The organism is Nonomuraea sp. NPDC050790, from assembly GCF_044456745.1.
Lineage (GTDB): Bacteria > Actinomycetota > Actinomycetes > Streptosporangiales > Streptosporangiaceae > Nonomuraea.
Genome location: NZ_JBITGF010000008.1, coordinates 436517 through 521277 on the forward strand (window position 1 = coordinate 436517; position 84761 = coordinate 521277).

The 84761-nt window shown below is 71.5% G+C and carries 78 protein-coding genes and 1 pseudogene (1 of these 79 cut by a window edge); 28 read left to right on the top strand and 51 right to left on the bottom strand.

Annotation, left to right across the window (positions count from 1 at the left end; translation table 11 throughout):
* The 3 genes from ACIBEJ_RS38235 to ACIBEJ_RS38245 form a co-directional block, all read left to right on the top strand.
* Positions 1 to 866 carry the 3' portion of an ABC transporter ATP-binding protein gene (locus tag ACIBEJ_RS38235; RefSeq protein ID WP_397187819.1) on the top strand. It extends 43 nt beyond the left edge of the window, so the window shows 866 of its 909 coding nt (coding positions 44-909); its start codon lies beyond the left edge, outside the window; its stop codon occupies positions 864 to 866.
* Positions 863 to 1630, top strand: a complete 768-nt coding sequence (locus tag ACIBEJ_RS38240; RefSeq protein WP_397187820.1) for an ABC transporter permease — start codon at positions 863 to 865, stop codon at positions 1628 to 1630. The genes ACIBEJ_RS38235 and ACIBEJ_RS38240 overlap by 4 nt, the downstream gene beginning before the upstream one ends.
* A 68-nt stretch (positions 1631 to 1698) precedes the next feature.
* A complete protein-coding gene (locus ACIBEJ_RS38245; protein WP_397187821.1) occupies positions 1699 to 2619 on the top strand; it encodes an EamA family transporter in 921 nt (306 codons plus the stop codon).
* Positions 2620 to 2645: 26 nt separating this feature from the next.
* Here ACIBEJ_RS38245 and ACIBEJ_RS38250 read toward each other — a convergent pair whose 3' ends face one another.
* From ACIBEJ_RS38250 to ACIBEJ_RS38285, 8 genes are all read right to left on the bottom strand, one after another.
* Positions 2646 to 3320: a GntR family transcriptional regulator gene (locus tag ACIBEJ_RS38250; RefSeq protein WP_397187822.1), complete on the bottom strand. Its 675-nt coding sequence runs from the start codon at positions 3318 to 3320 to the stop codon at positions 2646 to 2648.
* A gap of 17 nt (positions 3321 to 3337) precedes the next feature.
* On the bottom strand, positions 3338 to 4291 hold the full coding sequence (locus tag ACIBEJ_RS38255; RefSeq protein WP_397187823.1) for an ornithine cyclodeaminase family protein: 954 nt from the start codon (positions 4289 to 4291) through the stop codon (positions 3338 to 3340).
* A gap of 211 nt (positions 4292 to 4502) precedes the next feature.
* Positions 4503 to 5468, bottom strand: a complete 966-nt coding sequence (locus tag ACIBEJ_RS38260; RefSeq protein ID WP_397187824.1) for a proline racemase family protein — start codon at positions 5466 to 5468, stop codon at positions 4503 to 4505.
* A complete protein-coding gene (locus tag ACIBEJ_RS38265; protein WP_397187825.1) occupies positions 5465 to 6466 on the bottom strand; it encodes a proline racemase family protein in 1002 nt (333 codons plus the stop codon). Before ACIBEJ_RS38265 ends, ACIBEJ_RS38260 begins: the two co-directional genes overlap by 4 nt.
* Before the next feature lie 187 nt (positions 6467 to 6653).
* A complete protein-coding gene (locus ACIBEJ_RS38270) occupies positions 6654 to 7547 on the bottom strand; it encodes a dihydrodipicolinate synthase family protein (protein WP_397187826.1) in 894 nt (297 codons plus the stop codon).
* Positions 7547 to 8905 carry an NAD(P)/FAD-dependent oxidoreductase gene (locus tag ACIBEJ_RS38275; protein WP_397187827.1) on the bottom strand — a complete coding sequence of 453 codons (1359 nt, stop codon included), beginning with the start codon at positions 8903 to 8905 and terminating at the stop codon, positions 7547 to 7549. The genes ACIBEJ_RS38270 and ACIBEJ_RS38275 overlap by 1 nt, the downstream gene beginning before the upstream one ends.
* Entirely contained in the window at positions 8902 to 9147 is a 246-nt protein-coding gene (locus tag ACIBEJ_RS38280) for a (2Fe-2S)-binding protein (RefSeq protein ID WP_397187828.1), read from the bottom strand. The genes ACIBEJ_RS38275 and ACIBEJ_RS38280 overlap by 4 nt, the downstream gene beginning before the upstream one ends.
* Positions 9147 to 10301 (bottom strand): NAD(P)/FAD-dependent oxidoreductase, encoded by a 1155-nt coding sequence (locus ACIBEJ_RS38285; RefSeq protein ID WP_397187829.1) that lies wholly within the window; start codon positions 10299 to 10301, stop codon positions 9147 to 9149. Before ACIBEJ_RS38285 ends, ACIBEJ_RS38280 begins: the two co-directional genes overlap by 1 nt.
* Positions 10302 to 10405: 104 nt before the next feature.
* Between ACIBEJ_RS38285 and ACIBEJ_RS38290 the strand changes: the two genes are divergently transcribed.
* Positions 10406 to 11383: a heme A synthase gene (locus tag ACIBEJ_RS38290; protein ID WP_397187830.1), complete on the top strand. Its 978-nt coding sequence runs from the start codon at positions 10406 to 10408 to the stop codon at positions 11381 to 11383.
* Positions 11384 to 11482: 99 nt separating this feature from the next.
* Positions 11483 to 12118, top strand: coding sequence for a vancomycin high temperature exclusion protein (locus tag ACIBEJ_RS38295; RefSeq protein ID WP_397187831.1), 636 nt, complete (start codon positions 11483 to 11485; stop codon positions 12116 to 12118).
* Positions 12119 to 12362: 244 nt separating this feature from the next.
* Here ACIBEJ_RS38295 and ACIBEJ_RS38300 read toward each other — a convergent pair whose 3' ends face one another.
* Both ACIBEJ_RS38300 and ACIBEJ_RS38305 read right to left on the bottom strand, forming a co-directional pair.
* The gene (locus ACIBEJ_RS38300; protein ID WP_397187832.1) at positions 12363 to 13493 is read right to left on the bottom strand and encodes a PrsW family intramembrane metalloprotease; all 1131 of its coding nucleotides are present in this window, start codon (positions 13491 to 13493) and stop codon (positions 12363 to 12365) included.
* A gap of 46 nt (positions 13494 to 13539) precedes the next feature.
* Positions 13540 to 14484, bottom strand: a complete 945-nt coding sequence (locus tag ACIBEJ_RS38305; protein ID WP_397187833.1) for a heme o synthase — start codon at positions 14482 to 14484, stop codon at positions 13540 to 13542.
* Positions 14485 to 14693: 209 nt separating this feature from the next.
* Between ACIBEJ_RS38305 and tkt the strand changes: the two genes are divergently transcribed.
* From tkt to pgl, 6 genes are read left to right on the top strand one after another with little or no spacing between them, the layout of a single operon-like run.
* Positions 14694 to 16835, top strand: a complete 2142-nt coding sequence (tkt, locus tag ACIBEJ_RS38310; protein ID WP_397187834.1) for a transketolase — start codon at positions 14694 to 14696, stop codon at positions 16833 to 16835.
* Position 16836: 1 nt separating this feature from the next.
* Positions 16837 to 17934: a transaldolase gene (gene tal / locus ACIBEJ_RS38315; protein WP_397187835.1), complete on the top strand. Its 1098-nt coding sequence runs from the start codon at positions 16837 to 16839 to the stop codon at positions 17932 to 17934.
* On the top strand, positions 17934 to 19544 hold the full coding sequence (locus tag ACIBEJ_RS38320; protein WP_397187836.1) for a glucose-6-phosphate isomerase: 1611 nt from the start codon (positions 17934 to 17936) through the stop codon (positions 19542 to 19544). The genes tal and ACIBEJ_RS38320 overlap by 1 nt, the downstream gene beginning before the upstream one ends.
* A gap of 1 nt (position 19545) precedes the next feature.
* On the top strand, positions 19546 to 21147 hold the full coding sequence (zwf, locus tag ACIBEJ_RS38325; protein ID WP_397187837.1) for a glucose-6-phosphate dehydrogenase: 1602 nt from the start codon (positions 19546 to 19548) through the stop codon (positions 21145 to 21147).
* On the top strand, positions 21144 to 22055 hold the full coding sequence (opcA, locus tag ACIBEJ_RS38330) for a glucose-6-phosphate dehydrogenase assembly protein OpcA (protein ID WP_397187838.1): 912 nt from the start codon (positions 21144 to 21146) through the stop codon (positions 22053 to 22055). The genes zwf and opcA overlap by 4 nt, the downstream gene beginning before the upstream one ends.
* 7 nt (positions 22056 to 22062) lie before the next feature.
* On the top strand, positions 22063 to 22836 hold the full coding sequence (pgl, locus tag ACIBEJ_RS38335; RefSeq protein WP_397187839.1) for a 6-phosphogluconolactonase: 774 nt from the start codon (positions 22063 to 22065) through the stop codon (positions 22834 to 22836).
* On the opposite strand, the gene ACIBEJ_RS38340 is transcribed toward pgl, so the two are convergent.
* Complete coding sequence (locus tag ACIBEJ_RS38340; RefSeq protein ID WP_397187840.1) at positions 22777 to 23313, bottom strand: hypothetical protein; 537 nt, start codon at positions 23311 to 23313, stop codon at positions 22777 to 22779. The genes pgl and ACIBEJ_RS38340 overlap by 60 nt on opposite strands.
* Positions 23314 to 23512: 199 nt before the next feature.
* Between ACIBEJ_RS38340 and ACIBEJ_RS38345 the strand changes: the two genes are divergently transcribed.
* Positions 23513 to 24706 carry a S8 family serine peptidase gene (locus tag ACIBEJ_RS38345; RefSeq protein ID WP_397187841.1) on the top strand — a complete coding sequence of 398 codons (1194 nt, stop codon included), beginning with the start codon at positions 23513 to 23515 and terminating at the stop codon, positions 24704 to 24706.
* A 189-nt stretch (positions 24707 to 24895) separates the two neighbouring features.
* Here ACIBEJ_RS38345 and add read toward each other — a convergent pair whose 3' ends face one another.
* Positions 24896 to 25909, bottom strand: a complete 1014-nt coding sequence (gene add, locus ACIBEJ_RS38350; protein WP_397187842.1) for an adenosine deaminase — start codon at positions 25907 to 25909, stop codon at positions 24896 to 24898.
* Between the two features lie 99 nt (positions 25910 to 26008).
* On the opposite strand from add, the gene ACIBEJ_RS38355 reads away from it, so the two are divergent.
* Positions 26009 to 26758 carry a class I SAM-dependent methyltransferase gene (locus ACIBEJ_RS38355; RefSeq protein WP_397187843.1) on the top strand — a complete coding sequence of 250 codons (750 nt, stop codon included), beginning with the start codon at positions 26009 to 26011 and terminating at the stop codon, positions 26756 to 26758.
* Positions 26759 to 26836: 78 nt separating this feature from the next.
* Here ACIBEJ_RS38355 and ACIBEJ_RS38360 read toward each other — a convergent pair whose 3' ends face one another.
* Positions 26837 to 27781: an alpha/beta fold hydrolase gene (locus ACIBEJ_RS38360; RefSeq protein WP_397187844.1), complete on the bottom strand. Its 945-nt coding sequence runs from the start codon at positions 27779 to 27781 to the stop codon at positions 26837 to 26839.
* 119 nt (positions 27782 to 27900) lie between these two features.
* Here ACIBEJ_RS38360 and ACIBEJ_RS38365 point away from each other — a divergent pair, with 119 nt between their 5' ends.
* Positions 27901 to 28857, top strand: coding sequence for a helix-turn-helix transcriptional regulator (locus ACIBEJ_RS38365; RefSeq protein WP_397187845.1), 957 nt, complete (start codon positions 27901 to 27903; stop codon positions 28855 to 28857).
* A 24-nt stretch (positions 28858 to 28881) separates the two neighbouring features.
* Here ACIBEJ_RS38365 and ACIBEJ_RS38370 read toward each other — a convergent pair whose 3' ends face one another.
* On the bottom strand, positions 28882 to 29649 hold the full coding sequence (locus ACIBEJ_RS38370; RefSeq protein ID WP_397187846.1) for a hypothetical protein: 768 nt from the start codon (positions 29647 to 29649) through the stop codon (positions 28882 to 28884).
* A gap of 87 nt (positions 29650 to 29736) precedes the next feature.
* On the opposite strand from ACIBEJ_RS38370, the pseudogene ACIBEJ_RS38375 reads away from it, so the two are divergent.
* Positions 29737 to 30133: pseudogene (locus ACIBEJ_RS38375) on the top strand (Clp protease N-terminal domain-containing protein); the annotation flags it as partial.
* 284 nt (positions 30134 to 30417) lie between these two features.
* Here ACIBEJ_RS38375 and ACIBEJ_RS38380 read toward each other — a convergent pair.
* Complete coding sequence (locus ACIBEJ_RS38380) at positions 30418 to 31440, bottom strand: GNAT family N-acetyltransferase (protein WP_397187847.1); 1023 nt, start codon at positions 31438 to 31440, stop codon at positions 30418 to 30420.
* A gap of 108 nt (positions 31441 to 31548) precedes the next feature.
* On the opposite strand from ACIBEJ_RS38380, the gene ACIBEJ_RS38385 reads away from it, so the two are divergent.
* Positions 31549 to 32940, top strand: coding sequence for an NAD(P)/FAD-dependent oxidoreductase (locus ACIBEJ_RS38385; protein WP_397187848.1), 1392 nt, complete (start codon positions 31549 to 31551; stop codon positions 32938 to 32940).
* Between the two features lie 17 nt (positions 32941 to 32957).
* On the top strand, positions 32958 to 34562 hold the full coding sequence (locus ACIBEJ_RS38390) for an amidohydrolase (protein ID WP_397187849.1): 1605 nt from the start codon (positions 32958 to 32960) through the stop codon (positions 34560 to 34562).
* Between the two features lie 268 nt (positions 34563 to 34830).
* Here the strand turns inward: ACIBEJ_RS38390 and ACIBEJ_RS38395 are convergent, their stop codons facing one another.
* The 5 genes from ACIBEJ_RS38395 to gap form a co-directional block, all read right to left on the bottom strand.
* Positions 34831 to 35175, bottom strand: a complete 345-nt coding sequence (locus tag ACIBEJ_RS38395; RefSeq protein WP_184974105.1) for an RNA polymerase-binding protein RbpA — start codon at positions 35173 to 35175, stop codon at positions 34831 to 34833.
* Between the two features lie 70 nt (positions 35176 to 35245).
* Positions 35246 to 35476, bottom strand: coding sequence for a preprotein translocase subunit SecG (secG, locus tag ACIBEJ_RS38400; protein ID WP_379617630.1), 231 nt, complete (start codon positions 35474 to 35476; stop codon positions 35246 to 35248).
* A gap of 99 nt (positions 35477 to 35575) precedes the next feature.
* Positions 35576 to 36352: a triose-phosphate isomerase gene (tpiA, locus tag ACIBEJ_RS38405; protein ID WP_397187850.1), complete on the bottom strand. Its 777-nt coding sequence runs from the start codon at positions 36350 to 36352 to the stop codon at positions 35576 to 35578.
* On the bottom strand, positions 36349 to 37521 hold the full coding sequence (locus ACIBEJ_RS38410) for a phosphoglycerate kinase (protein ID WP_397187851.1): 1173 nt from the start codon (positions 37519 to 37521) through the stop codon (positions 36349 to 36351). The genes tpiA and ACIBEJ_RS38410 overlap by 4 nt, the downstream gene beginning before the upstream one ends.
* Positions 37518 to 38522: a type I glyceraldehyde-3-phosphate dehydrogenase gene (gene gap, locus ACIBEJ_RS38415; protein WP_397187852.1), complete on the bottom strand. Its 1005-nt coding sequence runs from the start codon at positions 38520 to 38522 to the stop codon at positions 37518 to 37520. The genes ACIBEJ_RS38410 and gap overlap by 4 nt, the downstream gene beginning before the upstream one ends.
* A gap of 222 nt (positions 38523 to 38744) precedes the next feature.
* On the opposite strand from gap, the gene ACIBEJ_RS38420 reads away from it, so the two are divergent.
* Entirely contained in the window at positions 38745 to 39611 is an 867-nt protein-coding gene (locus tag ACIBEJ_RS38420; protein ID WP_397187853.1) for a hypothetical protein, read from the top strand.
* A 317-nt stretch (positions 39612 to 39928) separates the two neighbouring features.
* Here ACIBEJ_RS38420 and whiA read toward each other — a convergent pair whose 3' ends face one another.
* The 7 genes from whiA to ACIBEJ_RS38455 form a co-directional block, all read right to left on the bottom strand.
* Entirely contained in the window at positions 39929 to 40909 is a 981-nt protein-coding gene (gene whiA, locus ACIBEJ_RS38425; protein ID WP_379617619.1) for a DNA-binding protein WhiA, read from the bottom strand.
* Positions 40910 to 40993: 84 nt separating this feature from the next.
* Entirely contained in the window at positions 40994 to 41911 is a 918-nt protein-coding gene (gene yvcK, locus ACIBEJ_RS38430) for a uridine diphosphate-N-acetylglucosamine-binding protein YvcK (protein ID WP_397187854.1), read from the bottom strand.
* Between the two features lie 341 nt (positions 41912 to 42252).
* Entirely contained in the window at positions 42253 to 43122 is an 870-nt protein-coding gene (gene rapZ / locus ACIBEJ_RS38435; protein WP_397187855.1) for an RNase adapter RapZ, read from the bottom strand.
* Positions 43119 to 45077, bottom strand: a complete 1959-nt coding sequence (gene uvrC / locus ACIBEJ_RS38440) for an excinuclease ABC subunit UvrC (protein WP_397187856.1) — start codon at positions 45075 to 45077, stop codon at positions 43119 to 43121. Before uvrC ends, rapZ begins: the two co-directional genes overlap by 4 nt.
* A gap of 42 nt (positions 45078 to 45119) precedes the next feature.
* Positions 45120 to 45566 carry a Rieske (2Fe-2S) protein gene (locus tag ACIBEJ_RS38445; RefSeq protein ID WP_397187857.1) on the bottom strand — a complete coding sequence of 149 codons (447 nt, stop codon included), beginning with the start codon at positions 45564 to 45566 and terminating at the stop codon, positions 45120 to 45122.
* A 71-nt stretch (positions 45567 to 45637) separates the two neighbouring features.
* Entirely contained in the window at positions 45638 to 46093 is a 456-nt protein-coding gene (locus tag ACIBEJ_RS38450; protein ID WP_397187858.1) for a Rieske (2Fe-2S) protein, read from the bottom strand.
* Positions 46094 to 46197: 104 nt separating this feature from the next.
* Positions 46198 to 46623, bottom strand: coding sequence for a Rieske (2Fe-2S) protein (locus ACIBEJ_RS38455; protein ID WP_397187859.1), 426 nt, complete (start codon positions 46621 to 46623; stop codon positions 46198 to 46200).
* Between the two features lie 234 nt (positions 46624 to 46857).
* Between ACIBEJ_RS38455 and ACIBEJ_RS38460 the strand changes: the two genes are divergently transcribed.
* Positions 46858 to 47550 carry a DUF2306 domain-containing protein gene (locus ACIBEJ_RS38460; protein ID WP_397187860.1) on the top strand — a complete coding sequence of 231 codons (693 nt, stop codon included), beginning with the start codon at positions 46858 to 46860 and terminating at the stop codon, positions 47548 to 47550.
* A gap of 43 nt (positions 47551 to 47593) precedes the next feature.
* On the opposite strand, the gene uvrA is transcribed toward ACIBEJ_RS38460, so the two are convergent.
* Positions 47594 to 50434: an excinuclease ABC subunit UvrA gene (gene uvrA, locus ACIBEJ_RS38465; RefSeq protein ID WP_397187861.1), complete on the bottom strand. Its 2841-nt coding sequence runs from the start codon at positions 50432 to 50434 to the stop codon at positions 47594 to 47596.
* Between the two features lie 231 nt (positions 50435 to 50665).
* Between uvrA and ACIBEJ_RS38470 the strand changes: the two genes are divergently transcribed.
* Both ACIBEJ_RS38470 and ACIBEJ_RS38475 read left to right on the top strand, forming a co-directional pair.
* The gene (locus tag ACIBEJ_RS38470; protein WP_397187862.1) at positions 50666 to 51430 is read left to right on the top strand and encodes a maleylpyruvate isomerase family mycothiol-dependent enzyme; all 765 of its coding nucleotides are present in this window, start codon (positions 50666 to 50668) and stop codon (positions 51428 to 51430) included.
* A 19-nt stretch (positions 51431 to 51449) separates the two neighbouring features.
* Positions 51450 to 52106 carry an MBL fold metallo-hydrolase gene (locus ACIBEJ_RS38475; RefSeq protein ID WP_397187863.1) on the top strand — a complete coding sequence of 219 codons (657 nt, stop codon included), beginning with the start codon at positions 51450 to 51452 and terminating at the stop codon, positions 52104 to 52106.
* A gap of 9 nt (positions 52107 to 52115) precedes the next feature.
* On the opposite strand, the gene ACIBEJ_RS38480 is transcribed toward ACIBEJ_RS38475, so the two are convergent.
* From ACIBEJ_RS38480 to ACIBEJ_RS38540, 13 genes are all read right to left on the bottom strand, one after another.
* Entirely contained in the window at positions 52116 to 52382 is a 267-nt protein-coding gene (locus tag ACIBEJ_RS38480) for a hypothetical protein (protein ID WP_184974073.1), read from the bottom strand.
* Between the two features lie 39 nt (positions 52383 to 52421).
* Positions 52422 to 53240: a CDP-diacylglycerol--serine O-phosphatidyltransferase gene (gene pssA, locus ACIBEJ_RS38485; RefSeq protein WP_397187864.1), complete on the bottom strand. Its 819-nt coding sequence runs from the start codon at positions 53238 to 53240 to the stop codon at positions 52422 to 52424.
* Positions 53227 to 53868: a phosphatidylserine decarboxylase gene (locus ACIBEJ_RS38490; protein WP_397187865.1), complete on the bottom strand. Its 642-nt coding sequence runs from the start codon at positions 53866 to 53868 to the stop codon at positions 53227 to 53229. The genes pssA and ACIBEJ_RS38490 overlap by 14 nt, the downstream gene beginning before the upstream one ends.
* 106 nt (positions 53869 to 53974) lie before the next feature.
* A complete protein-coding gene (locus ACIBEJ_RS38495; RefSeq protein WP_397187866.1) occupies positions 53975 to 54964 on the bottom strand; it encodes a TerC family protein in 990 nt (329 codons plus the stop codon).
* 197 nt (positions 54965 to 55161) lie between these two features.
* Entirely contained in the window at positions 55162 to 56253 is a 1092-nt protein-coding gene (locus ACIBEJ_RS38500; protein ID WP_397187867.1) for a glycosyltransferase family 4 protein, read from the bottom strand.
* Between the two features lie 210 nt (positions 56254 to 56463).
* Positions 56464 to 58152, bottom strand: a complete 1689-nt coding sequence (gene murJ / locus ACIBEJ_RS38505; RefSeq protein ID WP_397187868.1) for a murein biosynthesis integral membrane protein MurJ — start codon at positions 58150 to 58152, stop codon at positions 56464 to 56466.
* Positions 58149 to 59048: a hypothetical protein gene (locus ACIBEJ_RS38510; protein ID WP_397187869.1), complete on the bottom strand. Its 900-nt coding sequence runs from the start codon at positions 59046 to 59048 to the stop codon at positions 58149 to 58151. Before ACIBEJ_RS38510 ends, murJ begins: the two co-directional genes overlap by 4 nt.
* Positions 59049 to 59051: 3 nt before the next feature.
* Positions 59052 to 60029: a copper transporter gene (locus tag ACIBEJ_RS38515; protein WP_397187870.1), complete on the bottom strand. Its 978-nt coding sequence runs from the start codon at positions 60027 to 60029 to the stop codon at positions 59052 to 59054.
* On the bottom strand, positions 60026 to 61222 hold the full coding sequence (gene steA, locus ACIBEJ_RS38520) for a putative cytokinetic ring protein SteA (protein ID WP_397187871.1): 1197 nt from the start codon (positions 61220 to 61222) through the stop codon (positions 60026 to 60028). The genes ACIBEJ_RS38515 and steA overlap by 4 nt, the downstream gene beginning before the upstream one ends.
* Positions 61223 to 61285: 63 nt before the next feature.
* Entirely contained in the window at positions 61286 to 62998 is a 1713-nt protein-coding gene (gene recN, locus ACIBEJ_RS38525) for a DNA repair protein RecN (RefSeq protein ID WP_397187872.1), read from the bottom strand.
* Between the two features lie 105 nt (positions 62999 to 63103).
* Positions 63104 to 64003, bottom strand: coding sequence for an NAD kinase (locus ACIBEJ_RS38530; RefSeq protein WP_397187873.1), 900 nt, complete (start codon positions 64001 to 64003; stop codon positions 63104 to 63106).
* A complete protein-coding gene (locus ACIBEJ_RS38535; RefSeq protein WP_397187874.1) occupies positions 64000 to 64821 on the bottom strand; it encodes a TlyA family RNA methyltransferase in 822 nt (273 codons plus the stop codon). Before ACIBEJ_RS38535 ends, ACIBEJ_RS38530 begins: the two co-directional genes overlap by 4 nt.
* Complete coding sequence (locus tag ACIBEJ_RS38540) at positions 64818 to 64976, bottom strand: hypothetical protein (protein WP_397187875.1); 159 nt, start codon at positions 64974 to 64976, stop codon at positions 64818 to 64820. The genes ACIBEJ_RS38535 and ACIBEJ_RS38540 overlap by 4 nt, the downstream gene beginning before the upstream one ends.
* 114 nt (positions 64977 to 65090) lie before the next feature.
* On the opposite strand from ACIBEJ_RS38540, the gene ACIBEJ_RS38545 reads away from it, so the two are divergent.
* Genes ACIBEJ_RS38545 through ACIBEJ_RS38555 form a run of 3 tightly spaced genes read left to right on the top strand, consistent with a single transcriptional unit; the run spans position 65091 to position 67003 of the window.
* A complete protein-coding gene (locus tag ACIBEJ_RS38545; RefSeq protein ID WP_397187876.1) occupies positions 65091 to 65438 on the top strand; it encodes an SCP2 sterol-binding domain-containing protein in 348 nt (115 codons plus the stop codon).
* Between the two features lie 39 nt (positions 65439 to 65477).
* Positions 65478 to 66230: an ABC transporter ATP-binding protein gene (locus ACIBEJ_RS38550; RefSeq protein ID WP_397187877.1), complete on the top strand. Its 753-nt coding sequence runs from the start codon at positions 65478 to 65480 to the stop codon at positions 66228 to 66230.
* Complete coding sequence (locus ACIBEJ_RS38555; RefSeq protein ID WP_397187908.1) at positions 66230 to 67003, top strand: ABC transporter permease; 774 nt, start codon at positions 66230 to 66232, stop codon at positions 67001 to 67003. Before ACIBEJ_RS38550 ends, ACIBEJ_RS38555 begins: the two co-directional genes overlap by 1 nt.
* Here ACIBEJ_RS38555 and ACIBEJ_RS38560 read toward each other — a convergent pair.
* From ACIBEJ_RS38560 to ACIBEJ_RS38585, 6 genes are read right to left on the bottom strand one after another with little or no spacing between them, the layout of a single operon-like run.
* Positions 67000 to 68691 carry a bifunctional metallophosphatase/5'-nucleotidase gene (locus ACIBEJ_RS38560; protein ID WP_397187878.1) on the bottom strand — a complete coding sequence of 564 codons (1692 nt, stop codon included), beginning with the start codon at positions 68689 to 68691 and terminating at the stop codon, positions 67000 to 67002. The two genes, ACIBEJ_RS38555 and ACIBEJ_RS38560, sit on opposite strands and share 4 nt — an antisense overlap.
* Positions 68692 to 68697: 6 nt before the next feature.
* Positions 68698 to 69507 carry a carbohydrate ABC transporter permease gene (locus ACIBEJ_RS38565; protein WP_397187879.1) on the bottom strand — a complete coding sequence of 270 codons (810 nt, stop codon included), beginning with the start codon at positions 69505 to 69507 and terminating at the stop codon, positions 68698 to 68700.
* Positions 69500 to 70375, bottom strand: coding sequence for a carbohydrate ABC transporter permease (locus tag ACIBEJ_RS38570; RefSeq protein ID WP_397187880.1), 876 nt, complete (start codon positions 70373 to 70375; stop codon positions 69500 to 69502). Before ACIBEJ_RS38570 ends, ACIBEJ_RS38565 begins: the two co-directional genes overlap by 8 nt.
* Positions 70372 to 71625 carry an ABC transporter substrate-binding protein gene (locus tag ACIBEJ_RS38575; protein ID WP_397187881.1) on the bottom strand — a complete coding sequence of 418 codons (1254 nt, stop codon included), beginning with the start codon at positions 71623 to 71625 and terminating at the stop codon, positions 70372 to 70374. Before ACIBEJ_RS38575 ends, ACIBEJ_RS38570 begins: the two co-directional genes overlap by 4 nt.
* 26 nt (positions 71626 to 71651) lie before the next feature.
* The gene (locus ACIBEJ_RS38580) at positions 71652 to 73280 is read right to left on the bottom strand and encodes a beta-N-acetylhexosaminidase (protein WP_397187882.1); all 1629 of its coding nucleotides are present in this window, start codon (positions 73278 to 73280) and stop codon (positions 71652 to 71654) included.
* Positions 73277 to 74524, bottom strand: coding sequence for a Gfo/Idh/MocA family protein (locus ACIBEJ_RS38585; protein ID WP_397187883.1), 1248 nt, complete (start codon positions 74522 to 74524; stop codon positions 73277 to 73279). Before ACIBEJ_RS38585 ends, ACIBEJ_RS38580 begins: the two co-directional genes overlap by 4 nt.
* An 80-nt stretch (positions 74525 to 74604) precedes the next feature.
* On the opposite strand from ACIBEJ_RS38585, the gene ACIBEJ_RS38590 reads away from it, so the two are divergent.
* Complete coding sequence (locus tag ACIBEJ_RS38590; protein ID WP_397187884.1) at positions 74605 to 75843, top strand: ROK family protein; 1239 nt, start codon at positions 74605 to 74607, stop codon at positions 75841 to 75843.
* A gap of 326 nt (positions 75844 to 76169) precedes the next feature.
* Here the strand turns inward: ACIBEJ_RS38590 and ACIBEJ_RS38595 are convergent, their stop codons facing one another.
* Both ACIBEJ_RS38595 and ACIBEJ_RS38600 read right to left on the bottom strand, forming a co-directional pair.
* On the bottom strand, positions 76170 to 77135 hold the full coding sequence (locus tag ACIBEJ_RS38595; protein WP_397187885.1) for an HAD-IIA family hydrolase: 966 nt from the start codon (positions 77133 to 77135) through the stop codon (positions 76170 to 76172).
* Positions 77136 to 77460: 325 nt separating this feature from the next.
* Positions 77461 to 77883 carry a tetratricopeptide repeat protein gene (locus ACIBEJ_RS38600; RefSeq protein WP_397187886.1) on the bottom strand — a complete coding sequence of 141 codons (423 nt, stop codon included), beginning with the start codon at positions 77881 to 77883 and terminating at the stop codon, positions 77461 to 77463.
* A 155-nt stretch (positions 77884 to 78038) separates the two neighbouring features.
* Between ACIBEJ_RS38600 and ACIBEJ_RS38605 the strand changes: the two genes are divergently transcribed.
* A complete protein-coding gene (locus ACIBEJ_RS38605; RefSeq protein ID WP_397187887.1) occupies positions 78039 to 79682 on the top strand; it encodes a DUF1015 family protein in 1644 nt (547 codons plus the stop codon).
* Between the two features lie 39 nt (positions 79683 to 79721).
* Here ACIBEJ_RS38605 and ACIBEJ_RS38610 read toward each other — a convergent pair whose 3' ends face one another.
* Entirely contained in the window at positions 79722 to 80060 is a 339-nt protein-coding gene (locus ACIBEJ_RS38610) for a single-stranded DNA-binding protein (RefSeq protein ID WP_397187888.1), read from the bottom strand.
* A gap of 162 nt (positions 80061 to 80222) precedes the next feature.
* On the opposite strand from ACIBEJ_RS38610, the gene ACIBEJ_RS38615 reads away from it, so the two are divergent.
* Positions 80223 to 81098 (top strand): MBL fold metallo-hydrolase, encoded by an 876-nt coding sequence (locus tag ACIBEJ_RS38615; protein WP_397187909.1) that lies wholly within the window; start codon positions 80223 to 80225, stop codon positions 81096 to 81098.
* A 57-nt stretch (positions 81099 to 81155) separates the two neighbouring features.
* On the opposite strand, the gene ACIBEJ_RS38620 is transcribed toward ACIBEJ_RS38615, so the two are convergent.
* On the bottom strand, positions 81156 to 82304 hold the full coding sequence (locus tag ACIBEJ_RS38620) for a hypothetical protein (protein ID WP_397187889.1): 1149 nt from the start codon (positions 82302 to 82304) through the stop codon (positions 81156 to 81158).
* A 1921-nt stretch (positions 82305 to 84225) separates the two neighbouring features.
* Between ACIBEJ_RS38620 and ACIBEJ_RS38625 the strand changes: the two genes are divergently transcribed.
* Complete coding sequence (locus tag ACIBEJ_RS38625) at positions 84226 to 84636, top strand: hypothetical protein (RefSeq protein ID WP_397187890.1); 411 nt, start codon at positions 84226 to 84228, stop codon at positions 84634 to 84636.
* Positions 84637 to 84761: the final 125 nt, after the last annotated feature.

Here is an 84761-nt window from a genome sequence, read left to right on the forward strand (position 1 = left end):
ACGGCGCCACCACCGCGATCGACGGCCTCACGCTCTCGGCGGCGCGCGGCGCGGTCACCGCGATCCTCGGCCCCAACGGCGCGGGCAAGACCTCCACGATCGAGATCTGCGAGGGCTTCAGGCGCGCCGACGCCGGCACCGTGCGGGTGCTCGGCGCCGACCCGCGCGACCACGCGCTGCGCCCCCGGGTGGGCGTCATGCTCCAGGCGGGCGGCGTCCCGCCCGCGATGCGCTGCGGCGAGTGGCTGCGGCTGGTCTCCCGCTTCTACGCCCGCCCCCTGGATCCCCAGGCCCTTCTGGTACGCCTCGGGCTGGCCGAGCACGCCCGCACCCCCTACCGCAGGCTCTCCGGCGGCCAGCAGCAGCGCCTGTCCCTGGCCGCCGCGGTCGTCGGCCGCCCCGAGCTGGTCTTCCTCGACGAGCCCACCGCCGGACTCGACCCGCAGGCCAGGCACGGCTGCTGGGACCTGGTCGGCGACCTGCGCGCGGCCGGGGTCTCGGTGGTGCTCACCACCCACCACATGGACGAGGCCGAGCGCCTGTCCGACCACGTCGTCATCATCGACAGGGGCCAGGTCGTGGCCGAGGGCAGCCCCGCCCAGCTCACCGGCGCGGAGCGGCAACTGCGCTTCCGGGCCCGCCCGGGACTCGCGCTGGAGGAGCTGCTCAACGCGCTGCCCGCGGGCAGCGCCGCCAAGGAGTCCCCCGCCGGCCACTACATCCTTGAGGGCCAGGTCGGGCCCGAGCTGCTGGCCACGGTCACCGCCTGGTGCGCCGCCGAGGGCGTCACCGCCGACGACCTGCGCATCGAGCGCCGCACGCTGGAGGACGTCTTCCTCGAACTGACGGGACGCGAACTGCGATGACCACCCTTGACCTCACTCCGGCGCCCGGCGCGGCGCCGCTGTCCAGGATGGTGCTGGCGCAGGCGGGCGCCGAGGTGCGGGCCATCCTGCGCAACGGCGAGCAACTGCTGCTCACGCTGGTCATCCCGGTGCTGCTGTTGGTCGGCTTCTCGCTGGCGCCGCTGATCGACATCGGCGGCGGGAGCCGGGTCGACTTCCTGACGCCCGGCGTGCTGGCCCTGGCCGTGATGTCCACGGCCTTCACCGGGCAGGCGATCGCCACGGGGTTCGAGCGCCGTTACGGCGTGCTGAAGCGGCTCGGGGCCACGCCGCTGTCGCGGGCCGGGCTCCTGCTGGCCAAGACGCTGGCCGTACTCGCGGTGGAGGCCCTTCAGGCGCTGGTCATCGTGGCCGTGGCGCTGGCGCTGGGCTGGCGTCCGCACGGCTCGATCCTGGCTGCGGCCCTGCTGGTGCTGCTTGGGACCGCGGCCTTCAGCGGGCTCGGGCTGCTCATGGCGGGCGTGCTGCGCGCGGAGGCGACGCTGGCCGCGGCCAACCTCGTCTACCTGGTGCTGCTGGGGGCGGGCGGGGTGGTCTTCCCGCTGTCGAAGTTCCCCGAGGGGGTGCGGGCGGCGCTGGAGCTGCTGCCGATCTCGGCGCTGACCGGCGGGCTGCGCGCGGTGCTGCGCGACGGGGCCGCGCTGCCGCTCGGCGCGCTGGCCGTGCTGGCGGTCTGGGCCGCCCTCACGCTGGGGCTGGCCTCGCGGACCTTCCGCTGGGAGTGACCCCCCTGGCTCCGTTCTTGTCGGTCGCGGTGAGTACCCTCTGACCACTACCTGAGGAGAACCCCCGCATGACCGCCTTCGCGCTTGACGACCCGTTCGACCGTTCCAGATCCCGCCTGCCGGGGCCCGGCGGTCTGCTGCGCACGGCCGCCGACTCGATCCCGCCGTCCGGGCTCGTGCTGCTGGCCATCGTCTCCGTCCAGTTGGGCGCCGGGTTCGCCAAGGACCTGTTCCACGTGCTGCCGCCGAGCGCCATGGTGTTCCTGCGCATCGCGGCGGGGGCGCTGATCATCACCGCCGTCGCGCGGCCCCGGCTGCGGGGCATGAGCGCGCGCGACTGGGGCGTCGTGGTCGCCTTCGGCGCCACGCTGGCGGTCATGAACCTGACCTTCTACGAGGCTCTGGCCCGGTTGCCCATGGGGATCGCGGTGGCGATCGAGTTCCTGGGGCCGCTGGGGGTCGCGGTGGCGGCCTCGCGGCGGCGGCTTGACCTGCTGTGGGTGCTGCTGGCCGGGGGCGGCGTGGTCCTGCTCGCGCCCTGGGGACAGTCGGCGTCGGTGAGCTGGGCGGGCATCGGGTTCGCGCTGGTGGCGGGGGCCTGCTGGGCGGCGTACATCCTGCTGTCGGCGGCGGCGGGCCAGCGATTCTCCGGCGCCACCGGGCTGTCGCTGGCCATGGCGGTCTCGGCCGTGGTCGTCGCGCCGGTCGGGGTGACGGCGGGCGGGATGGACCTGCTGCAACCCGAGGTTTTGCTGATCGGGCTGGGGGTCGGGCTGCTGTCGTCGGTGATCCCGTACTCGCTGGAGCTGCAGGCGCTGCGACGGATGCCCAAGCACGTGTTCGGCATCCTGATGAGCCTGGAGCCCGCGGTGGCGGCGCTGATTGGGCTGGTGGTGCTGGGCGAGATCCTGCACGTGCGGGAGTGGGCGGCGGTCATCTGCGTGGTGGCGGCCAGCCTCGGGGCGACCCGGGCGCGCAAGAAGCTCTGATCGACCCGTCCCAGCGGTACGGCGGGCTATTCGGGGCGGTCGGCCCAGATGCCGCGGACGTGCTGGATGTGGGCGCTCATGATGCGTTCGGCCGCGGCGGAGTCGCCTTCCGCCAGGGCGGTGAGCAGTTCCAGGTGCTCGCGTCCCGAGTCGGGGAGCTTGCCGCGCTCGAAGAGCTGCTGCAGGCCGTACAGGCGGGCCCGGTTGCGCAGGTCGCGGACCACCTCCACCAGGTGCATGTTGCCGCACAGCTTGAGCAGTTCCACGTGAAACCGCAGGTCAGCGTCCACATATGCCAGCAGATCACCGCGTTCCGCCGCGGCGACGATCTCCTCGGCGACCGGCCGCAGGCTGTCGAACTCCGCCGCCCGCGAGGCGTCCGCGAGCCGCGTCACCGTGGGCACCTCGATCAACTGGCGGATCTCGGTGAGCTCGTCGAGGTCGCGGTCGGACAGCTCCGTGACCCGGAAGCCCTTGTTGCGCACCGCCTCGACCAGGCCCTCCTTGGCCAGGTCGAGCATGGCCTCGCGCACGGGGGTCGCCGACACCCCGAACTGGGCGGCCAGCACCGGCGCGGAGTACACCACGCCTGGGCGCATCTCACCGGTGATCAGCGCCGCCCGGAGCGCGTGCGCGACCTGCTCGCGCAGGCTCTGCCGCTCCCCCACCATCGGCAGGTCGAGCCGGTCCTCCGCAGCCATCGCGCGCATCCCTTTCCCTACGTCCACGCCTCGTAAGCGGCCGCGGCCACCACGAGATCCTGCCAGGCCATCCCGGTGCTCTTGAACAACCTGGGGCCCGGACCCGCGGTGACACGGCCGTTGACCAGCTCGGCGAGGTTTCCGGCGAGGTGACCAGTCGTGATCGTACCGTGGCGGATCGGGACGATCACATCTCCCGCCTCGACCAGCGCACTCGCCCGGGACTCGACCACGACGGTCGAGCGGGCGACGAGGTCGTCGTCGACCTCGCGGGCGTCTGGTTCGTGGGAGCCGACGGCGAGGATGGCGGCGCCGTCGCGGGCGAGCTTACCGGGGAACAGGGGCTCGCGGGCAGTGGTGCAGCAGGCCACGAGATCGGCCCCGGCCACGGCGGTGTCGACGGCCGCGCGGGTGCCGGGGTCGTCGCCGCACAGGGTCTCAGCGGCCAGTCCGAGCCCGGCGCAGCGGGCTGCCAGCGCCTCGGCCCGCTGCGGGTGCCTGGCGACGACGGTGACGCGCTCCAGCGGGCGTACCGTCCTCAGAGCCAAAACGTGACCCCACGCCTGCGGCCCCGACCCGAACACCACCAGGGTGCGGGCGTCGGCGGGGGCCAGGTGGGTGGCGGCCAGGGCGGAGACGGCGGGGGTGCGCAGGCTGGTCAGGGCGATGCCGTCCATGACCGCCAGCGGGGCCAGCGTGGCGCCGTCGAACAGCAGGTAGGCGCCCTGGATGCGGGGCAGCTCGCGCGTGGCGTCCTCGGGCGCGATCGTGACCGCCTTGACCCCGGCGTAGGCGCGGGTGGCGGCGGGCATCAGCAGCATCTGGCCGCCGGGCAGGTCCACGACGGGGCGCTGCGGGGTGTCCTCGGGGTCCAGCCCGTCGCGCAACGCCTCCTCCAGCAGCCGTACGGCCCGCGGCACCGGAACCAGCCGCTCCAGGGCCTCCGCGTCGATGTAGGGCAGCGCGTTCATGGGCCAAGCATCCAGGTCCCCGCCGTAATTAGGGAAGAGGCCCGCGCAGGGGTCACGAGGGAAACCCCAAGGGGGGTGGCCCCTGAACACGCGTAGCGCGGCGTGGGGCGCGGGAGGCGCGGCGTGGGGCCGCGGGGGTGGGCTTGGGGCGGGCGTGCGGGCAGGCGGGGTGGGCACGATGGGCCAGGCGGGTGTGGGGCGGGTGGGGTGGTTAGCGGAGGACGAAGCCGGTGCCGAGGGGGTCGGTGGGGTCGAGGTCGAAGGTGTGGCGGCCGGTGCGGTAGGCCATGCCGTCGATCTCCGGGACGATGCCCTCGGGTGTGCGTCCCGCGATCCTGGCCGTGAAGCGGGTGCCGATGACGCTGTCGTGGGTCAACGTGACCTGGTCCCCGTGGTCGGTGGCCAGCAGTGCCATGCGGGCGGCGGTGCCGGAGCCGCACGGTGAGCGGTCCACCTCGCCGTCGGCGAAGACGGTGACGTTGCGCTGGTGCAGGGCGGTCCCGTCGGCGGACAGGTCGTCGTGGAAGATGACGCCGTAGATGCCGGACAGGCGGTCGTCGCGGGGGTGGCGGGCGGCGGGGTGGCCGTGCAGCGCGGACTTTACGCGGCGGCCGTGGGCGATGAGGGCGGGCAGGTGCTCCCGCTCCACGGACAGGCCCACGGCGGAGGCGGGCAGGCTGGCGTACAGGGCGCCGCCGTAGGAGACGTCGAGGGTGACGCCGGCGGCCTGCACGTCGCGGGCGATCACGTACGACGGGACGCTGCGGAAGGTGACTCCGGTGACCCGGCCCCCGGCGCGGGTCACGCGGGCGGTCACGCGGCCCGACGGGACGTCGACGACCACGTCCGTGACGCCGTCGGGGACGGACTCCACCAGCCCCTCCTGCACAGCGTGTACGGCCAGCGCGATCGTGCCATGCCCGCAGGCGGTCGAATAGCCGTCCTTGTGCCAGAACAGCACACCCAGATGCGCCCCGGAGTCGTCCGGCGGAACCAGGAAACAGCCGTACATGTCGGCATGGCCGCGCGGCTCATGGCACAGCAGCCGCCGCACGTGATCGACACCCCCGGTGGCGTCCCGCCGTTCGAGCACGGTGGCGCCGGGGATGTCCGGGACGCCGCCGGTCACGATCCTGAACGGCTCGCCCCCGGTGTGGTAGTCGACCGTCGTGATCACAGCTCGAACCCCGCGGGAAAGGGGTCGCGGGGATCGAGGAAGTACTGGGCCGTCCCGGTGATCCAGGCGCGCCCGGTGATGGACGGCAGCACGGCGGGCCGCCCGCCGACCGTGGTCTCCTCCAGCAGCCGTCCGACGAACCGGGTCCCGATGAACGACTCGTTGACGAAGTCGGCGCCTATGCCCAGTTCGCCGCGCGCGTGCAGTTGCGCCATCCGGGCGCTGGTGCCGGTGCCGCAGGGCGAGCGGTCGAACCATCCGGGGAAGATGGCCATCGCGTGCCGGGAGTGCCCGGCCGTGGAGCCGGGAGCGGCGAAGTAGACGTGGTGGCAGCCCCGGATGCGCGTGTCCTCGGGATGGACCGGCTCGTCGGCGGCGTTGATCGCGTCCATGGTCGCCAGCCCGGCGGCGATGATCTCGTTCTTGGCGCCCCGGTCGAACGGCAGCTTGTAGGAGTCGAGGCCGACGATGGCGTAGAAGTTGCCGCCGTAGGCCAGGTCGTAGCGGATGCCGCCGAACCCCGGCACCTCGACCTCGGCGTCCAGCCGATCGCTGAAGGAGGCCACGTTGCGGAGCGTGACCGACTCGGCGACGCCGTCCCTGACCGCGACGTCCACGGTGACGAGCCCGGCGGGCACGTCCAGCCGGATCGTGGTCACCGGCTCGGTCACCTCGACCATGCCGGTCTCGACCAGTACGGTCGCCACCCCGATCGTGCCGTGCCCGCACATCGGCAGCAGCCCGGACACCTCGATGAACAGCACTCCCCAGTCGGCGTCCGGCCGGGTGGGCGGCTGCAGGATCGCCCCGCTCATGGCGGAGTGCCCGCGGGGCTCGCGCATGAGCAGGTTGCGCAGATGGTCGAGGTGGTCGCGGAAGTACACGCGCCGCTCGGCCATCGTGGCGCCGGGAACGACGCCCACGCCGCCGGTGATCACGCGCGTGGGCATGCCCTCGGTGTGCGAGTCGACCGCGTGGAAGACCCGGTTGGTTCTCATACAGCTCCTCTGGGGGTGCCTGGGCCACTTGGCCGGTGAAGCGGTCCTCGTCACGGCGGGATGGGGTACGGCCGCCGGCCGTTCCCCTGGAGGCCGCCCGCCGGAGTGCGGCGGGTGGCGGGTGCGCGGCTTGCCGTAACGGAAGGCCGGGCTTCTGGAATCACTGCGGAAAGGACCTGGGAGAAAGCTACGACATCCCCTCGGCGAGGGCCTTCTCGGTGGCGGCGCGGACGGCGGTGGACTGGTCGCCGGTGAGCGGTACACGCGGCTGGCGGCAGGGTCCGCCGCGGCGGCCGGCCACGTCCATGGAGAGCTTGATGGCCTGCACGAACTCGATCTTGGAGTCCCAGCGCAGCAGCGGGTGCAGCGTCCGGTACAGGGGCAGCGCGGTGTCCAGGTCGCGGGCCAGCGCGGCGCGGTAGAGCGCCACGTTGGCGGCGGGCAGCGCGTTGGGGAAGCCCGCGATCCACCCGACGGCCCCGGCGATGCCCAGCTCCAGCAGCACGTCGTCCGAGCCCACCAGCAGGTCGAGGCCGGGGGCGAGCTCGGCCAGCTCGTAGGCGCGGCGCACGTCGCCGGTGAACTCCTTGACCGCCACGATCAGCCCCTCGGCGTGCAGCTTCGCCAGGAGAGCCGGGGTCAGGTCGACCTTGGTGTCGTAGGGGTTGTTGTAGGCCACGACCGGCAGCCCCGCCTCGGCCACCTGGCGGTAGTGCTCCAGCACGGCGCGCTCGTCGGCGCGGTAGGTGTTGGGCGGCAGCGCGAGCACCGATCCGCAGCCGATCTCGCGGGCGTGCTCGGCCCAGCGGCGCGACTCGGCCGCGCCGTAGGCGCCGACGCCGGCCATGACGCGCTCGCCGCCGATCGCGGCGACGGCCGTCTCGGCGACCTTGGCGCGCTCCTCGGGCGTCAGCGTCTGGTACTCGCCCAGCGAGCCGTTGGGCACGACGCCGTCGCAGCCGTTCGCGACCAGCCAGCGGCAGTGCCCGGCGAAGCCGTCGTAATCCACGGACAGGTCGTCGTGCAGGGCGAGCGCGGTGGCCACCATGACGCCGTGCCAGGGTTTCGTGCGTGTTGTCATCAACGTTCCTTCTGTGGGGGCTCCGCTAGGGCGCCTAGGGAGATCGGCTGGGCGATGGGGCGGCGTGGGGGCTGCTGGGGTTCCCCGGCGAGGCAGGCGAGCGCGTAGCCGCACATGCGGCCCTGGCACCAGCCCATGCCGGGCCTGGCCAGCAGCTTGATCGAGCGGGCGTCGGTGGCGCCGAGCGCCTGCGCCTCGCGGACGCGGGCCAGCGGCACCTCCTCGCACCGGCACACGAGGGTGTCCTGGGCGAGCCACGACTGCCAGCCGGGCCGCACGGGGTAGGCGGTCTGCAGCGCGGCGGCGAAGGCGCGCAGCCGGGCGCGCCTGCGCAGCAGCAGGCCGGGCACCTCGGCGGCGCCGGCGAGCGCGAGGCCGGCGATGCGGCCCTCGATCTCCGACAGCTCCCAGCCGCCGACGCCGGTGGGCTCGCCGGCCGCCCACACGCCGGGGACGCTGGTGCGCTGGCGCGCGTCCACGTCCACCACGGGCGTGCCGTCGGTGTCACCGCGGGTCCGGCAGCCGAGCTGGACGGCCAGCTCGATCTGCGGCACGAACCCGTAGCCGACCGCGAGCGCGTCGCACTCCAGTTCCTCTGTGCCCAGAACGTTCCAGTCGCGATCCAGCCTGGCCACCGTGACCGCGCGCAGCTCGTCCTCGCCGTGCGCGGCGATCACCGCGTGTCTCCTCCGGTACGGCACGCGCCGCGTCCCCAGCGCCCACGCGTACCCGGCGGCCTCGCCCGCCTTGCCGAGCGCCATGACCGGATGCCGGGCCAGGCCCAGCCCGCCCGACGCCTCGAACACCCCGGCCACCTCGACGCCCGCCTCCGCCAGCCCGGCGGCGACCGGCAGCAGGAACGGCCCGGTCCCGGCCACGGCGATCCGCCGCCCGGCCGGCACGCGCTCGCCCTTGAGCAGCGCCTGCGCGCCTCCGGCGGTGAGCACGCCGGGCAGGTCCCAGCCGGGGAAGGGCAGCGGCCGGTCGTGGGCGCCGGTGGCGATGAGCACGTGCCGCGCCCGTATCTCCGCACGGCCGTGGGCCGGCTCTTCCGCGCGGCCGGTGCCGTACGCGTCATCCGCGCGGCTGGTGCCGTAGGCGTGCACGGTGAACGCGTCGTCCTCGCGGCTGAGGGCCCAGACCTGGTGCTGGAGCAGGACGTCGGCCCGCTGGCGCAAAGCTCTGGTCTGGCGGGCGAAGCGGGGCTCGGGTTCGGCTCCGTGGGCGTGGCGGAAGTACTGCCCGCCCAGGCGCGGCCCGCCGTCCAGCAGGACGACGCGGAGCCCGGCGAGCGCGGCGGTCAGCGCGCCGGCGACCCCGGCGGGCCCGCCGCCGACGACGGCCAGGTCGTGGGTCATGAGGTGCTCACCTCGTCGCCGGGACGGGCTTCGAGCCGGCAGGCACGCTCGGCGGGCCGGCCGTTGACGACGACGAGGCAGTCGAAGCAGGCCCCGATGCCGCAGAACAGGCCGCGCGGCCGTCCGCCGAAGCGGGTGGAGCGCCAGGAGCGGACCCCGGCGGCGTGCAGCGCCGCGCCGATCGTCTGCCCGGGCTCGGCGGGCACCGGGCGCCCGTCGACGGAGATGTCGAACCGCTCCATCAGCCGGTCTCCTCTCGGGTGGATCGGGTGAAGCGGTCGGGCCGGAACGGGTGCGGGTCGAGGTCGGGCCGCCGTCCGGCCAGGAGCTGGGCGAGCAGGTGGCCGGTGGCGGGGGCCAGGCCGATGCCGGCGCCCTCGTGGCCGCAGGCGTGGTAGAGGCCGGGCGCCCTCGGGTCCTCGCCGATGACGGGCAGGTGGTCGGGGCAGTACGGGCGGAAGCCGCAGTAGGAGCGGATCGCCCGCACCTCGCGCAGCGCGGGGAACAGCGCGACCGCCTGCGCGGCCAGCCTGGACAGCACCGGCACCGAGGTGGTCCGGTCGAAGCCGACCCGTTCCCTGCTGGCCCCGATGAGCACGGGGCCGGCGGGGGTGCCCTCGACCACGGCGGAGGTCTCCAGCCCCTCGGAGTCGCTGGCCACGTTGGTCACGTACGCGGCCGTGTAGACCTTGTGCCGGATCAGCGGTTCGCCCAGCGGTTCTGTGACGAGGATGAAGCCGCGCCTGGGCAGCACCGGCAGGTGGACCCCCGCCATCGCGGCGACCTCGCCGCCCCAGGTGCCCGCGGCGTTCACGACGGCGCCGCCGAGGATGTCGCCGTGGGAGGTGCGCACACCGCTCACGCGCGCCCCGTCGCGCAGGAATCCGGTGACGGTGACGCCGGTGCGCAGGTGGAGGGTGCCGTGGCCGTAGGAGTCCGCGCCGAGCGCGATCAGCCGGGCGGCGGCGAGCATGGGCTGGACCTGCGCGTCCTGGGGGTAGTGGACGCCGCCGGCCAGCCCCGGCGCCAGATGCGGCTCGTAGCCGCCCAGCGCCTCGCCGGATACCGCCGTGTGCTCCACGCCCTGCTTGGCGGCCAGTTCGGTGAGCTGCCGCAGGACGTCGGCGGTCTCGGCGACGACGAGCCCGCCCTTGGCCTCGAACTCGAAGCCGCCGTGCTCGGCCAGCTCGCGCCAGAGGCGGTTGGACAGAAGGGCGAGGTCGAGTTCGGGGCCCGGCTCCTTGTCGGAGACGAGCACGTTGCCCTCGCCGGAGCCGGTGGTGCCGCCCGCCACGGGTCCGCGGTCGACGACGGTCACGTCCAGCCCGGCACGCGCCGCGTAGTAGGCGCAGGCGGCGCCGACCACTCCTGCGCCGATGACGATGACGTCCGACATCGGCCTCCCTTCAGTAATATGTCACACTACACTGAACTTCGCTCGCTCGGCCAGAGGCCATCGCGGTGGAAGGACCGGCACATAGGGCCCCTACCATCGATGACGTGAAGCTACCCACCGGCCGCCCCACCTCGATCATCAGAAGTCTGTACTTCTGGGACCCCACCCCGTCCTCGATGCGCGGCTGGGCCCTCGCCTCGGTCGTGGTCAACGCGGGCATCGCGGTCACCGGGGCGACCGTCAGGGTGACCGAGTCGGGCCTGGGCTGCCCCACCTGGCCCCAGTGCACCAGCGACAGCTACCTGCCGGTCCTGCACCCCGAGATCTCGCCGCTGCACATGGCGGTGGAGTTCGGAAACCGGCTGCTGACGTTCCTGGTCCTCGCGGTGGGCTTCGCCTGCGTCATCGCGGCATTGCGTACGGCGCCGCGCCGCCCCGACCTCGTCCGCCTAGCCTGGGTGCAGCCGGCCGGCATCGTGGTGCAGGCTCTGTGGGGCGGGCTGGTGGTCAGGACCGCGCTGCACCCGGCCACGGTCGGCATGCACTACATCATCTCCGTGGGCCTGATGGCCGCCTGCTGGATGTTCTACGTGCGGACCGGCGAGCGCCAGGGGGTGATCAGGCGGGTCGTGCACCGCGACATCAGGCGGCTGGCGCAGGTCCTGCTCGCGGCGGTCTTCACGCTGCTGGTGGCGGGCGTGCTGGTCACCGGCACCGGCCCGCACTCCGGTGACGAGCTGGCCTCGCGCTTCGACCTCGACATCGAGTCGGTGGCGCGGGTCCACGCCGACATCGCGTACCTGGTGGTCGGGCTGACGTTCGCGCTGCTGTTCGCCCTGCACGTGAGCAAGGCGCCGCGCGCCGCCCGCCGGGCCGCGCTGGCCCTGCTGGGCATCGAGCTGCTGCAGGGTGTGATCGGCTACACGCAGTACTTCCTGGGCGTGCCCGCCTTCCTCGTGGGCCTGCACGTGCTCGGCTCGACCCTGGTCTGGATCTTCGCGCTGCGCGCGGTGACGGCCACCCGCGTCCGCGAGCCGGTCGGCACCCTCCCCTCCCCCGACCGGGAGCGCGCTGCCGCCTGACCGGGTATGGCACGATAAGTCCGCCCCTCCCCCACCGGCGGAAGGCCACCCTTGTCAGGAAATAGGCGGAAGCTCCTCCGAAGGTGTTACCAGGCGCTCGTGCTGGCCAGCGTGCTCGCGCTGGCCCCGATGACCTGGGCCTGGCTCGACAGCTCGCCGCACCGCGCCACCGCCGACACCGAGGGCTGGCTCGCTCGGGTCCCGAACACGCAGGTCGCGCTCGTGCTCGGCGCCGGCCTGTACGGCGGACGCCCCTCCCCCATGCTCGCCCGCCGCCTGGACATCGCCGCCGAGCTGTACCGGGCGGGCAAGGTGAAGGCGCTGCTGCTGTCCGGCGACAACAGCCGCGAGGAGTACGACGAGCCCACGGCGATGCGCGACTACCTGACGGCCAAGGGCATCCCGGCGCGGGCGATGGTCCTGGACTACGCCGGTTTCGACACCTGGGACTCGTGCGTACGGGCCCGCGAGGTCTTCGGGGCCGAACGCCTGACCGTCGTGACCCAGGTCTTCCACATCCCACGGGCCGTCACGCTCTGCAGAACGGCCGGCCTGGAGACCTACGGGGTGGGCGACGACTCGACCAGGCAGTGGGCCGCCGCCACCTACGCCTACGCGACCCGGGAACTGCTGGCCACGGCCAAGGGCTTCGCCGACGCGATCCTCCTCCGCTCCGACCCGGTCTTCCCCGGCCCGAGGGAAACGAGCCTGAAGACCATCCTGACCCACAACTAACGGACAACCCCGGCCATGTCTCCAGGTCAGATGGCGTACGAGGGGCCGAGGGCGTGGTGGCCAGGTTTCCGGGCCAGGCGGCCTACGCGGGCCGTGACGGCGGGGACCACGTCCGACGTGGGAAGCGACCCCCACGATCGGCGTCAGCGCACGTCGGCGGGTGGCGTGGGGGTGGCGGGAGCCGTAACGGAAAGGCGGCCCGAAGAAGGACCAGCCGCCCGCGAGCACGATTCCAGCGAAAAGCTCAGCGAATCGGGGCGGGGAAGCCGGCGCGGGCGGCGCTCATGCATTCGAGGAGGGCGCGTTGTTCCTCGTGGAAGGTCTGCTCGTCCACCACCCGCCGCGCCGCGCGGTCGTGCAGCAGGCCGAGCTCGGTGGCGGCGAGCTGGTAGTCGCTCATCGCGCGCAGCCCGCGCTTGCCGCCGTGCGCGCTGGCCCACTGGCGGGCCCGCCGACGACGGGACAGCGCCGAGAGCATGTGGATGTCGGCCTGGTCCACCAGGCGGGTCGGCTCGTAGGGCGGCAGGTAGCGCTGGATGAGGCCGACGATGCGCCGCCTGTCCTTGATCACGATGCCGATCATGACCAGCAGCACGAGCAGCAGGATCAGGTACGCGATCATGAGGCCGGGGAAGCCGCCGTAGGAGGCCATGCCGTTCCACAGACCGTGCAGGAGCATCGCGCCGATCCAGCCCGCCAGGATGTAGCCGACCCGCACCGAGCCGCTGCGCTGGGCGGCGTAGGCCACCGCGACGCCGATCATCGAGGTGAACAGCGGGTGCGCGAACGGCGACAGGATGCCGCGCAGCACGACCGTCACGGCCAGGCCCTCGACGCCGCGCTCGGTGAGCGCGGCCACGTAGTAGCTGACGTTCTCGCTCATCGCGAAGCCGAGCCCGACCATGCTGGCGTAGATGATGCCGTCGGTGGGGCCGTCGAGCTCGGCCCGGCGAAAGCGCAGCAGCCCGAGCAGGACCAGGCCCTTCATCGTCTCCTCGACGACCGGCGCCCCGAACGTGGCGGCCACGCTGCGGGCGTTGTCGGGCGTGAGGTTGGCGGCGTCCGCGATGTAGTGCAGGTTGAGCGAGTTGACCACGCCCGCCACCAGTACGGCCACGCCCGCCCCCCACGCGAAGGCGAAGACGAGGTTGCTGCGCGGCTCGGGCTCCATCCGGTCCAGCGCGAGCACCGCGGCGAGCAGGACGGGCACCGGAGCCAGGGCCAGCAGGAGGGCGACGAGGAAGTGGACAGGCGCGCCGTTGATCACGTCGAAGGAGAGCGAGACGAGCGCGCAGATGCCGGTGACGACCAGCCCGATGATCAGGGCGAAGGATGGCCGGTCCTTGAACACCCAGCGTGGATCACGGGACGCCATACGGTGACTTTAACGGATCGTGTCAGAGCTGTCCCACCGCACACGCTCAGCTGAGCAGCGGGTCGATGGCGACGGCGAGGAACAGGAGCGCCAGGTAGGCGTTGGACCAGTGGAAGAAGCGCATCGGCCGCAGATCGACCCCGGTCTTGCCGGCGTTGACCCTGGCCAGCATGCGGTGGATCTCCCACAGGCACACGACGCCGAGCGCGAGCGCGACGATCGGGTAGAGCAGCGTGGTGCCGGCGACGGGCCACAGCAGCAGCGAGCAGATCACCGTCGCCCAGGTGTAGACGATGGACTCCACGACGACCCTGCGCTCGGTGGCGACCACGGGCAGCATCGGGATCGACGCGGCGGCGTAGTCCTCCTTGTAGCGCATGGCCAGGGTCCAGGTGTGCGGCGGCGTCCAGAAGAACACCACGCCGAACAGCACCAGCGGCGTCCACTCCAGGCTGCCGGTGATGCCCGACCAGCCGATGACCACCGGCATGCACCCGGCCAGGCCGCCCCAGACGATGTTCTGGGAGGTGCGCCGCTTGAGGATCATCGAGTAGACGAAGACGTAGAACAGGATCGCCGACAGGTTGAGCGCGGCGGCGAGCAGGTTCGTGGTGACCCACATGCCAACGACGGACAAAGTTCCGAGGACGATTCCGAAGATCAGCGCGTTGCGCGGCGTGACCTGGTGGCGGGCCAGCGGGCGCTTGCGGGTGCGCCGCATCTTCACGTCGATGTCGCGGTCGATGTAGCAGTTGAGGGCGTTGGCGCTGCCTGCCGACAGCGTGCCGAACACCATGACCCACAGGGCCTTCCACAGGGGCGGCAGGCCGCCCGACGCGAGGAACATGACCGGCAGCGTGGTGATCAGGAGCAGCTCGATGACCCGCGGCTTGGTCAGCGCGACATAGGCCTTGACGACCGCGCCGAAGGAGCGCGGCTGCGCGGCCTGCGGGGCCGGGGCCGTCGATTGCCTGTTCGTGAGCACCGTCAAGGCGCTTCCAGCACGTGCGGAGTCAACGCGTAACCTCTGATTAGAGCGGATCCGTGAATGGACGCCGTGGCGTCCCTGCGAACAAACAAACTGTAGTAGCAGGGGCGGCCGGTCCGGCCATGGGGGGCGTGACCCGCTCGCGGACACGCACGGAGCGGGAAGGGAATCGATCTTGACCGCGGCTCCGTTAGGGTCCGTGTGGGCGGGAAATGCCAACCGGCACCACCTATGACAACGAGATTCCGGAGATCGAGCAGTTGAGCACCTTTGAATGGACCGACCTCGACAAGAAGGCGGTCGACGTCGTCCGAGCACTGGCGATGGACGCGGTGGAGAAGGCCGGCTCCGGCCACCCCGGTACGGCGATGAGCCTGGCGCCCGCCGCGTACCTGCTCTTCCAGCGCACGATGCGGCACGACCCGACCGATGCGAGCTGGCTCGGCCGTGACCGGTTCGTCCTGTCCTGCGGCCACTCCAGCCTGACCCTCTACATCCAGCTCTACCTGTCCGGGTACGGGCTGACGCTGGAGGACCTCGAGCGCCTGCGCACCTGGGACAGCCTCACCCCCGGCCACCCCGAGCACGGGCACACGGTCGGCGTGGAGACCACGACGGGCCCGCTGGGCCAGGGCATCGGCAACGCGGTCGGCATGGCGATGGCCGCCCGCCGCGAGCGCGGTCTGTTCGACCCGGACGCCGCCCCCGGCGAGAGCCCCTTCGACCACCACATCTGGTGCTTCGCCTCCGAGGGCGACATCGAGGAGGGCATCAGCCACGAGGTCAGCTCGCTGGCTGGCCACCAGCAGCTCGGCAACCTGACCATCCTGTTCGACTCCAACCACATCTCGATCGAGGACGACACCCAGATCGCGCTGTCGGAGGACATCCTCAAGCGGTACGAGGCCTACGGCTGGCACGTCCAGAAGGTGGACTGGACCAAGACCGGCGAGTACACCGAGGACGTCGCCGCCCTGAACGCCGCCCTTGAGGCCGCGCGCGCCGAGACCGGCAAGCCGTCGTTCATCATGCTGCGCACGATCATCGGCTGGCCCGCGCCCAACAAGCAGAACACCGGCAAGATCCACGGCTCCAAGCTCGGCGCCGACGAGGTCGCGGCCACCAAGAAGATCCTCGACATGGACCCGGAGAAGTCCTTCGACGTCCCGGCCGAGGTGCTGGAGCACGCCAGGCAGGTGGCCGCGCGCGGCCGCGAGGCGCACGCCGAGTGGGAGAAGGGCTACGCCGCCTGGCGCGCGGCCAACCCCGAGCGCGCCGCCGAGTACGACCGCATCTCCGCCCGCGAGCTGCCCGGCGGCTGGACGAGCGCGCTGCCGGAGTTCGAGGCCGGCGCGTCGGTGGCCACCCGCAAGGCGTCAGGCGAGTTCCTCGGCTCCGTGGCCCGGGTGCTGCCCGAGCTGTGGGGCGGCTCCGCCGACCTCGCCGAGTCCAACAACACCACGATGAAGGGCGAGCCGTCCTTCATCCCCGACGAGTACCAGACCAGGGAGTTCCCCGGTAACCGCTACGGCCGCACGCTGCACTTCGGCATCCGCGAGCACGGCATGGGCGCCATCCTCAACGGCATCGCCCTGCACGGCGGCACCCGGCCCTACGGCGGCACCTTCCTGGTCTTCTCCGACTACATGCGGCCCGCCGTACGCCTGGCGGCGCTGATGAAGCTGCCGGTCACCTACGTCTGGACGCACGACTCGATCGGCCTCGGCGAGGACGGCCCGACCCACCAGCCGGTCGAGCACCTGTGGGCTCTGCGCGCGATCCCCGGCCTGGACGTGGTCCGCCCGGCCGACGCCAACGAGACGGTCTACGCCTGGACGGCCGTGCTGGAGCACACCGACCGCCCGGCCGCGCTGGCGCTGACCCGGCAGAACCTGCCGGTCTACGAGGGCACCAGCGCCGAGGGCGTCAAGCGGGGCGCGTACGTGCTGCGCGAGGCGTCGGACGGCCAGCCGCAGGTGATCCTCATCGCCACCGGCTCGGAGGTCGAGCTGGCCGTGGAGGGCAGGGAACTGCTGGAGGCGCAGGGCATCCCGACCCGGGTCGTGTCGATGCCGTGTGTCGAGTGGTTCCACGGGCAGGACTCCGCGTACCGGCAGAGCGTGCTGCCTCCGTCCGTGAAGGCCCGCGTCGCGGTCGAGGCGGGAATCGGCCTCGGCTGGCGCGAGTTTGTGGGTGAGGCGGGCGAGACGGTCAGCCTCGAGCACTTCGGGGCCTCGGCACCCTACAAGACGCTGTACGAGCAGTTCGGCCTGACGGCCGAGCGGGTGGCGGCGGCGGCCAAGGCCAGCCTCGCCAAGCTCGGTCACGACAAAGGCGAGACGACGGGAAACTGAGATGAGCAGCAGCGAGATCCTGAACAAGCTGTCCGGCCAGGGAGTGTCCATCTGGCTGGACGACATCAGCCGTGAGCGCCTGCGCACCGGCAACCTGGAGCAGCTGATCCGCGAGAAGAACGTGGTCGGCGTGACCTCCAACCCGACCATCTTCGCGAGCGCGCTCAGCAAGGGCGACGCCTACGACAGCCAGATCCACGACCTGGCGATCCGCGGCGTGGACGTCGGCGAGGCCGTGCGCGCGATCACCACCTACGACATCCGCTGGGCCGCCGACGTGCTGCGCCCCGTCTACGACGCCACCGGCGGCGTGGACGGCCGCGTGTCGCTGGAGGTCGACCCGCGCCTGGCCCGCGAGACGGAGAAGACCGTCGCCGAGGCCCGCGCGCTGTGGTGGATGGTGGACCGGCCCAACCTGTTCATCAAGATCCCGGCGACCCAGGAGGGCCTGCCGGCGATCACGCAGGCGATCTCCGAGGGCATCAGCGTCAACGTCACGCTGATCTTCTCGCTGGAGCGCTACCGCGCGGTGATGGACGCCTGGCTGACCGGCCTTGAGGCCGCGCAGGCCAAGGGGCTCAAGCTGGCCGGCATCGAGTCGGTGGCCTCGTTCTTCGTCAGCCGCGTCGACACCGAGATCGACAAGCGTCTCGACGCCGCCGGCAAGCCGGAGCTGAAGGGCAAGGCGGGCGTGGCCAACGCGCGCCTGGCCTACGCCGCGTTCGAGGAGGTCATGAACTCCGAGCGCTGGCAGCGCCTGCGCGCCGCCGGAGCCCGGCCGCAGCGCCCGCTGTGGGCCTCGACCGGCGTGAAGAACCCCGACTACCGGGACACCATGTACGTCGACGACCTCGTCGCCCCCGGCACGGTCAACACGATGCCGGAGAAGACGCTCGACGCGAGCGCCGCCCACGGCAACGTCACCGGCGACACCGTCCGCCCCTTCTACGAGCAGGCGTGGAACACCATGGCCGCGCTGAAGGAGGCCGGCGTCGACTACGACGACGTGGTGAAGGTCCTGGAGGACGAGGGCGTCGACAAGTTCGAGGTCTCCTGGACCGAACTGCTGGACAGCGTGGCGAAGAAGCTGGCCGGATAGTGGAGGTCACGGTCCGCGACGAGGAGGTGGCCGAGGCCGCCTCCTCGGCCGCGGCGCGCCTCCTCGGCGACGGCGTGCCGCAACGGCTGGCCGCCGCCGACCCGGGGCTCTGGGGCGAGGAGGCCGCGGCCGGGGCGGCGACCCGCCTCGGCTGGCTGACCCTGCCCCTGACCTCTCGCGAGCTGCTGCCGGAGATCGGCAAGCTGACCGAGTGGGCGGGGGCGCAGGGCCTGGCCAACGTGGTGCTGGCCGGGATGGGCGGCTCGTCGCTGGCCGCCGAGGTGATCTGCAACACCGCCGACGTGCCGCTGACCGTGCTCGACACCAGCGACCCCCGGCAGGTGCGCCGCGCGCTGGCCGACGGCCTGGACAAGACCGTCCTCGTGGTCGCCGGCAAGAGCGGCACGACCGTCGAGACCGACGCGGCGCTGCGCGTGTTCGAGGCCGCCTTCCGCGCCGCCGGGATCGACCCCGGCGACCGGATCGTGGTGGTGACCGACCCCGGCTCCCCGCTGGAGCAGGCGGCGATCGACGCCGGCTACCAGATGGTGCCGGCCAGGCCGGACGTGGGCGGGCGCTACTCGGCGCTGTCGGCCTTCGGCCTGGTGCCGAGCGCGCTGGCGGGCGTGGAGGTCGAGCGGCTGCTGGCCGAGGCGGAGGAGATGACGCCGCTGCTGGCGCTGCCGGAGGGCAATCCCGGCCTCGACCTGGGCGCGGTGCTCGGCGGCGCCGCGCTGGCCGGGCGCGACAAGCTGATCCTTGAGGACCGGCTCGCGCAGATCACCGGGCTGCCCGACTGGATCGAGCACCTGGTCGCCGAGTCGCTCGGCAAGGACGGCCGCGGCATCCTGCCCGTCGTCGCCGCCGACCCCACCGGGGCGCGGGACGAGCTCGTCGTGGCGATCGGCTCCGACAACGGCGACGTGCGCGTGGACGGGCCGCTCGGGGCGCAGTTCCTGGTGTGGGAGTACGCGACGGCGCTGGCCGGGCGGCTGCTGGAGGTCGACCCGTTCGACCAGCCCGACGTGGCGGTGGCCGAGCGCAACGCGCGGGCGCTGCTGGAGGCGCCCGCCGCGGCGCAGGAGCCCGCGTTCACCGACGGGCCGGTCCAGGTCCACGGCCCCACCGAGGCCCGCGACCTGCCCGGCCTGCTGGCCGAGCTGCTGGCGGCCGTGCCGGCCGGCGGCTACCTGGCCGTGCTGGCCCACCTCGACCGGCTGGCCGCCTTCGACGCGCCGGTGCGCGAGGGGGCCGACTTCGAGGAGATGACCGACGCCTGGATGGCGGCCGACGCGGCCACGCTGCGGGCGCTGCTCGCCCTGCGCACCGACCGGCCGGTGACCTTCGGCTGGGGGCCGCGCTACCTGCACGCCACCGGGCAGTACCACAAGGGCGGGCCCGGGAACGGGGTGTTCCTTCTCATCACCGGCGTGGTGGAGGACGACCTCGCGGTGCCCGGCCGGCCGTACAGCTTGGGCGGGCTGCAACTGGCCCAGGCCCTCGGCGACCTTCAGGCGCTGGCGGGCCGGGGGCGGCCTGCCGTACGCCTGCATCTGACCGACCGCGTGACCGGAGTCGCGCGCCTGCTCGCAGCCGCACAGGAGGCTTGAGATGACAGACCCGGCAGCGCCCGCAGAGGAAGCCGTCACCGTGGCGGCGGCCGTCGCGGGCACCGCCACCACCCTTGAGGTGGCGGCCGCCAACCCGCTGCGTGACCCGCGCGACAAGCGGCTGCCCAGGGTGGCGGGACCGTGCGTGATGGTGTTGTTCGGCGTGACGGGTGACCTGGCCAAGCGCAAGTTGTTGCCGGCCATCTACGACCTGGGCAACCGCGGGCTGCTGCCGCCCGGGTTCTCGCTGGTCGGTTTCGCGCGCCGTGACTGGAAGGACCAGGACTTCGCCCAGTTGACGCATGACGCGGTGAAGGCCAACGCCAGGACGCCGTGGCGCGAGGAAGTGTGGAAGCAACTGGCCGAGGGGATCCACTTCGTGCCGGGCGAGTTCTCCGACGACGGCGCGTTCGACGCGCTGGCGATGGCGTTGAAGGAGATCGACCAGACGCGCGGCACGGGCGGCAACTATGCGTTCTACCTGTCGGTGCCGCCGAAGTTCTTCCCCGCCGTGGTGAAGCAGTTGAAGCGGACGGGGCTGGCCGACGCGCCCGAGGGCTCGTGGCGGCGGGTGGTGATCGAGAAGCCGTTCGGGCACGACCTGCAGAGCGCCCACGAGCTGAACGAGATCACCAACGAGGCCTTCCCGGAGTCGTCGATCTTCCGGATCGACCACTACCTGGGCAAGGAGACCGTCCAGAACATCATGGCGCTGCGCTTCGCCAACAACCTGTACGAGCCGATCTGGAACCGCTCCTACGTCGACCACGTGCAGATCACCATGGCCGAGGACATCGGCCTGGCCGGCCGGGCGGGCTACTACGACGGCATCGGCGCGGCCCGCGACGTGATCCAGAACCACCTGCTGCAACTGCTGGCGCTGGTGGGGATGGAGGACCCGACCTCGTTCGAGGCCTCGTCGCTGCGGCGGGAGAAGGAGAAGGTCCTCAAGGCGGTACGCCTGCCGGCCGACCTGAAGAACAACACCGCCCGCGGCAAGTACGCGGCGGGCTGGCAGGGCGGCGAGAAGGTCGTCGGCTACCTGGAGGAGGACGGCATCCCGGCCGACTCCACGACCGAGACCTACGCCGCGATCAAGCTGGAGATCGCCAACCGGCGCTGGGCCGGCGTGCCGTTCTACCTGCGCACGGGCAAGCGGCTCGGGCGGCGGGTGACCGAGGTGGCCGTGGTCTTCCAGCGCGCGCCGCACCTGCCCTTCAGCAAGGACGACACCGAGATCCTCGGCCAGAACGCCCTGGTGATCCGGGTGCAGCCGGACGAGGGCATCACGGTGCGCTTCGGCTCGAAGGTGCCGGGCACCGCGATGGAGGTGCGCGACGTGTCCATGGACTTCGCCTATGGCGAGTCGTTCATGGAGTCCTCGCCGGAGGCGTACGAGCGGCTGCTGCTGGACGTCATGATCGGCGATCCGCCGCTGTTCCCGCACCAGCGCGAGGTTGAGCTGTCGTGGAAGATCCTCGACCCGATCGAGGAGTTCTGGGCGACGCAGGGCCAGCCCGAGGACTACCCGGCCGGTTCGTGGGGGCCGCCGTCGGCCGACGAGATGATGGCCCGTGACGGGCGCGTGTGGAGACGACTGTGACCACTTTCATGCTGACGGACACGACCGCGGGGAAGATCTCCGCGCAGCTCATGCACCTGCGCCACCAGATGGGCGCGCCCGCGATAGGGATGGTGCTGACGCTGGTGGTCATCTGTGACGAGCGCGACCAGTACGACTCCCTGCGCGCGGCCACCGACGCCGCCCGCGAGCACCCCTCGCGCATCCTCGTGGTGATCAAGCGGGAGGCCGACGAGGCCAACCGGCTCGACGCCGAGCTGCGCATCGGCGAGTCCACGCCGGGCGAGGTGGTGGTGCTGCGCCTGTACGGCGAGCTGACCGAGCACGCCGACTCCGTGGTCAGCCCGCTGCTGCTGCCCGACACGCCGGTGGTGGCCTGGTGGCCGGGCGAGGCCCCGTCCGTGCCCGCCAAGGACCCGATCGGCGTACTGGCCCAGCGCCGCATCACCGACGCCAAGGCCGTGCACGACGGCATCAAGGAGCTGGCGGCCCGCGCCAAGGGCTACGCGCCCGGCGACACCGACCTGTCGTGGGCGCGGCTGACGCCGTGGCGCAGCCTGCTGGCCGCCGCCTTCGACCAGCCGGTGGGCAAGGTGAAGAAGGGCTTCGTGGAGGCCACGACCGGCCACCCGAGCGCGCCGCTGCTGGCGGCCTGGCTGAGCGAGCGCCTGGGCGCCCCGGTCAAGGTGTCGGACTCCGCGGGTCCCGGCCTGACCGCGGTACGGCTGTCGCTGGCCGACGGCGAGCTGACCGTGAGCCGCAGCGACGCCCGGCTGGCGACGCTGTCGCGGCCCGGCCAGCCCGACCGCAACGTGGCGCTGGCCAGGAGGACCACGGCGGAGCTGCTGGCCGAGGAGCTGCGCCGCCTCGATTCCGACGAGATCTACGAGGCGGCGGTCAAGCGGCTGGCCAAGTCGTACAAGGGGTGAGTTTGCCGTGAGCGTTCCTTCCGTGGTCGTCCATCGCGACGCCGACGTGCTGGCCAAGGCCGTGGCCGCGCGGATCATCACCAGGCTGGTCGACGCGCAGTCGGCCAAGGGGTGGGCCTCGATCGTGCTGACCGGCGGCTCGGTCGGCATCGCCACGCTGGCCGCGATCGCCGCGACGCCGGCGCGTGACGCCGTCGACTGGCCTCGGCTGGAGGTGTGGTGGGGCGACGAGCGGTTCCTGCCGGACGGCGACCCCGAGCGCAACGAGACCGGCGCCCGCAAGGCGCTGCTCGACCACGTCGACCTCGACCCGGCCCGCGTCCATGTCATGCGCGGGCCCGACTCGGGGATGACCGCGGAGGAGTCGGCCGACGCCTACGCCGCCGAGCTGCGTGCCGCGGCGCGGCCCGAGGACCACGGGCCGGCGCCGAGCTTCGACGTGATGCTGCTCGGCATGGGGCCGGACGCGCACGTGGCCTCGCTGTTCCCGGGGATGCCCGCGCTGTACGACACGCGGCCGGTCGTGGCGGTGCACGGCTCGCCCAAGCCGCCGCCCACCCGGATCTCGCTGACGCTGCCCACGATCCAGTCCGCGCGCGAGGTGTGGGTGGTGGCGGCCGGCGCGGAGAAGGCCGGGTCGGTACGGCTGGCGCTGTCCGACTCCGGCCCGGTGCAGGTGCCCGCCGCGGGGGCGCGTGGGCGTGGCCGTACGTTGTTCCTGCTAGATCGCGCGGCGGCGGCGAAGATACCGGCGGGGCTGGGCCGTATCGCCTCGCCGTGAGGTGCGGCCCCACGGCTTGAAGACCGACAGCACGACGGCGGCCAGCAGCAGGCTCGGCGCCACGAAGATCGGGTAGATGAGCTGCTCGGGCGGCTGGGTGGCGGGGTCGCCCGCCGCCAGCCGCCGTCCGTGCTCGGCCGCCGCGTACAGGCCGGGGCGCAGGGAGAGGTAGATCAGCGTCGTCATGGCCAGGTTGATGGCCAGCTTCACGGCGACCCACCAGTAGCGGATCAGGCCGTACTTGGTGCCCAGGGCCAGGGTGACTCCGGTGGCCAGGCTGAGCAGGCTGGCGGTGAGCATCGGCCACACGGCGATGAGGTGCGCGGCCTGGAAGGCGGTCGCCGCGGTGGCGGTGTCGGCGGTGATGGTCGCGGTCAGCACGAGCACGCCGAGCGCGAGGTCGATGCCGATCCACGCGCTCACCGAGACGATGTGGCCGACCAGGACGACCTTGCGGGTTCTCGTTCCCAGTCTCATGACGTCCAGGGTCGGGGTTGCGCGCCCGCGCCGCGTCGGGCGGGAAGAGGCCGTGTGGCTACCGCCCCGTGGGTACGCGCGGGGCGTGCCGCATCGGCCCCTGGGTGTACGCGGCCCGCCTGACCACAAAGGTTAGGTCTTGTCATGAGCAGGAGTCGCGTTTAGCTTCGGGGGCGAATCCTCACGAAGGGATACCCCCATGGCGTTACTCCGCTGGGCAGCCGCCCTGGCCGCGGCCGCCGCCACCGTCCTGGCGGGCACCACCCCCGCGCTCGCCGACCCGGCTCCGTCCGGGAGGATCCTCACCCCGGAGGCCGAGCCGGTGGCGGGAAGCTACATCGTGGTGCTCAAGGACGCCGCCGAGGTGCGTTCCCGGGCCCACGACCTGACCGCGCGGCACGGGGGCACGACGTTCGCCGAGTACCGGCACGCGCTGCGCGGCTTCGCCGTGAACGCCTCCGAGCGGCAGGCGCGCCGCATGGCCGCCGACCCCGCCGTCGCCTACGTGCAGCAGAACGCGATCCACCGCGCCTCCGACACCCAGCCCAATCCGCCGTCGTGGGGGCTGGACCGGATCGACCAGCGCAACCTGCCGCTCAACAGCTCCTACACCTACGGGCCCACCGGGCAGGGCGTGCGGGCGTACATCATCGACACCGGCATCAGGCCCAGCCACGGCGACTTCGGCGGGCGCGCCTCGATCGGGTTCGACGCCATCGGCGACGGCCAGAACGGCAACGACTGCAACGGCCACGGCACCCATGTCGCCGGAACCACCGGCGGCACCGCGCACGGCGTGGCCAAGCTGGTGACGCTGGTCGGCGTGCGCGTCCTGAACTGCCAGGGCTCGGGCACCACCGCGCAGGTCATCGCCGGGATCGACTGGGTCACCGCCAACGCCGTCGAGCCTGCCGTCGCCAACATGAGCCTGGGCGGCTCGGCCAACACGGCGCTGGACGACGCGGTGAAGGGCTCGATCGCCTCCGGCGTCAGCTACTCGATCGCGGCGGGCAACGGGTTCCTCGGGCTGTTCGCGCTGGACGCGTGCACGCAGTCGCCAGCCCGGGTGCCGGAGGCGATCACGGTGTCGATCACGAACATCTCCGACACCAAGCCGTCGTGGGGCAACCGCGGGCCGTGCGTGGACCTGTTCGCGCCGGGCTTCAACATCACCTCGGCCTGGCACACCTCCGACAGCGCCACGAACACGATCAGCGGGACGTCGATGTCGGCTCCGCACGTCGCGGGCGCCGCGGCCGCGTATCTGCAGGGCCACCCCACCGCCACTCCACAGCAGGTCCGCGACGCCATCGTCGCCAACGCCACCACGGGCGTCGTCCGCAGCCCCGGCTCCGGCTCACCCAACCGGCTCCTCTACACGCCGGGTCTCTGAGTTTCCGCCCCGGTCGTCGGTGCGGGCGTGGCGTCGCGTGCGGTCCCGAAGCCACCATCCGTTACGGCTCACGCCCCACCACCGCGCACGCGCCGACGTGGGCGGGCCTCTGTCCTGGCCGGTCGTGAGGGCCCACGGGGTCGCTCGCCGTGACGAGCGCCCCGTGGGCCGCCTCGCGGGTCCCCCGCCCTACCGGGTTGGGACGGCATCTATCTCCGCCAGGAGGGCCTGCTTGGCCTCCTGGGGGAGGTAGGAGGCGTTCACGCCGTTGCGGGCCAGTTGGGCGAGTTGGTCCGTGCCCAGGCCCAACGTGTTGGCGGCCTTGTACTCCTGGGTCAGGGTTGTCGCGAACATGGGCGGGTCGTCGCTGTTCAGCGTCACGTACAGGCCCTCCTCCAGCAGGCGCGGCAACGGGTGGTCGGCCAGCGTGCCCACCTGGCCCGTGCACACGTTGGAGGTGGGGCAGACGTCCAGCGGGGTCTGGGTCTCGCGCAGGTAGGCGACCAGGCGTTCGTCGGCCAGGCAGTTGATGCCGTGGCCGATGCGCTCGGCGCCGAGCCCCTCGATGACCTCCCAGATCGTCTCGGGACCGGTCATCTCGCCGCCGTGCGGGACGCTGTGCAGGCCCGCGGCCCGGGCGGCGGAGAACGCGTCACGGAAGGCGTCGCGGTAGGCGGGGCGCGCCTGTTCGATGCCGCCCAGGCCGAAACCTACCAAAGCAGCGGGAGGTTCGTTCAGGGCGTGGTCGAGGGTGATGCGGGCGGCGGCTTCGCCGTACTCGCCGGGGATGTCGAAGATGTAGGCCGTCCTCACGCCGTGCTCGCGCAGGGCGGCGGAGGCGGCCAGGTCCAGGGCCTCGGTCACCTCGCGCATCGGCATGCCCATGATCGCGTGGGCGTACGGGGTCACCTGGAGTTCCACATAACGGGTGTTCTGGGCGGCCAGGTCGCGAGCCAGGCCCAGGACCAGGGTGGCGACATCCTCGGGCTCGCGGACCAACGCGTTGACCGCCTGGTAGACACGGGCGAAGTGCGGAAAGTCGGTGAAGGTGTAGAAGGCGCGCAGTTCCTCCTCGGTGGTGGGCACGCCGCTCCCGGGGTGGCGCCGCGACAGCTCCAGCACCGTGGGGACGGAGGCGGAGCCGATCAGATGAACGTGGAGTTCCACCTTGGGCAGGGCGTCGATGAAGGCGTCGATCGTCATGCGGACGACGATAGGCCGCGTTTTCCCGGCCAGGACAGGCTTTGACGCTCAATCTCTCACAAGAATGTCAGTTTCGGTGGCCGGGGTAGGCTGCCGTGCGTGACCGACCCCGAGGCGTACGCCCGCGGCTTCGCGAGCCTCACCGCCCACACCGTGGACCCGCTGCTCAACCTCGTCCGCAAGAGCCGCGCGCCGCGGCTGCTCGACCTCGGCTGCGGGACCGGAGTGGTGACCGCGGCGGCCCTGGCCCTGGGCGCCGACGTCACGGCCGTGGACGCCGACCTGGACATGCTCGAACACACCGCCCGCGCCCACCCCCACGCCGAGGTACGCCTGGCCGCCCTGCCCGAACTCCCCTTCCCCGACGGCGCCTTCGACGCGGTGGCGGGCAACTTCGTCATCCAGCACGCCCCCGACACCCCGGCCACCCTCGCCGAACTCCACCGCGTCCTGCGCCCCGGCGGCACCCTCGCCCTGAGCTGGTGGAAACGCGAGGAGATGCCCGCCACCACCCTGCTCGCCGACGCCGCCACCGCCGCCGGCCTGCCCGGTCCGCCACCCCCGCCCCGCGACTTCGACCCCTACGCCTCTCCCGCGGCCTTCACCACCCTGCTCAGGGAGACCGGCTTCGCCGGCGGCGCGGTCGACACCCTGCGCTGGCGGCACCGCGTCGACCTCGCCGCCTGGTGGGACGACATCACCTCCGCCGCCGGCCCGCGTTTCGCGTTCATCCTCGAACAGGACGCCGCCACGATCGACCGCATCCGCCACGCCTACCTCACTCTGGCCGCCCCCTACGCCGAGGACGGCTTCCCCGTCTGCGCCCACCTGGCCCACGCCACCCGCTGACCCCCACCAACCGCCCCCTGAGGCACTGCTCCAGCCACGATCGTCAGTGCGGCCGAGTCTCGGCGTGGTGCCGGCCGGTCAGGTGGCGTCCTGCTGTTCCAGCCACTTCAGCATCAGCCGGTTCGTCTCCTCCGGCTTCTCCTGCTGGATCCAGTGCCCGCAGTCGAGGCTGACCACCTCCACGTTGGGCACGAACTCCGACAGGTTCTCACCTCGTGCGACCAGGTCCCTGTCGCCGTAGATCATGAGCGCTGGCTGCCGGATGATCGGGTCCACGTCCGCCAGAAGGCGCCAGTTACGGTCGACGTTCCGGTACCAGTTGATGCTCGCCGTGAATCCCGTCGATTCGAAGGCCGAGACGAGAACGGCCAGTTCGCCGTCGCTCATGAGAGGCTCACCGAGCGGTGTTTCCGCTCTGGCGAGGTTCATCATCACCATTCCCGGCTGAGGCTCGGTCGCGGGCTCGTTCTTCCGGAACAGGTTGCGAAGAAACCGGGACGTGTTCTCGTCGAGCACCGCGTCCGCGACGCCCGGCCGGCGATTGAAGTGAACGAAGTAGTAGTCGCCACCGAGCACGGCCTCCATGGATTCGACCCACGGCCGCTCTCCCCGCTCGAGATACGGCACGCTGAGCGCGATCACCTTGTTCACCCTGCTGGGGTGCAGAAGGGTCAGCCCCCACACCACGAACGCCCCCCAGTCGTGGCCGACGAAGGTGGCGTCCTCGTACCCGTAGTGATCGAGAAGCGCGACGAGATCGCCCGCCAGGTGTTCGAGGTCGTAGTCGGTGACCTCGGCGGGACGGGAGGAATGACCGTAGCCCCGCTGGTTCGGGACGATGACGTGATATCCGGCCGCGGCGAGGGCCGGCATCTGGTGGCGCCAGGAAAAGGCATGCTCCGGCCAGCCGTGACAGAGAACGATGGGCTTTCCCGCACCTCGCTGTCCGGCCTCGAAGACCTCGAGTTCCACGCCGTTGACGGGAATTCGGGTGGGCTGGGGAAAATCGCTGGGGTTGAACACGCGCACATCCTCTTCGTCTGTTTCCCACGGACCCCCGGTCGTTGTCCGGGGTCGCGTCGCCATCATGGCGACCGAAACAGGTCATCTCCTGAGCGGTTTGATGTGAAAGTGTCATCGGCATGCGAGCAGACCGGCTGGTGGCCATCCTCCTCCTGCTGCAACAGCGCGAGCAGGTGACGGCGGCGGAGGTCGCCCGGGAGCTGGAGATCTCCGAGAGCACCGCCCGTCGTGACCTCGACGCTCTGGCCATGGCGGGGGTCCCCGTGTACTCCGCGCAGGGCCGGGGAGGCGGCTGGCGCCTCGTGGGCGGCGCCCGTACCGACCTGACCGGGTTGACCGCGAAGGAGGCCAGGGCCCTGTTCCTGGCGGCCAGCCCGGCCTCGACGGCGGACCCGGCGGCCAAGGCCGCTCTGCGCAAGCTCGTCCAAGCCCTGCCCGAGCCCTTCCGGGCACTGGCACAGGCGGCGGCGTCGTCGCGGCTGGTGGATCCGCATCGATGGGGTGTCAGCGCGGCCGAGCCCACCAGCCCGCCGTTCCTCGACGACCTCCAGGAAGCGGTGATCCGGGGCGTCCAGACCCGGATCGGCTACGTCGACGGCGACGGCTCGGTGACCGAGCGGATCGTCCACCCGCTCGGCGTCGTCGCCAAGGGACCGACCTGGTACCTCGTCGCCCACACCGACGCCGGCCGGCGGACGTTCCGGATCGACCGCGTGTCGTCCGTCGAGCCGACCGGCGATCCCGTGCACCGTCCCGAGGGGTTCGACCTCGCCGAGAGCTGGAGGGAGATCGCCGGCGAGGTCGACCGCAGACGGACACCCCTCGAAGTCCGGGCCGTGTGCACCCCCCCGGGCATCGGCAAGCTCCGCATGACGCTCAGGGACCGGCTCGAGGTCGGAGGCGCCACGATCGACGGCCGCATCGAGGTCGTGATCCGCGGCTACAACGAGTACGCGCTCGCCGGCGAGCTCGCCGGACTGGTCGAATGGCTCGAGGTGACCGGCCCGCCTGGCGTGCGGGACCACCTCACCTCGATCGGCCACGCGCTCATCGAGCGATACCCCGGCCGGTCGTGAGCGCGGGCCCGCCGGCCAGGGCGGCTAGTGGGCCTTCTCCAGGCGCTGGCGGGCCAGGCGCTCCTCCCGGCGGGCGACCTCGACGCGCTGGCGGCTCTCGTTCTGCTTCTTGCGGGCCTTGACCAGCTTCTTCTCCAGCTTGGCCACCTTCTCGGAGATCTCGTCCAGCTCCTGTACGGCCAGCGCCAGCGTGTCCCGCCACTCCTGGTAGTCGGCCTCGGCCTGGGCCAACTCCCTGGCCCGCCGTTCCTCGGCCTCCTGGCGCTCGCGCTCGGCCTCCTCCGGTGACCGGGTGGCGCGGCGCGGCCGGGCGGCGCCGCGGCCGAGGCCCGGACCGGCCGACGGCAGTCCCGACGGGCCGCCGAAGCCGCTGTAGCTGAGCGGCTTGACCAGGCGGCCGAGCCGGACCAGGCCCGCCGCCTCCTCGTCCACCACGGCCGCGTCGAGGGTCTGGTCGACCTCCATGGCCGCCGCCCCGGACAGGCCCTCGCGCAGCAGGCGGGCGAGCCTGCCGGTCACCTCGCCGCGGCGCCCGGTCAGCTCGGCCAGCGCGCCGGTGTCGCCCTCGGCCCACGCGGCGCGCAGGTCCTCGCCCAGGGACAGCAGTTCGTCCAGCAGCTCGGGGTGATCCCTGCGGGCGCGGTTCACCGCCCCGGCCGAGACCGTGGGCTTGCGCAGCCCGGCGATCTCGCGCGCCAGCCGTACGTCACCGGACTCCTTCGCCGCGGCGGCCTCAGCCGTGCGCGCGGCGGTGAAGTCGGCAGGCGGAAGGCCATACAGGCGGTCCGCCACCTCGTCAAGATCCACACCTGTCAATTACCCCACATCTAGGGGTTTGTAGCGCATAGTGGAATCAGCCCTCTTAGCCGGGAGGCCCCCGTGTTCGAGCGTTTCACCGACCGTGCCCGCCGCGTGGTGGTTCTGGCCCAGGAAGAGGCCAGGATGCTCAATCACAACTACATCGGCACCGAGCACATCCTGCTCGGGCTGATCCACGAGGGCGAGGGGATCGCCGCCCTGGTGCTGCGGGAGAACGGCGTCTCGCTGACCGACGTGCGCGTCGAGGTCGAGCAGATGATCGGGCACGGCCAGTCGGCGCCCTCGGGGCACATCCCGTTCACGCCGCGGGCCAAGAAGGTGCTGGAGCTGTCGCTGCGCGAGGCGTTGCAACTGCACCACAACTACATCGGCACCGAGCACATCCTGCTCGGGCTGATCAGGGAGGGCGAGGGGGTGGCCGCGCAGGTCCTGGTCAAGCAGGGGGCGAACCTGAGCGTCCTGCGGGGGAAGGTCGTGGAGACGACCCGCGGGCGCAGCCCCGAGAGCCTGACCGAGCCGCCGCTGACCGGGCAGAGGGCGCTCCACCTGGAGGAACGGCTCACGCGCATCGAGGCCGCCCTGCGGCGCATCGAGGCCACCATGCAGCGCGTCGAGCGGCACCTGGGCGTCACCCGCCACGACGACCAGCGCAGACAGGACGATCCGCACGACCAGGACGCAAGACCCGCCGACGAGCACGGCCGCGAACCCGGTGAGGATCGCGACGAAGGCGACGCCGCGTCAGGCTGAGGTCAGGGCGCCCACCGGCAGGCGGGCCTCGACGACGCCCGGGTCCTCGGTGTAGCCGAGCGTCGCCCCGAGCGAGACGAGCAGGCGGCGCATGCGCACGTTGTCGGAGAGCATCGTGGCCCGCACCTCGGCGTAGCCATGGTCGCGGGCCTCGGTCACGAGCATCCTGGCCAGCACCGTGCCCAGACCGCGCCCCTGCCAGCGGTCCTCGACCAGGAAGGCCATCTCGGCGATGCCCGGATCCGGAGTGAACATCAGGTTCGCCATCGCCACGACCTGCCCGTCGTGCCCGGCCACGAGGGAGTGGCCGCGGGTGCGGTCGCACAGGCGGTCGAACATGCGCGGCGGCAGCGCCGGCATCGAGGTGAAGTAACGGAACCTGCGCGCCTCCGGCGAGCACCGGTCGTGCAGGTCCCGTACGGCCTCGCGGTAGATCCCGGTGAGCGGCTTGACCGTGACCTGGGCCCCGTCGGCCAGCCTGAGGCTCTCCTCGGCGGCGGCCTGGCCGGGTGGCGGCTGCGCCAGCCGTACGAAGGAGGCCGCCCGAGCCGCCTCGGTCAGCGTGAAGGGCAGCTCGGCGCGGCGCAGCCGGACCGCACGCCGCGCGGCGACCGGCACCACCAGCCGGGTCGGATCGGGAAGATCGCTCACCGCTTCACCATAGGTCCATCGGCCGTCGTCCGCGCGCAGCAGCTCGGCCAGCAGCTCGGGCAGCCGCCACGGCGCCGAGCGCAGCCGGGAGGCCAGCAGCAGCGCCCTGGTGGGCTCGTCGGTCAGCTCGTGGGCGGTGGCGGGCACCACCCGCACCCTGCGCCCGCCGGCCGCCTCCAGGTCCGCGCGGACGGTCTCGGGTGTGGCGGAGATCTCAGTGACGAACTCGTCGACGGTCCCCTCGGCGTCGGTCTGCACGCTGAGTCCGAGGATGTTGCCGCCCCGGCCGGCCAGCGCGGCCGCCAGCGAGGCCAGCCGGCCCGGACGTTCGTCGACCGTGGTGCGAATACGCAGGAAAGCCATGCCTTCCAGCCTGCGAGGAGGCTGTTTCGGACAAGCTAACACTCTGTTTCGCCCACCCCCCTTTTCGATGCAGCGTGTTACATCCTGGATGCTGGAAGATGGGGTGCTATGAACGCGCGTGTGCCACTATCTGAGGACTTCGTCAACGGCGAGGTGTCTTTCTGGTATCGCTCCTCCGGCGTGCCGGAGCCCGGGCCGCGACTGGACGGCGACCTCCGGGCGGACGTGGTCATCGTCGGCGCGGGCCTGACCGGACTGTGGACCGCGTACTACCTCAAGAAGGCCCGGCCCGCGCTCGACGTCGTGGTGCTGGAGCAGGAGTTCGCCGGCTTCGGCGCCTCCGGCCGCAACGGCGGCTGGCTCACCGGCGCGCTGGCCGGCTCCCACGAGCGCTACGCCAAGACCCACGGCGAGCAGGGCGCGCGGGCGCTGCAGCGGGAGATGTACGCCACGATCGACGAGGTCATCGCCGTCTGCGCCAAGGAGGACATCGAGGCCGGCATCGTCAAGGGCGGCGAGCTCACAGTGGCCCGCACCAGCGCCCAGACGGGACGGCTGCGCGAACTGGTCGCCGACGCACGCGCCATCGGCCTGCGCGAGGAGGACCTGCGCGTGGTGGACCCGTCCGGTCACGTGCGGGTGGCCGGCGCCGTGAGCGCGGTCTGGACGCCGCACTGCGCCCGCATCCAGCCCGCCAACCTCGTGCGCGGCCTGGCGCGCGTGGTGCGCGACCTCGGCGTGCGCGTCTTCGAGCGCACCCCGGTCACGCGGATCCTGCCGCATCGGGCGATCACGCCGTACGGCACCGCCGAGGCCCGGCACGTGATCCGCGCCACCGAGGGCTTCACCGCGCAGATCAAGGGCCTGCGCCGCCAGTGGCTCCCGATGAACAGCTCCATGATCGTCACCGAGACGCTGCCCGAGGCGTTCTGGGACGCGGTCGGCTGGCAGGGCGCCGAACTCCTCGGCGACCTGGCCCACTACTACATCTACGCCCAGCGCACCGAGGACGACCGCATCGCCTTCGGCGGCCGCGGCCGCCCCTACCTGTACGGCTCCCGCGTCGACGCCCGGGGCAACACCCACGACTGGACCGTCGAGGCGCTGTGGCGACTGCTGATCGACTTCTTCCCCGGCGCCGCCTCCTCCAAGATCGCCCACGCCTGGTCCGGCGTGCTCGGCGTGCCCCGCGACTGGTGCTCGACCGTCCACCTGGACCGTGACACCGGGCTCGGCTGGGCCGGCGGCTACACGGGCCACGGGGTCACGACGACGAACCTGGCCGGCCGTACCCTGCGCGACCTGATCCTCGGCGAGGACACCGAGCTGACCGCGCTGCCGTGGGTCGGCAGGAAGGTGCGCGCCTGGGAGCCGGAGCCGCTGCGGTGGGCGGGTGTGCACTCCATGTACCGCCTGTACCGTATGGCCGACCAGCGCGAGCGCTCCATGACCCGCACCTCGGCCCTGGCCCGCCTCGCCGACCTCATCACCGGCCACTAGAAGGAGAACCCTCCCCGATGACGACCCTCTTCCGCGGCGGGCGCGTGTTCACCGCGCTCGGCGGCTTCGCCGAGGCCGTGCTCGTGCGCGACGGCGTGATCGCCGCCGTGGGCGACGAGGCCGACCTGGTACGGCAGGCGCCCCGCCACGAGAGCGTGGACCTGGACGGCGGCCTGCTGGTGCCCGGCTTCACCGACGCGCACGTCCACCCGGTGCAGGCCGGACTGGAGCGCGCCAAGTGCGACCTGAGCGAGGTCTACGGACTCGACGCCTACCTCGGGGAGGTCGCCCGCTACGCGGCCGGCCACCCGGACAAGGACTGGATCGACGGCGGCGGCTGGGACATGTCGGCCTTCCCCGGCGGCCTGCCGCACCGTTCCCAGCTCGACTTCCTCGACCGCCCCGCCTACCTGATCCAGCGCGACCACCACGCCGCCTGGGTCAACACCCGCGCCCTGGAGCGCGCCGGGATCACCAAGGACACCCCCGACCCGCCCGACGGCCGCATCGAGCGCGACCAGGACGGCACCCCCAGCGGCGTCCTGCACGAGGGCGCCATGGACCTGGTCGGCCTGCTGACCCCGCGCCCCACCGCCCAGGACGCCGACGACGCGCTCACGGTCGCCCAGGAGCACCTGTTCTCGCTGGGCATCACCGGCTGGCAGGACGCCATCGTCGGCTCCTACGCCGGCTCCGACGACCAGTTGCCGACCTATCTGTCGGCCGCCCGGTCGGGACGGCTGAAGGCACGCGTGGTCGGCGCGCTGTGGTGGGACCGGACCCGGGGCGCCGAGCAGATCCCGGACCTGGTGGAGCGCCGCGCCTCCGCGGAAGGGCTGGAGCGCTTCCGCGCCACCTCGGTGAAGATCATGCAGGACGGCATCACGGAGAACTTCACCGCCGCGACGCTGGAGCCGTACTGCAAGTGCGGCGGCACCGGCCTGTCCTACGTGGACCCGGGCAAGCTCAAGGAGTACGTGCGCGAACTGGACCGGCTCGGCTTCCAGGTGCACTTCCACGCCATCGGCGAGCGGGCGGTGCGCGAGGCGCTGGACAGCTTCGAGGGCACCGATCCGGCCAACCGCCACCACATCGCCCACCTGCAGATCATCGAGCCGTCGGACGTGCCGCGCTTCGCCGCCCTCGGCGTCACCGCCAACCTGCAGCCGCTGTGGGCCACCCACCACGCCCAGATGGACGAACTGACGCTGCCCTTCCTCGGCGAGCCGCGCTCGTCGTGGCAGTATCCCTTCGCCGACCTATTGGCCAGCGGCGCTCGATTCTGCGCGGGCAGCGACTGGCCGGTCTCCAGCGCCGACCCGATCCAGGGCGTGCACGTGGCGGTCAACCGGACCGAGCCAGGCGGCTCGGTGCACGCGGACTACCCGACCGCGCAGACGCCGTTCCTGCCCGGCCAGCGCATCGGGCTGGCCGAGGCGCTCACCGCGTACACGGCCGGATCGGCGTGGATCAACCGCTCCCCCGCCGGCGTCGTCGAGCCGGGCCGCCCCGCCGACCTGGTGGTGCTCGACCGCGACCCGTTCACGCTGCCCGAGAGCGAGATCTGGACGACCCGCGTGCGCCGCACGTTCGTGGACGGCGAGCAGGTCTACGGCGACTGACCGGGAGCGCTGCCGATGGCCCCGAGCACCGTCCGCTGACCGGTAGCGCTGCCCGTTGACCCCGAGCGCTGCCCGTTGACCCGGAGCGCCGTCCGCTGACCGGGAGCGTTGTCCGCGGCTTCACCGCGGGTTCCCCTCGCGTCGCCGCCGCGGACACGGACGGTGTGCAGGATCGGGCTGCGCGTCCAACCACCCCGGAGCGCGCACGCCGGGAACACACGGAAGCCCCCGCGAGGGCGCGGGGGCTTCCGTCAAGCCGGGTAAGCGTCTACCAGGGCGACTTGTTGTTGCGCAGGCGCTCGAGCGCCTCCTCCAGGATCGCCTTGCCGTCCTTGTCGCTCCGGCGCTCCTTCACGTAGGCCAGGTGCGTCTTGTACGGCTCGTTCTTCGGAGGAGCGGGCGGGGCCGCCTCGTCCTGGCCGGCCGGGAGGCCACAGCGCGGGCAGTCCCAGTGCTCGGGGACGGCCGCGTCACTGGCGAAGCTGGGTCGCGTCTCATGCATGTTGGCGCACCAGAACGAGACCCGCACTCGGGGAGCGGCCTCGCCGCGCTCGGCCTCCCCCATCGGGCCGGCGCCGACACGGCTGCCACGGATCGCGTTGCCACTACCCACGGATGAACTCCTTGCTCGATCGCCCCGCGAGCGGCGGGGGGAGAATCACTGTCACGCGTCGCCGGGAAGCTCAGGGCTTGAGCAGCAGGCCGAGCGCGATGATGCAGACGAACCAGATCACGCCGGTGATGACGGTCAGCCGGTCGAGGTTGCGCTCCACCACGGACGAACCGCCGAAGTTCGACGAGAAGCCGCCGCCGAACATGTCAGACAGACCTCCACCCTTACCCTTGTGGAGCAGGACGAGCAGGATCATGAGAAGGCTCGCCAGGATGAGGGCGATGGAGATTCCGATTTCCACGGTATGCCTGTTCCTTCAATCCACTGTTACGCGTGACGATTCAAACTTGCTTCTAGAGGGTACGACCTGGTGTCAAGTCGCACCCCCCGAACGACCCAGTTAGCCGGACAATTCGCCGAACCGGCAGATCTTGACGTACTCCCCGGCGTCGATGCTGGCGCCGCCCACGAGCGCGCCGTCGACATCGGGCTGAGCCATGATCCCGGCGATGTTGCCTGACTTCACCGATCCTCCGTACAGGATACGGACCGCGGCGGCCACTTCCGCGTCGTAAAGCTCAGCGAGTCGCCCGCGCAGCGCCCCGCAGACCTCCTGCGCGTCCTGCGGGGTGGCCACCTCGCCGGTGCCGATCGCCCAGACCGGTTCGTAGGCCACCACTATCGATTTTGCCTGCTCCGGCGTGACTTTGCGCAGAGCGGCATCGAGTTGTGACACGGAATACGCCACCTGGCCGCCCGCCTGCCGTACGGGAAGGCCCTCGCCGACGCACAGGATCGGCGTGATCGAGTGCCGGTAGGCGGCCATGACCTTGGCGTTGACCAGGTCGTCGTCCTCTTCGTGGTACTCGCGCCGCTCGGAGTGGCCGATGGTGACGTACGAGCAGCCCAGCTTGGCCAGCATCGCGCCGGACACCTCGCCGGTGTAGGCGCCGCCGTCGTGCCGGCTGATGTCCTGCGCGCCGTACACGATGCGCAGCTTGTCGCCGTCGACGAGCGTCTGCACGCTGCGCAGGTCGGTGAACGGCGGCAGGACCGCCACCTCCACCTTGTCGAAGTCCTTGTCGTTCAGGGCGAAGGCGAGCTTCTGCACCAGAGCGATGGCCTCGAGGTGGTTGAGGTTCATCTTCCAGTTGCCGGCGATGAGCGGCTTTCTCACTGCAGGGCCTCCAGCCCGGGAAGGGTCTTTCCTTCGAGGTACTCGAGGCTAGCGCCACCACCGGTCGAGATGTGGGAGAAGCCGTCCTCGGGCAGGCCCAACCTGCGCACGGCCGCCGCGGAGTCGCCGCCGCCCACGACCGTGAAGGCCTCCGAGCCGATCAACGCCTCGGCCACGGCCCGTGTTCCCCCGGAGTAGGCGTCGAACTCGAAGACGCCCATCGGGCCGTTCCAGAAGACCGTGCGCGCGTCGGCGAGCTTGGTCGCGAACAGCTCGCGGGTCTTCGGCCCGATGTCGAGCCCCTGCCGGTCGGCCGGGATCGCGTCGGCCGCCACGACCTCGTAGGGCGCGTCCTCGGCGAAGTGCGTGGCCGCCAGCACGTCGACCGGCAGCACCAGGTCCACGCCGCGCTTGACCGCCTCCGACAGGAAGCCGCGCACCTGGTCGAGCTGGTCCTCCTGCAGGAGCGACTGCCCGACCTCGTGCCCCTGCGCCTTCAGGAAGGTGTACGCCATGCCGCCGCCGATCAGCAGCCGGTCCACCTTCGTGAGCAGGTTGGCGATGACGCCGAGCTTGTCGGAGACCTTGGCGCCGCCCAGGACCACCACGTAGGGGCGCTCGGGGTTCTCGGTGAGCCGCTTCAGCACCTCGACCTCGGCGGCCACGAGCCCGCCCATCGCGTGCGGCAGCAGCTCGGGCACGTCGTACACGCTGGCGTGCTTGCGGTGCACCGCGCCGAAGCCGTCGCCGACGTAGAGGTCGGCCAGGTCCGCGAGCCTGCGCGCGAAGGCGCGGCGGGCGTCGTCGTCCTTGGACTCCTCGCCCGGCTCGAAGCGCAGGTTCTCCAGCAGCGCCACGTCGCCGTCCTTGAGGCCGTCGACGAGCTCGGCGTCCACGACCTTCCCGGAGAAGGCGACCTCACGGCCCAGCAGCTCGCCCAGGCGGGCGGCGACGGGCCGCAGCGAGTACTTCGGGTTGGGCTCGCCCTTGGGGCGGCCCAGGTGGGCGCAGACGACGACCTTGGCGCCCTGCTCGGCCAGTGCCTTGATGGTGGGCACCGAGGCGCGGATGCGCCCGTCGTCGGTGATCGTCTCCCCGTCCAGCGGCACGTTGAGGTCGGCGCGCACGAGCACGCGCCGGCCCCTGACGTCGGTGTCTGCGAAGGTCACAGGTCCTTGCCCACCAGCTCGATGAGGTCCACGAGGCGGTTGGAGTAGCCCCACTCGTTGTCGTACCAGCCGATGACCTTGACCTGGTTGCCGATCACCTTGGTGAGGCCGGCGTCGAAGATGCACGAGGCCGGGTCGGTGACGATGTCGGTGGAGACGATCTCGTCCTCGGTGTAGGTCAGGTAGCCCTTGAGCGGGCCCTCGGCGGCGGCCTTGTAGGCGGCCTTGACCTCGTCGACGGTGACGTCGCGGCGGACCTCGACGGTGAGGTCGGTGGCCGAGCCCGTGGGGATCGGCACGCGCATCGCGAAGCCGTCCAGCTTGCCCTTGAGCTCGGGCAGCACCAGGCCGATCGCCTTGGCGGCGCCGGTCGAGGTGGGCACCACGTTGAGGGCGGCGGCGCGGGCGCGGCGCAGGTCGCCGTGCGGGCCGTCCTGGAGGTTCTGGTCCTGGGTGTAGGCGTGGATCGTGGTCATCAGGCCCTTCTCGATGCCGAAGGCGTCGTTGAGCACCTTCGCCAGCGGGGCCAGGCAGTTGGTCGTGCAGGAGGCGTTGGAGATGACCGTGTGGTTGGCCGGGTCGTACTTGTCGTCGTTGACGCCCATGACGACGGTCACGTCCTCGTTCTTCGCCGGAGCGGAGATGATGACCTTCTTGGCGCCGTTCTCGGCGTGCACCTTCGCCTTGTTGGCGTCGGTGAAGAAGCCGGTCGACTCGAGCACGATGTCCACGCCCAGGTCGCCCCACGGCAGCTTGGCCGGGTCACGCTCGGCGAAGGCCTTGATGGTCTTCCCGTCGACGACGATCTCGTCGGCAGTGGCCTTCACCTCGTACGGCAGGCGGCCCAGGATGCTGTCGTACTTCAGCAGGTGGGCGAGCGTCGCGTTGTCCGTCAGGTCGTTGACGGCCACGATCTCGATGTCCTTGCCACTGGCGGCGACCGCGCGCCAGAAGTTGCGACCGATGCGGCCGAAGCCGTTGACGCCTACGCGGATGCTCACGGGAACCGATCTCCTCGAACGTGATGGCGGGCTGAAACCTCAACCACGAACCCTATCGGACCGAAATTGGTTTAGACCACTACACCCCCCGGCCTGGAAATGACAGATCAGGGAGCGAGATTTGCGCCATTGAAGTAAAGTGCCCGACTCGTCGGAGTAAATTCGCGGCATTCTCTGGGGGCTGAGATGTCACAACCACGATCCGGCCTGGTACGAGGGCTGTTGGCCGGGTTTGTCGCCATGCTGCTGGCCGGAGCCGCGTACATCGCGGCCGGGTACGGCTTCTCCATGCTGCCGTACGACGTGAGGTGGATCACAGATGACCAGCGCCTGCTCGCCAACGTCACCTCAAGCCTCCTCATCGGCTTGATCATCTGGCTGGCCCTGTGGCTGACCCGCCCACGCAGCCTGGCGATCCCTCTCGTGGCCGTCGTGTACGCCTTCGGCGCCCGCACGATCGGATCGGTCGGAACAGACGTGGCGTACTACTTCAAGGCGGGCTTCCCGCTCGCCACTCTGGAGGACCGCACCTGGCAGGCCATCGCCGAGTTGCCTCTGCTCTTCCGCGCCTCCACGACCTTCTGGCCCGGCGTGGCGATGGCAGCGGCCCCGGCCTTCCTCCTGACGCTGCTCCGCGTCCTCCGCCTGCGCCGCCGCGACCGCGCAGGAGCCTTCCAGCCCGACCCCGTCCCCGCCCATGCAGCGACCTCCGGCACCCCCGGCGCTGACCACGCCGACGCACCCGGCCACGCCGGCGCGCCTGGTTACAGCGGCACGCCCGGTCAGCCCGGCACGTCCGCGCACGCTGGCAAGGACTCCGCGACGACGGACCCGGCCGCCGTGGGCAGCCACGACGCGTTCCGCCGCCCGGCCGCCGACGCGAGCACCGGGCAGCCGCCGGAGGCACAGACCGCCGCCTCCAGCACCGCCGTCAAGGACCGGGCCGGGGAAACCACGGAGGAGCCCACCGCGCAGCGGCCGACCGTGCAGCGGCCCGCTGAGGAGCGAGGCGCCTTCGAGCCGCTGCAGCCGCCCGCGCGCCGCCCGGTCCCGGACATGTTCGCCCCACCCCGCGAACCGGGAGACTAGGCGGCCACGACACCGGCCCACAGGGCGCTCGTCACGGCGAGCGACCCCGTGGGCCCTCACGACCGGCCAGGACAGAGGCCGGCCCACGTCGGCGCGTGCGCGGTGGTGGGGCGTGAGCCGTAACGGATGGTGGGCTGAGGACCGCACCACAGAGGCCGGCCCACGTCGGCGCGTGCGCGGTGGTGGGGCGTGAGCCGTAACGGATGGTGGGCTGAGGACCGCACCCGACAGGACCGAACACACCCGCACGCCCTGACAGCACCACACGCCTGGAACGCACCGCGCCCGCGATGGACACAGCGGCTGGAGAGCAGCGGTCAGGGGGCGAGCATGTCCGAGGTGAGGTTGGCCTCGGTGCTGGGGATCCCCAGGTCGGAGGCGCGTTTGTCGGCCATGGCGAGCAGGCGGCGGATGCGGCCCGCGATCGCGTCCTTGGTCAGCGGCGGGTCGGCGATCTGCCCGAGTTCTTCGAGGGACGCCTGCTTGTGCTCCACCCGCAGCCGTCCCGCGATCACCAGATGGTCGGGCGCGTCGTCGCCCAGGATCTCCAGCGCCCGCTGCACCCGCGCCCCCGCCGCCACCGCCGCGCGCGCCGAGCGGCGCAGGTTGGCGTCGTCGAAGTTGGCCAGCCGGTTGGCGGTGGCCCGCACCTCGCGGCGCATGCGGCGCTCCTCCCAGGCCAGCACGCTGTCGTGCGCCCCCAGGCGGGTCAGCAGCGCGCTGATCGCGTCGCCGTCGCGCACCACCACCCGGTCCACCCCGCGCACCTCGCGCGCCTTCGCATGGATCTTCAGCCGCCGCGCCGAGCCGACCAGCGCCAGCGCCGCCTCCGGACCCGGGCAGGTGACCTCCAGGGACATCGACCGCCCCGGCTCGGTCAGCGAACCGTGCGCCAGGAACGCCCCACGCCAGGCCGCCTCCGCGTCGCAGGCGGCCCCCGCCACCACCTGACGCGGCAGGCCGCGCACCGGCCGGCCGTGGTTGTCGATCAGCCCGGTCTGCCGGGCCAGCGCCTCGCCGTCGCGGTAGACGCGCACGACGTAGCGCGAGCCCTTGCGCAGGCCGGCCGGCGCGAGCACCAGCACCTCCGCCTTGTGCCCGAACACCTCACCGATGTCCTTGATCAGCCGGCGGGCGGTGGCGTTGGTGTCGAGCTCGGCCTCGATCACGATCCGTCCTCCCACCAGGTGCAGGCCGCTGGCGAACCGCAGCAGCGTCGATACCTCCGCCTTGCGGCAGCACGGCTTCAGCACCGGCAGTCGGCTCAGTTCGTCCTTGACCACACCTGTCATCGCCATAAGCGTTAGTCCTCCCCCATTCAGACCGGCCTCACAGCAGTCTCTCGCACCTTTCGGGCTGCCGCCCCCGATAGGTGGCCTTGATCAGCGCTTCTGGAGGAAAATCTCGTCCAGGACGGAGGCAAGTCGGCGTGGGTCGTGCCTGGGCGAACCGTCGGCGGCGGCCACGTCGGCGGTCACGAGCCGGGCGCCGAGCGCCGCCGCGGCCTTCTCCACCGCGTCGCGGTCGTCGACCGCTCCGGTGTCGGCGAGGACGACGTCCACCGCGAGATCGGGCGCGTGCTGCCGGAGCACCTCCAGGTGTTGCTGAGGGGAGAAGTCGTCCGTCTCGCCCGGCTGGGGCGCCAGGTTGAGCGTGACCAGGCGGCGGGCCCGCGTCTGGTGCAGCGCCCCGGCCAGTTCCGGCACCATCAGATGCGGCAGAACGCTCGTGAACCACGACCCGGGCCCGAACACCACCCAGTCCGCCTCCCGCACCGCCGCGATCGCCTCGGGCCGCGCCGGAGGATCCTCGGGCACCAGCGAGACCGCCCGCACCCGGCCGGGCGTCAGCGCGCACGCCACCTGCCCGCGCACGATCGAGATGTTCCCGTCTAGCTCCACCTCGGCCACGATGTCCAGCGGCACCGAGGCCATCGGCAGCACCCTGCCGTGGGCCTTGAGCAGCCTGCCCACCCAGTCGAGCCCGGCCACCGGATCGCCCAGCAGTTCCCACAGCGCCACGATCAGCAGGTTCCCGACCGCGTGGCCGTGCAACTCACCCTCGGACCGGAAGCGGTGCTGCACGACCTCGCTCCACGTGCCGCCCCACTCGTCGTCGCCGCACAGCGCCGCCAGCGCCATCCGCAGGTCGCCGGGCGGCAGCACACCGAGTTCGCGCCGCAGCCGCCCGCTGGACCCGCCGTCGTCGGCGACCGTCACCACCGCGGTCAGCTCACCGGCCACCCCGCGCAGCGCCGACAGCGACGCGTAGAGCCCGTGCCCGCCCCCCAGCGCCACCACCCGAGGCCCATCCCGCCGCCCAACGCCAGAGCCCCCCAAGTCCCCCAGCCCACCCGACCAAACCCCACCATCCTGACCGTCCGCGCCATCGTGCTGGTCGGGTGGTCGCGTGTCGCCGTCGGGTGCGGTGCTCTCCGGTCCGGCCTCTGGCCGCACCGATGGCCGCCCCTCCATCCGGTACGGCACCGCCGTACCGTCCCCCAGCAGCACCCCGAGCACGTCGGAAGCGGCCACACCGGGGGGAGCGGCAGGATCGGGCGCCGCGGAACCGGCACCCGGATACGCCGAACGGGCGCCGGGAGCCGCCGGATCGGCGTCTCCCGCGCCCGGAAGTTCGTCAGTCACTCGCGGCCCACATCCCGGTGGCTCACCTGGACCTCCATCCCGCGGTCGCGCAGCCGGGCGGCGACCTGCTCGGCCATGGCCACGCTGCGATGCTTGCCGCCCGTGCAGCCCACCGCCAGCGTCGCGTAGCTCTTGCCCTCGCGCACGTAGCCGGCGGCGACCACCCCCAGCACCTCCTCGTACGCGTCGAGGAACTCCTTGGCCCCCGGCTGGCTGAGCACGTACTCGCGCACCGGGGCGTCGAGCCCGTTCATGGGACGCAGGTCGGGCACCCAGTGGGGGTTGGGCAGGAACCGGCAGTCGACCACGAGGTCGGCGTCGACGGGCAGGCCGTACTTGAAGCCGAAGGACAGGACGTTGACCCGCAGCCCCGGCCGGTCCTCGCCGCCGAAGTAGGCGACGATCTTGTTGCGCAGCTCGTGCACGTTGTGCGCGGAGGTGTCGATGACGAGGTCGGCGTTGGCCCGCACCTCGCGCAGGATGCCGCGCTCGCGGGCGATGCCGTCGACCAGGCGGCCCTCGCCCTGCAGCGGGTGGGGGCGGCGGACGTTCTCGAAGCGGCGCACCAGCTCCTCGTCACTGGCCTCCAGGAACACCACGCGGACCCGGACGCCGCGGCCCTCGAGCTCCTCGATGGCGGCGTTGAGGTCGGTGGTGAAGGCCAGGCTGCGCACGTCGACGACGGCCGCCACCTTGTCGGCGGCGAGCTTGACCTTGCCCGCCTCCTCCGCCATGGCGAACAGCAACCCGGGAGGCAGGTTGTCGATCACGAACCAGCCCAGGTCCTCCAGTGCCTTGGCCGCCGTGCTGCGCCCCGCTCCCGACATGCCGGTGACGATCACGAACGCCGGCTCGGTGGTGCTCACTGTCCTTCCCCCTTCAGCCTCGACACGATCATCTCCGCGGTCGCCTCGCCGATGCCGGGGACCTCGCGGATCTCGGCCACCGTGGCTTCCTTGAGCTTCTTGACCGAGCCGAACCTCTTGAGCAGCGCCTGCTTGCGCGCCGGGCCCAGGCCGGGCACCGCGTCGAGCGCGCTCTCCTTCACGCTCTTGGACCTCTTGGCTCGATGGTAGGTGATGGCGAAGCGGTGTGCCTCGTCTCGTACACGTTGGAGCAGGTAGAGACCCTCACTCGAGCGGGGCATGATGACCGGCTGGTCGTCGGTGGGCAGCCAGACCTCCTCCAGCCGCTTGGCGAGGCCGCACACGGCCACGTCGTCCACGCCGAGCTCGTCGAGCGCCCGCTGCGCCGCCGCGGCCTGGGGGCCGGCGCCGTCGACCACGACGAGGTTGGGCGGATAGGCGAACTTGCGCGGCCTGCCCGTCTCGGGGTCGATCGGGCCCGCGGCCACCCCGTCCTCGTCCTCGCCCGCCTCCGGCGTCAGCTCGCCGGTGTTGGAGCGCTCTTCGAGGTAGCGGCGGAAGCGGCGCTTGATCACCTCGTAGATCGAGGCGACGTCGCCTTCCTTGGTCTTGACCGCGAAGCGGCGGTACTCGCTCTTCCTGGCCAGGCCGTCCTCGAAAACGACCATGGAGGCCACGACGTTCTCGCCCTGCAGGTGGGAGACGTCGTAGCACTCGATGCGCAGCGGCGCCTGGTCGAGGTCGAGCGCGTCGGCGATCTCCTGCAGCGCCTTGCTGCGGGTGGTCAGGTCGCTCGACCGGCGGATCTTGTGCTGGGCCAGCGACTCCTTGGCGTTGCGCTCGACGGTCTCCATCAGCGACTTCTTGTCGCCGCGCTGCGGCACGCGCAGCTCGACCCGGGCGCCGCGCTGCTCGCACAGCAGCTCCGCGACCGCCTCCGGCTCCGGCGGCAGCTCGGGGACCAGCACCTCGCGCGGGATCTCGCCCTCGGCGTAGATCTGCAGCAGGAAGTGCTCGACCAGCTCGCCGGGCGTCGTCTCCTCGACCTTGTCGACCACCCAGCCCCGCTGCCCGCGGATGCGCCCGCCACGCACGTAGAAGACCTGGACGGCCGCTTCGAGCGGGTCCTCGGCCAGCGCGATCACGTCGGCGTCGGTGGCGTCGCCGAGCACCACGGCCTGCTTCTCCAGCGCCCGCTGCAGCGCCTGGATGTCGTCGCGCAGCCGCGCGGCCCGCTCGTACTCCTGCTCGGCGGCGGCATCGCGCATGTCCTGTTCGAGGCGCTTGATCCAGCGGGTGGTGTTGCCCGCCATGAAGTCGCAGAAGTCCTCGGCCAGCTCACGGTGCTGCTCGGGGGTGACCCGGCCGACGCACGGCGCCGAGCACTTGTCGATGTAGCCGAGCAGGCAGGGGCGGCCGATCTGGCCCGCCCGCTTGAACACCCCGCCCGAGCAGGTGCGCACGGGGAAGACGCGCAGCAGCAGGTCGACGGTCTCGCGGATGGCCCAGGCGTGGGAGTAGGGGCCGAAGTAGCGGGTGCCCTTGCGCTTGGCGCCGCGCATCACCTGCACGCGCGGGAAGTCCTCGCCCATGGTGACCGCGAGGTAGGGGTAGGACTTGTCGTCGCGGTACTTGACGTTGAAGCGCGGGTCGAACTCCTTGATCCAGGAGTATTCGAGCTGCAGCGCCTCCACCTCGGTGCCGACCACCGTCCAGTCGACGTCGGCCGCGGTGGTGAGCATCGTCTGGGTACGCGGATGCAGCCCGGCGAAGTCCGCGAAGTAGGAGTTGAGCCGCTGGCGCAGGCTCTTGGCCTTGCCCACGTAGATCACGCGGCGGTGCGCGTCCCGGAACCGGTAGACCCCCGGGGAGTCGGGGATGGAGCCGGATCTGGGGCGGAAGCTGAGAGGGCTGGGCACGGACAGAAGCCTAGCCCGCCGGACCGACAACCTCATGCGGCCGGAGCGGCCCGCCGTACGGACCGCTCCGCCGCGCGCTCAGGCGAGCTTGATCTGATCGCCTTCGACCGTGACGTCCTTACTCGGCAGCGGCGCCGTCGCCGGCCCCTTGACCACCGCGCCGTCGGCGATGGCGAACTTGCTGCCGTGGCACGGGCAGTTGATGGTCCCGTCGCTGACGGAGCCCACGGTGCACCCGCTGTGCGTGCAGGACGCGCTGAACGCCTTGAACTCCCCGGCCTTCGGCTGCGTCACCACGATCTTCTCGGACGCGAAGATCTTCCCGCCGCCGACGGGCACGTCGGCCGTGCTGGCCAGCCCGGCCGCGGGCGCCTCCGGCGCGGCCGAACCCGACGTGGCCGGGACGCTGGACGGCGCCGCACTGGAAGGGGCTGCGCTGGAAGGGGCGGCCGCCGTGTCGGCCCCGCCACCGCCACAGGCCGCCAGCGCGAGCGTCAGCCCGCCCGCGCCGACGCCTGCGATCATCGTTCTACGGCTCTGAAGGTCATCTCCCATGCGGGACACACAACCGTACCCGCGTGAGAAATTCATGAAATTCAGGCAAGCCTGATCTGGTCGCCGTCCACCGTGATCTTCTTCTTGGGCAGCGGGTCCGGCGCGGGACCGCCGGTGACCGACCCGTCGGAGATGTCGTACTTGCTGCCGTGGCAGGGACAGTTGATCGTGCCGTCCGCGACGTCGGCGATCGTGCAGCCCGCGTGCGTGCACGTCGCGCTGAACGCCCTGAACTCCCCCGCGGTCGGCTGCGTGACGACGATCTTCTGGCTCTCGAAGACCTTGCCGCCGCCCTCGGGGATGTCGGCGGTCGCCGCCAGCGCCTTGCCGCCGGCGGCCGGCTTCTTGCTCTTCTTGGGTTCCGTGGCGCCGTAGCTCGGCGCCTCGGAACTCGGCGCGGCCGCGTCCTCGCCGGCCGGCTGCCCATATCCCGCGCACGCGGTCAGCATCGCCGCGCCGGCGCCCAGCACCACGGCCCTGCGTGTCGTCTCCGCCATATCCGGTCCTCCCGGGTCGTTTGCTCACTTCAGGTACGGCCGGCGCACCGGCACCGGTTCAGCCTGAAGCGCGCGGATCCCGGGAACCACGCACAATTACCCGTTCAGACGATGACGATCCCGTCGCCCTGAAGCTTGACCTGGTAGGCGGCCAGAGGCGCGGTGGCCGGCCCCTTGAGGCACTTGCCGTCATTGGCGTCGAACTCGCTGCCGTGGCACGGGCAGGTCATGACGCCTTCCTTGGGCGAGGCGACCGCGCAGCCCTTGTGCGTGCACGCGGCGCTGAACGCCTTGTAGACGCCGGCCGTCGGCTGGGTCACCACGATCTTCCACTTGGAGATCACCTTGCCGCCGCCCACGGGCACGTCGGCCGCCTTGGCGATCTCCTTGCCCTTGATGCCCGGCGCGGGGGCCCCGGACTCGCCGCCGCATCCGGCCAGCGCCACGCCGCACGCGGCCACGCCCGCCGCGCCCAGCACCGTCCTGCGCCCGATTTCCGGCATGGCGACATCACGCTCAGAACCTGTCATTTCCCGACCCTTCCGCGTCGCCGCTGACCCCCAACAGGCCAGGTCATTACCCGTCGCACCAATCTATTGGCCGCCGAGGGCGGTCCCGTCAGCGGGTGGTAGGCGGACGGTCAGTGATCCGCCCGACTCTGAACGCGGACACACCGCGTGACTTCAAGCCTCCGGCAAGGCAACGCCTCGTCGCCACCCCGTCCTGCCCCCTCAAGCGTCAGCGCCGACCACTAAGGAGCAGTCGTGACCGACACCGTGAGCCCGCCCACGCCACCGGCCCCGCCTCGCATGCGCTGGTGGCGGCGGCCCTGGATCGCCCCGCTCGCCGTGGTGGCGGTGGCGTTCGTGGCCTTCTCCCTGCCGCCGTACGCCACGTTCGACGAGGCCGGGTCCCGGGTGCCGGCGCCGGACTTCTTCCCGCCGCACTTCCCCGTGCTGGCCCTACATGTCATCTTCGGGTCGATCGCCATGATCACGTGCTGCCTGCAGATCTGGCCGTGGTTCAGGGGCCGTCACCCGGTGGCGCACCGGTACGCGGGCCGCGTGTACGTGCTGGCCGGGGTCCTGCCCGCGGGGCTGCTCGGGCTGGTCGTGGGCGCGGCGACGCCGTTCGGGCACGTGGCGCGGGCCGGCAACGTCCTGCTGGCGCTGCTGTGGCTCGGGTGCACCCTGGCCGGGTGGCGCATGGCCAGGCGGCGGCGCTTCGCCGACCACCGCCGCTGGATGATCCGCAGCTTCGCCCTGACCATGTCGATCATCACCAACCGGATCTGGGGCGCGCTGGCCGTGATCTTCCTGCCTCCGGACTCGCTCGGCGGCACGCCTGAGCACGCCGCCCAGACGGTCGCGGGGCTGAGCATCTGGATGGGATGGGTGCTGCCCCTGCTTGCCGCCGAGTGGTGGCTGGAACGCACGGCGGCCAGGCGCCGCCGCTGAAAGGCCCCTGTGCGGCTCGCGCCGGCCGCACAGGGGAGGTCACTCAGACGGAAAGGATCTTGCGCAGGAAGCGCCCGGTGTGGCTCTCCTCCACCGCCGCGACCTCTTCCGGCGTGCCCGACGCCACCAGCGTGCCGCCCCTGGACCCACCCTCCGGGCCCATGTCGATCACCCAGTCGGCCGTCTTGATGACGTCGAGGTTGTGCTCGATGACGATCACCGTGTTGCCGCCGTCGACCAGCCGCCCGAGGACGCCGAGCAGGCGCCGGATGTCCTCGAAGTGCAGGCCGGTGGTGGGCTCGTCGAGCACGTAGATCGTCCGCCCGGTCTGGCGGCGCTGGAGCTCCGAGGCGAGCTTGACCCGCTGGGCCTCGCCGCCCGACAGCGTGGTGGCGGGCTGGCCGAGCCGGACGTAGCCGAGGCCGACGTCGTTGAGCGTCTGCAGGTGGCGCTTGATCGCCGGGATCGCGTCGAAGAAGCCGAGGGCCTCCTCGATCGGCATGTCGAGCACCTCGGAGATGGTCTTGCCCTTGTAGTGGACCTCCAGCGTCTCGCGGTTGTAGCGGGCGCCGTGGCAGACCTCGCACGGGACGTAGACGTCCGGCAGGAAGTTCATCTCGATCTTGATGGTGCCGTCTCCGGCGCACGCCTCGCAGCGCCCGCCCTTGACGTTGAAGCTGAAGCGGCCCGGCTGGTAGCCGCGGACCTTGGCCTCGGTCGTGGCCGCGAACAGCTTGCGGACGTGGTCGAAGACGCCGGTGTAGGTGGCCGGGTTGGAGCGCGGGGTGCGCCCGATCGGCGACTGGTCGACGTGGACGACCTTGTCGACCTGGTCCATGCCGTTGATCCTGGCGTGGCGGCCTGGCACCGTGCGGGCGCCGTTGAGCTCCTTGGCCAGCGCGTTGTAGAGGATGTCGTTGACCAGCGTCGACTTGCCCGAGCCCGACACTCCGGTGACCGCGGTGAACATGCCCAGCGGGAAGTCGATGTCGACGCCCTTGAGGTTGTGCTCGCGGGCGCCCTTCACCGTGATCTGACGCTTCTTGTCGCGCTTGCGGCGCTTGGCCGGGATGGCTATGGACCTGCGGCCCGACAGGTACGCGCCGGTCATCGACTCCTCGCTGGACAGCAGGTCCTGCACGGTACCGGAGACGACCACCTGCCCGCCGTGCTCGCCCGCGCCGGGACCGATGTCGACCACCCAGTCGGCGGCGGCGATCGTGTCCTCGTCGTGCTCGACGACGATCAGCGTGTTGCCCATGTCGCGCAGCCTGATGAGGGTGTCGAGCAGGCGCATGTTGTCGCGCTGGTGCAGGCCGATGGACGGCTCGTCCAGGACGTACAGCACGCCGACCAGGCCGGAGCCGATCTGCGTGGCCAGGCGGATGCGCTGCGCCTCGCCGCCCGCCAGGGTGGCGGCGGCGCGGTCCATGGACAGGTAGTCGAGGCCGACGTCGAGCAGGAAGCCCATCCGGGCGTTGATCTCCTTGACCACCCGCTCGGCGATGTGCATGTCGCGGTCGGACAGCTTCAGCCCGGCCAGGAACTTCGCGCACTCGCCGATGGACATGCTCGCCACGTCGGCGATCGACATGTCGGCGACGGTCACGGCCAGCGTGACCGGCTTGAGGCGCTTGCCGTCGCAGGCCGGGCACGGGATCTCGCGCATGTAGCCCTCGAAGCGCTCGCGCGTGGCGTCGCTCTCGGCCTCGGCGTGGCGGCGCTGCACCCACGAGATGACGCCCTCGTAGGTGGTGTAGTAGGAGCGCTGGCGGCCGTACCTGTTGCTGTAGCGGACGTGGACCTGCTCGTCGTGGCCGAACAGCAGCGACTTCTGCGCCTTCTTCGGCAGCTTCTCCCAGGCCGTGTCGAGCGTGAAGCCCATGGTGTGGCCGAGCGCCTCGGTCAGCCGGATGAAGTACTCGCTCGTGTGGCCGCCCGACCACGGGTGCAACGCGCCGTCGCGCAGCGTCTTCTCCGGATCGGGTACGACGAGGTCGGGGTCGACCTCCATCTTCGTCCCGAGGCCCGTGCACTCGGGGCAGGCGCCGAAGGGCGAATTGAAGGAGAACGAGCGCGGCTCCAGCTCCTCGAACGACAGGTCGTCGTAGGGACAGTAGAGGTGCTCGGAGTAGAAGCGCTCACGGCCGGGGTCGCCCTCGGGCAGGTCGACGAACTCCAGCGTGATCGTGCCACCGGACAGTTGCAGCGCGGTCTCGACCGAGTCGGTGAGCCGCCGCCGCGCCGACTCCTTGACCGACAGGCGGTCCACGATGACCTCGATGTCGTGCTTCTCGTACTTCTTGAGCGTCGGCGGCTCCTCCAGCCTGACCACGGTGCCGTCGACGCGGGCGCGGGCGAAGCCCTTGGTCTGCAGCTCGCGGAACAGCTCCCCGTACTCGCCCTTGCGGCCCCTGATGACCGGCGCGAGCACCTGGAAGCGGGTGCCCTCCTCCAGGTCCATCACGCGGTCGACGATCTGCTGCGGCATCTGCCTGGCGATCGGCCGCGCGCAGACCGGGCAGTGGGGCTTGCCGATGCGCGCCCACAGCAGGCGCAGGTAGTCGTAGACCTCGGTGATCGTGCCGACGGTCGAGCGGGGGTTCTTGCTGGTGGCCTTCTGGTCGATGGACACCGCGGGCGACAGGCCCTCGATGAAGTCGACGTCCGGCTTGTCCATCTGGCCGAGGAACTGGCGGGCGTAGGCCGACAGGGACTCGACGTAGCGCCGCTGACCCTCGGCGAAGATCGTGTCGAAGGCCAGGCTGGACTTTCCCGATCCGGAAAGGCCGGTGAAGACGATCAGCGAGTCTCGCGGCAGGTCCAGCGAGACGTCCTTGAGGTTGTGCTCTCGTGCTCCACGCACGATCAGGCGGTCAGCCACGGCGATCCCGGAAGTCGATAAACGGATAGGTCCACGGGGATAGTAGATGGGGGCACCGACAATTTCGGCGGCCCGCTCCACGGCCCCCGAAAATCCGTCCCATTCAGACTACGGCCTCCCGCCCCGAGGGCAGGCGCTCTTTCGAAGTCAACCGCGCGACCTGCGCCTTTATGCCCACGTACGGCCCAGGCCGCTGGTGAAGACGCGCCACGGCCTGCTGGAATGGCGGCCATGACGGTCATCCCCGCGCTCCACTCAGAGATCACGGCAGCCACCAACCGTCTCCTGGCCACCGCGGCCGGACTGTCGCCCGGCGAGCTGTCCGCGCCGTCGAACCTGCCCGGCTGGACCCGCGGCCACGTCCTGGCCCACCTCGCCCGCAACGCCGACGGCCTGCTCAACCTCCTCGCCTGGGCCAGGACCGGGGTCGAGACACCCCAGTACCCGTCGACGGCCGCCCGGGCCGCCGGCATCGAGGGCGGCGCCGGCCGTACCCCGGCGGAACACCTCGCCGACCTGGAAGACGGCGCGGTACGGCTCTCGCGCGCCATCCGCGACCACCCCGCGCAGGCGTGGAGCGGCATGGTCCGCGCGCTGCGCCCGCCCTGGCACCCCGCCTGGTACGTCCTGGTCCGGCGGATCAGGGAGCTGGAGATCCACCACGCCGACCTGGGCGCGGGATACGGGCCCGCGGACTGGCCGGCCGCGTTCGTCCGGCGCGAGCTGCACGACTGCCGGGCGTGCTGGCCGTACGGGAGGAGCGCGGTCGGCGAGATCACCCTCCTGGGCGAGCCCTCTGACACGTGGCATGGCCTCGGCGAAGGCCCCGCGGTGGCCGGTGCGCCCGCCGACGTGCTCGCCTGGCTCACGGGTCGCTCGCGTGGCGAGGGGATTAGGGTGGTGCGCGAGGGGCACGCCGTTCCAGAGCCGCCGCCCTGGCTGAGCCTGCCGGCCCCGCCCGGCCTTCCGGCGGCGCCCCCCGACGACTATCCGTGATCGGGCCCGAGGAGACCTCATGACCTACACCGGCGACGTCACGGTCGGCGGTCCTGCCGATGTGCGGCAACTGCCCGCGCTGAGCATCGCCAAGCTCGCCGTCGGCCCCTTCGACAACAACGCCTACCTGCTGCGCTGCACCGAGACCGGCGACGGGCTGCTCATCGACGCCGCCGCCGAGGCCGACCGGCTGCTGGCGCTGGTGGACGAGCAGCCGATCAGCACGATCGTCACCACCCACCAGCACGGCGACCACTGGCAGGCGCTGGAGCAGGTGGCGAAGGTCACGGGCGCCCAGGTGATCGCCCACCCGCTCGACGCGCCCGCGCTGCCCGTCGAGACGGCCCGCCAGGTCGAGCACGGCGACCGCATCACGGTGGGCGTGCTCACGCTGGAGGTCATCCACCTGCGCGGCCACACGCCCGGCTCGATCGCGCTGCTCTACGACGGCGGCGGTGCGGAGAAGCACCTGTTCACCGGTGACTCGCTGTTCCCCGGCGGCGTCGGCAACACGTGGGACGACGCCGAGCGCTTCACCCAGCTCTACACCGACGTGACCGAGCGGATCTTCGACCGGCTGCCCGACGAGACCTGGGTCTACCCCGGCCACGGCAAGGACACCACCCTGGGCGCCGAGCGCCCGTCGCTGCCGGAGTGGAAGGCGCGGGGGTGGTGAGCCGCTGAGCTACGGGATAGGCCCGAGGATCCGGGCGATCCGGTCGGCGGCCTCGGCGGGGTTGGTGGTCGACTCCACCACCTCGCCCCACGACCAGCGGTAGTACCAGCCTTCCGCGATCGGGACGCAGTCCACCGTCTCGGTCAGCAGCCGGGCACCGGGGTCGCCGACCCGCAACGAGGGCGGGTCGGCGCGCAGCGTGGCGTCGAGGCCACGGAACTCCAGCTCCCTCGCCAGCTTGCCGAGGAAGTACGTGCGAGTGTGTTCGCGCGCCATGCCTCCATCAAAGCCGATGGCGCGCGACTTGAGGAGTACTCAGTTGACGCGGTGGGCATCCTTGCGCTGCTCGCGCTTGTAGAAGAGCATCCGCAGCGGGATCGCCGCCACGAGCGCGATCTGCATGGTCGCCCCGATCTTGATCGGCAGGTCGCCGCCCTGGGGGAAGGCCACCCAGAAGGTCAGGAACGCGACGTTGACCATGATCCAGCCGAGGACGACGGCGGCGAGCTGGCCCTTGGGCTTCGGGTACTCCACGCGGCTGACCATCAGCCAGGACACGCCGAGGACCGCCAGCAGCGACCAGACGTTCGCCTCGAACAGCATGACGATCGAGATGACGGTCATGCAGCCCATGGGGATGGGCAGGCCCATGAAGTCGCCGCTCTTGGTCTTCACGCAGGCGAAGCGGGCCAGCCGTACGACGCCGGCGATGAGCACGGACGCGGCGGCGGTCAGCACCCACCAGATGGGCACGGAGCCATTGAAGCCGCCCCAGATCACCACCATGAAGGCGGGCGCGAAGCCGAAGCTGATGACGTCGGCGAGGTTGTCGAGCTCGGCGCCCATCGCCGAGGCGCGGAAGCGCCGCGCCACCAGGCCGTCGAACAGGTCGCAGGTGGCGCCGATGAGCAGCAGCACCACGGCGGTGGCGAAGAAGCCGGGCTGGATCACCAGGCCCTTGTTCGCCTGGAGGGAACTGACGGCCGAGGTGGCCAGCACGCACACGGCCAGGAAGCCGCACAGCGCGTTGCCCAGCGACAGGGAGTCGGCGGCGGACAGACGGAACGCCTTGCCGACGGGGCCCCGGGGCTCGTCGTCGTCTGCTTGCCAGCCGCCTGCGTCAGCCGTGGTCAATTCGGGTCACCCCCGCAGCCGTCTTCTCGCCCACGGCGACCGCGGGCGTGATTCCTTCGGGAAGGTAGATGTCCACGCGCGAGCCGAACCGGATCAGGCCGATCCGCTCGGTCTGGGTGACCTTGGCCCCCGCGCTCAGGTACGGCACGATCCTGCGCGCCACCGCGCCCGCGATCTGCACCATCTCGATGTCGCCGAGCGTGGTCTCGAAATGCCACACCACGCGTTCGTTCTGGTCGCTGTCCTTGTTGAATGCCGGCAGGAACCCACCCGCCACATGCTGCACGGAGGTGACGGTTCCCGCAAGAGGCGCCCGGTTGACGTGCACGTTCAGCGGGCTCATGAAGATCGCCACCCGGGTCCGGCCGTCCGGCCACGGGTCGATGCTCTGCACCACGCCGTCGGCGGGCGAGAGGATCCGTCCCTGACCGGGCGCCCGGTCGGGGTCGCGGAAGAACCAGAGCATGCCGCCCGTGAGTGCGGTCAGCGGCACGGCGGCCAGCGCCCAGCGCTTGTCCTTGCGGGTGAGCAGCGTGGTCGCGGCGGCTGCCGCCACGGTCGGGAGGAGCCACGGGGACACCCCGCGCGCCAGGCGCACGCGGGCGGTCTTAGCTGAATCGTCTGACACGGACAACCTTTGGAGTGGTGAACGAACGGGCGCTTTGCCGTGATGTTACAGAACTTGCAACTATGACACGACGCAACTAGACACAGCAAAGCGCCTAGAACGCCTTTTAGCTAGCCCCGCTCTGGCTAGTGCTTTCCACGCCCTTGCGCGCGTCGCTGCGGGACTTGAGCAGGCTGGCGACCGTGGTGATGACCATCGTGGCGCCGATGACCGAGAGCGACAGCTCGATGGGCACCGTGGGCGCCCAGGAGATCTTGCTGGCGTGCAGAGCCTCCAGAACCAGCTTAACCCCGATGAAGCCGAGGATGAACGCCAAGCCGTAGCTGATGTAGACCAGACGCTGCAGCAGGCCGCCGAGCAGGAAGTAGAGCTGGCGCAGGCCCATCAGGGCGAACGCGTTGGCGGTGAAGACGATGAACGGGTCCTTGGTGAGCCCGAAGATGGCGGGGATGGAGTCGAGGGCGAACAGCAGGTCGGTGGTGCCGATGGCGACCATGACGATGAGCATCGGGGTGACCAGGCGCCGGCCGTCGATCTTGACCATGACCTTGGAGCCGACGTAGTCGGGCGTGGTCGGGAACGCCCTGCGCACCCAGCGCAGCACCGCGTTCTCCTGGAAGTCCTCGTCGTCGCCCTTGAGGTGCTGGCGGACGATGTTGATCGCGGTGTAGACCAGGAAGGCGCCGAAGACGTAGAAGAGCCAGCTGAAACGCTCCAGGGCCGCCGCGCCCAGCGCGATGAAGATGCCGCGCATGACCAGGGCCATCAGGATGCCGACCAGCAGCACCTTGTGCTGGTACTGCTTCGGCACCGCGAAGCGGCTCATGATGATGAAGAAGATGAAGAGGTTGTCGATGCTCAGGCTGTATTCGGTGATGTAGCCGGCGAAGAACTCTCCGGCCTTGCCGCCTCCCTCGGTCACCCACAGCAGGATTCCGAAGGCGATCGCCAGCAGCACGTAGAAGGAGACCCAGTAGGTCGCCTGCCGCATGGAGAACTCGCGGGCTTCACCGCGGTCGACGATCCACAGATCAATGGCGATGACCAGGAGAAGCCCGCCGATCACGGCGATCCAGGCCCACACGGGTACGGTCACGTTGATATACCTCCGGCACGCATGACTGACAGCCGGAGGTCTCTCCCGCCGGACCCGTGGGCCGACCGGCAGCCCCGGGGGCCCCGTGGAGCGGGGCTACACCGTGATGACGAGGCTGCCGCGAAGGGATACTCCCCTCCCCTAACCAAAGCAGTATAGGAGAACGCGCAGGGCCCTCCTAATCATCCCGAGGATCTTCACGCGTCGTATACGCGCAGGACCGCGTCCACCGCGTCGTCGTCCCGGGGCAGCTCCGCGCCCCTTTCCGCGGCCGCCCGAGCCTGCCGCCGCGCCGCGCCGGGCTCCTCCAGCAGCTCCCGTACGGCCGCGCGCGCCGCGCCCACGTCCCCGTACGGCACCAGCGTCCCGGCACCCCCCAGCAGGCCGGGGATGCCGCCCACGTCGGTGGCCACCACCGGGCGGCCCGCCATGAGCGCCTCGCTGAGGCTGAGCGGCTGCCCCTCCCAGCGGCTCGGCCAGAACACGACCTCGGCCGCGGCCAGCAGGTCGGGCACGTCGCCGCGGTTTCCCAGCAGCCGCACGGGCAGCTCCTCCTTCTCCACGCGTTCCTGGAGCTCCTGCCTCAGCGGCCCCTCCCCCGCGATCGCGAACAGCGGCTGCCGCGCGCCCCACGGACCGGCCGCCACGTCCAGCAGGAACTCCAGCCCCTTCTGCTGCGCGAGCCGCGCGACCGTCAGCACCACGGGCCGCTCGCCGGCGCCGAGTTCCTCGCGCACCTGCCCGGCGGCGCGCGCGGGCGGCCTGGGCACGGGAGCGGGCACCACGGCGGGGCGCACGTCCCTGGCGCCGAGCGCGCTCATCCGCTCGCCCAGGTCGGGTGAGACGACGAGCACGGTGCGGGCGCCCCGCGCGACGATCCGCTCCAGCACGCCGTGGACCGCGCCGACGAACCCGCCCGCGGTGAGCGCGTTGTGCAGCGTCACCACCAGCGAGGGCCGGGTACGGCCGAGCCCGGCCAGGACCGCGAGGGCGCCCGCGCGCAGCCCGTGGGCGTGCACGAGGTCCGCCTCGCGGGTGATGCGGCGGATCGCGGCGACCGCGGCCAGGTCGCGGGCCGGGTGCGGCCGGTCGGAGACGGCGACCTCGGCGAAGCGTGCCCCCGCCGCGCCGAACCCGAACGCCTCGCCGACCGCCGCGGGCCCGGCGACCACCACCTGGTGCCCGCGCCGCAGCAGACCGTCCGCCAGCATGAGCACGTGCCGCCCGGTCCCGCCGGACGTGGTCCCCAGCACGAACACCACCCGCACGCCGCCACCCCTCTCCCTCATCAACCCAAAAGACCCAAACCACCCGCACGGACCGGCTCCTAAACCGCCCGCACAGACCGACTCAAACCACCCGAACAGACCGAGGCTCAGACCGCCCGCACAGATCAACTCCACCGTCCGCTTGGACTGGCTCACTCGTCGTTGTGTCCCAGCTCAACCGTCCGCCCAGCTCAACCGTCCGCCCAGCTCTTCCGCGGCGAGACGCCCGTGTCAGCGTCGTGTCGCCATCTCCGCCAGCGCGCGGGCGTCGCCGCGGTCCAGCAGCGCCGCCACCGCGCCCCCGACCGCGACCGCGAGCGCCCCGCCCAGCACCGTCGCGCCCAGCAGCGGCCAGAGCCCTTCCGCCCCGACCAGCCCCGCCGCCCACGCGCCCGCCAGGAACCCCGCGACACCCCCCGCCACCGCCGCACCGACCGCGCGGGCCAGCCCCGCGACCGCCGCCCGCCCGCGTGCCCGGATCACCGACACCAGCAGCCAGCCACCGCCCACGCTCATCCCCAGGCTCATGCCCGCCGCCATCCCGGCGATCTCCCAGCCGGCCGGCAGCACCAGCACGAACCCCGCCTGCGCCGCCATCACCACCAGCCATCCGGCCACGGTCCCGATGGCCACCTGCCTGCCCCGGCCCGCGGCGTACAGCACCCGGCTCAGGTGCGCGATCAGCCCGTACCCGATCAGACCGGGCGCGAACAGCGCGATCGTCCGCGCGAACTCCGCGGCCGGGACCGCCGTGTCCGACCCCAGCAGGAACACCCGCGCGCCCGGCTCGGACATGGCCGCCAGCGCCCCCGCCGCCAGCCCCGACACCAGCACGACCGCCCGCGTCGTGCGCGCGGCCAGTCCGGCGAACCCGTCCGCGTCGCCGCTCTCCGCCCGCGCCGACAGCCCGGGAAAGGCACTGGTCGCGATCGGTACGGCCAGCACCGCATAGGGCACCAGGTAGATCGCCCACGCGTAGTTGTAGATCGCGATCGCCCCCACGCCGATCCCGTTGGACAGGTACAGGACCACGACCATGGCCGCCTGCTGGGCCAGCAGCCCGGCGATCCCGGCGAACGCCAGCCCGCACACCTGCGCGGCCACGCCCTCGGGGAAGCGCAGCGCGGGCCGCCACCTGATCCCCAGCCGCGAGGCGGGCCCGGCGACGGTGAGCACGAGCGCGAGCACGCCCAGGCTGGTCCCGGCCGCCAGCACCGTCTCGCCGGCGTCGAGCGGGCTGACCGGCGTGCTGTCCCCGCCGCTGACCGGGACGAACACCAGGTAGGCGGCGATGACCACGATGCTCGACACGAGCGGCGCCACGGCGGGCCCGGCGAAGCGCTTGTGCGCCTGGAGCACGCCGTACAGGACGACGGCCACGCCGTACAGGGGGATCTGGGGGGCGAAGACGACCAGCATGTCCGCGGTGACGGCGCGCACGGCCGCCACGTCGCAGTCAGGCAGCGTGGAGCCGTAGAACAGCCCGGCGATGGGGCCGGCCAGCACCGCCACGGCCACCGCGAGCGGCACGAGCACGACCAGCACCCAGGTCAGCAGCGCGGAGGAGACACGGCTCACGTACGCGTGGGCCTCGACCGGCGAGGGCGCCACGGCCTGGGCGCCGCGGGCGGCCTCCGGCGAGTCGGGCTCCTCCAGCGGCGGCTCGCCCCACGGGCGGGCGCGGGCGGCGGCGCCGGCCAGGACGGGAACCACCATCCCGGCCAGGGCCCCGCCCACCACGACCTCGAAGACGATGTTGGGGATCTGGTTGGCGGTGAAGTAGGCGGTGGACAGGCAGCCGGTGCCGACGGTCTGGGCGAAGGCGTACTGCTTGGCGAAGCCGGTGATGCGGGCGAGGATCGTGATCGCGCCGATCAGCACCGCGCCGCCAGCGACGCCCCGCGCCAGACGTCCGGTCACGGGGCGGGGCGGCGGCCGAGCATGTCGATGCGGTTGAGCACCGGGTTGCCCGCGATGACCTTGGTGAAGGAGACCTTCTCCGAGGCGGCGGTCAGGACGGCGACGGTGCCGAGCACGGCCAGGCGGCCGGGGCGGCCGAGCGTGGTGACGGCGGCCAGGCCGAGCAGAGCGCCCAGGGCGTTGGCGCCGGCGTCGCCGAGCATGGCGCGCTCGCCGAGGTCGTCGGGCAGCAGCGCGGCGGCGGCGCCCAGCGGGACGGCGGCCAGCGCCGCGCCCGACGGGGAGCCGCGCAGCAAGGAGGCGGCCAGCAGCGGCCCGCCGGTCAGCAGCGCCACCTTGATGGCCCGTCCCGGCCGCAGGTCGAACAGGTTGGCCAGGTTGGCGGCGCCGGCGATCGTGGCGCCGTTGGCCAGGGTGTCGAGGGGGCTGCGGGAGACGAGGGCGGCGGCGGCCAGGCCGGTGGCGCCGATGCCGAGGATCTTGACGGCGCCGCTGGTCACCTCGCCCTTGGCCAGGGCGCCGAGGTGGCCCTTGAAGCCCTTGGAGGAGGCGGTGCCGTAGAGGTCGTCGTAGGCGCCCAGCGCACCGCTGCCGGCTCCGGCCAGGAGGGCGGCCAGCCGTACGCGGGGATCGAGGCCGGGCGACAGTGCGGCGGCGGCGCTCGCGCCCGCCACGAACGCGGGGCCTTCGAGCAGCGTGATCGGCTCGCCGCGGTGGTTGGTGCGGGTCCAGGTGGCGGCGGCGCGCAGCCCGCCGGCGGCCACGACCTCGCCGGACGGCATGTCCTTCTTCTCCGGAGCCTCGGCCACCCGCGAGGTGAAGGCGGTGTAGGCGGCGCGGGCGGCGACGGCGCCGAGCGCGGCTCCGGCTAGGGCGCACAGCAGGGCACGGGCCATGGTTCAGCTCCCTGACGAGGTGGGGACGGGGGTGGGACTGGGCACGGGCGGCTGGAAGTCGGTCACGCCGGTGCCGATGCCGTACTGGCCGGCGCGGCCGGCGATCTGCTCGCGCAGGGCGTAGACGCCGACGACGCGGCCGGCGGGCATGTCGAGGGTGTCGATGCTGGAGACCCGCTGGCTGATGTCGCCGGAGTCGCGCAGCTCGGTGATGACGCCGCCGGTGGCGACGCCGGCCGTGGTGCCGGCGACGAGCGCGCCCCTGCTGCCGGCGTCAAGGCCGGCGGCTAGGGAGACGATCGCGGCCGCCTGGATCTCGGCGCGCTCGCCCTCGAAGGGCTTGTCGGGCGCGAACATCACCGCGAGCGTGGCGCGCTTGTCGACGTCGCCCTCGACGCTGATGAAGCCGCCCTTCTCGAACGCGTCCAGCACGGCGCCGGTGTCGGCGTTGGGTGTGCCCGCCTGGGTGGGATCGGCGGTCGTCAGGGCCGTGGCCAGGAGCTGGGCGACCTTGTCGTAGACGCTCGCACCGGGCGTGTAGAGGAGGTCGGCGGGCTTGAGCTGGGTGGCCAGGCCGTCGAGCACGGCCTCGCTGTCGGCGGTGAGGAACTTCTCGCTGATCGTCACCCGCTGCCCGACGGTCGCGCCGGCCTGGTCGAGCACCTGCTGCTGCGCATCGCGCAGCGCGCCGGTGGAGCCGGGCGTGTCGACCATCAGCACGCGCTGGCCGCTGAGCCCGCCCGCGACCAGGGCCAGCACCGGGGTCATCTCCTTGACGAAGGAGTCGTTGCCGGCCTGGCGCCGGGCCAGGTCGTCCTTCTCGGCGCGCAGCTCGCTATTGTTCCTGGCCAGATCGTCGGTGGTCTTCTTGGCCAGGTCGATGGCCGGGTTCTGCAGGAGCGTGGTGCCCATGACGATGCCGACCGCCAGCGCGAGGAAGACGGCGACGATGGAGACGAGGTGATAGCGGAAATCGATCACGAGAAAAGTCCGACCAGCCAGAAGATGAAGGCGTTCCAAAGGTCTTGCTGGCCGTTGAGCCAGGTCTTGCCGATGGGCGAGCTGAACAGCGCCACGCCCATCGTGACGAGCGCGGTGCCCACCAGCAGCAGCAACTGCTGCGTGGAGATGCGGCTGCGGTAGAGCCTGCTCACGCCCTTGGCGTCGATGAGCTTGCTGCCGATGCGCAGCCGGGTGAGGAAGGTGCTGGCCATGCCGGAGCGCCCCTTGTCGAGGAACTCCTCCAGCGTCCAGTGGGTGCCGACGGCGACGATGAGTTCGGCGCCCTTGTCGTCGGCCAGGAGCATGGCGATGTCCTCGCTGGTGCCGGTGGCGGGGAAGATGACGGCCTCGCGGCCGAGCTGGTGCACGCGCTCCAGGCCGGGCGCGCGGCCGTCGCGGTAGGCGTGCACGATGAGCTCGGCGCCGCACGTGAGGGCCTTGGTGGAGACGGAGTCGAAGTCGCCGATGATCACGTCGGGCAGGTATCCGGCCTCCAGGAGCGCGTCCGCGCCGCCGTCGACGCCGACGAGGACGGGGCGGTATTCGCGGATGTACGGCCGGAGCGTGGCGATGTCCTCTTTGTAGTGGTACCCGCGCACGACGATGAGCACGTGCCTGCCCTCGATGGGGGTGCGGATCTCCGGCACGCCGACTCCGTCGATGAGAAGCCTGCCCTCACCACGAACGTACTCCATCGTGTTGACGGCGAAAGCCTCGATCTGCACGGAAAGTCCGGCTCGTGCCTCGGCCATGGCGGCCTCGACGGTCTCCTCGGTCGCGACGTCGCCCTTGCCGACCATCTCCTCACCGAGATACACGATCCCGTCGCAGACGCGGACCGACTCACCGTCGGCCACCCGCTCGAACAGCTCGGGCGTGGCGTTGTCGACGAACGGGATGCCGGCCTCGATCAGGATCTGCGGCCCCAGGTTGGGGTAGCGCCCGCTGATCCCCGCCGCGACGTTGACCACGGCGGCGACGCCGCACGCGACGAGTGCCTCCGCGCTGACCCGGTCCACGTCGACATGGTCGATAATCGCGATTTCCCCGGGCTGGAGGCGCTTGGTAAGCCTCTTCGTCCGCCGGTCGATTCTCGCCACTGCCGTGAGGCCGGGAAGGTCGCCGACCTTCCTGCCGCGGAGGCCCGGCAACTTGTTCCCCGGTACCTTCATCAAGACCATCCTGCCAGAGCCGGAGAGCCCGGGGGTCACGCACTGCGCGGCGTGTCTGGTTTGTCACGCAGAGTCGGCGGCGGCGAGCCCGAGCAGTTCTTCCGCATGGGCCCTGCCCAGCTCGGAATCCTCCAGGCCGGCCAGCATGCGCGAGAGCTCGCGTACCCGGCCCTCGTGGTTGAGCGTGACGACGCCGCTGCGTACGACGCTGCCGTCGCCGGCCTTCTCCACGACGAGGTGCTGGTCGGCGAAGGCGGCCACCTGCGGCAGGTGGGTGACGACGATCACCTGGGCGGTGCGGGCGAGCCTGGCCAGGCGGCGGCCGATCTCGACCGCGGCCTTGCCGCCCACGCCCGCGTCGACCTCGTCGAAGACGAAGGTGGGCACGGGGTCGGCGCCGGCGAAGACGACCTCGATGGCGAGCATGACGCGGCTGAGCTCGCCGCCCGAGGCGCCCTTGTTGAGCGGCAGCGGCGGCGCGGCCGGGTGGGCGGCCATCCGCAGCTCGACCTCGTCGACGCCCTCGGGGCCGAACTCGGCGCTCTGCGAGAGCTGTACGGCCACGCGGGCGTGCGGCATGGCCAGCGCGGTGAGCTCCTCGGTGACGGCCTGGCCGAAGCGCTCGGCGGCGGCCTCGCGCACCTTGGTCAGCTCGGCGGCCAGCTCGGTGAGCCGCTCGGTCAGCTCGTCGTGCTCGCGGGTGAGCTCGTCGATGCGCTCGTCGTCGCCCTCCAGCTCGGCCAGGCGGCCCGCCGAGCGCTGCGCCCAGGCCAGCACGCCGGCGCTGTCCTCGGCGTACTTGCGGATCAGGCTGGTCAGCACCGAGCGCCGCTCCTGCACGATCGCCAGCCTGGCCGGGTCGGCCTCGATCGACTCGGCGTAGGCGGCCAGGTCGGTGGCGACGTCGGAGATGAGGTAGCCGGCCTCGGCCAGCCGGTCGGCGACCTGGGCGAGCTGCGGGTCGAAGTCGCGCACGCCCTCGACCGCCGAGCGGGCCTCGCCCAGCAGCGAGATCACGTCGTGGGTGCCGTCGGCGGACTGCATCGGGTCGCCGAGCAGCGCGGTGTGGGCGCCGGTGGCCGCGGTGCGCAGCGCGTCGGCGTGCGAGAGCCGTTCTTCCTCCGCGCGCAGCTCGGCGTCCTCGCCGGGCTTGGGGTCGACCTTCTCGATCTCCTCCAGGCCGAAGCGCAGCAGGTCGGCCTCCTGGGCGCGCTCGCGCGCCCTGGTCGTCAGCTCCTCCAGGAGCGCGGCCACCTGCTTGTGGCGCTTGTACGCCTGCGTGTACGCCCGCAGCGGCTTGACCAGGTCGTCGCCGGCGTAGCGGTCGAGCGCGGCGCGCTGCCTGGCCGGCTGCAGGAGGCGCTGCTGGTCCATCTGCCCGTGGACGGCCACGAGGTCGTCGGCCAGGTAGGTGAGCGTGCCGACGGGGACGGTGCGCCCGCCCAGCCAGGCGCGCGAGCGGCCCTCGGCGGAGACGGTGCGCGAGATGATCAGCTCGCCGTCCTCGACCTCGCCGCCGATGTCCTCGACCTGCTGGCCGACGCGCCCGCCCGCCTCGATGACCAGCGTGCCCTCGACCGACGCCTTGTCGGCGCCCGGCCGGATGCGCGAGGGGTCGGCCCGGCCGCCGAACAGCAGCCCGAGCCCGGTGACGACCATCGTCTTGCCCGCTCCGGTCTCGCCGGTGACCACGTTGAATCCCGGCGAGAGCTCGAGAACGGCCTCGTCGATGACACCCAGCCCCTGGATGCGGACCTCTTCGACCCTGGGTCGCACCGGCCACTCCTGTCGCTGCCTGCGTTTACGGTCGCACCCGGCTTCGGAGCCCACTGTCCGAACACACGTGCGCAAGCGATCCTACGCGCTCCTGAGCCAATTGACTCAGGGACGCACCCTTCCGCGCCACCCCTGCACGGGAAGTTCGAACTTGGCGACCAGCCTGTCGGTGAACGGCGCGCCGGTGCTCTCGATGCCGTGCAGGCGGGCCAGGCGAACCGGGTGCTCACCGCGGCGCACCTCGACGCGGGTGCCGGTGGGCAGGTCGAAGCGGCGGCGGCCGTCGCACCAGAGCACGCCGCCCGGCGTGCCGGGCAGGATCTCGACGGCGAGGGTCGCGCGCGGCGAGACGACCAGCGGCTTGGCGAACAGCGCGTGGGCGCTGATCGGCACCATGAGCAGCGCCTCCACCTCGGGCCAGACGACGGGTCCGCCGGCGGAGAAGGCGTAGGCCGTGGAGCCGGTCGGGGTGGCGCAGATGACGCCGTCGCAGCCCCAGCGTGACAGCGGGCGGCCGTCGACCTCGGCCACGACCTCCAGCATGCGGTCGCACTTCTCCACGGTGGCCTCGTTGAGCGCCCACGTGTCGGCGATCACCTGGCCGTTGAGCCGGGCGATCACGTCGATGGTCATGCGCTCCTCGACGTCGTAGTTGCCCGCCACGACGCTGTCGACGGCGGCGGCCAGGTCGTCGACCTCGGCCTCGGCCAGGAAGCCCACGTGGCCGAGGTTGACGCCGAACAGCGGGGTGCCGGCCGGGCGAGCCAGCTCCGCCGAGCGCAGGAGCGAGCCGTCGCCGCCGAGGACGATCATCACCTCGGCGTCCTTGGCCGCGCCGGGGTCGCAGGGCACCACCTCGACGCCCGCGCAGCCGATGTCCGGCGCCTCCTGCTCCAGCACGCGCACGGTGATCCCGGCGTCGACCAGGCGGTTGACGACCAGCCGGGCGCTGTCGACGGCGGCGCCGCGCCCGGTGTGCACGGTGACCAGAACGGTCCGGTTCATTGCGGCCCTTCTTCTACGGCACGCCGGATCTCGGCGTCGAGGTCGTGCGGTTCGGCGATCGGCGGCTCGCTCTCGCCCTTGCCCAGCCAGAGCAGGTACTCGACGTTGCCCGACGGCCCTGGCAGCGGGCTGGCCGTGACGCCGCGCACCGCCAGCCCGATCTCCCTGGCCTTGACGGCGGCCTGGCGGACCGCCTCGGCGCGCAGTCCGGGATCGCGCACGACGCCGCCGGCGCCGACGCGGTCCTTTCCGACCTCGAACTGCGGCTTGACCAGCATGACGAAGTCGGCGGAAGGGGCGGCCACGGCGGTGAGCGCGGGCAGCACCAGCCGCAGCGAGATGAACGACAGGTCGCCGACGATCAGCGTGGGCGCCTGGCCGACCATCTCGGGCGTCAGGTCGCGCACGTTGACGCGTTCCATGACGGTGACCCGCTCGTCGGTGCGCAGCGACCAGGCGAGCTGGCCGTAGCCGACGTCGACGGCCAGGACGTGGGCGGCGCCGCGGCGCAGCAGGACGTCGGTGAAGCCGCCGGTCGAGGCGCCGGCGTCGAGGCAGCGGCGGCCCTCCACGTCGAGGGCTTTGAAGGCGTCGAGGGCGCCGATGAGCTTGTGGGCGCCGCGTGAGACGTAGTCGGGGCCGTCGGGCGAGTCGGCCACGACGATGGCCGAGGCGGTGTCGACCTGGGTGGCCGCCTTGCCCGCGACCTGCCCGCCCACGCTGACCCGGCCGGCCTCGATGAGCTGGCCCGCCTGTTCGCGGGAGCGGGCCAGGCCGCGCCGTACGAGCTCGCTGTCGAGCCGGACGCGTCGGCTCACTGCTCGTCCATCGCGGCGAGGGTCTCCTCCAGCCCGGCGAACGCGTCGTCGAAGACGGCGGCGTGCTCGCCCGCGGGCAGCCCGGGCAGACGCTCCAGACCTGCGAGAACGGCGTCGACCCGCTCGTCGCCCGTCCCCTCCGGGATCTCAGTCATGACACGACCGTAACGCCTGGCGCCGACACCCGGCACCTCGGCAGGCGTGTCACACGTTATGCAGTCGTATGGAACGCTACGGTCCGTGTCACCGGGGAGAAAGGAAGCGCATCCATGGCAAGCGTCGAGGAGTGCCGGGCCGCACTGGCCAAGCTCGTCGCCCAGTTCGACGAGATCAGCGACGAGGACCGCGCCAAGCACGTCGTCGAGCGGACGGTCAGTTGCCGTGTCTCCGACCTCGACGTCGTCTTCTACGGCCGGCTCAGCCACGACGGCCTGGACCCGTTCACGCAGGACCCTCCGCCCGACGGCAAGGAGGCCGACGTGAAGCTGACCATCGCCGGCGACGACCTGATCGCGCTGGTGGACGGGGAGCTTGACCTGGCCAGGGCGCTGCTGGGCGGCCGGGTCAAGGTGGACGCCAGCTTCGGCGACCTCCTGCGGCTGCGGAAGCTGCTCTGATATGCTTAACGCATCCGTTAAGTACTTTGGGGTGCGCCCATGGGAACGATCATCGATGCCGAGCGGCTCAGCCGCCGCTTCGGGCAGACCACCGCGGTTGACGAGCTGACCCTCACGGCCGGCGCCGGCGAGGTCGTCGGCCTGCTGGGGCCCAACGGAGCGGGAAAGACCACCACCATAAGAATGCTCGCCACCCTCCTGCCACCCACCTCGGGCACGGCGCGGGTGTGCGGCTTCGACGTCGTGCGCGCGGCCGGCCAGGTACGGCTGCGCATCGGCTACGTCATGCAGCAGGTCTCCCCCATGGGCTACTACATGCTCACCGGCCGGGAGAAGACCGAGATCGAGGCGGCCCTCTACCACGTGCCCAGGAAGCGGGTGAAGGCCAGGGCCGCGGAGGTCCTGGAGCTCGTGGGCCTGGGCGCCCACGCCGACCGCCTGGTGCAAAGCTACTCGGGCGGCATGCAGAAGCGGCTGGAGCTGGCCTGCGGCCTGCTGCACCGGCCCGAGCTGCTCATCCTCGACGAGCCGACGCTGGGCCTGGACGTGCAGTCGCGCCACCACGTCTGGGACCACATCAGGCAGCTCTGCCAGGAGGGGATGGCCGTCCTGCTGGCCACCAACTACATGGACGAGGCCGACCGCCTGTGCGACCGGCTGACCATCATCGACCACGGCCGCGAGGTGGTCAGCGGCACCCCCGCCGAGCTGAAGGCCCAGCTCGGCGCGTCCGGCCTCGACGAGGTGTTCCTGCGCCACACCGGCCACGCGCTGCGCGAGGAGGTCGCGTGATGTGGGCCCAGGAGGTGATGGCGCTGTCGCGGCGCTGGCTGCTGATGACGCTGCGCGAACGGCTGAACCTGCTGTTCAGCGTGCTGCAGCCGGCGGTCTGGCTGGTGTTCTTCGCCGGCGCGCTGGGCGGCGCCATGGACGCGCGCGTCGTGGGCACCACCGACTACATCGCCTTCGCGGTGCCCGGCATCATCGCCTTCACCGTCGTCGGCAACGGGGTGAGCGCGGCGATGCCGTTGCTGTTCGACAAGGAGACCGGCTACCTCGACAAGCTGATGAGCATGCCGATCAGACGCAGCTCGCTGATCGTCTCGCGCTTCGTCTTCCAGGTCGGCATGAACTCGGCGCAGGTGCTGGTCATCCTGCTCGTCGCGCTCGCCCTCGGCGTACGGCCCGCCACCGGCCTGCCCGGCGTGGTGGCGATCCTGGTCACCGCGGCGCTGCTGACGCTGGCGATGACGGCGGCGGCCATGGCGCTGGCCTGTGCGGTCCCCTCGCACGGCACGTTCTTCGCGGTCACCGGGTTCGTCTCACTGCCGCTGCTGTTCATGTCCAACGCCTTCGTGCCGCTGAGCGCGATGCCCGCCTGGATGCAGGCCGTGGCCAGGGCCAACCCGCTCACGTACGCGATCGAGGCGATGCGCCCGCTGATGCTGGAGGGCTGGAGCGGGCGGCTGCCGGTGGCGCTGGGCGCGCTGGTGCTGGCGTCCGCGCTGCTGCTCCTGGTGGGAGCGTGGCAGTTCGGACGCCAGACCAGCGAGCGGGTCGCCTAAAGAAGCGGCTGCGCCCGGTCCAGGGCGGGCGGGCTGACCGGGCCCGTGCCGAGGTAGGAGCGCAGCGCCTCGTAGTCGCGCGGCCCGCGCACGGCGTCGGTGTAGCCGGCGAAGGCGCTGTAGCCGTCCGCGCCGATCAGCGTGTAGGCCAGGGCGGCCAGCCGGTAGGTGCGAGCGGTGTCCAGCGGCTTGCCGTCGATGAGCACGCCGCTCACGCGGTCGCCGACCGGCTTGCTCACGTCATATGAGAAGCGGACATTTCCTGAAACGGCCAGCGGGGCGAAGCGGACCGTCCCGTTCGTCTGCGTCTGCCACTGCTGCTCCAGCGCCTGCTCGACCTGGGCGCCCGTCACCGACACGGTCAGCACCGGGTTGGCGTACCCCCACGCCGCCCACGCCTGGGCGAAGGTGACGGGACCGGCCTTGAGGTCGCCGCGCAGCGAGTTCGAACCCTTGACCGGCGCCACCGCGACCATGGCCAGGTCGGCGCCGGCGGAGGCGGCCCGCCCGGCGTCGGCCACGAGGTTGCCCAGCGTGCTCTCGCCGTCGGCGTCGCGCACCCTGGTCACGTCACCGGTCAGCGTGCCGATCTGGCGGGCGCCCGTGACCTTGGCCTTGCCGTTCCAGTAGTCGACCATCGCGACCATCGCGGGGTCCGGGGTCACGTCGCGGGTGACGGGGTGGTTGCGGGCGGTCGTGGCCGTCCTGATGACGTCGCGGGTGCGGCGGTCGATCTTCAGGTTGATCTCGTTGATGAGCCGGCCGTGGTTGGCCGCCTCCACGACCGGGCGGGGGTTGCCCGCCGGGTCGGGCAGCGAGCAGTTGAAGAACCAGTGCCAGTGCCCGGTGACGATCGCGTCGATGTCGGGCGAGGCGTCACGGGCGAAGTCCCAGATCGGGCCGCTCTTGGTCGCGCCGCAGCCGTTGAAGTCGGCGCCCGCCGCGCCGCCCTCGTGCACGTTGGCGACGATGGCCTCCACGCCCATCCGCTTGAGGATCGCCGCGTACTTGTTGGCGGTCTCCACCAGCGGCAGGTTGTCCAGGTCGGGCTGGTAGGAGGTCGAGCCGCCGACGGTCGTGGGCGTGGTGAGGTTGATGAAGCCCACCGGCACGCCCTGGAAGCGCTTGATCACGAACGGCTGGAGCACCGGCCGCGTGCTGCCCTTGCGGGTCATGTTGGCCGAGGAGATCTCGAAGCGGGCGCCGGGGAAGCGCCTGCCGGAGGAGTCGGTGAAGCAACTGTCCAGGCCGACCTCGCCGAAGCACCTCCCCTTGCCCATGTGGTCGCGGGTGAACTCCAGCGACCGGTCGAACTCGTGGTTGCCCGCCGCGGTGAACTGCACGCCGATCCGGTTCAGGAACTCGACGGTCGGCTCGTCGGCGTGGTGGGAGACCTCCACCGGCCAGCCGCTGAAGTCGTCCCCGGTGGTGAAGGTGACGGAGTTGCGCTTGCCGTTCCTGAGGTTCTGCAAGTGGGTCGAGACGTACGGCGCGCCGCCCACCACCAGCGTGTTGCCGGCGCCGTCCTTGATGGTGCCGTCGGCGGCGTTGTTCTGCGGGGTGATGTAGCCGTGGAAGTCGGTGATGGACAGCAGTTGCACGTCCACGGGCGGGCGCGGGCTGGCCGAGGCGGGCTGGGCGGTGACCGCCACGAGGGCGGCCGCACCTATCAGCAGGGGTAAGCGCACGGGGTTCTATCCCTTCGTTCCGGTGAATGCGATTCCGGCGATGAGCTGACGCTGCATGATCACGAAGAGCGCGATGACCGGCAGCGAGGCGACGATCGATCCGGCGAACAGGATCGGGAAGTTGGTCTGGTACTGGCCGCGCAGCGAGGCCAGCCCGGCGGCCAGCGTCATCTGCTCGGGATCGGTGTTGACCACCAGGGGCCACAGCAGGCTGCTCCACGACCACATGACGCTGAGCAGCCCGAGCGCCAGCAGCCCCGGCTTGACCAGCGGGAGCATGACGTGCCAGTAGATCTGCAGCGGGTTGGCCCCGTCGAGGCGGGCGGCCTCGTCGAGTTCGGTGGGCAGCGTGAGGAAGAACTGGCGCAGCAGGAACGTCCCGAAGGCACCGAAGACGCCCGGCGCGATCAGCGCCTGCAGCGTGTTGAGCCAGCCGAGGCCCTGCATGATCTCGTAGCGGGGCAGCAGGAACAGCTCGGTCGGCACCATGAGCACGGCCAGGAACACCGTGAAGACGGCGCCCCTGCCGGGGAAGCGCAGCCGGGCGAAGGCGAAGGCGGCCAGCGAGCACAGCAGGAGCTGGCCTGCCGTGATCGCCACGGTCACCACGACGGTGTTGAGGAACTGCCGCCCGAGCGGCACCGTCTTGAACACGTCGGTGAAGTTCTCCCACCGCCACGACGGCACGAGCACCGGCGGCACCCGCAGCGAGTCGCTGAGCGTCTGCAGGGAGACGATGAGCTGCCAGGCGAAGGGCGTCAGCATGACCAGCGCCCCGGCGATGAGCGTCACGTGCGCGGGCCAGGTCCTACGCATAGTGCACCCACTTCTTCTGCAGCCTGAACTGGATCGCGGTGAGCACGAGGATCAGGCCGAGCAGCACGACGGCGATCGCGGCGGCGTAGCCGCGCTGGTTCTGCACGAAGCCCTGCTCGTAGAAGAGGTAGACGATCGTGCGGGCGCCGGGCAGCGCCGGGCTCTTGAGGTCGATCATGAGGTAGACGAGGTCGAAGACCTGCAGCGCGTTGATCAGCGTGATGACCAGCACGAAAAAGGTCGTCGGGGTGAGCAGCGGCAACGTGATGCGGAAGAACTGGCGCAGCCGCCCGGCCCCGTCGATCTCGGCCGCCTCGTAGTAGTGCCGCGGGATGCCCTGGAGCCCGGCCAGGAACAGCACCGCGTTGTACCCGATGGAGCTCCAGACCCCGACGAGGGCGAGGGCGAAGATGGCCACGTCGGGGTCGGCCACCCAGTACGGCCCGTCGATCCCCACCAGCGCGAGCGCCTGGTTGATCGGCCCGAAGTCGCCGTTGTACAGGTAGCGCCAGGTCAGGCCCACCGCCGCGGGCATGGTGACCACGGGCAGGAAGTAGATCGTCCGGTAGACGCCCAGCCCGCGCAGCCCGCGTACGTTGAGCAGCGCGGCGACCACGATCGACAGCGGCACGCCCGCGAGCACCAGCGCCGCGTACAGCAGCGTGTTGCGCAGCGCGCCCGTCATGTCCTCGTCGGTGGCCAGCGCGGCGAAGTTGTCCAGGCCGACCCAGGTCTGCCCGCCGAACACGCCCGACTCGGTGAGGCTGAGGTAGAACGTCTGCGCGATCGGCCACACGTAGAAGACGGCCAGGCCCAGGGCCATCGGGGCGATCAGCGCGTAACCCCAGAGCCATTCCTTTCGCTTCACTCCTTGGCCAGGATCTCGTTCATCTGGGCGGCGATCTCCTTGGCGACGTCGGCCACGGGGCGCTTGCCGGTCCAGGCGTCGACCAGCAGCTTGTTCTGCACGTCCTGCCACTTCGCGGTGTCGAGCGTCACCGGGTACGGCACGCCGTGCGGCATCGCGCCCTCGAACAACCCCTTCAGGTCGTAGTCGGGGTAGGCCTTGAAGAAGCCGTCCTGGGTGCCCTCGCGGGCCGAGACCGAGGCGCCGCCCGCGTCGCTGAAGATCTTCTGGCCCTCCTCGGAGGAGAAGAACGCGGCGAAGGCGGCGGCCTCCTTCGGGTGCTCGCTCTTGGCCGAGACCGCGTTGGCCAGGGAGGCGACGATCGAGGCCTCCTGGGCCGGTCCCTTGGGCAGCGGGACCAGGTCGATGCGGGACTTCACCTCGGGGTTGGCGGCGAAGGTGGCGGCGAACCAGGACCCGCCGTAGTACATGCCGATCTTGCCCGACTGAAACATCTGCAGCGGCTCGGTGTCGTTGTACACCTCGGCCTGCGGCGCGACCTTGTCCTTGTTCATCAGGTCGGTCCAGAACTCCAGGCCCTGGATGGAGCCGGGCTCGTCGAAGCCGGACTTCTTGCCGTCGGCCGACAGCACGTGCCCGCCGGCCTGGATCATCGTGTTGTAGTACCCGCCCTGGTCCCACATCGGGGTCATGATGCCCCACTGCTTCTTGGCCGGGTCGGTCAGCTTCTTGGCGGCGGACTTGACGTCGTCCCAGGTCCAGTCGGCGGTCGGGTACTTCAGCCCGGCGGCGTCGAAGATCTTCTTGTCGTACCAGAGCGCGGGCACGCTCACACTGAACGGCAGCGCCCACAGCTTGTCCTCGTAGCGGTATCCGGCGACGGTGGCCGGGGTGAAGCCGGTCGCCTGGCTCTCGTCGGCCGGGGCGATGACGCCGCCCTTGGCGTACATGCGGACGTTGAGGCTGCTCATCCAGAACACGTCGGGCGCCGAGCCGCCGGCCGCGGCGGTCTGGAGCTTGGTCCAGTACTGGTCCCAGGGAGTGATCTCCAGCTTGACCGTGACGCCGGGATTGGCCTTCTGGAAGGCGTCGATGATCTTCTGCGCGGCGGGGGCGTCGTTCTTCTCCCACAGCGCGTAGCTGATCTCGACGTTCCCCGGCTTCCCCGGCTTCTCCGGCTCGCCGGAACCGCAGCCGGAGGCCAGCAGGGCCAGACCGAGCAGCCCGGCGAGGGGCAGGCGCTTACGCATGGTCGTTCTCCAAACAAGGGGGTGTGCTACGGCCACCGGAGGTTGGCCGTCCAGGCGGCGAGCTCGGCGTCGATCTCGGCCCTGGTCCGTGGGTGGCCCGGCGCGTCAGGGCGCCGTTGCCAGGGGTGCGGCCCGCCGGCCGGGCGATATTCCACGCCCAGCGCGTCCAGCCGCCTCTCGTGTACGGCGAGACGCCCGAGGAAGTCCTCGAAGTCGCGACCGTCGTTCCACACCGCCTCCGCGAACGCGGCCAGGCGGGGGAAGGCCATGTAGTCCAGCAGCCGGGGCGAGTCGATGTGCTCGGTCCACAGCGCCGCCTGAGCGCCCAGCACCCGCTCGCGCTCGGCCGCCGACAGACCCGGCGGCACCGGGTCGAACCCGTGCACCGCGCGCAGCCCGGTCACGCTGCCGATCGCGACCGGCTCCTGATCGCCCTCGGCCTGCCGGAAGTCCAGGTAGGTCTCGGCGAACGGCGAGACCACCACGTCGTGACCCGCCCGCGCGGCCATGGCGGCGCACGCCTGCCCGCGCCAGGCGGCCACCGTCAGGCCGGGCGGCAGCCCGCCCGCGAGCAGTTCGTCCCAGCCGACGGGCTTGCGGCCGCGGGTGATCAGGTAGTCGGTGAAGCGGCGCACGAACCAGCTCTGCAGCTCCTCGGCGTCGCGCAGGTCCAGCTCGCGCATGCGTTCCTTGGCCGGGACGCTCTCGTTCCACTGCCCCTTGGGCACCTCGTCGCCGCCCACGCAGACGTAGGCGCCGGGGAAGAGCTCCAGCACCTCGTCCAGGACGTCCTTGAAGAAGGCGATCGTGGGGTCCTCGACGTTGAGCACGTTCTCGCCGACGCCCCACTCGGTGCGCACCGGCAGTCGCGTATCCAGGTTGCCGAGCTCGGGGTAGGCGGCGATGGCGGCCTGGGTGTGGCCGGGCAGGTCGATCTCCGGCACCACGGTGACGAACCGGTCGGCGGCGTAGGAGACGATCTCCCTGATGTCGTCCTGGGTGTAGTAGCCACCGTGCGGGCGGCCGTCCCATCTGCGGTGCTTTTTGGCGCCCAGCGGTGACTCGTGGCGCCAGGCGCCGATCTCGGTGAGCTTCGGGTACTTCCTGATCTGCAGCCGCCAGCCCTGGTCGTCGGTCAGGTGCAGGTGCAGGACGTTCAGCTTGTGGGCGGCCAGCAGGTCGATGTAGCGCAGCAGGTCGTTCTTGGGCAGGAAGTGCCTGGCCACGTCGATCAGGCAGCCGCGCCAGCCGTACCGTGGGCCGTCCTCGATCGTGACGGCGGGCACCTGCCACGGGCCGGGCGCGGTGCGGGCGGTGCGGAAGGCGTCGGGGCCGAGGAGCTGGCGCAGGGTCTGGGCGCCGTAGAAGGCGCCGTGCGCGGTGGACGCCTCGATGAGGACGCGGTCCTGGGTGGCGGTGAGTCGGTACTCCTCCGCGGCCATCCCGGGCACCCGGCGCATCTCGATGCCCCCGGACCTCTCCGGCAGCGGCTTGGTCGCCTCCGGCAGGGGTAAGGCGGTGGCGGGTGCGAGTGCGGCGCGTAGCCAGGTGGCGGCGCGGGACAGTTCGGGGTCGGCGGTGAGCGTGGTGTCCGCGCCCAGGGTGAAGTTGCCCTGACCTGCGGTGACGGCGACCGGCGCCGGTACGAGCGTCACAGGGACACCACCGTGCCGGACTCGCGGGCGCGTTCGGCCGCCCACACCAGCAGGTGCCCGGCGAGCGCGTCGTCCGCGTCGCCGCCCAGCCTGCTCTGGTCCCGGTTCTCCACGGCGTCCAGGAACGCCTCCACCAGGCCGCCGTCGCCGCCGCCGTGCCCGTCGGCCAGCGAGGCGCCGCCGCCCGTCGCCTCGACGGTGTGCTCGCGCCCGGTGCGGAAGTCGACCACCCTGATCGACTCGCCGTCGCCCTCGGCGTAGCCGTGCGAGCCGAAGATCCTGGTCTTGCGGTGTTCGAGCGGGGTGAAGGCGGACATGGTGAACGCGGCCGTGGCGCCGCCGGCGAACTCCACGATCACGACCTGCTGGTCGACCACGTCGTTGTCGGTCGCGTAGACGCAGCGCCCGTACGGGCCGGTCTCCAGCGCCCGCGTGACCCCCGCCACGCTGGCGTCGGCCGTCACCGCGCCGAGCGGCCAGAACTCCTTGCGCGGGTCCCCGATCAACCCCAGGTAGAACCGCTTCGCCGAGTACGGGCAGGCCGACTCGATCTCCAGCGGGCACGACACGCAGCGGTCGGCGGCGCCGGCGGGCCGCTTGTCGGGCCGGAAGTGGATCAGCGAGCCGAAGGAGGCGACCCGGGCGGGTTCGTCCCCCACCAGGTGCAGCAGCCAGTCGAAGTCGTGGCACGCCTTGGTGAGCAGCATCGGGCCGGATCCGGCCTCGTTACGCCACGACCCGCGTACGAACGAGTGCGCCTGATGCCACCACCCGACCGGCTCCAGGTGCTGCACGCTGGCGATCTCACCGAGCACGCCGGAGGCCAGCACCCGCTTCAGCTCCGCCGTGTACGCGGTGTAGCGCAGCACGTGCCCCACGGCGAAGACGACCCCGGCCCGCTCGACGGCCTCGACGATCTCGCGGGCCTCCTTCTCGGTCGGCGCCAGGGGCTTCTCCAGGAGCAGGTCGTAGCCGAGCTCGGCGAAGGCGACGGCCGGGCCGACGTGCTGGTGGTCCTGCGTGGCGATGACCACGGCGTCGGCCAGCTTCGGCGCCCTGGCCAGTTCCTCCCAGCCCGGGAAGCAGGCCGACTCCGGCAGCCCGTGCTCGCGGGCCATGGCCGCGCGGCGTACCGGGTCCGGATCGGCCACGGCCACTACCCTGGCCCGGCCGGAGGCGGCCGCCGCCGTGGCGTAGATCTGGCCGCGCGCTCCGGCGCCGGCGATCGCGATGGTTACGGTCATCGATGTGTTCCACTCCCGACTTATGTGGGAGTCCATTAATATTCATGGATGGCCGTGCGTGGTCAAGTCCCTCTTTCGAGGTGGCGAAGACGACGGCGGCCGTACATAATGAGGTCTCCATCGAAAAAGGGAGGACCGGCGACGTGCACGTCAGCGGCGGGGACCTGCAGCGGTTGCGGCAACTGAACTCGCTCAGCAGCATCCGCGCCCTACGCGACGCGCGCCGCCCGCTCACCCTCACCGAGCTCGCCACCCACACCGGGCTCTCCCGCGGCTCCATCGTCGACGTCGTCACCGACCTGCAAGAACGCGGCTGGATCGGCGAGGTCGAACCCACCCCGGGCGGCATGGGACGGCCCGCCCGCCGCTACCGCTTCCGCGCCGACGCCGGGCACGTCCTCGGCATCGACATCGGCGTGCACAAGGTCCTGGCCACCATCACCGACCTCAACGGCCAGGCCGTCGCCAGCGGCCGCACCTCGGTCACCCCCGCCACCCCGCGCGCGCAACGCCTCGACGCCATGACCAGAGCCGTCGACGCCGCCCTGGTCGCCGCCGGCCTCACCCCCGGCGAGCTGTGGGGCGTGGCCGCCGGGAGCGTCGGCGTCGTCGACCGCGAGGGCGTCATCACCCGCGTCGACGCGCTGCCCGACTGGGCCGGCACCGACGTCATCGGCCACCTCGGCGCCCGGCTGCCCTGCCCCATCACCATCGACAACGACAGCAAGCTCGCCGCCCTCGCCGAGCAGCGCCTCGGGGTCGCGGCCGGCGTACGCGACCTCGTCTACCTCCACGCCGGCCGCCGGCCAGGAGCCGCCATAATCCTCAACGGGCGGCCCTACCACGGCTTCAGCGGCGCCACCGGTGAGGTGGGGCTCATGGAGATCACCGGCTGGCGTACCATGGCCGGCCACCTGGAATCCTCCCCCGCCGCCGCCGGAGCGCCCGTGGAGGACGCCGCCGCCCTCGTCTTCGGCGCCGCCCGCACCGGCGACCCGACCGCGCTGGCGGCCGTCGAGGCGTACGCCCGCGACCTGGCCCTGGGCACCGCCGCCATGGTCCTCACCCTGGATCCGGAAGTGGTGGTGCTGGGGGGCGGGTTCTCCCGCTCGGCCGACGTCCTGCTCGGCCCGCTAAGAAGCGCACTGGCCCCGCACTGCCTACGCGTGCCGGAGATCCGGCCTTCCTCGCTGGGTGAGGAATGTGTGGTGCTGGGGGCGGCCTGCCTGGCTCTGGACCAGATCGACCACCTGTTCTTCTCCCCGGAAGGCGAACTCTCCCACCCCACAGCCCCCCAACGCCTAACCCCCAGCCCCTAGCCACTCAGGGCCACCCAACACCACGCCGCATACCCACGCCCCTTGGGGCCTCAGCCCGTGCCCATGGCGCGGCCTCTCGGCGGTGTAGCCCGGGCGCCTCCACTGTGAGCTGCCTGTGCCCTCACGTGCCCGCCCCCTTTGACGGCCTGTCCCGCGCCTCGACCCGTGGCTGCCTGTACCCGTTGACGGCCTGTCCCGCGCCTCGACCCGTGGCTGCCTGTACCCGTGGGTGTCCACACATGCCTGTACCCGTGGGTGTCCACGCCTCGGCCCTTGGCGGCGCATTCCGCACGTGTCCCCTCAAGCCCAGTGCTTCACCACTCACGTCAGCCGATCTGGAGGCGTTCCAGCACAGGCTTGACGCTGTCCTCGTCCACCCGTCCGTCCCCGGCCGCCGCCCAAGCCGCCTCGCACGCGGTCCGCAGCCCCTCGATCCAGGCGCCGTCCCCGTCGAGGTGCAGGCTCCCGTCGGCCCACGTGGCCCGCCAGCCTTGCCGTACCTCGGGATAGTCCTCGCCCAGAGCCCGGAGATCCTCCGCGATGTAGGTGGGCCGATGCTCAGGCGCGGCGGTGAGCACGTCGAGCGGCCCCGCCACCCCCGTCAGCACCAGCAGGCTGTCCACCCCGGCGTTGGTGGCGCCCTCGATGTCGGTGTCCAGCCGATCCCCCACCACCAGCGGCCGCTCGGCCCCCGTCCGCAACATCGACTCCCGGTGCAACGGCGGCGCTGGCTTGCCCGCATAAATAGGCTCCACCCCGGTAGCCGTGGCGATCACCCGCACCATGGCCCCGTTCCCCGGCTGCTCCCCACGCCCGGTGGGCAACGTGGTGTCCCCATTGGACGCCACGAACAGAGCCCCCTGCCGAACCGCCAGCCCACCCTCGGCCAGCAACCCATAAGACACCCCGGCCGCCATCCCCTGCACCACCGCCACAGGCTGATCCAGCGCGGTGGTCACCGCCCGAAGCCCCTGATCCCGTACGGCAAGCCGCAACCCGGTCCCACCCACCACCAGCACCCGCGCCCCAGGCCCGAACCGCTCAACGATCACCCGAGCCGCCGCCTGAGCCGAGGTGACCACATCCTCCCGCTCCGCAGGCACCCCCAGCTCCCGAAGATGCGCCGCGATGGCCGCGGGCGTCCGAGAAGCGTTGTTAGTCACATAAGCCAGCCGAACCCCCCGCCCCCGGGCGGCCCCCAACGCCTCAGCCGCCCCCGGCACCGCATGAGCCCCCAGATAGACCACCCCATCCAGGTCCAGCAGCAAGGTGTCATACCGATCGACCAGCACCGCATCCCCTAACCCGCGACAACACCGCCAGCGACTCTAACCCCGCCCTCTACCCAACCCGCCACGAAACCCCACAGAAGCCCAACCCGCCACGGAACCCCACAGATGCCCAACCCCACGGAACCCGCAGAAGCCCAACCACGAGCAGCAGACAGACAATCCGCGAAGCAGCAGGCAGCCCAGACCGCAACAGCCCCCAACACACCCTCAATCCCAGAGACCACCCCAGCCCGCAACACACCTTCAACCCCGTGACCGCATCCAAGCCCCAGCGCACCCGACCCCGCACCGAGACAGCGCCACCGTCAGGACGTCGGCGAACCCCTCACATATCCCGCCGAGCCCGCAACGTCGCCCGCACATTCCGCAAAGCCGTCACATAGTTACGCTCATCCGGCCGCATGGCGACAGCGATGGCCAGCGGCTCCTGAGCCCCTTCCATATCCCCGGTACGCCACAACGACAACCCAAGCCCGAAATAGGCGTAATCCTCGGCCGGATTGGCATCCACAATCCACCGAAAGGTATCCGCGGCCTGCACATACTGCCGGGAGTTGAACTGCGCCCGAGCCAACGCCTCCCGAATGCTGCGCGACTCCGGCTCAGCCTCCACCGCACGTTCCAGAAGCGAGGCCGCAGCAGCAGGACTGCCCTCCTGAAGAAGCTTCACCCCACGCTGGTACCAGTCATAAACCCCACCAGAAGGCACTCCGGGGGAATCCTCAGGGACGTTTCCGCCTTGCATCATGCGTGAGGGCTCCTTCATCGAACGACGGCAGTTCCGCGCGATTCCCGGAGAGAGCGGGCATCGCCGGGATATGGGGGCAACCCGGGGAAGACTCGGACCTCTATGGGAGCATGCCCGGTATGGGGACTCCTGAACTACCGGTGCCAGATGGGCTAATGCTGCGCCCCTTCCGCGGTGTCCGCTTCGCCGTGGACGATCCCGGGGCGGTGACCTCCCCGCCCTACGACCTGATCTCGGACGACGACGTCCAATCTCTCCTGGACTCTCATCCCAACAACGTCGTCCGCCTCATCCTTCCCCGCCCCCCGGCCCGCCCCGCCCAGCGGTACGGCGCAGCCCGAGACGCCCTGCGCACCTGGCTGGCCGACGGCGTCCTGATCCGCGACGACCACCCAGCCCTGTACGTCTACGAGCAGCAAGCCCCCGGCATCCTCCAACGCGGCCTAATAGGCGACGTGGGCCTGGCCGCCCCGGAGCAGCGCATCATCCTCCCCCACGAGAACGTCATGCCCGGCCCCGTGGCCGACCGCCTGGCCCTGATGAGCACCACCCAGGCCAACCTCGAACCCATCCTCCTCCTCTACAACGGCAACGACCCCGCCACGCACCAGGACACCAAGGACACCCCGACAGCCGGTTACCGAGGCAGCGGCACCTCAGGCTCGGCAGCCAGCCAGGGCAGGGCAAGCCGCCTGGTCGACGAGGTGGCCACCACCCGTCCGCCGCTGGTGACCGCCGAAACCTCCGACGGCGTACGGCACAGCCTCTGGGCCATCACCGACCAGGCCGAGATCGACGCCGTGAACGCCGACCTCCGCCAGCGCCAGGCGCTCATCGCCGACGGCCACCACCGCTACGCCACCTACCGCGAACTCCAGCGCCTCGACCACACCCGCCGCCCCAGCACCACCCCCACAACCCAGCCAACAGCGGACGCGCCAACCGCAGTCACCGCCCAGCCCGCAGCGGACGCCCCGCCCGCAGCCACAACCCTGACCCCAACGGACGCGCCACCCCCAGCCACAGCCCAGCCCGCAGCGGACGCGCCAACCTCACCCACAGCCCCGACCGCACCAGACGCGCCACCCCCAGCCGCAACCCCAACCTCAACGGACGCGCCATCCCCAGCCACCGCCCCGACCGGCACCGCGGACAGGCAAGGTCCAGCGACCAACACCCCCACATACAGCTCCGTAGCAAGCCCGACGGACGCCGCCTCCGGCGAGCCCACCGGCCCGTGGGACTTCGGGCTGGCCCTGCTCGTGGACTCCGACACCTATCCGCCGGACCTCAAGGCCATCCACCGCGTCATCCCCGCCCTGCCTCTCGAAGAGGCCGCCGCCCGTGCCAAGGGCGCCTGGCGGGTCCAGGACTTCGCGGACCTGCCCTCAGGACTGGCCGCGCTGCAGGAGGCGCACGAACCCGCGTTCCTGCTGGCCGGAGAGGGCGGCGGTCACCTGCTGACCGACCCGGACCCGGTGCAGCTCGCCCGGGCCATGCCGGATGACCGCTCGGCGCGGTGGAACGCGTTGAACACCTCCGTCCTGACGGAGTTCGTCCTGCCCAAGGTGTGGGGGATGCGCGACGACGAGGTGGACGTCCGGATCGTGCACCACGACGCGCAGGCCGCGGCCGACCTGGCCACCTCGTGCGGAGGCACGGCGGTGATCCTCAACGCGCTGGCCGTCGACGACGTGCTGGCGGTGGCGGCCGAGGGCGAGCGGGTGCCGCGGAAGTCGACGTCGTTCGGCCCGAAGCCGCGCACCGGACTGGTGCTGCGCACGCTGGACACGAGCTGACCCCGCCGAACCGAAGCACGCAGACCCCGCCGAGACGCCTCAGCATGCGGCCACCGCCTCGGCCGCTGGGACGGGTGCTCTGGTAGCGGAGGCGACCTCGACCTCGTACCGCCAGATCTTGGCCTGCGGCGGGCCGTAGATGCGGCAGCGGATCGCACCGCTGATCTCCATGCGGTCGCCCGGCGCCAGGCCCTCGACGAACGCGGTCACATCGGGGTCATACGTCACGCACCGGATCGTGTCGACGACCGCCCGCGGCCGGGGCTGCGGGCGGCGCACGACCAGCCGCCACGCCGTCTGCGTGTCGCCGCTCGGCATCTCCCGATGCTCCGGCGCGCCGGACAACTTGCCGATCAGCTGGACGTCGTTGTGGTCCATCTCGCGCTCCCTCGTCGGTGAAGTGGCTGAGATCACTCTTTACGATGAGGGCATGGCCGGATCGGCTCGAACGCCGTTCTGGGGATTGTGGTGAGCGACTCGGGAGTGCTTGTGGACAACATCACCGCCCTAGGCGGCGACGTGTACGAGATCGACACGAAGATGGCCGGGTACTCCGGGATCACCGCAGGCTACCTGATCCTGGGCGACCGTCCATGCCTGGTCGAAACGGGCACCTCGACCTCCGCACCGGTCGTGCGGGATGCGCTGGCCTCGCTCGGCGTCGGCCCGCAGGACCTCGCGACGGTCGTCGTCACCCACATCCACCTCGACCACGCGGGCGGGGTGGGGGACATGGCGAAGTTCTTCCCCTCCGCGCAGATCGTGGTGCACGAGAAGGGCGCACGGCATCTGGCCGATCCGTCGAGGTTGATGGCCAGTGCCCGGATGGTGTGGGGCGACCGGCTGGACACGCTGTTCGGCGAGCTGACCCCCACCGAAGCCGAACGCATCGTCGCTCTCGGCGACACCGGCGCCATCGACCTGGGCAACGGCCGCACTCTCAGCAGCCACTACTCCCCCGGCCACGCCAAACACCACGTCGGACTGGTCGATTCCGGCACCGGTGACCTCTATGTCGGCGACGCGGCCGGCGTCTACCTCCCCGAGACCGGCGACCTGCGCCCCGCCACCCCGCCGCCCGACTTCGACCTGGAAACGGCACTCAACTCGATCGCGCTGTTCGAGACATTGGGGCCACAACGCCTCCTTTTCAGCCACTACGGCCCGGTCGAGGCGGTCCAGGAGACTCTGGAGAGGTCCGCGGAGGAGCTGCGGGTCTGGGTGGACATGACGCGGCAGGCCCGTTCCGAGGGGATGGACCTGGACCACGCCGTCGCCATGGTCCACGAACGCACCAAGGAGCGCTACCTCGCCCTCAAGTCCGACGACGAGACGGCCGAGCAGTTCGAGCTGCTCAGCGGCGCCGCCTCCAACGTCGCCGGCATCCTCCACTGGCTCGACCGCGTCTCCCCGTAGACGCCACCGCCCGCCGTACCCCGGAAAATTCCACGGTCCGGCGGGCGGCGCCGCAGGTCAGGACTCGCTCTTGTCGTCCTTGGACTCGGGCGATTCGTCGAGAAGGTCACCGAAGTCCGGCTCGATGAACGCGGGCGTGATCCCGGCCGCGGCCGGCGCCTCGTCATCCGGCTTGTCTACCGCGACCTCGACCGAGACCACAGCCTCGGCGTCGGCCTCCGTCTCGACCTCAGCTTCGACTTGGTCCGCGTCGCCGGCAGGCTCAGCGTCCTCAGCCACAGACTCCTCGACCTCGGCGACGTCCGCCACCGCAGGCTCGTCGTCAAGCAGATCGGCCGCCACCACAGGCTCGTCGTCGTCCAGCGGATCGGCCGTCGGCGCAGGCTCGTCATCGCCCAGCAGATCAGCCGCCTTCGCAGGCTCGTCGTCGTCGCCGAGCAGATCGCCCGCCTCCGCGAACGCCGCCGCGTCGGACACCTCCTCGGCCTCGACCTCGGTCTCCGCGTCGGCGTCGAAGTCCTCGTCATCCTCCTCAAGGTCCTCGATGACGGCCCCGGTCAGCTCCGCGTAGCGCTCGGCCGCGTCCGTCTCGCCGTCCTCGTCGAAGGACATGGCCCGCGCGAACCAGTCCGTCGCCGCCTCACCATGCCCGGCCTCGGCCAGCGCGTCCGCATAGGCGAACGCCAGCCGAGCCGACCAGGGACGCGGCTGCGGGTCACGCAGCTCGGGCACCCGCTGCAACGTGATGACCGCCGCGTCGTGCTGCCCCAGATCCCGCCGAGCGCCGGACTCGACGATCGCCAGCTCGATCCGCCCGGCGCGGTCAAGCCGCTCCGCCTCCGGCGAACGCACCAGGTCAAGCGCCCTCTCCGGCCGCCCGAGCCCGCGCTCACAATCCGCCATGATCGGGAGATAGGCATCCGACCCGGTCAGCCGCCGAGCCGCCCGCAGATCGCTGAGCGCCTCGGCGAAATGCCCGGCCCGGTAGGCGACGATCCCCGAAGCCTCCCGCACCACCCCGATCCGGGCCGCGAACCGCCGCCCGACCTTGGTGTGCTCATAGGCCCGATCCGGGTCATCCTCCCCGAGCGCCCGCTCGGCCGCGACCAGATGCCTGGCCACCAGGTCCGCGAGGTCGCCGGGCAGGGAGCGCAGCTCGTCGCGTACCTCCTGATCGAGCTCCTCCGCGGTGACGTCCGCCGGCATCTCGGGCAGCGGCTCGCGCTCGCGCGGCTCCTCCCGCTCGGGCTTGCCGAAGCGCGCCCGCGACCCGCCGTCGCCGTCCCTCGAGAACGGCCGCCCACGGTCGGCGTCACGCCGCTCTTCACCGCGATTGTCCCGCTCGTCACGGAATCCATCGGTACGGCGGGGCCCCCGGTCATCCCGGTAACCCCCTTCACGCGGCCCGCGATCGTCCCTGCGCGGACCCCGATCGAACCCGCCCTCGCGACGAGGACCGCGATCGAATCCACCTTCCCGGCGAGGACCCCGGTCGTAACCCCCCTCACGACGGGGACCGCGCTCATAGCCGCCGTCCCGCCTGGGGCCGCGCTCATAGCCACCCTCACGCCGAGGACCACGATCGGAACCCTCATCCCGGCGAGGCCCACGGTCATCATCCCGACGGGGACCCCGGTCGAAGCCACCCTCGCGACGCGGACCACGGTCGTAACCACCCTCGCGGCGCGGACCCCGGTCATCACCGCCCTCACGACGAGGACCCCGGTCATAACCACCTTCACGGCGAGGCCCACGATCGAAGTCGCCCTCACGACGCGGCCCACGGTCGTAACCGCCTTCGCGACGTGGCCCACGGTCGTAGCCACTGTCCCGACGCGGACCCCGATCGGAGTCCCCCTCACGCCGAGGCCCACGGTCATCATCCCGACGGGGACCGCGATCGTAGCCACCTTCGCGACGCGGACCACGATCGTCCCGACGCGGACCACGATCAAACCCACCTTCACGGCGCGGACCACGGTCATCCCGACGCGGACCACGATCGAACCCGCCGTCGCGCCGCCCGCCGCTCCCGAAGTCCGGACGCTCGGCGAACCCGCGCTCATCCCGCTCGGGGAACGCGCCCCGCGGACCATCGTTCTCGCGACGAGGCCCACGGTCATCATCCCGGCGGGGACCGCGATCGTAGCCACCTTCGCGACGCGGACCACGGTCATCCCGACGCGGACCACGATCGAACCCGCCCTCACGACGCGGACCACGATCGAATCCGCCTTCCCGGCGAGGCCCGCGATCAAATCCGCCCTCACGACGAGGGCCACGGTCGTAACCACCCTCACGACGAGGGCCACGGTCATATCCGCCTTCGCGACGCGGACCTCGATCGAAGTCGCCCTCACGACGCGGACCCCGGTCATAGCCGCCCTCACGGCGAGGGCCACGGTCATATCCACCCTCGCGCCGCGGCCCGCGGTCGTAACCCCCGTCACGACGCGGACCCCGATCGGCGTCCCCCTCACGACGGGGACCGCGGTCGTAACCGCCTTCACGGCGCGGCCCACGGTCATCCCGTCGGGGCCCGCGGTCGTAGCCGCCTTCCCGGCGACCCTCCCGCCCCCGGTCGTCGGAACGGAACGGACGGTCGCCCTGGTTTCCGCGCGAGTCGCGGGAGCCGTACCCGCCTCTGTTTCCGTATGGGCGCTTGTCTCCGTCGCGGGGTCCGTCGTCACGCCCGCGCTGTCCGCCGTCCGATCCGTTATCTCTGTTCACTTCTGGTCCATTTCGTTGGCTCACTCAGTGGACCCGTGTCTCACCCAACGGTCCACTGTGGCTGCCCGCACCGCGGGTCTTACGCGAAGAAGGCCACCCGTGGGGGTGGCCCGGCGCCTCCAGCCTAGCAAGCTCCAGCAGTTCACCGACCCGGCCGAACATTCGATCCCCCAGAAAGCCACCCCGACCAGGACAACGACATCTCGCGACGATCACCGACCGGCGCCACACAACCCCGAAGGCCCGGGACCACGCCGCAACTTCCCCACGAAGCCGGGACATCCCATCTCGCGTACGGCCCGCAGTACCTCGGCAGGAGCGTCATCACCCTCCACCCATCCATACCTTTGCCGAACGCATAAGCCGAATCTCCCCACCTCAGGGGATAAATCCAGACATGGCAACCGCATCCACACCGCACGGCCCGGCCTTCCGCCAGGAGTCCGGCTGGCTGACGTTCGCCGGGATGCTCGGCGTCGTGCTGGGCGTCTTCAACGCCATCGAGGGCTTGATCGCCCTGTTCCGCAACGACTACTTCGTCACCCCGGCAGGCCGCCTGCTCGTCTTCGACTACACCACCTGGGGCTGGATCTGGCTCGCCGTCGGCATCCTGCAGATCGCTGCGGGCGCCGGCATCATGGCCGGCCAAATCTGGGCCCGCGCAGTAGGCGTCGTCCTCGCCGCCCTGGCCATGATCGGCCAGTTCGCCTTCGTCCCGGCATATCCGGTCTGGTCCATCATCAGCATCGCCCTGTGCGTGGTCATCATCTACGGCCTGATAGCCGCCCCTCGCGACGCCACCGGCTGACCGGCGGGGTGTGCGAGAGGGTAGAGAACACGAAAAAGGGGCCCAACCAGTGGTTGGACCCCTTCAACGTGATGATTTGTGCGGCGGTGACCTACTCTCCCACACCCTCCCGAGTGCAGTACCAT

Coding starts and splice junctions, on each gene's coding strand:
- ACIBEJ_RS38240 (WP_397187820.1), top strand. CDS start 863: ATGACCACCCTTGACCTCACTCCGGCGCCCGGCGCGGCGCCGCTGTCC.
- ACIBEJ_RS38245 (WP_397187821.1), top strand. CDS start 1,699: ATGACCGCCTTCGCGCTTGACGACCCGTTCGACCGTTCCAGATCCCGC.
- ACIBEJ_RS38250 (WP_397187822.1), bottom strand. CDS start 3,320: ATGGCTGCGGAGGACCGGCTCGACCTGCCGATGGTGGGGGAGCGGCAG.
- ACIBEJ_RS38255 (WP_397187823.1), bottom strand. CDS start 4,291: ATGAACGCGCTGCCCTACATCGACGCGGAGGCCCTGGAGCGGCTGGTT.
- ACIBEJ_RS38265 (WP_397187825.1), bottom strand. CDS start 6,466: ATGAGAACCAACCGGGTCTTCCACGCGGTCGACTCGCACACCGAGGGC.
- ACIBEJ_RS38270 (WP_397187826.1), bottom strand. CDS start 7,547: ATGACAACACGCACGAAACCCTGGCACGGCGTCATGGTGGCCACCGCG.
- ACIBEJ_RS38275 (WP_397187827.1), bottom strand. CDS start 8,905: ATGACCCACGACCTGGCCGTCGTCGGCGGCGGGCCCGCCGGGGTCGCC.
- ACIBEJ_RS38280 (WP_397187828.1), bottom strand. CDS start 9,147: ATGGAGCGGTTCGACATCTCCGTCGACGGGCGCCCGGTGCCCGCCGAG.
- ACIBEJ_RS38285 (WP_397187829.1), bottom strand. CDS start 10,301: ATGTCGGACGTCATCGTCATCGGCGCAGGAGTGGTCGGCGCCGCCTGC.
- ACIBEJ_RS38300 (WP_397187832.1), bottom strand. CDS start 13,493: ATGGCGTCCCGTGATCCACGCTGGGTGTTCAAGGACCGGCCATCCTTC.
- tkt (WP_397187834.1), top strand. CDS start 14,694: ATGCCAACCGGCACCACCTATGACAACGAGATTCCGGAGATCGAGCAG.
- tal (WP_397187835.1), top strand. CDS start 16,837: ATGAGCAGCAGCGAGATCCTGAACAAGCTGTCCGGCCAGGGAGTGTCC.
- zwf (WP_397187837.1), top strand. CDS start 19,546: ATGACAGACCCGGCAGCGCCCGCAGAGGAAGCCGTCACCGTGGCGGCG.
- ACIBEJ_RS38340 (WP_397187840.1), bottom strand. CDS start 23,313: ATGAGACTGGGAACGAGAACCCGCAAGGTCGTCCTGGTCGGCCACATC.
- ACIBEJ_RS38345 (WP_397187841.1), top strand. CDS start 23,513: ATGGCGTTACTCCGCTGGGCAGCCGCCCTGGCCGCGGCCGCCGCCACC.
- add (WP_397187842.1), bottom strand. CDS start 25,909: ATGACGATCGACGCCTTCATCGACGCCCTGCCCAAGGTGGAACTCCAC.
- ACIBEJ_RS38365 (WP_397187845.1), top strand. CDS start 27,901: ATGCGAGCAGACCGGCTGGTGGCCATCCTCCTCCTGCTGCAACAGCGC.
- ACIBEJ_RS38380 (WP_397187847.1), bottom strand. CDS start 31,440: ATGGCTTTCCTGCGTATTCGCACCACGGTCGACGAACGTCCGGGCCGG.
- ACIBEJ_RS38385 (WP_397187848.1), top strand. CDS start 31,549: ATGAACGCGCGTGTGCCACTATCTGAGGACTTCGTCAACGGCGAGGTG.
- ACIBEJ_RS38390 (WP_397187849.1), top strand. CDS start 32,958: ATGACGACCCTCTTCCGCGGCGGGCGCGTGTTCACCGCGCTCGGCGGC.
- whiA (WP_379617619.1), bottom strand. CDS start 40,909: ATGGCGATGACAGGTGTGGTCAAGGACGAACTGAGCCGACTGCCGGTG.
- uvrC (WP_397187856.1), bottom strand. CDS start 45,077: ATGAGGTTGTCGGTCCGGCGGGCTAGGCTTCTGTCCGTGCCCAGCCCT.
- ACIBEJ_RS38445 (WP_397187857.1), bottom strand. CDS start 45,566: ATGATCGCAGGCGTCGGCGCGGGCGGGCTGACGCTCGCGCTGGCGGCC.
- ACIBEJ_RS38450 (WP_397187858.1), bottom strand. CDS start 46,093: ATGGCGGAGACGACACGCAGGGCCGTGGTGCTGGGCGCCGGCGCGGCG.
- ACIBEJ_RS38455 (WP_397187859.1), bottom strand. CDS start 46,623: ATGACAGGTTCTGAGCGTGATGTCGCCATGCCGGAAATCGGGCGCAGG.
- ACIBEJ_RS38470 (WP_397187862.1), top strand. CDS start 50,666: ATGACGGTCATCCCCGCGCTCCACTCAGAGATCACGGCAGCCACCAAC.
- ACIBEJ_RS38475 (WP_397187863.1), top strand. CDS start 51,450: ATGACCTACACCGGCGACGTCACGGTCGGCGGTCCTGCCGATGTGCGG.
- ACIBEJ_RS38480 (WP_184974073.1), bottom strand. CDS start 52,382: ATGGCGCGCGAACACACTCGCACGTACTTCCTCGGCAAGCTGGCGAGG.
- ACIBEJ_RS38500 (WP_397187867.1), bottom strand. CDS start 56,253: ATGAGGGAGAGGGGTGGCGGCGTGCGGGTGGTGTTCGTGCTGGGGACC.
- ACIBEJ_RS38510 (WP_397187869.1), bottom strand. CDS start 59,048: ATGGCCCGTGCCCTGCTGTGCGCCCTAGCCGGAGCCGCGCTCGGCGCC.
- steA (WP_397187871.1), bottom strand. CDS start 61,222: ATGAAGGTACCGGGGAACAAGTTGCCGGGCCTCCGCGGCAGGAAGGTC.
- ACIBEJ_RS38530 (WP_397187873.1), bottom strand. CDS start 64,003: ATGAACCGGACCGTTCTGGTCACCGTGCACACCGGGCGCGGCGCCGCC.
- ACIBEJ_RS38540 (WP_397187875.1), bottom strand. CDS start 64,976: ATGACTGAGATCCCGGAGGGGACGGGCGACGAGCGGGTCGACGCCGTT.
- ACIBEJ_RS38545 (WP_397187876.1), top strand. CDS start 65,091: ATGGCAAGCGTCGAGGAGTGCCGGGCCGCACTGGCCAAGCTCGTCGCC.
- ACIBEJ_RS38550 (WP_397187877.1), top strand. CDS start 65,478: ATGGGAACGATCATCGATGCCGAGCGGCTCAGCCGCCGCTTCGGGCAG.
- ACIBEJ_RS38555 (WP_397187908.1), top strand. CDS start 66,230: ATGTGGGCCCAGGAGGTGATGGCGCTGTCGCGGCGCTGGCTGCTGATG.
- ACIBEJ_RS38565 (WP_397187879.1), bottom strand. CDS start 69,507: ATGCGTAGGACCTGGCCCGCGCACGTGACGCTCATCGCCGGGGCGCTG.
- ACIBEJ_RS38575 (WP_397187881.1), bottom strand. CDS start 71,625: ATGCGTAAGCGCCTGCCCCTCGCCGGGCTGCTCGGTCTGGCCCTGCTG.
- ACIBEJ_RS38585 (WP_397187883.1), bottom strand. CDS start 74,524: ATGACCGTAACCATCGCGATCGCCGGCGCCGGAGCGCGCGGCCAGATC.
- ACIBEJ_RS38600 (WP_397187886.1), bottom strand. CDS start 77,883: ATGATGCAAGGCGGAAACGTCCCTGAGGATTCCCCCGGAGTGCCTTCT.
- ACIBEJ_RS38605 (WP_397187887.1), top strand. CDS start 78,039: ATGCTGCGCCCCTTCCGCGGTGTCCGCTTCGCCGTGGACGATCCCGGG.
- ACIBEJ_RS38610 (WP_397187888.1), bottom strand. CDS start 80,060: ATGGACCACAACGACGTCCAGCTGATCGGCAAGTTGTCCGGCGCGCCG.
- ACIBEJ_RS38615 (WP_397187909.1), top strand. CDS start 80,223: ATGGCCGGGTACTCCGGGATCACCGCAGGCTACCTGATCCTGGGCGAC.
- ACIBEJ_RS38620 (WP_397187889.1), bottom strand. CDS start 82,304: ATGCCGGCGGACGTCACCGCGGAGGAGCTCGATCAGGAGGTACGCGAC.
- ACIBEJ_RS38625 (WP_397187890.1), top strand. CDS start 84,226: ATGGCAACCGCATCCACACCGCACGGCCCGGCCTTCCGCCAGGAGTCC.